The sequence below is a fragment of the Paraburkholderia sp. genome (assembly GCF_004298475.1).
Lineage (GTDB): Bacteria > Pseudomonadota > Gammaproteobacteria > Burkholderiales > Burkholderiaceae > Paraburkholderia > Paraburkholderia denitrificans.
The window spans coordinates 1-115,343 of the sequence record NZ_SCRP01000032.1; the positions used below are offsets into that span (position 1 = coordinate 1).

Annotated in this window: 95 protein-coding genes, 1 tRNA gene, 6 pseudogenes and 2 riboswitches (1 of these 104 running past the window's edge); of the genes and pseudogenes, 68 read left to right on the forward strand and 34 right to left on the reverse strand. The window is 63.3% G+C overall.

All coding sequences use genetic code 11. From position 1 onward, the window contains the following. The first annotated feature begins 106 nt into the window (after positions 1–106). Positions 107–1,504, forward strand: coding sequence for a hypothetical protein (locus tag EPN59_RS15395; protein WP_293043135.1), 1,398 nt, complete (start codon positions 107–109; stop codon positions 1,502–1,504). Between the two features lie 398 nt (positions 1,505–1,902). Here the strand turns inward: EPN59_RS15395 and EPN59_RS15400 are convergent, their stop codons facing one another. Beyond that, positions 1,903–2,868: a sce7725 family protein gene (locus EPN59_RS15400; protein WP_293043137.1), complete on the reverse strand. Its 966-nt coding sequence runs from the start codon at positions 2,866–2,868 to the stop codon at positions 1,903–1,905. Positions 2,869–2,894: 26 nt separating this feature from the next. Further along, entirely contained in the window at positions 2,895–3,824 is a 930-nt protein-coding gene (locus EPN59_RS15405; RefSeq protein WP_293043139.1) for a sce7726 family protein, read from the reverse strand. A gap of 422 nt (positions 3,825–4,246) precedes the next feature. Here EPN59_RS15405 and EPN59_RS15410 point away from each other — a divergent pair, with 422 nt between their 5' ends. Beyond that, a complete protein-coding gene (locus EPN59_RS15410; RefSeq protein ID WP_146211736.1) occupies positions 4,247–4,567 on the forward strand; it encodes a hypothetical protein in 321 nt (106 codons plus the stop codon). 69 nt (positions 4,568–4,636) lie between these two features. On the opposite strand, the gene EPN59_RS19740 is transcribed toward EPN59_RS15410, so the two are convergent. Further along, positions 4,637–4,927, reverse strand: coding sequence for a DUF6527 family protein (locus tag EPN59_RS19740; RefSeq protein WP_363928569.1), 291 nt, complete (start codon positions 4,925–4,927; stop codon positions 4,637–4,639). 26 nt (positions 4,928–4,953) lie between these two features. Here EPN59_RS19740 and EPN59_RS15415 point away from each other — a divergent pair, with 26 nt between their 5' ends. Genes EPN59_RS15415 through EPN59_RS15435 form a run of 5 tightly spaced genes read left to right on the forward strand, consistent with a single transcriptional unit; the run spans position 4,954 to position 10,709 of the window. Then, on the forward strand, positions 4,954–6,555 hold the full coding sequence (locus tag EPN59_RS15415; RefSeq protein WP_293043143.1) for an SAVED domain-containing protein: 1,602 nt from the start codon (positions 4,954–4,956) through the stop codon (positions 6,553–6,555). A 12-nt stretch (positions 6,556–6,567) separates the two neighbouring features. Continuing rightward, positions 6,568–7,914 (forward strand): nucleotidyltransferase, encoded by a 1,347-nt coding sequence (locus EPN59_RS15420; protein ID WP_109343395.1) that lies wholly within the window; start codon positions 6,568–6,570, stop codon positions 7,912–7,914. Positions 7,915–7,925: 11 nt separating this feature from the next. Then, positions 7,926–9,617 (forward strand): ThiF family adenylyltransferase, encoded by a 1,692-nt coding sequence (locus EPN59_RS15425; RefSeq protein ID WP_293043146.1) that lies wholly within the window; start codon positions 7,926–7,928, stop codon positions 9,615–9,617. Continuing rightward, entirely contained in the window at positions 9,614–10,192 is a 579-nt protein-coding gene (locus EPN59_RS15430) for a Mov34/MPN/PAD-1 family protein (protein WP_293043148.1), read from the forward strand. Before EPN59_RS15425 ends, EPN59_RS15430 begins: the two co-directional genes overlap by 4 nt. Continuing rightward, positions 10,152–10,709 (forward strand): 3'-5' exonuclease, encoded by a 558-nt coding sequence (locus EPN59_RS15435; RefSeq protein ID WP_293043150.1) that lies wholly within the window; start codon positions 10,152–10,154, stop codon positions 10,707–10,709. The genes EPN59_RS15430 and EPN59_RS15435 overlap by 41 nt, the downstream gene beginning before the upstream one ends. A gap of 238 nt (positions 10,710–10,947) precedes the next feature. On the opposite strand, the gene gyrB is transcribed toward EPN59_RS15435, so the two are convergent. From gyrB to dnaA, 3 genes are all read right to left on the reverse strand, one after another. After that, complete coding sequence (gene gyrB, locus EPN59_RS15440; protein WP_293043152.1) at positions 10,948–13,419, reverse strand: DNA topoisomerase (ATP-hydrolyzing) subunit B; 2,472 nt, start codon at positions 13,417–13,419, stop codon at positions 10,948–10,950. 114 nt (positions 13,420–13,533) lie between these two features. After that, positions 13,534–14,637 (reverse strand): DNA polymerase III subunit beta, encoded by a 1,104-nt coding sequence (gene dnaN, locus EPN59_RS15445; protein ID WP_293046341.1) that lies wholly within the window; start codon positions 14,635–14,637, stop codon positions 13,534–13,536. A 253-nt stretch (positions 14,638–14,890) separates the two neighbouring features. Continuing rightward, on the reverse strand, positions 14,891–16,477 hold the full coding sequence (dnaA, locus tag EPN59_RS15450) for a chromosomal replication initiator protein DnaA (protein ID WP_293046343.1): 1,587 nt from the start codon (positions 16,475–16,477) through the stop codon (positions 14,891–14,893). Positions 16,478–16,897: 420 nt separating this feature from the next. On the opposite strand from dnaA, the gene rpmH reads away from it, so the two are divergent. From rpmH to yidC, 4 genes and pseudogenes are all read left to right on the forward strand, one after another. Continuing rightward, complete coding sequence (rpmH, locus tag EPN59_RS15455) at positions 16,898–17,032, forward strand: 50S ribosomal protein L34 (RefSeq protein WP_026120950.1); 135 nt, start codon at positions 16,898–16,900, stop codon at positions 17,030–17,032. Positions 17,033–17,168: 136 nt separating this feature from the next. Next, positions 17,169–17,576, forward strand: a pseudogene (locus EPN59_RS15460) (ribonuclease P protein component); the annotation flags it as partial. Between the two features lie 200 nt (positions 17,577–17,776). Next, on the forward strand, positions 17,777–18,007 hold the full coding sequence (gene yidD, locus EPN59_RS15465; RefSeq protein ID WP_124151565.1) for a membrane protein insertion efficiency factor YidD: 231 nt from the start codon (positions 17,777–17,779) through the stop codon (positions 18,005–18,007). 30 nt (positions 18,008–18,037) lie between these two features. Further along, complete coding sequence (yidC, locus tag EPN59_RS15470) at positions 18,038–19,717, forward strand: membrane protein insertase YidC (RefSeq protein ID WP_293043161.1); 1,680 nt, start codon at positions 18,038–18,040, stop codon at positions 19,715–19,717. A gap of 162 nt (positions 19,718–19,879) precedes the next feature. Here yidC and EPN59_RS15475 read toward each other — a convergent pair whose 3' ends face one another. Beyond that, the gene (locus EPN59_RS15475) at positions 19,880–20,302 is read right to left on the reverse strand and encodes a transcriptional regulator (protein WP_293043163.1); all 423 of its coding nucleotides are present in this window, start codon (positions 20,300–20,302) and stop codon (positions 19,880–19,882) included. Between the two features lie 366 nt (positions 20,303–20,668). Here EPN59_RS15475 and mnmE point away from each other — a divergent pair, with 366 nt between their 5' ends. The 7 genes from mnmE to EPN59_RS15510 all read left to right on the forward strand — a co-directional run bounded on the left by mnmE (position 20,669) and on the right by EPN59_RS15510 (position 26,519). Beyond that, a complete protein-coding gene (gene mnmE / locus EPN59_RS15480; protein ID WP_293043165.1) occupies positions 20,669–22,069 on the forward strand; it encodes a tRNA uridine-5-carboxymethylaminomethyl(34) synthesis GTPase MnmE in 1,401 nt (466 codons plus the stop codon). A gap of 453 nt (positions 22,070–22,522) precedes the next feature. Next, a complete protein-coding gene (locus EPN59_RS15485) occupies positions 22,523–22,834 on the forward strand; it encodes a DUF4148 domain-containing protein (RefSeq protein ID WP_293043167.1) in 312 nt (103 codons plus the stop codon). A 622-nt stretch (positions 22,835–23,456) separates the two neighbouring features. Continuing rightward, a complete protein-coding gene (locus EPN59_RS15490; protein WP_293043169.1) occupies positions 23,457–23,768 on the forward strand; it encodes a DUF4148 domain-containing protein in 312 nt (103 codons plus the stop codon). Positions 23,769–24,023: 255 nt separating this feature from the next. Further along, a complete protein-coding gene (locus EPN59_RS15495) occupies positions 24,024–24,470 on the forward strand; it encodes a hypothetical protein (RefSeq protein ID WP_293043172.1) in 447 nt (148 codons plus the stop codon). Beyond that, positions 24,463–24,873 carry a hypothetical protein gene (locus tag EPN59_RS15500; RefSeq protein WP_293043175.1) on the forward strand — a complete coding sequence of 137 codons (411 nt, stop codon included), beginning with the start codon at positions 24,463–24,465 and terminating at the stop codon, positions 24,871–24,873. Before EPN59_RS15495 ends, EPN59_RS15500 begins: the two co-directional genes overlap by 8 nt. A gap of 220 nt (positions 24,874–25,093) precedes the next feature. Beyond that, positions 25,094–25,312 carry a hypothetical protein gene (locus tag EPN59_RS15505; RefSeq protein WP_293043178.1) on the forward strand — a complete coding sequence of 73 codons (219 nt, stop codon included), beginning with the start codon at positions 25,094–25,096 and terminating at the stop codon, positions 25,310–25,312. Positions 25,313–25,514: 202 nt separating this feature from the next. Continuing rightward, positions 25,515–26,519 carry a trypsin-like peptidase domain-containing protein gene (locus EPN59_RS15510; RefSeq protein ID WP_293043181.1) on the forward strand — a complete coding sequence of 335 codons (1,005 nt, stop codon included), beginning with the start codon at positions 25,515–25,517 and terminating at the stop codon, positions 26,517–26,519. Between the two features lie 241 nt (positions 26,520–26,760). Here EPN59_RS15510 and EPN59_RS15515 read toward each other — a convergent pair whose 3' ends face one another. The 3 genes from EPN59_RS15515 to EPN59_RS15525 form a co-directional block, all read right to left on the reverse strand. Then, a complete protein-coding gene (locus tag EPN59_RS15515) occupies positions 26,761–26,913 on the reverse strand; it encodes a hypothetical protein (RefSeq protein WP_293043184.1) in 153 nt (50 codons plus the stop codon). A 55-nt stretch (positions 26,914–26,968) separates the two neighbouring features. Beyond that, on the reverse strand, positions 26,969–27,130 hold the full coding sequence (locus tag EPN59_RS15520) for a hypothetical protein (RefSeq protein ID WP_293043186.1): 162 nt from the start codon (positions 27,128–27,130) through the stop codon (positions 26,969–26,971). 328 nt (positions 27,131–27,458) lie between these two features. Further along, a complete protein-coding gene (locus tag EPN59_RS15525; RefSeq protein ID WP_293043189.1) occupies positions 27,459–28,085 on the reverse strand; it encodes a LysE family translocator in 627 nt (208 codons plus the stop codon). A 216-nt stretch (positions 28,086–28,301) separates the two neighbouring features. Between EPN59_RS15525 and EPN59_RS15530 the strand changes: the two genes are divergently transcribed. Next, the gene (locus EPN59_RS15530; RefSeq protein WP_293043192.1) at positions 28,302–28,856 is read left to right on the forward strand and encodes a YaeQ family protein; all 555 of its coding nucleotides are present in this window, start codon (positions 28,302–28,304) and stop codon (positions 28,854–28,856) included. An 18-nt stretch (positions 28,857–28,874) separates the two neighbouring features. Here EPN59_RS15530 and EPN59_RS15535 read toward each other — a convergent pair whose 3' ends face one another. After that, the gene (locus tag EPN59_RS15535) at positions 28,875–29,294 is read right to left on the reverse strand and encodes a VOC family protein (RefSeq protein ID WP_293046346.1); all 420 of its coding nucleotides are present in this window, start codon (positions 29,292–29,294) and stop codon (positions 28,875–28,877) included. A 551-nt stretch (positions 29,295–29,845) separates the two neighbouring features. Between EPN59_RS15535 and ada the strand changes: the two genes are divergently transcribed. The 4 genes from ada to EPN59_RS15555 all read left to right on the forward strand — a co-directional run bounded on the left by ada (position 29,846) and on the right by EPN59_RS15555 (position 34,686). Further along, the gene (ada, locus tag EPN59_RS15540) at positions 29,846–31,042 is read left to right on the forward strand and encodes a bifunctional DNA-binding transcriptional regulator/O6-methylguanine-DNA methyltransferase Ada (RefSeq protein WP_293033659.1); all 1,197 of its coding nucleotides are present in this window, start codon (positions 29,846–29,848) and stop codon (positions 31,040–31,042) included. Between the two features lie 44 nt (positions 31,043–31,086). Next, positions 31,087–32,037: a DNA-3-methyladenine glycosylase gene (locus EPN59_RS15545; protein ID WP_293033663.1), complete on the forward strand. Its 951-nt coding sequence runs from the start codon at positions 31,087–31,089 to the stop codon at positions 32,035–32,037. A gap of 378 nt (positions 32,038–32,415) precedes the next feature. Further along, positions 32,416–34,038, forward strand: a complete 1,623-nt coding sequence (gene gshA, locus EPN59_RS15550; RefSeq protein ID WP_293033657.1) for a glutamate--cysteine ligase — start codon at positions 32,416–32,418, stop codon at positions 34,036–34,038. A gap of 189 nt (positions 34,039–34,227) precedes the next feature. After that, on the forward strand, positions 34,228–34,686 hold the full coding sequence (locus tag EPN59_RS15555; RefSeq protein ID WP_293033655.1) for a hypothetical protein: 459 nt from the start codon (positions 34,228–34,230) through the stop codon (positions 34,684–34,686). Between the two features lie 128 nt (positions 34,687–34,814). Here EPN59_RS15555 and EPN59_RS15560 read toward each other — a convergent pair whose 3' ends face one another. After that, positions 34,815–36,371: a DHA2 family efflux MFS transporter permease subunit gene (locus EPN59_RS15560; protein WP_293033653.1), complete on the reverse strand. Its 1,557-nt coding sequence runs from the start codon at positions 36,369–36,371 to the stop codon at positions 34,815–34,817. Between the two features lie 173 nt (positions 36,372–36,544). Continuing rightward, positions 36,545–37,072 (reverse strand): MarR family transcriptional regulator, encoded by a 528-nt coding sequence (locus EPN59_RS15565; protein ID WP_293033651.1) that lies wholly within the window; start codon positions 37,070–37,072, stop codon positions 36,545–36,547. Positions 37,073–37,319: 247 nt separating this feature from the next. On the opposite strand from EPN59_RS15565, the gene EPN59_RS15570 reads away from it, so the two are divergent. Both EPN59_RS15570 and EPN59_RS15575 read left to right on the forward strand, forming a co-directional pair. Continuing rightward, positions 37,320–37,553, forward strand: coding sequence for a hypothetical protein (locus tag EPN59_RS15570; RefSeq protein WP_293046349.1), 234 nt, complete (start codon positions 37,320–37,322; stop codon positions 37,551–37,553). Positions 37,554–37,732: 179 nt separating this feature from the next. Then, positions 37,733–39,313: an efflux transporter outer membrane subunit gene (locus tag EPN59_RS15575; protein ID WP_293033647.1), complete on the forward strand. Its 1,581-nt coding sequence runs from the start codon at positions 37,733–37,735 to the stop codon at positions 39,311–39,313. 59 nt (positions 39,314–39,372) lie between these two features. Here the strand turns inward: EPN59_RS15575 and gspG are convergent, their stop codons facing one another. Beyond that, on the reverse strand, positions 39,373–39,837 hold the full coding sequence (gene gspG / locus EPN59_RS15580; RefSeq protein ID WP_293033645.1) for a type II secretion system major pseudopilin GspG: 465 nt from the start codon (positions 39,835–39,837) through the stop codon (positions 39,373–39,375). Between the two features lie 451 nt (positions 39,838–40,288). Here gspG and EPN59_RS15585 point away from each other — a divergent pair. Next, a pseudogene (locus tag EPN59_RS15585) lies at positions 40,289–40,732 on the forward strand (lytic transglycosylase domain-containing protein). A 178-nt stretch (positions 40,733–40,910) separates the two neighbouring features. Then, on the forward strand, positions 40,911–42,200 hold the full coding sequence (locus tag EPN59_RS15590) for a GTP-binding protein (protein WP_293033643.1): 1,290 nt from the start codon (positions 40,911–40,913) through the stop codon (positions 42,198–42,200). A gap of 213 nt (positions 42,201–42,413) precedes the next feature. Here EPN59_RS15590 and EPN59_RS15595 read toward each other — a convergent pair whose 3' ends face one another. After that, positions 42,414–42,692: an HU family DNA-binding protein gene (locus tag EPN59_RS15595; RefSeq protein ID WP_233804089.1), complete on the reverse strand. Its 279-nt coding sequence runs from the start codon at positions 42,690–42,692 to the stop codon at positions 42,414–42,416. Positions 42,693–43,150: 458 nt separating this feature from the next. Here EPN59_RS15595 and mnmC point away from each other — a divergent pair, with 458 nt between their 5' ends. From mnmC to EPN59_RS15630, 7 genes and pseudogenes are all read left to right on the forward strand, one after another. Then, complete coding sequence (gene mnmC, locus EPN59_RS15600; protein WP_293033640.1) at positions 43,151–45,112, forward strand: bifunctional tRNA (5-methylaminomethyl-2-thiouridine)(34)-methyltransferase MnmD/FAD-dependent 5-carboxymethylaminomethyl-2-thiouridine(34) oxidoreductase MnmC; 1,962 nt, start codon at positions 43,151–43,153, stop codon at positions 45,110–45,112. Positions 45,113–45,846: 734 nt separating this feature from the next. Then, on the forward strand, positions 45,847–47,052 hold the full coding sequence (locus EPN59_RS15605) for a cation:proton antiporter (RefSeq protein WP_293033638.1): 1,206 nt from the start codon (positions 45,847–45,849) through the stop codon (positions 47,050–47,052). A 110-nt stretch (positions 47,053–47,162) separates the two neighbouring features. Further along, positions 47,163–48,278 carry a YbdK family carboxylate-amine ligase gene (locus tag EPN59_RS15610; protein ID WP_293033636.1) on the forward strand — a complete coding sequence of 372 codons (1,116 nt, stop codon included), beginning with the start codon at positions 47,163–47,165 and terminating at the stop codon, positions 48,276–48,278. A 696-nt stretch (positions 48,279–48,974) separates the two neighbouring features. Beyond that, positions 48,975–49,613 carry a MarR family winged helix-turn-helix transcriptional regulator gene (locus EPN59_RS15615; protein ID WP_293033634.1) on the forward strand — a complete coding sequence of 213 codons (639 nt, stop codon included), beginning with the start codon at positions 48,975–48,977 and terminating at the stop codon, positions 49,611–49,613. A 127-nt stretch (positions 49,614–49,740) separates the two neighbouring features. Then, a complete protein-coding gene (locus tag EPN59_RS15620) occupies positions 49,741–50,493 on the forward strand; it encodes a glutamine amidotransferase (RefSeq protein WP_293033632.1) in 753 nt (250 codons plus the stop codon). A gap of 92 nt (positions 50,494–50,585) precedes the next feature. Then, positions 50,586–50,708: pseudogene (locus EPN59_RS15625) on the forward strand (oxidoreductase); the annotation flags it as partial. Between the two features lie 353 nt (positions 50,709–51,061). After that, positions 51,062–51,574: an SET domain-containing protein-lysine N-methyltransferase gene (locus tag EPN59_RS15630; protein WP_293033630.1), complete on the forward strand. Its 513-nt coding sequence runs from the start codon at positions 51,062–51,064 to the stop codon at positions 51,572–51,574. A gap of 290 nt (positions 51,575–51,864) precedes the next feature. On the opposite strand, the pseudogene EPN59_RS15635 reads toward EPN59_RS15630, so the two are convergent. Then, a pseudogene (locus EPN59_RS15635) lies at positions 51,865–53,280 on the reverse strand (sensor histidine kinase N-terminal domain-containing protein); the annotation flags it as partial. A gap of 245 nt (positions 53,281–53,525) precedes the next feature. Further along, on the reverse strand, positions 53,526–54,212 hold the full coding sequence (locus EPN59_RS15640) for a response regulator transcription factor (protein ID WP_293033626.1): 687 nt from the start codon (positions 54,210–54,212) through the stop codon (positions 53,526–53,528). A gap of 127 nt (positions 54,213–54,339) precedes the next feature. Here EPN59_RS15640 and EPN59_RS15645 point away from each other — a divergent pair, with 127 nt between their 5' ends. Then, complete coding sequence (locus EPN59_RS15645) at positions 54,340–54,570, forward strand: DUF3717 domain-containing protein (protein WP_293033624.1); 231 nt, start codon at positions 54,340–54,342, stop codon at positions 54,568–54,570. Positions 54,571–54,618: 48 nt separating this feature from the next. Here the strand turns inward: EPN59_RS15645 and EPN59_RS15650 are convergent, their stop codons facing one another. Next, positions 54,619–54,924 carry a 4a-hydroxytetrahydrobiopterin dehydratase gene (locus EPN59_RS15650; RefSeq protein ID WP_293033622.1) on the reverse strand — a complete coding sequence of 102 codons (306 nt, stop codon included), beginning with the start codon at positions 54,922–54,924 and terminating at the stop codon, positions 54,619–54,621. Between the two features lie 259 nt (positions 54,925–55,183). On the opposite strand from EPN59_RS15650, the gene EPN59_RS15655 reads away from it, so the two are divergent. Further along, positions 55,184–55,675: an Lrp/AsnC family transcriptional regulator gene (locus EPN59_RS15655; RefSeq protein WP_293033661.1), complete on the forward strand. Its 492-nt coding sequence runs from the start codon at positions 55,184–55,186 to the stop codon at positions 55,673–55,675. A gap of 86 nt (positions 55,676–55,761) precedes the next feature. On the opposite strand, the gene EPN59_RS15660 is transcribed toward EPN59_RS15655, so the two are convergent. Together EPN59_RS15660 and EPN59_RS15665 are read right to left on the reverse strand one after the other, a co-directional pair. After that, complete coding sequence (locus EPN59_RS15660) at positions 55,762–56,286, reverse strand: class IV adenylate cyclase (protein WP_293033620.1); 525 nt, start codon at positions 56,284–56,286, stop codon at positions 55,762–55,764. A 244-nt stretch (positions 56,287–56,530) separates the two neighbouring features. Next, positions 56,531–57,418 (reverse strand): LysR family transcriptional regulator, encoded by an 888-nt coding sequence (locus EPN59_RS15665; RefSeq protein WP_293033618.1) that lies wholly within the window; start codon positions 57,416–57,418, stop codon positions 56,531–56,533. A gap of 170 nt (positions 57,419–57,588) precedes the next feature. On the opposite strand from EPN59_RS15665, the gene EPN59_RS15670 reads away from it, so the two are divergent. The 23 genes from EPN59_RS15670 to EPN59_RS15780 all read left to right on the forward strand — a co-directional run bounded on the left by EPN59_RS15670 (position 57,589) and on the right by EPN59_RS15780 (position 83,922). Continuing rightward, positions 57,589–59,112, forward strand: coding sequence for a CoA-acylating methylmalonate-semialdehyde dehydrogenase (locus EPN59_RS15670; protein WP_293033616.1), 1,524 nt, complete (start codon positions 57,589–57,591; stop codon positions 59,110–59,112). Between the two features lie 126 nt (positions 59,113–59,238). Then, positions 59,239–60,960: a GMC family oxidoreductase N-terminal domain-containing protein gene (locus EPN59_RS15675; protein ID WP_293033614.1), complete on the forward strand. Its 1,722-nt coding sequence runs from the start codon at positions 59,239–59,241 to the stop codon at positions 60,958–60,960. A 192-nt stretch (positions 60,961–61,152) separates the two neighbouring features. Then, on the forward strand, positions 61,153–61,932 hold the full coding sequence (locus EPN59_RS15680) for an ABC transporter ATP-binding protein (protein WP_293033612.1): 780 nt from the start codon (positions 61,153–61,155) through the stop codon (positions 61,930–61,932). Beyond that, the gene (locus tag EPN59_RS15685) at positions 61,929–62,684 is read left to right on the forward strand and encodes an ABC transporter ATP-binding protein (protein WP_293033610.1); all 756 of its coding nucleotides are present in this window, start codon (positions 61,929–61,931) and stop codon (positions 62,682–62,684) included. The genes EPN59_RS15680 and EPN59_RS15685 overlap by 4 nt, the downstream gene beginning before the upstream one ends. 168 nt (positions 62,685–62,852) lie before the next feature. Then, positions 62,853–64,073, forward strand: a complete 1,221-nt coding sequence (locus EPN59_RS15690; RefSeq protein ID WP_293033608.1) for an ABC transporter substrate-binding protein — start codon at positions 62,853–62,855, stop codon at positions 64,071–64,073. 89 nt (positions 64,074–64,162) lie between these two features. Then, positions 64,163–65,047, forward strand: a complete 885-nt coding sequence (locus tag EPN59_RS15695; protein WP_293033606.1) for a branched-chain amino acid ABC transporter permease — start codon at positions 64,163–64,165, stop codon at positions 65,045–65,047. After that, a complete protein-coding gene (locus tag EPN59_RS15700; RefSeq protein ID WP_293033604.1) occupies positions 65,047–66,018 on the forward strand; it encodes a branched-chain amino acid ABC transporter permease in 972 nt (323 codons plus the stop codon). The genes EPN59_RS15695 and EPN59_RS15700 overlap by 1 nt, the downstream gene beginning before the upstream one ends. Before the next feature lie 1,194 nt (positions 66,019–67,212). Next, a complete protein-coding gene (locus EPN59_RS15705) occupies positions 67,213–67,566 on the forward strand; it encodes a hypothetical protein (RefSeq protein WP_293033602.1) in 354 nt (117 codons plus the stop codon). Positions 67,567–68,274: 708 nt separating this feature from the next. Then, entirely contained in the window at positions 68,275–70,233 is a 1,959-nt protein-coding gene (gene mnmG, locus EPN59_RS15710; RefSeq protein ID WP_293033600.1) for a tRNA uridine-5-carboxymethylaminomethyl(34) synthesis enzyme MnmG, read from the forward strand. Further along, positions 70,230–70,925, forward strand: coding sequence for a 16S rRNA (guanine(527)-N(7))-methyltransferase RsmG (gene rsmG / locus EPN59_RS15715; protein WP_293033598.1), 696 nt, complete (start codon positions 70,230–70,232; stop codon positions 70,923–70,925). Before mnmG ends, rsmG begins: the two co-directional genes overlap by 4 nt. A 108-nt stretch (positions 70,926–71,033) precedes the next feature. Next, the gene (locus EPN59_RS15720; protein WP_293033596.1) at positions 71,034–71,804 is read left to right on the forward strand and encodes a ParA family protein; all 771 of its coding nucleotides are present in this window, start codon (positions 71,034–71,036) and stop codon (positions 71,802–71,804) included. Positions 71,805–71,839: 35 nt separating this feature from the next. Continuing rightward, positions 71,840–72,727: a ParB/RepB/Spo0J family partition protein gene (locus tag EPN59_RS15725; RefSeq protein WP_293033594.1), complete on the forward strand. Its 888-nt coding sequence runs from the start codon at positions 71,840–71,842 to the stop codon at positions 72,725–72,727. 34 nt (positions 72,728–72,761) lie between these two features. After that, positions 72,762–73,901 (forward strand): SLC13 family permease, encoded by a 1,140-nt coding sequence (locus EPN59_RS15730; RefSeq protein ID WP_293033592.1) that lies wholly within the window; start codon positions 72,762–72,764, stop codon positions 73,899–73,901. A 296-nt stretch (positions 73,902–74,197) separates the two neighbouring features. Then, positions 74,198–74,773 carry an ATP synthase subunit I gene (locus tag EPN59_RS15735; protein ID WP_293033590.1) on the forward strand — a complete coding sequence of 192 codons (576 nt, stop codon included), beginning with the start codon at positions 74,198–74,200 and terminating at the stop codon, positions 74,771–74,773. A 203-nt stretch (positions 74,774–74,976) separates the two neighbouring features. After that, positions 74,977–75,828 carry a F0F1 ATP synthase subunit A gene (atpB, locus tag EPN59_RS15740; RefSeq protein WP_293033588.1) on the forward strand — a complete coding sequence of 284 codons (852 nt, stop codon included), beginning with the start codon at positions 74,977–74,979 and terminating at the stop codon, positions 75,826–75,828. Positions 75,829–75,897: 69 nt separating this feature from the next. After that, positions 75,898–76,167: a F0F1 ATP synthase subunit C gene (atpE, locus tag EPN59_RS15745; protein ID WP_028203308.1), complete on the forward strand. Its 270-nt coding sequence runs from the start codon at positions 75,898–75,900 to the stop codon at positions 76,165–76,167. A gap of 141 nt (positions 76,168–76,308) precedes the next feature. Beyond that, entirely contained in the window at positions 76,309–76,779 is a 471-nt protein-coding gene (locus EPN59_RS15750; protein ID WP_293046351.1) for a F0F1 ATP synthase subunit B, read from the forward strand. 2 nt (positions 76,780–76,781) lie between these two features. Further along, the gene (locus EPN59_RS15755; protein WP_293046353.1) at positions 76,782–77,321 is read left to right on the forward strand and encodes a F0F1 ATP synthase subunit delta; all 540 of its coding nucleotides are present in this window, start codon (positions 76,782–76,784) and stop codon (positions 77,319–77,321) included. Positions 77,322–77,375: 54 nt separating this feature from the next. Next, positions 77,376–78,917 (forward strand): F0F1 ATP synthase subunit alpha, encoded by a 1,542-nt coding sequence (gene atpA, locus EPN59_RS15760; protein ID WP_293046356.1) that lies wholly within the window; start codon positions 77,376–77,378, stop codon positions 78,915–78,917. Between the two features lie 97 nt (positions 78,918–79,014). Beyond that, positions 79,015–79,896 carry a F0F1 ATP synthase subunit gamma gene (gene atpG, locus EPN59_RS15765; RefSeq protein ID WP_293034332.1) on the forward strand — a complete coding sequence of 294 codons (882 nt, stop codon included), beginning with the start codon at positions 79,015–79,017 and terminating at the stop codon, positions 79,894–79,896. A gap of 89 nt (positions 79,897–79,985) precedes the next feature. Further along, positions 79,986–81,380 carry a F0F1 ATP synthase subunit beta gene (gene atpD, locus EPN59_RS15770; RefSeq protein WP_293034331.1) on the forward strand — a complete coding sequence of 465 codons (1,395 nt, stop codon included), beginning with the start codon at positions 79,986–79,988 and terminating at the stop codon, positions 81,378–81,380. Between the two features lie 79 nt (positions 81,381–81,459). Then, positions 81,460–81,885, forward strand: a complete 426-nt coding sequence (locus tag EPN59_RS15775) for a F0F1 ATP synthase subunit epsilon (protein ID WP_293034330.1) — start codon at positions 81,460–81,462, stop codon at positions 81,883–81,885. A gap of 276 nt (positions 81,886–82,161) precedes the next feature. Then, the gene (locus EPN59_RS15780) at positions 82,162–83,922 is read left to right on the forward strand and encodes an AMP-binding protein (protein ID WP_293034329.1); all 1,761 of its coding nucleotides are present in this window, start codon (positions 82,162–82,164) and stop codon (positions 83,920–83,922) included. A gap of 746 nt (positions 83,923–84,668) precedes the next feature. On the opposite strand, the gene EPN59_RS15785 is transcribed toward EPN59_RS15780, so the two are convergent. Continuing rightward, positions 84,669–85,499, reverse strand: coding sequence for a transporter substrate-binding domain-containing protein (locus tag EPN59_RS15785; protein ID WP_293034328.1), 831 nt, complete (start codon positions 85,497–85,499; stop codon positions 84,669–84,671). Positions 85,500–85,709: 210 nt separating this feature from the next. Between EPN59_RS15785 and hemE the strand changes: the two genes are divergently transcribed. The 4 genes from hemE to EPN59_RS15805 all read left to right on the forward strand — a co-directional run bounded on the left by hemE (position 85,710) and on the right by EPN59_RS15805 (position 95,188). After that, positions 85,710–86,798 carry a uroporphyrinogen decarboxylase gene (gene hemE / locus EPN59_RS15790; RefSeq protein ID WP_293034327.1) on the forward strand — a complete coding sequence of 363 codons (1,089 nt, stop codon included), beginning with the start codon at positions 85,710–85,712 and terminating at the stop codon, positions 86,796–86,798. A 446-nt stretch (positions 86,799–87,244) separates the two neighbouring features. Next, on the forward strand, positions 87,245–89,521 hold the full coding sequence (locus EPN59_RS15795) for a primosomal protein N' (protein WP_293034326.1): 2,277 nt from the start codon (positions 87,245–87,247) through the stop codon (positions 89,519–89,521). A gap of 461 nt (positions 89,522–89,982) precedes the next feature. Then, positions 89,983–93,945, forward strand: a complete 3,963-nt coding sequence (gene putA, locus EPN59_RS15800; protein WP_293034325.1) for a trifunctional transcriptional regulator/proline dehydrogenase/L-glutamate gamma-semialdehyde dehydrogenase — start codon at positions 89,983–89,985, stop codon at positions 93,943–93,945. Between the two features lie 94 nt (positions 93,946–94,039). Further along, positions 94,040–95,188, forward strand: a complete 1,149-nt coding sequence (locus tag EPN59_RS15805; protein ID WP_293034324.1) for a branched-chain amino acid ABC transporter substrate-binding protein — start codon at positions 94,040–94,042, stop codon at positions 95,186–95,188. Between the two features lie 120 nt (positions 95,189–95,308). On the opposite strand, the gene EPN59_RS15810 is transcribed toward EPN59_RS15805, so the two are convergent. The 12 genes from EPN59_RS15810 to EPN59_RS15865 all read right to left on the reverse strand — a co-directional run bounded on the left by EPN59_RS15810 (position 95,309) and on the right by EPN59_RS15865 (position 109,254). Beyond that, positions 95,309–95,797: a GNAT family N-acetyltransferase gene (locus EPN59_RS15810; protein WP_293034323.1), complete on the reverse strand. Its 489-nt coding sequence runs from the start codon at positions 95,795–95,797 to the stop codon at positions 95,309–95,311. Beyond that, positions 95,794–96,087 (reverse strand): DUF1778 domain-containing protein, encoded by a 294-nt coding sequence (locus EPN59_RS15815; RefSeq protein WP_293034322.1) that lies wholly within the window; start codon positions 96,085–96,087, stop codon positions 95,794–95,796. Before EPN59_RS15815 ends, EPN59_RS15810 begins: the two co-directional genes overlap by 4 nt. 168 nt (positions 96,088–96,255) lie before the next feature. Continuing rightward, positions 96,256–96,756 carry a DUF5384 family protein gene (locus EPN59_RS15820; protein ID WP_293034321.1) on the reverse strand — a complete coding sequence of 167 codons (501 nt, stop codon included), beginning with the start codon at positions 96,754–96,756 and terminating at the stop codon, positions 96,256–96,258. Then, positions 96,753–97,304, reverse strand: a complete 552-nt coding sequence (locus tag EPN59_RS15825; RefSeq protein WP_293034320.1) for a hypothetical protein — start codon at positions 97,302–97,304, stop codon at positions 96,753–96,755. Before EPN59_RS15825 ends, EPN59_RS15820 begins: the two co-directional genes overlap by 4 nt. Before the next feature lie 370 nt (positions 97,305–97,674). Beyond that, positions 97,675–99,405: a thiamine pyrophosphate-binding protein gene (locus EPN59_RS15830; protein ID WP_293034319.1), complete on the reverse strand. Its 1,731-nt coding sequence runs from the start codon at positions 99,403–99,405 to the stop codon at positions 97,675–97,677. Positions 99,406–99,507: 102 nt separating this feature from the next. After that, positions 99,508–100,896 carry an L-serine ammonia-lyase gene (locus tag EPN59_RS15835; RefSeq protein WP_293034318.1) on the reverse strand — a complete coding sequence of 463 codons (1,389 nt, stop codon included), beginning with the start codon at positions 100,894–100,896 and terminating at the stop codon, positions 99,508–99,510. 138 nt (positions 100,897–101,034) lie between these two features. After that, positions 101,035–102,165: an alginate lyase family protein gene (locus EPN59_RS15840; protein ID WP_293034317.1), complete on the reverse strand. Its 1,131-nt coding sequence runs from the start codon at positions 102,163–102,165 to the stop codon at positions 101,035–101,037. A 125-nt stretch (positions 102,166–102,290) separates the two neighbouring features. Beyond that, a complete protein-coding gene (gene gcvP, locus EPN59_RS15845) occupies positions 102,291–105,254 on the reverse strand; it encodes an aminomethyl-transferring glycine dehydrogenase (protein WP_293034316.1) in 2,964 nt (987 codons plus the stop codon). A gap of 164 nt (positions 105,255–105,418) precedes the next feature. Next, positions 105,419–105,799: a glycine cleavage system protein GcvH gene (gene gcvH, locus EPN59_RS15850; protein WP_293034315.1), complete on the reverse strand. Its 381-nt coding sequence runs from the start codon at positions 105,797–105,799 to the stop codon at positions 105,419–105,421. A gap of 83 nt (positions 105,800–105,882) precedes the next feature. Continuing rightward, positions 105,883–107,013 (reverse strand): glycine cleavage system aminomethyltransferase GcvT, encoded by a 1,131-nt coding sequence (gene gcvT, locus EPN59_RS15855; protein WP_293034314.1) that lies wholly within the window; start codon positions 107,011–107,013, stop codon positions 105,883–105,885. A gap of 79 nt (positions 107,014–107,092) precedes the next feature. Then, positions 107,093–107,231, reverse strand: a riboswitch (glycine riboswitch). A 57-nt stretch (positions 107,232–107,288) separates the two neighbouring features. Continuing rightward, positions 107,289–107,412, reverse strand: a riboswitch (glycine riboswitch). A 235-nt stretch (positions 107,413–107,647) separates the two neighbouring features. Then, the gene (locus EPN59_RS15860; RefSeq protein ID WP_293034313.1) at positions 107,648–107,998 is read right to left on the reverse strand and encodes a hypothetical protein; all 351 of its coding nucleotides are present in this window, start codon (positions 107,996–107,998) and stop codon (positions 107,648–107,650) included. Positions 107,999–108,195: 197 nt separating this feature from the next. After that, a complete protein-coding gene (locus EPN59_RS15865) occupies positions 108,196–109,254 on the reverse strand; it encodes an oxidoreductase (protein ID WP_293034312.1) in 1,059 nt (352 codons plus the stop codon). Between the two features lie 272 nt (positions 109,255–109,526). On the opposite strand from EPN59_RS15865, the gene EPN59_RS15870 reads away from it, so the two are divergent. Beyond that, the gene (locus EPN59_RS15870; RefSeq protein ID WP_293034311.1) at positions 109,527–111,629 is read left to right on the forward strand and encodes a UvrD-helicase domain-containing protein; all 2,103 of its coding nucleotides are present in this window, start codon (positions 109,527–109,529) and stop codon (positions 111,627–111,629) included. Positions 111,630–111,813: 184 nt separating this feature from the next. Here EPN59_RS15870 and EPN59_RS15875 read toward each other — a convergent pair. After that, positions 111,814–112,449: pseudogene (locus EPN59_RS15875) on the reverse strand (c-type cytochrome); the annotation flags it as partial. Positions 112,450–112,830: 381 nt separating this feature from the next. On the opposite strand from EPN59_RS15875, the gene EPN59_RS15880 reads away from it, so the two are divergent. The 4 genes and pseudogenes from EPN59_RS15880 to EPN59_RS19745 form a co-directional block, all read left to right on the forward strand. Beyond that, positions 112,831–112,906, forward strand: a tRNA-Arg gene (locus EPN59_RS15880). 468 nt (positions 112,907–113,374) lie between these two features. Beyond that, positions 113,375–113,674 carry a type II toxin-antitoxin system Phd/YefM family antitoxin gene (locus tag EPN59_RS15885; RefSeq protein ID WP_293034310.1) on the forward strand — a complete coding sequence of 100 codons (300 nt, stop codon included), beginning with the start codon at positions 113,375–113,377 and terminating at the stop codon, positions 113,672–113,674. Positions 113,675–113,690: 16 nt separating this feature from the next. Beyond that, complete coding sequence (locus EPN59_RS15890; RefSeq protein WP_293034309.1) at positions 113,691–114,077, forward strand: type II toxin-antitoxin system RelE/ParE family toxin; 387 nt, start codon at positions 113,691–113,693, stop codon at positions 114,075–114,077. A 1,079-nt stretch (positions 114,078–115,156) separates the two neighbouring features. Then, positions 115,157–115,343, forward strand: a pseudogene (locus EPN59_RS19745) (tetratricopeptide repeat protein); its annotated part runs 188 nt beyond the window's last position; the annotation flags it as partial.

The following is a 115,343-nucleotide window of genomic DNA, read 5'->3' on the forward strand; positions in this document are numbered from 1 at the left end:
ATAGCCACGTCGATCACTCCGTTCCCCTGCCCGTTGCCGAGCAGGTCAGTGTTCTACGTGGGTCAATATTCGATGCAAATTACTGCGTAGGGTGGGTCAGGATTCCGTGCAAATCAACAAAGGCAATGGCGCATATTCCCGAGTCATACGAGCGCTTAAAGCGCGCGGCGGGCTGATGCCGATGGTCCATCTCGCTTCGGCCGCCGGCATCTCGGGTGGTCCGCGTCAAATCCCGTTCGAACGTGTCTGGCAGAACCTCGTCGACATCGGCCTCTTTGAGACTATCGAGGTGCCCGGGTTGGGGCAATGTTTCGCCTTCGCTAAGAACGCCTCATATCTCGATGCACTGCTGCCCCCCATCAGGGCACGGCTGATAGCGGAGACTGTCCTTCTTCAGTCGGTTCAGGAATGGGCGGCAAAGCTTGGGCTCGGGAGCTTCAATAGCTTCAAACTTCGAGGTGGTCTGGCTGCAGCACGGCCTATCGTTTCGGTGTTCGAGTGGGATATGACGGCGCCCTCCTATATAAGCGCGTTGGCCACCTGGAACAAATCCGGCCGCCCCAAGCCCGGATTCATCGTACTCGATGTGTTGCTTAAAGACGAGGTTGACCTTAACGACCTCTCGCCATTCATCTACAAATGCAGGTCGCTGCGGCAGGTGCGCGGGGTTCGAACGATGCAGTTCTTCGTCGCGCATCGCTACACCCTTCAGGCGCTGGATGCAATCCGGCGTGAGGGCGTCGTACCGGCAACAACCGAATCCCTCTTCGGCACCGACGTCGCGCGGGCCTTGATGGAGCTTAGCGCGACACTGACGCAGGCAGCTACGCAAGCGGTCGACCCTGAGAAGTTCACCCAGTTGTTCGAGAAGCTCGGAAAAATTGAAGGCGCAGCTGGGACTCTTCGCGGAGCGCTCTTCGAATTTGTAATCGCAGATGTGATGAGAAGGACGGTTGCCGGCGCCAACATCACCATGAACAAGATTTACCGACAGGATGGAAAGGACGTTGCAGAAGTCGACATTAGAGTAGTCGTGCCTGGCCAACAGATTCGGTTTATCGAGTGCAAGGGCCTGCTGCCGGGGCGTTTGCTTCCGGATTCCGACGTCGAGGCGTGGCTGAACAAGCGCATCCCAACCGTTCGAAGCCAAACGCTTGATAATCCGGAATTCAGGAACCTCGCATTGACTTTCGAGCTATGGCTCACCGGGGAGCTGTCACCAGAGGCGGATGCGAAGATTAAAGCGATGCAGGCCAGCGTAGACCGCAAGCGGTACGCAATCAAGGTGCTCCTCGCTCCCGAGATTGAAGACACCGTGAGGGATTTACCAGACCTGCGCAAAGTCATCACACAACACTTTCTACGACATCCGCTTGCGGCTTCCGACGAGGTCATCAATCCGGTCTCGAAGCGACAGATTTCTAGGACCGCAGCAATCTTTGCAGACCTCGCTCCGAGCGTGTCATCCCCATCTGACATCGAGGCTAATCAGACCTCGGCGTGAGCGGACATCGAGGCGCTCATCCGAATACCGCGCGGCTCCTCACGGTGGCAGCACGCTGGTGAGTGCGTCGTAGAGACCTTGAGCTGTTCTCCTGACATCGCCACGCGACGCATTCGTCATGATTTGCGTGATGGAACTGTGGGGCAAGAACTTGCTCCGAAACCATCGTCCTCAGCTCGCCATCACTAACGCGTGTTCAAGCGCGGCGCCGAGCTGTCCGTGCCACCCATGAAGTCTCGGTGGCTAAGAAGCTGCGACGTTCCTTGTTTCAATAGCTTGTTCCGACGCCGGTCCGCACGGATAAGTCGGGATACCACGCGCGGGCGCGGCATGACCACAGCGGCCGCGCCGCTTCGGTTCCGCAGCGCGACCATCAATGGCATGGGGGCTCGCGTCGCTTAGAGCCGGCCCGTGAGCAATTGATGCATCAGAGCGACATGGTGATAAATCTGCCGTTCTTTGCTCTTCCCCAATCCAGGGTAGTGCTGTGCCGCGACGTCGTCAGCGTAATCCTGCAACGCTTGGTCGTTGCCGAACTTTCGCGGAAACTGCCGAGCGCGCGCGACAAGTTTCCCCGCGGCCTGAAGGAATTTTTCGCCGACTGTGCCAACGTTGAGTTCAACGTCGTCGGAAACGAAGTGTTCAACCCACACGTCTCCACCTCGCTCCTTGAACGTGCCGTGTATCGCCACTGCGGCGGCAGGCCCGCCACCCGCTTCAAACGTTGCCCCGAGGATTGTGTAATCGCCGAATCCGACTGCTCCTTGCTGATAGTTCAGGTGTCGGTCGGTGAAGAATTCGATGCCGACGTAGTCGGCATTGCGCGCTTTGCGTTGGAAGTCGTCGCGTACGTCCACAACCTTTTCACGAGGAAGCATCGCTCGATGCGCCGCGCTCATCCGCTCGTGCAGGTTGATATGGAATCGAATGTTCGCCCTTTCGGCCAGCCGTTGCACCTGCGCGTCCGACAGCCGGGCATTCAAGTACAACAGTGCAACGTCGCGGTCGCGATATTGCGCGAGGAAATCTCTGATTTGCTCCGCGGTCGTCGCTTGCGAGCACAGCAGGCCAGGAATAAGCGAATCGTGCGCGTCGATAGCAGCTTTGATAGGCTCAATCCAGCCGTCGAGGCCGCGGCCATGGAACTCGTGCTGGTAGGGGCTCGTAACGACAATCAGATTGTCACCAGCCTCCCCGAAATCATTCAGCAGTCGCTGCAGGGGCGCATGCGCGCGATTGACCGGCTCAAGTATTGGAATAACGGTGTCTCGAAGCGGGTAGTTACCACGCAACGAACGTAATGCCAACGTCTCCGACTGCCGAGCGTAGAGATAAGGAAAGTACAAAGTTTGGCCCTCTCGCATTCCGCCATGCAGGCGGAGAGAGCGCCTCAGGCGAGCTGGAAGTCGACGTTCTCTCTCAACGCAGAGAGTGCGGTTTCTCTCTGGCGCCCTGACAACGGAGTGGCGTAGCCAAGTACGCGCAAGCTCTCCGGCAGCGCGGTCACAAAGCGCACGGTTTCCCCGTCGGCTTTCCTTTTTCTTAGTGCGTGGACGAAGATAGCATGCGCCTCCAAGGGCGTAAACTCCCTGAAAATCTCACCGCAATAGGCTTGAATAATCCCGGATGGTTTCACTACTGGCGCGCCGGTTTTCAGCGAAACAGCATCGATATATTCGGCTTTCTGAAGGCAGCTGAATATGGTTTGGGGTGATACGTTATTACGGTTGGTCAAAGGCTCGCGAATCTGTCGCAGGGAGCCCCGGTCGGTCAGGACAAGGACACCAACGCGCGGGTCAACGATTTCAGCGTAGCTTTCCGCGCAGCGGGGATGAGTCACCAAACAAACGCGGTCAAACGCAGCCAGATAGTCCGATGTCTGTGTAGTGAGGCGTCGCGGTGTATCGAATTCAGTTTTGATTTCGTAGGCCGTCGACGTGCCGTTGAAGACCGCAACGTCGACGATTGAGCGCCCGACGGGAAGCTCCACATGCAGCGACGCAGTGTTCGGACTGTGCCTTCCAAAGACTATCCGGCCGGCAATTTCCGTCTTGTAGACGAACTCGTTGCGGTACGCGCGTCGAATCTCGAGCCACGCAGACTCAAATAATGATGCCAACGGCTGGCCCTTGGCGGCCGTCAACAGTCCATGCTCCGCCAGGAACCCGAGCGCTACCTCCCAGTTTCCAGACCGCGCAATATCTGCAAATACCGGCCGCGTGAACATCCGCGCGAGCAGCCGCAACCGCTCCGCCGAACTCAAGGTTCGGCGCGGTGCGCGTGATTTCGCGAGTGGAGCGACGGATTGCAAAGCAGCCATTTGGTCTGGATTGTGGTCAGCGGGGTACCTGCCGTATAAGTCGGTCGCCATTGTAAGCCCGGCGCCGTTTTCATTGCCAGGTCGCAGAAATCAGTGCCAGCTTCCTTCCGGGTTGCCCCGACCGCGAGACTCTTCCCCCGCGCTTCGACCCTGCACCGGTCGCTCGAACAAAGCTACACCTCTGCGCCAGTCCCGCGATGAAAAAGTCGCTCATGGCCAACGAACCGACCCAAACGACGGTTCATGCCGTCATAATTTCAGCGCGGTGTGGCGTACGTTTGAACAGAATGCCCTTCGGTCATTCGCCCATGCCCTTGTCACCGTGCTGAATCTCTCTCTTCTATGCCGGCGACGCCAACGTGCGCCTCCGCTGGATTCGTGCATCGCAATGCACAACGTCGCTGTCTTTCGAGAATCAGGACATGCCTCGATACCTTGTTCCATCATCTGCATTTCAGCTTGCGCTTGAATTGGCTCGGGCGGTTGTCGCTGGAGGCCTGCAATTGCCGCAGGCCGAACGAGCATTGCGCGATTCCTATCCTGAAATGTCGCCTCGGGCTGCGAAGGGCTACATCGGAAGTTACGTTGCAATGCGCCGCGGCGCGAAGAGCTTCGCGACGACTATCGCGGCGAACGCTTGGAAGCTCTACCTGAAGGATACACGGCTGGAATTACGACAAGATTTTCGACACTCGAAAACGACGTATCTAAGCCTGGCTTATCCGGCAATTGCGAAACAATAAACCAAGCGCGCAGAGCGTAATGCGGCTGACCAAGGTGAGGCTGACGGCGCGCACCGGTGGCGTTGCTTGTTACTTGCACCAATGAATCGAGCCGGCCTTCAACCAAAAATGGGACCGACAATCAAATGTACGGTCGACGGACGAAGGAAGATTGGGAAAGCGCTTTCTCCGGTGCGTGAGAGTCCGCTTCGAACGCTGGTCATCCATCATGGGAATCAGTTTTCGCTTTTCATTAGGCAAACGTTTGCAGTTTGCTGGTTGAAAATTCCGCGAAATGGCGCGGTTCCTGCCGTCGAAAATAACTTCGTAATATTCGTTCGTTGATGCCTTGAATAGGTCTTGAACGTGCATATATAGCATTCGCTTGCGACCACGACTCCTTGCCTATGACTGCTGCTGCGACCGCACTTCCCGCGTCATCCGATTCCGGCTCGAGCCCAGCTGCGCTAGCTGGACTCGATGACACCGCTCTCGCCGCATGGCTGAGGCAACAAAAGACCGATAGGAAAGAGGTCGTTCTCGTCCACGCCGGAACTACCTGCAAGGTATACGAGAGGCCTAGCACCCGCGGTGTTCTGCAGTCGGCGGACCCGGAAGGCAAGTCGAAGAGTGTTTTCAAGGCGCTGGCAAGGCAGCGGCGCCTGCTCGCAGTCGAGGTTGCGCCGGCCGAAATCGCTGAGGCGGCGACCGTGAATGCAGCTTGGCTTCCTCACGAGATGTCGGAGCGAGACATCGATGAGTTCGTCGAGCAGCGCAAGGTGCACCTGGGACGCGTTGAAGGGCGCGGGGAGGCAATCACACCGGACACTGCGAATCAGGTCTGGGCTGATGCGGGTGGCTGCTGCATGTTCCAGGGTTGCGGACACGATTTGAGCGTCGTTCCGTTGTACAACAAGGGGGCACGCATCGCCTATCTTGCACACATCGTCGCATCCGACCCTTGCGGCCCGCGAGGAACCGACCAGGACTCTCACAGGCTGTCCAACGTAGCTGAAAACATCATGTTGATGTGCGACGCGCATCACCGGCTGATTGACAGCTTCGCGCCCGACCGCTTTGACGCTCAACGATTGCGCGACATGCGGCGGCATCACACCGAGAAGGTCCGGAGCTATCGCGCTGCAATGCGGCATCGCGTAGCCCAAGTGGTGACCATTTTCGGCGACATCGGCGCGACGCCCACGCACTTCCCTGACAGCGAGTTCATGGAGGCACTGCTCTCTGAGGAGCTCTCCATGCACCCGGAAGTGAAACGGCATCTGGTCTATCAGAGCCGTGACGACCGTACGGCTCCTGGTTTCTGGGAAAACTACCTGCGGGAAATGCAGCTGCAAATCGGGCTGATGGTGCAATCGCTCAGTCGACCCACTGCGGCCTCGCCCGACGAACTGGCAGTCTTTCCGCTGCATCACTCGGCGACGCTCGTGCTCGCAGGTCGCATCGTTGGGGAAGCGCGCCGGGTCCGGGTGTTTCAGCCTTCGCGCCGGCGCAAATCGTGGTTATGGAACAAAGACGCCGATGTACAGCCGGCCGGTACCTTCAAGGTTATCGGCCATACGGACTCGCCGGTCGATGAGATGCTGCTCACGGTCGAACTGACTGCACATCTCGACGAGAGCGCCATTCCGGCGAACCTCGCCACGGCCATCGCCAGCGGCGCTCTTCGCCGAATTCGACTCACGACTGACGCGCCGGACGGTGAGTGCCTCCAGCGAAAAGAGGACCTGGACCAGGTCATGAGTGTTGCTCGAAGGGTCATCAACGACATCCAGGACAAGATGCACGCTCGACGTGTGCACCTTATCGTCATCGCTCCGGCAAGTGCTACGTTCAGCATTGGGCAGCTCCTGCAGGCCGGGCATCACGCCGCATACACCCTGTACGACCGCGCGAACTGGGAACAGCCGTTCAGAGAAGCTTTCACCATCAATGGCCACAGCGTCGTTCCGCCTGCTGGGTCTGACCAAACCCCTATAACGATTCGCTGAAGGAGACCTCGCGTGGCCTTGACCAAAAATGCTCAGCTCGTTGACCAAGCCATCAGGCGCCGCGGTGGTGTCGCGGCGCTGACGAAATCCATGGGTATCGCCATGGACAGTTTTTCGCATACTTACGCGGACAGCGTGTACGGCAGCGTCCAACGCTCAGACCTGCCCGCGAAAATCATTCGCCAGCGCGAACCGTTTGCGCATGCACTGAGCATCGTGAACGACCACATCACGGTGCGGCCGGAGGAAATCGAAGCTGCTTCCGCCGCTTACGATGATATTGCCCGACGTCTTGTGGCAAAACTCGATTGGCCGATAGAAGCCATCAGCATCCATCCGCAAGGCTCCGCAAGTACCAAAACGTTGATTCGCATGCCGGACCGCACAAAATTCGATATTGATGCCATCTGCGAAATCGACATCACGAAGGTTCAGGCGCAAGACCCTATGACCTTCTTCGCGGCAGTCGGCACAGCATTGGATGGGCTGGAGGTCGTAGCCAAGAATCGCTGCTGGCAAATCAAGTACAACGGCGAGCCCTTCTATATTGAATGCACGCCTTCCGTGCCTCTGGCGACTATTCCTGCGTCGCAGCGGGAAGCGTCGCATCTCAAGCCTGCCATGCCGGAGTTCGCGAGCACTGCTCTGGCAGTCGTCGATACCCCGGACAAGAAGTGGAAGACTTCGAATCCGGTGGGGATTCGAAACTGGGTCGAACGCGTCTCCGCACGGAACATCGTCGCCAACCTGGTGCTGGAAGAGTTCACGAAGTCTATAAGGGCAAACATTCAACCTGTATCGCCGCAAAGCGTTGAGGTCGAAGAAACCCTTCGGGTGGCCATTCGTCTCTTCAAGCGGCATCGAGACATGCGCGTTTACAGGCAAGAAATCGCCAAAGATTTTCAACCCATTTCCATCATTCTCGTCACCTTGGTCACTATCTGCTACGACGGCCTCGCAGACCTGATTGATGAAGGGGTGCTGCAACCCTTTTCGCATCCGGTGGATGCACTCGTCGCGATTGCAGACCTCTTGCCCGAGATGATTATTGACTATCCGGGTACCGGCTATCAGTTGGCCAATCCAACGGTGGTTGGCGAAAATTTTGCGGAGCGCTGGAATAAGGACGACGGCGAGCGCGCTCAGACGTTCGATGTGTGGTGTGGGCTTCTGCGCGCAGACCTAGAGAGAATCGCCGCTCTGACCGACCCAAAGGAGATTGAAGCCGAAACCCGTGAAGTCTTCGGCTGCCATGCGAGCAGTGGTCCGACCGGCTCCGGTGGTTCGGGCGGCTCCGCGCCGTACATCTCGGTTCCGCGTCCGCCGAAGCCTGCGCCCAGCACTCCGGGCTTGGCATAACGGCGTATTGCATGAGCGTCGACCTCGCGTCTATTCGTGATGAGCTCGCCGAGGTTCTTCTTGGACCTCCGACTCGAGGCAATGACGGCTCTACCGCGTACAGGCTCGCGCTGTCGAACGTTCCGGCATGGGGGCCAATTTCGACCGCCGAAATCGTCTTCCCTAAAGGGTTTCCTGACCACGCTATCGCACGCATCCGCCTTTCTTCGGATGCCGTGCTTCAGGTGCCGCACGTCGAAGAAGGCGGATTCCTTTGCATCGACGGTGAGCCTGGTCCCGGGCGGGGGCTGAACCCGCTCGAGCGAGTGCAAAGCCTCCTTATCAGTTTCCAGGAGCAGTTCCTCGTTCCATGGGCAAACGGAGGACTCGCCGACGACTTCGCGAAAGAATCGCAGAACTATTGGCAAATTTATGTCGCCCGTCTTGCGACAAAGGATGACGCAGCTCGCGAGGTCTGGACTGTCGACTCCGTCCCGCGAAGGGCGCAGATTCGGGAAGGCTTGCTGCTGCAGGGAGTGGGGCTCATCTTGGCAGGAACGGACGACAATCCGTTTGTGCAGCGGCTTATCAAGACGCTTGGTCGAAACGCGTCGCCGCAACGCCGCGTTCTCATCGCCGATATTCCCATCTCCCATCCCTTCGTGCCGGCGACGTGGCCACGAAACGTTGAGGCGTTGCGGCGCATCTTGAAAGCAAGGCTGAAGGCAGCGGACTTCAATCGTTTTCACGACCAAAGCATACGCCGGCAACGGGAGCGAGAACACCGGATAGCCCTGTTTCGCGCTCATGACAGCGCCTTCGCGTTTGCGCTGCCCGGCGGCCCACCAACGGTCCGTCCGGCCGCACGTCCATACCGCGGACTCCGTGCTCGGTCACGGCAAGGCATCCAGCCGATGCTCGTCGAGCGAGTTGACCCCGATTGGACGGTCGGACGGGACCAGTTTCCGCAGGTGCATCCTCGACAGGCCACGCGCATTGTCGTGTTCGGTGCGGGAGCCCTCGGCAGCCCTGTCGTCGAGCAGCTTGCAAAGGCGGGGGTCGGCCACATCACGCTCGTCGATTACGACATCATGGAACCCGCGAATATCGGCCGCCATCTGCTCGGTCTCCAGCACGTGGGCCATCGCAAAGTCACAGCGGTCGCCGACGTTGTAAACAAAGGTCACCCGTCCTGCGTCGTTACTCCTTTTGCGGGAACGGCGCAGAAGTGGCTTCAGGGAAACTCGCTCGGTGACTATGATTTGGCTGTCGACCTGACCGGTGAGCCCACGGTGCAGTGGTATCTGAACGAAGCCCGCCGCCAAGAGGCGTGCCCCCTCGTTGTCGGCTGGATGGAGCCGTTTGTCGCCGCGGCGCACGTCTGCTTGCTGACGCCAAGTACGCTCTGGTTTCCGAATGCGAACCGCACGGACCGGCTCAAGCTACTCGAAGCCATCGATTGGCCTGGCGAGGTTATCCGGCAGGTTCCTGGATGCAGTAGCCGCTTCCAGGCATACACTTCAGCCAATGCGGCGTACGCCGTCGCACTGGTGTCAGAAAATATTCTGCAGCTCATCGACGGCGAAGTGGAGAGCTCCAAAATTCTCAGCTGGGTGCGAGGACGGCAATTCCTGGATAGGCAGTGGCAAGGTTTGACGTACCGAGACTGGGCAGCGGACGCTACGGAACATGTCGGCATTACGAAGGAGCGGCCGTTCATATGAGTTGCCGCACCTTCTTTTCGCCAGACAAAGCGCGCTACGTGTTGTTCCCCGAGAGCGTGCTTCAACACATGTACAGCTACGCTCAGCGCCGGTGGAATCAGACGGAAGCAGGAGGCGAAATCTACTCGCCGACGCCGTACTCCCCAAGTCTTCTTGTTGATGCCGTCACAGGCCCGCACCCGAAGGACCGGCGCGGCAGGCATGCGTACAATCCGGATGTCGCATCCGCAACGCGCGCGCGCAACGCGGAGTACGAGCGCGGCCGACATGCCGTCGGTTTGTGGCACACACATCCGGAGCCGCAGCCCAGCCCATCAGGGCGTGATAGAGCGACGACGGAAGATTACCTTGATGCCTTTGGCGATGACCGCGAGCGATACCTGATGGTCATCGTCGGGAATCATGGGGAAACACCGGCCATGACGGTCTGGTCGGCGGAGAAAGGTGGTGGCTGGCAGTGCTGGTTCGAATTTCGCGGACAGCCGAGTGATTTGCCCGTTACAACCATCCGATACGATAAAGGCGGAGATTTCGATGGAAGTCCGGAACGAGATTTTTGTATCGGTCGACGTTGAAACGTCTGGCCCTATCCCCGGCGAGTACAGCATGCTGTCCATCGGCGCGTGCTTGGTCGATACACCGGAGACAAGTTTCGAGCGCACTTTGAAGCCGTTGAATCGGAACGCTGACCCCGAAGCGCTGGCGGTGACCGGGTTTTCGCTTCAGCAGCTCGAGCAGTGTGGAACGGAACCCCGCCAAGCCATGACCGAATTCGATGCTTGGGTCAAAGCTGCCTGTAGCGAAGGAGACGTCCCGGTGTTCGTCGGGTTGAACGCTCCATTCGATTGGTCCTTCATCAATTACTACTTCCACCGATTCAACGGCGAGAACCCGTTCGGTTTCACGGCACTCGACATCAAGGCTTATTACATGGGAGTGATGGGCTGCTCCTGGCGAGACACGCGCTCGAGTGCGATGACAGGCTGTCTGCATCCGACGCAGAAGGGAAATCACACGGCTGTTCAAGACGCTGTCTACCAGGCTGAGCTGTTCCGTCTGACCCGAGAATACCGGCAGAACCGCGGTAAATGATTCGCCGTCGTGCGACGGTGATTGGCGCCGTGCGGTGTTATCAGCCATTTTCCATGGGCTGACGACAGCCGATATTGACCTACATGGGCCGCGCGGAGATTGGGGGCGGCCGTTGTCCTTGCCTAACGAATTGTACGGCGGGAAACCATCAACCTCAGCTATCGAGAGGCATCCACCAATAAAAATCCAGATGGATGCCTCCCAAAATCCAGCTTTATGACTCCCGCTACACTACACCTCAAACATCAATATTCCCTGCCCGAAGCGCATTGTTCTCGATAAACGCCCTACGCGGCTCGACATCGTCGCCCATGAGCGTCGTGAAGATGCCATCGGCCGCAATCGCGTCTTCGATCTGCACGCGCAACAGGCGCCGCACGGCCGGATCCATCGTCGTTTCCCAAAGCTGCCCGGGATTCATCTCGCCGAGACCTTTGTAACGCTGCTTGGAGACATTGCGTTCGGCATCGGCAATCAGCCACTTCATCGCGCTCTTGAAGTCGCTCACGGCCATGTTGCGCTCGCCGCGACGGATGAATGCGCCCTTGCCGATCAAGCCCTTGAACGTATTGGCCGTATTCACGAGCTGCTGATAATCGGCGGTGAGCTGGAACTCCTCGTCGATCACCGACACCTTCACGTTGCCGTGATGACGACGCTCGACGCGCAGCGAACGCACTTCGCGCACCGGGTCGTACATGGCGACGACGCTCACCTCGGGCTTTTGCGCATCGTCGCGCAGTGCCGATTCGAGTGCGGTAGCCGAGCTTTGCGTCGAGGCCTCGCTCGACAGGTCGATCGCAACGCCGTCCATGATCGCTTCGAGCGCGCGCTCGTCGTAAAGGCGGCTCAGCCGATCGACCACGCCACGCGCAAGCTGATACGAGCGCGCGAGTTCGCCGAGCGCGTCGCCTGCGATCGGCGTCGCGCCTTCGTTCGGCAGCAGTTCCGAGCCTTGCAGCGCGAGCCGCAGCATGTGCGCGTTGAGGTCCGCGTCGTCCTTGAGATAGCGCTCGTCCTTGCCCGCCTTCAGCTTGTAGAGCGGCGGCTGCGCGATGTACACATAGCCGCGCTCGATCATCTCCGGCATCTGGCGATAGAAGAACGTGAGCAGCAGCGTGCGGATGTGTGCGCCGTCCACGTCCGCGTCGGTCATGATGATGATGCGGTGGTAGCGCAGCTTTTCGAGGTTGTAGTCGTCCTTGCCGATGCCGCAGCCGAGCGCCGTAATCAGCGTGACGATCTGCTCCGACGACAGCAGCTTGTCGTAGCGCGCCTTCTCGACGTTGAGCACCTTGCCGCGCAGCGGCAGAATCGCCTGGAACTTGCGGTCGCGGCCCTGCTTTGCCGAGCCGCCTGCCGAGTCGCCCTCGACGATATAGATTTCCGACTTCGCCGGATCCTTTTCCTGGCAGTCCGCGAGCTTGCCGGGCAGGCCCACGCCGTCCAGCACGCCTTTGCGTCGCGTCATTTCGCGCGCCTTGCGTGCGGCGTCGCGCGCGCGTGCAGCGTCGACGATCTTGCCGCAGATGATCTTCGCGTCGTTCGGCGTTTCGAGCAGGAATTCTTCGAGCGCCTTCGCCACGACGTCTTCAACCGGCGCGCGCACTTCCGACGAAACGAGCTTGTCCTTCGTCTGCGAGCTGAACTTCGGCTCGGGTACCTTCACGGAAAGCACGCACGAGAGGCCTTCGCGCATGTCGTCGCCGGACGTTTCGACCTTGGCCTTCCGGGCGATTTCGTTGTCGGCGATGTACTTGTTGATCACGCGCGTCATCGCGGCGCGCAAGCCCGTGAGGTGCGTGCCGCCGTCGCGCTGCGGAATGTTGTTCGTGAAGCACAGCACGCTTTCGTTGTAGCTGTCGTTCCACTGCATCGCTACTTCCACGCCCACGCCGTCTTTCTCGCCCTGCACGTAGAAAATGGTCGGGTGCAGCACGGTCTTTTGCTTGTTGATGTACTCGACAAAGCCCTTCACGCCGCCCGCGAACGCGAAGTCGTCTTCCTTGCCGGTGCGCTGGTCGGTCAGACGGATGCGCACGCCGTTGTTCAGGAACGAGAGTTCGCGGATGCGCTTCGCGAGGATGTCGTAGTGGTACTCGACGCTGCCGAAGATCGTTTCGTCGGCCATGAAGTGCACTTCGGTGCCGCGGTTTTCGGTGTCGCCGATCAGTTGCATCGGCGAGGTCGGCACGCCGTCCACGTCTTCGATCATGCGGTTCTGCGCGACGCCGCGGTGGAATTCCATGAAGCGCTTCTTGCCGTCGCGGCGCACCGTGAGGCGCAGCCAGCTGGAGAGCGCGTTCACGCACGACACGCCCACGCCGTGCAGCCCGCCCGAAACCTTGTAGCTGTTCTGGTCGAACTTGCCGCCCGCGTGCAGTTCGGTCATCACGATTTCGGCTGCGCTGCGCTTCGGGTCGTGCTTGTCGTCCATCTTGACGCCCGTGGGGACGCCGCGGCCGTTGTCGCTGATGGAGATCGAGTTGTCCGCGTGAATCACGACGCGGATGTCGTTGCAATAGCCCGCGAGCGCTTCGTCGATGGAGTTGTCGAGCACTTCGAAGACGAGGTGATGCAGACCGGTGCCGTCCGATGTGTCGCCGATATACATCCCGGGCCGCTTGCGCACGGCCTCCAGACCCTCGAGGATCTGGATCGACGAGGCGCCGTAGCTGTTGTCGGGTTGGGAGTTGTTCGTATCAGTCATGGAATTTTTCCGGTTCTGCTGTACTGCCAGCGTTACTGCTCGGGGCTTTTCGAAAAGCCATAAAAACGCCAAAGGGGCGCAGCGCCCCCTGGAGTTCTTCTTCTGTCGCGCTTTTTAAATGCGCATCGGCATCACCACGTATTTGAATTCCTCGTTTTCGGGAATCGTGATGAGCGCGCTGGAGCTGGAGTCGCCGAGGCTCACTTCCAGCATGTCGATCTTCAGGTTCGCCAGGACGTCGAGCAGATACGTGACGTTGAACCCGATGTCGATGGTGTCGCCCTGGTAGGCGATTTCCAGTTCTTCCTGGGCCTCTTCCTGATCCGCGTTCGTCGACATGATCTTGAGCTGGCCCGGCTCGACGATGCAGCGCACGCCCTTGAACTTGTCGGACGTGAGAATCGCCGCGCGCTGGAGCGAGCGCTGCAGCTCTTCGCGGCCGATCAGGAAGGTGTTCTTGTGCGCCTTCGGAATGACGCGCTGGAAGTCGGGGAACTTGCCTTCCACGAGCTTCGAGACGAGTTCGACCTGGCCGAAGGTGAACTTCACCTGGGTCGAGCCGATGTCGATCTTCAGCACGTCGTCGATGTCTTCGAGCAGGCGCTGGAGTTCGAGGATCGTCTTGCGCGGGATGATGACTTCCTGGCGCGCGAACGAGCCTTCGATCTTCATCGACGAAAACGCGAGGCGGTGGCCGTCGGTCGCGACCGCCATGAGCTGGTCGCCGTCCACGACGAGCAGCATGCCGTTCAGGTAGTAGCGGATGTCCTGCTGCGCCATCGCGAAGTAGACCATGCCGAGCAGCTGCCGGAAGGTCTTTTGCGGCACCGCGAGGCTCGCGCCGAAATCCGTGGTCTGGGCGACGGTGGGAAATTCGTCGGCGGCGAGCGTCTGCAGCGCGAAGCGGCTCTTGCCCGACTGCACGGTCAGGCGCTTGTCGGCGAGCGTGAGCGTGACCTGGCCGTCGGGCATCGCGCGCAGGATGTCGAGCAGCTTGCGGGCGGCGACGGTCGTGGCAACCTGGTCATTGCCCACGCCGAAATCGGCGTGCGTGGTGATCTGCAGCTCGAGATCCGTCGAAAGGAACGAGACGTCGGAACCGTTCTTGGTGATCAGCAGATTGGCGAGGATCGGCAACGTGTGGCGGCGTTCGACAATGCCGCTCACCGTTTGCAGCGGCCTGAGGAGGTTATCGCGTTCGGTCTTGACCAGTTGCATAAAGTTCCTTCGTTGATGTGACGGCCTGCGCACCCCGTCCAGCGCCCGATCAGCGATCCAGGCGCCGGTAGCCGCGAGCAGCCGCGGCGTGAATTCCGCCCCGGCAGCCGGCCTTGCCGACCCGGCCGGTCCTGCGGGCGGTTAAACCCATATTGTGCCTGAAAACAGTTCAGTTCCCTAAATTGGGGCTGATCCGCGCAATAAACAGGCTTCCCTACGCGAAACGCGCCGCCCGCGCCGTTCAACGCGGGGCTCAGCCCTTGAGCGTCTGCTCGAGCACGTGCAACTCGTGGTTCAACTGCGCATCCTTGCCGCGCTCGTCGGCGATCTTGCGCACCGCGTGCAGCACCGTCGTGTGGTCGCGGCCGCCGAACAGCTCGCCGATCTCCGGCAGACTCTTCTGCGTCAGCTCCTTCGCGAGGTACATGGCGATCTGCCGTGGCCGCGCGATGTTCGCCGGACGCTTCTTCGAATACATGTCGGCGACCTTGATGCTGTAAAAATCGGCGACCGTCTTCTGAATGTTTTCGACCGAAATCTGCCGGTTCTGAACCGTCAGCAGGTCTTTGAGCGCTTCCCTGGTCAGCTCGATCGAGATTTCGCGGCCATGGAACTTCGAATACGCGAGGATCTTGCGCAGCGCGCCTTCCAGTTCGCGCACGTTCGAGCGCAGGTGCTTGGCGACGAAGAATGCGACGTCCTCGTTCAGGCTCACGCCTTCCGACTGGGCCTTGCGCATCAGGATCGCCACGCGCATTTCCAGCTCGGGCGGCTCGATCGCCACCGTCAGGCCGGAGTCGAAGCGCGAGATCAGGCGGTCGTCGATGCCGGAGATTTCCTTCGGGTACGTGTCGCTCGTGATGATGACCTGCGCCTTGTTCGCGACCAGCGCCTCGAACGCGTAGAAGAATTCCTCCTGCGTGCGCGACTTGCCCGAGAAGAACTGGATGTCGTCGATCAGCAGCAGGTCGAGCGAGTGGTAGTAGCGCTTGAAGTCGTCGAACGCCTTGCGCTGGTACGCCTTCACGACGTCCGAAACGTACTGTTCGGCGTGGATGTAGCGGATCCGCGCGCCCGGCTTGTCCATCAGCAACTGGTTGCCGATCGCGTGGGTCAAGTGGGTCTTGCCGAGGCCGACGCCGCCGTACAGGAAAAGCGGGTTGTAGGAGATGCCGGGGTTGTCGGCGACCTGGATCGCCGCCGCGCGCGCAAGCTGGTTCGCCTTGCCGGTGACGAAATTGTCGAACGTGAGGACCGGGTTCAGCTTCGAGCGCTCGTAGGACGGATCGGACTCGCTGCCCGACGCCGCTGCGGCTGCGCCCTGGCCCGGGCGCCATGCGCGGCGGCCCGCAGCCGCTTCGTTGGCGTCGAGGCTGGGCAGGTCGAGGTCGGCTGCGTCTTCGGCCACATGGGCAGCCGCGCCCGGCGCCGTAGCGGACGCCGGCAACGTCTGCGTCAGGGCCGCGAGGCTCGCGGCGAGGCCGCCGGCCTGCATGCCCGCCTGTATCGCAGGCGCAGCAGCCGTTTCGGGCATGCCCGCGCTGCTTGCGAGCGGCATGCGCGGTGCGGCCGCAACCGGCGCGCGCATGCCTGCTTTCGGATCGAGGATGAACTGGACGTCGACCGGCATCTGCCAGAAATCGCGCGCCAGATCGGAGATGCGGCCCGAGAACTGGCTCTTGACCCAGTCGAGTTTGAAGCGGTTAGGAGCGGCGATCTGCAGCGTGTTCGCAGCAGCATCGAAGGCAACCGGGGCCAACGGTTTAATCCACGTCACGTACTGCTGGGGCGTCAGCTCACGCTCCAGCAGTGCGGAACAGTGTTGCCAGAAATCGTTCATCGAGTTGCTGTGTTAGTTTTGTCTGCACGCATTGCCGCCGCGCCGCTCCAGCCGCACAGGGACTACCTTTGCGCGACGAGGCCCTGACAGGCGACGGCAACAGCTCCGGGTGCCCGTAGCGCAACGAATTTGCGACTGACAGGCTGGCCGGAGCGGCATGCAGGATTCTTGGATAGGCGAGATTCTACCGCCGAAATCCCCCGGCCAGGAAGTTATCCACAGGGACCGATCAAGGCGCCGCAAGGTAATCCGCGCGTACCCCGCGTGCAGCGCACAACGCGTTTCAACACCCTAACCTATTGACGGCCAACGAAAAACCGGCTTAAATAGCGGGTTCCGCGAAAACCAATCCCTGTACCACCGGCCATTGCTTTTTTCCGCGATGCTCGCCGCGGTCAATTCTCAACAAGTGAGAGCAACATGAAACGTACTTTCCAACCTTCCGTTACGCGCCGTAAGCGCACCCACGGCTTCCGCGTCCGCATGAAGACCGCCGGTGGCCGCAAAGTGATCAACGCACGCCGTGCGAAGGGTCGCAAGCGTCTCGCCGTTTAAGCTGGCAACTGCGCAGGTCACTGCTCTGACGACCGTGCAGACCACTGCGTCGGGCAGAATCGCCGTTCGCGATACCAGCCGTAGCGCGTCGCATGCGCTTGCAGCGAAAGCCGACACAGCGGACGATGCGGATATCATGCCGTCGCGAACGCAAGCCGCTTTCCCGAAGGCCGCAAGGCTACTGAAAACGGATGAGTTCTCATCCGTTTTTCGTTTGCGCCCGTGGCGCCGCTCCGCGCACTTCGTCGTGTACGGTCGGCAGACGGGAGGCGACGCACGCCTCGGGCTGGTGATCGGCAAGAAATTCGCGCCGCGCGCGGTCACGCGCAATCTTGTGCGACGTATCGCGCGCGAGGCGTTTCGCGTGAAGCGCGCGCAGTTCGACGGGTTCGATCTGCTCCTGCGTCTGCACACGAAGTTCGACCGCAAGGCGATGCCGGGCGCGTCGTCGCCGTCGCTCAAGGCCTTGTGCCGCGACGAGATCGAGATGCTGCTGGGCAAGGCCGCGCGCGAAGCGGCGCGCGCGCGTAGCGCGCCGCAGGCCAATACGGCCAAAGAGGCGCCGGCTGGAACAGCCGGACAGGCTGAAAAGGCCGATGCGGCCAGGCCGGTTCCGGGTTCGCCGGACGTGCCGGACGCCCCGGCCGCATCATGAGTCGCACGCGCGAGTCAGGCGTCCCCGCCGCGACCGCGCGCGTGGCCCGCCATTCGTTTTTCGGAGCGGCGCAGTCCGGCCGCAACGCCATGCAAACGGTTTTGATCGCGTTACTGCGTTTCTACAAGCTGGCCGTGAGCCCCCTGCTCGGCAGCCGATGCCGTTTTTATCCTTCGTGTTCGGATTACGCGCGCGAGGCAATCCAGTATCATGGCGCCGCGCATGGTACTTACCTCGCCGCGCGGCGACTGTGCCGCTGCCACCCGTTTTCCGCGGGCGGCTACGATCCGGTTCCGCCAGTCACCCCGAACAAGCGCTGACGCGCCATTCCATCGACACTGAGACAACGCATGGATATCAAACGCACCGTCCTATGGGTCATCTTCTTCATGTCAGCTGTCATGTTGTACGACAACTGGCAGCGCGACCACGGACGCCAGTCGATGTTCTTCCCGAGCGCGACGCAGACGCAAAACGCCACGAGCTCACCGCCCCAGCCGGGCTCGCCCGCAGCCGCGGCTGAACTGCCGTCGGCCGCCGCGACCGGCCAGGCGCCGGTGAACGCGACGAACGCAGCGCAGCCCGCTGAAGCCGCAGCGCAGCTCGTGCACTTCCGCACGGACGTCTACGACGGCACGATCGACACGCGCGGCGGCACGCTCATGCGGCTCGCGCTCGTCAAGGAAGCCGACGGCACGCACCCGAACCAGTTCGTCACGCTGTTCGACCACACGAACGACCACACGTACCTCGCGCGTACGGGCCTGTTCGGCGGCGACTTCCCGAACCACACCGACGTGTTCACGCCCGGCTCCGGTCCGCGCGAGCTGACGGGCGACGCCAACTCGTTCCAGATCAGCTTCGATTCGCCGGTGAAGGGCGGCGTAAAGGTCACGAAGACCTACACGTTCACGCGCGGCAGCTATGTGATCGGCGTGGACTGGAAGGTGCAGAACGTCGGCACGGCGCCGGTTTCGCCCACGCTCTACATGGAGCTCGTGCGCGACAGCCAGCCGGTGGAAACGCCGCGCTTCTCGCACACCTTCATCGGACCGGCGGTCTACTCGAACGAGCACCACTTCCAGAAGATCACCTTCTCCGACATCGACAAGGGCAAGGCTGACTTCTCGAAGCAGGCCGACAACGGCTGGGTCGCGATGGTGCAGCACTACTTCGCGACGGCGTGGATTCCGCAGCCGGGCGTGAACCGCAAGGTCTACGTCGAGCGTTTCGACAACTCGCTCTATCGCGTCGGCGTGCAGCAGCAGCTCGGCGCAATCGCGCCGGGCGCGACCCAGAACGTGCAGGCGCGCCTGTTCGCCGGTCCGCAAGAGGAGCGCATGCTCGAAGGCGTCGCCCCGGGCCTCGAACTCGTGAAGGATTACGGCTGGGTCACGATCATCGCGAAGCCGCTCTTCTGGCTGCTCGAGAAGATCCACGCCTTCGTCGGCAACTGGGGCTGGTCGATCGTCCTGCTCACGGTGCTCATCAAGGCGGTGTTCTTCCCGCTGTCGGCGGCCAGCTACAAGTCGATGGCGCGCATGAAGGAGATCACGCCGCGCATGCAGGCGCTGCGCGAACGCTTCAAGGGCGATCCGCAGAAGATGAACGCCGCGCTCATGGAGTTGTACAAGACCGAGAAGGTCAATCCGTTCGGCGGCTGCCTGCCGGTCGTGATCCAGATTCCGGTGTTCATCTCGCTGTACTGGGTGCTGCTTTCGTCGGTGGAAATGCGCGGCGCGCCGTGGATTCTCTGGATTCACGACCTGTCGCAACAGGATCCGTTCTACATCCTGCCGGTGCTGATGGCCGTCTCGATGTTCGTGCAGACCCGCCTGAACCCGACGCCGCCGGACCCCGTGCAGGCCAAGATGATGATGTTCATGCCGATCGCGTTCTCGGTCATGTTCTTCTTCTTCCCGGCTGGCCTCGTGTTGTACTACGTCGTCAACAACGTGCTCTCGATCGCGCAGCAGTACTACATCACGCGCATGATGGGCAAAGGCAACAAGCTGGAAAAAGCCAGCTGAGCCTTAAGCGGGCGGTGGCGACGCCGTCCGCGCCCGCTCGACGTCGAGCCGTAAATGACAAAGCCGCCCGGTCAAGCCGGGCGGCTTTTTTATCGCCTGTGAGATGTGATGTACTGCGGTGATGTACTGCGGTGGTGTACTGCGCTGCGAGGCGGGCGCGCGTCAGCGGCGTTCGGCATCGCCGTAGAACTCGGCGATCAGCTCCTGAACCAGATAGCGGTGATGCGGACTCAGCGCTTCGATTTTCGAGGCCAGTTCGATCGTCTCCGGCGACAGCGGATATTTCTCGTCGCGCCGGAGCGGTTTGGGCACCGCCGACGTCATGCCGCTCGGCGGCGGCCCGTAATGCAGCCAGTGGACATCGACCTTGAACCAGTCGGCGAGGGTGCGGAGTTTGTCGTCGGTGGGAATGGTCCGGCCGCTCAGCCACTTGTGCACGGTCTGCGGCGACACCGGATGCTCTCCGTGGTGGCGCAGGTTGAAGTGCAAGGCGAGGTCGGTGCTGCCGCGCAGCTTTTCTGATGCGCGCTTCATCGCGAACTTCAAACGTTCGGAAAAAGCGGCTTTTTCTTCCATGGTCGGCATGGCCGAGATTGTGCGACCCTATTTCGACGAAGAAGGCAACCAATCGGGCTACATTTAGCGTATGTACGCAACACTTCGCCTGGGCCAGCCCGGAAGACTGTATCGCGATCAATTAGCGCAAGCATCACAGACACCTGAATTCTGACAGAATTTACGCGGGAAGCTCAAGAGCTCCGACGGGCAATGGCAAGATCAATCTTATCTAATACAAGATAGAACCGGATTTACCGGATCTCCAGGCCTGACATGCGCCGCGGCTTCGCGAAAAGCGCCTCACTTCGCCGCGTTACAATGCCACGCACTTTCGCGTCCGAAACCACGGCGCATTTCGTTCCGCTTCTCCCGCAATCGAACCCTCCGTCAGCCATGCTCGCCACCGATTCCGATCCCATCGTCGCCATTGCCACTGCGCCCGGACGCGGCGGGATCGGCGTCGTGCGCGTGTCGGCGGGCCGCGCCGGCACCGCCGCCGCCGAAGCGCTGATGCACGCCCTCACGGGCCAGGCGCTCGCGTCGCGCCACGCGCATTACGTGCCGTTCCTCGACGGCAACGGCGAAGCGCTCGACCGCGGCATCGCGCTCTACTTCCCTGCGCCGAATTCGTACACTGGCGAACACGTGGTCGAACTGCAGGGCCACGGCGGCCCGATCGTGCTCCAGCTCGTGCTGCAGCGCTGCATCGAGGTCGGGCGCGGGTTCGGTCTGCGGCTCGCCGAGCCCGGCGAATTCACGCGCCGTGCGTTCCTCAACGACAAGCTCGACCTCGCGCAAGCCGAGGCCGTCGCCGACCTGATCGAGGCCAGCACCGAAGCCGCAGTGCGATCGGCGGGACGTTCGCTCGAAGGCGCGTTTTCGCGCGATATCCACGCACTCGTCGACGACGTGGTCACGCTGCGCATGCTCGTCGAAGCAACGCTCGACTTTCCCGAGGAAGAGATCGACTTTCTCGAAGCCGCCGACGCGCGCGGCAAGCTCGCGCACATTCGCGCCCAGCTCGATCACGTGCTTTCGGAAGCGCGTCAGGGCGCGCTGTTGCGCGAAGGTCTCGCGGTCGTGCTCGCGGGACAGCCTAACGTCGGCAAGTCGTCGTTGCTGAACGCGCTCGCGGGCGCCGAACTCGCGATCGTGACGCCGGTGGCCGGGACGACTCGCGACAAAATCTCGCAGACGATCCAGATCGAGGGCATCCCGCTGCACGTAATCGACACGGCGGGCCTGCGCGATACGGAAGACGAGGTCGAGAAGATCGGCATCGAGCGCACGTGGAACGAGATCGGCCGCGCCGATGTCGTGCTGCATCTGCTCGACGCCCGCACGGGGATGACGGCGGAAGACCACGCGATTGCGGCGCGTTTTCCCGCGGGCGTTCCTGTGGTGCGCGTGCTCAACAAGACGGACCTGACCGACGCCGCGCCGGCTGCCGCCACGCTCGCGCTACCCGATGGCGGCGAGCTGTGCGAAGTGCGGCTCTCGGCGAAACAGGGCGACGGTATTGGGCTGCTGCGTGCCGAACTGCTGCGCATCGCCGGGTGGCAGGCCGACGCGCAGAGCGTCTATCTGGCGCGCGAGCGTCATCTGATCGCGCTGCGCGAAGCGCGCGAACATCTCGGCCAGGCGAGCGCGCATGCGGACCAGAATGCGCAGGCGCTCGATCTTTTCGCCGAGGAATTGCGGCTTGCTCAGGAGGCGCTTAATTCCATCACGGGCGAATTCACCTCCGATGATTTACTCGGCGTAATTTTCAGCCGGTTTTGTATTGGGAAATAACCGGTTGCTCAAGGTTGTCCAACGTCGATGACGTCCGGCTCCAGGGTCTGGCGCTACCGGTACGCACTGCATGGCGAGCGCCAGCCAATGGTCACGATTGGCGATTAACGGCCTCGGCACGCTTCAGGGAATCGGACAGGATCTCCAACGCGATCGGTTCGCCAGGCAGTGACACTGCGTACAACCTTGCCGCGAATGGCTGGCTTGCCCGCCAGCTGTACGGGCGAAATTTTCAAGGTGGTGCGGCTGGCAGTGCTGCGCTGTTCGGTCCGGGGGGGCCGCTTCGCCTTGCTTGACGGGCGTTTGCGCGGAGATGCCGGGATTCTGCTGCGGACTGGAACAATGCCTTAGCGTACTAGGGGTTAACCCTTGAACTCAACGCTCCTAGACTTTCACTCATCGGATGCAGACAAGTTGTCGCACCGCTAACAAAAGTCAATGGAGGTAGTAATCATGAAGTCCCTGATCCCGGCCGTTGCGGTTGCCGTTGCCCTTGTTGTACCGGTTGCCTCGTTCGCACAGTCGAACGGCCCGGTGACCCGCGCCCAGGTACGCGAGGAACTCATTCAGCTTGAGAAGGCGGGGTATCACGTTGGCGATGGCGATCAAGCGCACTACCCCGACGCGATCCAGGCCGCCGAAGCGAAGGTGGCTGCGCAAAACGGCGCAACGAGCGGTTACGGCGGTGTCGTGAGTGGTTCGTCCGATGCAGGACGCCCGGCAGTGTCGAAGGCCGACTGGAACGCGATGTACAGCCATCACTAATGCATTGATTTCGGATGTACTGGCAGGATGCCAAAAGTATCTGGCCTGAGCATCGCAGGCAGAGCGCGCAACACCCCTGCGCGTTCCTGTTTAAAGAGCGGGCTCGCTAACGCGGCAATGTCCGGTAGCGGACCCGCTCCATTTCGAGTACCTCCGCCATTGGACTCCCGATGGCTTCGCTCGGGCCTGACGGCCTGGGCGCTTTTTCGGAAGAACCTCGCAACTGGGCATCGTTTGATCCGATCGGATTGACGCTGTCCAGTGGTGCGCATCTATCGTCCCCATCGAGGATCGCCGCCAGCCAGCTTCGGCGGCTCCTTGATCTCCCGCACCTCGTCATCGATCGTCAGCCCATCGCTCCGGAGCCGCGCATCGATTGGTGTGCGCGCTTCCGCGGCACCGTCGACAACAGTCCATTCTGGTACGTGAGGCCAAAGAACCTTCATAAGACCCGAAGCTTGACGAGCGTTTGCGCGGAGATGCCGGGATTCTGCTGCGGACTGAAAGAATGCCTTCTCATACTAGGGGTTAACCCTTGACCGCGATCCTCATAGACTGTAGTCACTGATTTACGAACAGGGCTGTTCGTAGCAGGACAAAACAAAGTCTGGAGGTAAGTACCATGAAGTCCCTGATTCAAGCCGTTGTTGTTGCCGCCGCCCTTGCTGCTCCGGTTGCTGTGTTCGCTCAATCGAACCAGCCCGTCACCCGCGCACAAGTGCGTGCTGAACTGGTTCAACTCGAAAAGGCCGGCTATAACCCGGCTCGCGGCCAAGACCCGTACTACCCGGCCGACATTCAGGCTGCCGAAGCCAAAGTGGCGGCAGAAAACGGCGCAACGAGCGGTTACGGCGGTGTCGTGAGTGGTTCGTCTGACGCAGCACGCCCGGCAGTGTCGAAGGCCGACTGGAACGCGATGTACAACCACCCCTGATGCATTGATTTCGGACGCCCTGGCAGGATGCCAAAAGTATCTGGCCTGAGCATCGCAGTCTGAGCGCGCAGCACCCCAGCGCGTTCCTGTTTAAAGAACTGGCTCGCCAGCGCGGCAATGTCCGGCAGCAGGCCAGTCTCGCATCGAATACCTCCGTCATCGAACTCCCGATGGCTTCGCCCGGGCCTTCGTGGTCCGGGCGCTTTTTCAGATAAACCTCGCAACCGGGCATCGTCCGATCGGATCGGACTGACTTTGTCCAGTGGTGTGCATCTGCCGCCCCCATCGTGGATCGCCGCCAGCCAGCTTCGGCGGCGCCTCGATCTCTCTGAACGTGCTGTCTATCGTGAGTCCATCGCTTGCGAGCCGCGCATCAATTCATGGACGCGCTTCCCTGGCGCCATCCATTACCCGCAATGGCGCAACTTTCTGCCGGTGCTGGATAAGGCGCGGGAAGCCTGCCGTCAGAGTGGGCAACAGGTGGAAGACCATTTTGCGGACATGCGCAAGATGGTCGGGATAGGTTCCGGCACGCAGCGCCCGATCGATGATGCGCGCATTCGAAATGTACATTTCGCTTACTTCAAGCTAACAGCCGGTCGCAATACGGCTTTTTCTTTGATAATCTCGCGACGGGGAAACGACGCGCGTCTGACAGTCGTCGTTAGACAGTCCATTTCGAATCAGACCAAAAATGAATAAGAAGACGGTACTTCACGTGTTGTTACTGCTGCCAGCACTCTCGGCGTTTGGCGCCGAGTGCACGCCGAAGCCCGCTGCAACGCTCGCCCATATGAGCCCATCCAGGCTGACGCACTATTACGTCAAGCTCGGCAAGATCAAGAACGCGTGGCTTGAGAACTCCGGGATGGACCATCCGAAGTGGTCCCAGCAGGCGCAAATGTGCGACAAGGAAGCGGACCGCGTGCAACAGGTCGCTAAACACAAGGGCATGGATCTCTTCGAACTCGAGACGTCCGGCCGTTACACGGGCCTGCTCGGAACGGACACGGTCGCGAATGCACCCGATCCGGTAAAGCCCGCAGCCCCCGTGAAAAAGGCACACGCCCGCGTCTCGAAGAAGTACGCCGCGCGCACCAGGTAAGCGGATAAAGCCGGACAAAAGCGCAAAGGCTCGAGGACTCCGGCGGCTTCGACAAGCGTCGCGTCCGGCACATGCCTCACGGCTGGCCTGCCGCGTGTTCTCGTCAAAGAGTTCGGCGGAGCCCGGCGCAAGCCGGTTGTCGCTCGACGCAAAATCAACCAACACGTTGTTGGCGGGCATCGCCGCGCGATCTGCGATCTCGCACCCAGACGGAGAGACCATGAAGCGCATTTTCATGACACGGGACGAAGCTGTTCACCTGCTGGTGCAAGCCCACGCATCGGCCTCGGGACACAGCTCGCCGCTGATCCAGCCGGCCGGCAACGACCCCGCGAAGCTCGAAGTGCTGGATCGGCTGTTGCTCGATGTCCGCGCGGGCCGGGTCAACGAGTTTCGACTCGACGCCAACGACAGCACGCACATCGCGATTACCGACTAAACCAGGCCCCGCTGGCCGGAAACTGGCCGAAAACTGGCCGAAAGCGCCCCGGCGTTCCAGCCGTGGCGAACTAGAAGCAAACCACGAGCAAGCCGCCAGCAGATTCGCGCGACGCCCGCTGTGACGGCGGCTTCGCCGCCCTCTTGAAAACGCCGCGCGCCCCCTGCATGTACTGCCCACATTCCATCGGAGACTTCCGATCGTGGGCAGCCGTCCTTCCTTCATCGACGATCTCAGCCGCGACCTGGCCGACCGCTCCAGTCCGCCACCCGGCGACGATACCGCCCTGCTCGACGCCTACTCGCGCACCATCATCGGCGCGCTCGAACGCGTTCAGCCCGCGGTCGCCTTCATCGCCGTCGAGCGGCGCACGGACGGCGGCGGCAGCGGCTCGGGTTTTCTCTTCACCCCGGACGGCTACCTCCTGACGAACAGCCACGTCGTGCACGGCGCCAAGGCCGTGCGCGCGACACTCGCCGACGGTGCCACCTATGAAGCGGACCTCGTCGGCGACGATCCGAGCACCGACCTCGCCGTGCTGCGCATCGGCGCGGCCGAAGCGCTGCCGCATGCCGAACTCGGCGAATCCGCGCGGTTGCGCGCCGGGCAGATCGCAATTGCGGTGGGCAGTCCGCTCGGCCTCGCGCAGACGGTGACGACGGGGGTGGTTTCGGCACTTGGGCGCTCCTTGCGCTCCCGCTCCGGCCGCATGATCTACGACGTGATCCAGACCGATGCCGCGCTCAACCCCGGCAATTCGGGCGGGCCGCTCGTCAACTCGGCGGGACAGGTCATTGGCGTGAACACGGCGATCATTCCCGGCGCCCAGTCCATCTGCTTCGCGACCGCAATCGACACGGCGAAGTGGGTCATCACGCAACTCTTCGCACATGGCCGCGTGCGGCGCGCGCACGTCGGCATCGCGGGCACCAACGTGCCGATCGCACGCAAGGTGCAGCGCTACTTCGAACTCACGACGACGAGCGGCGTGCGCGTGATGGAAGTCGTGAAAGGCAGCCCGGCGGCGTTGAGCGGCTTGCGCGTGGACGACACGATCGTCGCCATCGACGGCTTGCCGGTTGAAAGCATCGACGCGCTGCAGCGGCTGATGGATGCCACGCGCATCGATCGCGAGGTGGAGATCACGGTGATCCGGCTAACGCACAAGCTCACGCTGCGTGTGCGCCCGGTCGAGCAGACCGGCTGAAGCTGCCTTATTTCATTGTCTGTTTCGCATGCCGAATTAATTTCACCGAGGCGCAAGAGACACGGAAAACACGAGCGCACGTGCAAAAGTCGTCGCCATGCGCACGGCGCGCTTCTCAACAGCGTTTGAATACATACGATGCACGGCGCACGCAAACACTCGCGCCGTGCGGACTGACACAACGGATATAGCGGATACAGCGGAGGCAACGGAGACAACGCGCAGGACGAGGCGAACGCGCTCAGCGTTCGCTGCCGGGATGCTGCTCAGCGCGATCGTCAACGGTCGGATCCCGCCATCCGCCGGAAGGGCAAAGCAGGCTAAGTGCGATAGACAGCACCACCAGCACGAACAGCGACACGAAGTACGTCATCCAGGAGAACTCGATTTCCACGAGTACCTCCTTTGATCATCGCGCCCCCTGGCGCGTCGCGTTCGGGCGGCACCACTTAGTGGTGCAGGATGCTGCGCAAAGGATGGCGCCAGTCGATATGATGCGCTCCCGCTTGCACGCGCTGCCGGTGCTCCTCGAGAATTTCGTCAGAAAACAGAAAGACGACGATGACAAGGGGAATCAACAAAAACGCGCCCAGTATTACGTGTTCGGTCACGATTGCCTCCTGGTTGTCAAGCGATTGCGTTTCTATTGTAGTCGCCACGCGACAGATTGCACCGTGGGCAAATACTTACTCACTTAACGGAGTCCAACGGAGCCCGAATGGGACGTCGCACGAGGGCAAATTGGGGATTCGCGCGGTGAATATCAGACAAACTCGCAGACAAACCCGCAGAGCAACCGCGCGTAGCATCCGGTCCACGTGAAAGGAATAACCGCAGGGGATCACGGCGCACCGTTCATGGGCGCACAAACCGGCACATAAAGGGGCACATAGGCGAGCACATAAGCGGGCGCCGCCGGCCCGCGCAGCGCCCGGACACTCAAGCCGAGGTTTTCCTCCACACGGCGGCGAAGACCCCGGCGCCGATCAGCAGCGACCCGCCCGTGAGATTGACGATGCGCTGCACGCGCGGGCGGCGCACCGCCTTGCGCGCGGCGGCGGCGAGCATCGCATAGCCGAAGGCATTGAGCGTTGCGAGCACGAGGAACGTCGCTTCGAAGATGACGATCTGCGGCAACGCGGGCATATGCGGATTGATGAACTGCGGCACGAACGCCACGAAGAAAACGATGCTTTTCGGATTGAGCGCGGTGACCGCGTAGGCGTGCGCAAAAATGCGGCCCGTGCGCGTTTCCGTGGTGTCGGGCGTTTCGCTTTGTACGGCGGGCGCGCGCCAGAGCTTGATGCCGAGATAGATCAGGTACGCCGCGCCGATCCACTTCAGCACCGAAAACAGCGCCGCCGATGCCGCGAGAATCACGCCAAGGCCGAGCATCGACGCCGTCATCGCCGTGAAGTCGCCGAGCGCGACGCCCGCCGTGGTCGCGAGCGCGTAGCGGCGACCGTGCGTGAGGGCGTACGACACGACGAGCAGAACGGTCGGGCCGGGAATCGCGACGAGAATCGCCGATGCAATCGCAAACGGCAGCCAGTGCGCAAGGGTCATGGGATTTCTCCTGAAGAGACGTCCGATTTATCCATGAAGTCGGGCGGCCTGCAAGTCATTCACGCTGGGCGGCGTGTAGGGGTAACCCTGTCAAACAGCGGTCATTTTCCCGGCCGACCCTCCACCTTGGGCGGCGTGCGCCGTAAGTGGATGCGGCACGTCGCTTGCTCAAAAGTTCGTTATCATGTGCGCCTCTTGCGTAGCCCGGAATTCGGCATGGCCCTCAAATCGACCATTTACAAGGCAGAACTTCAGATCGCGGACATGGATCGGCACTACTACGCCGACCATGCGCTGACAATCGCCTGCCATCCGTCCGAGACGAACGACCGGATGATGGTCCGCATCGCCGCGTTCGCGCTCTTCGCGAACGAGCGGCTCGAATTCTGCAAGGGTTTGTCCGACACCGACGAACCCGATCTCTGGCGCAAGGACTATACGGGCGCGATCGAAACGTGGATCGAGGTCGGCCAGCCCGACGAGCGCCGCATCGCCAAGGCAAGCGGGCGGGCGGATGAAGTGATCGTGATCGCCTATGGCGGCCGCACCTCGGAGATCTGGTGGCAGGGCGTGCGCGGCAAGACAGATCGTCTGCGTAACGTGACGGTCTGGTCGCTCGCCGACGGCGTCGCGGAAGCGCTCGGCAAGCTCACCGAACGCACCATGCGCCTGCAGTGCACGGTGCAGGACGGCGCCGCGTGGATCGGCAACGGCAGTGACGAACCGGTCGCCGTCGAATGGACCGTGCTCAAGGCGCCGGAGAAGGTCTAGCGCACGCGCACAGCGGCGTCAGGGCGCGCCAGGCGGCCCTTTTAGCTCCACCATGTTCCCCTCGGGATCGAACAGATAAAGCGATGGTCCGAAGCCTTCGGCGCCATAGCGTTGCACGACGTCGCCCGGCCGCGCGCCGAACCGCGCGAGATGTGTCTTGAGCGCGTCACCGTCGAACGGCTCGACGCGCAGGCATAGATGATCCATGTTCCGCCAAGCCGCAGTGCGCTTGCTTCCTTCGGAGCCGTCGCGGTCGAGCTTCCCGCCGATTGCGATCAGATCGATCAGCGAGCGCCCGGCACGCAGCTGAACAAGCCCCAGTTCCGGCTGCTCGCGTTCGACGCGGCAACCCAGTGCATCGCAGTAGAAGCTCGTCATGGCGGCGGGATCGGCCGCCCGGATAACGACGTGATCGATTTCGCGGATCTCAATCTGCATGATCTGACCTCGTAGTGCAGCGCACGGCTGTCGTCTCGATCATCTTGAACCAGATGGCCCGCGTCCGCATAGACGCCCGGTTTCTGCACGGTGTGCGCGGAACAGCGCCAGCCACGGCCCAGGCCATCACCGGCGGGCGCCCGAAAACTAGCGGAAAATTGAGGCGTCGCTGAACGCACTGAACGCACTGAACGCGCCGACGTGTGCGCCAACGTGCTAATGATCGCTGGCGGGATATACAGGAAACGCTGGACGAAAAAAAGCCCGCTGCAGTGAGCGGGCTTAATCCATATCAGGAGGAGACATGGAGGAGACAGGAGCAACTATACACAGCGGCCTGACGCGACGCAACAACTTTTTAAGGGAAAACCCGCAATCGTGCCGGTTTGTCGCAGCAGCACGGGAAACCGCGTCAGAACGCCGGATCGGCATCTACGCGCCTTACATCGGAACAGATGACCGTGGATGACACCGCAAGATCCGGCGCGTCGGCGCGCGAGCAGGCGTCTACAGTGGGGGCCATCGAAACCGCCATTTCCGGGAGTCACGCCATGACCGCCGCTTCGACCCCATCGCATGATCAGCCTGGGCGCTGGGCAACCGACGCCGAACGCTGGCAAGCCCTCGCCGCGCGCGACAGCCACGCCGACGGCGCCTTCTTCTACGGCGTGCGCACGACCGGCGTGTTCTGCCGTCCGTCGTGCGCATCGCGGCTGCCGCGCCGGGACAACGTCGCGTTCTTCGACACCGCCGACGCAGCCCGCAGCGCCGGTTTTCGCGAATGCAAGCGCTGCCGCCCGGGCGGGCTGCCGCGCGAACTGGAGATCGTGCAGCGCGCCCGCGCCGTGCTCGACGCCGATCCGCAGGCGCGCCTCACGCTCGCCGATCTGAGCGACGCCGTGCATCTGAGTCCGTTCCATCTGCAACGCCTCTTCAAGCGCGTGCTCGGCGTTTCGCCGCGCCAGTATCAGGCGGCGCGGCGCGGCGCCGTGCTGCGCGACGCGCTCGGCCAGGGCGCGAACGTGACGCGGGCGAGCGCCGATGCGGGCTTCGGCTCCACGTCGCGGCTCTACCAGAGCGTGGCGGCCGAACTGGGCATGGCGCCCTCCGCGTACCGCCGCAAGGGCGCGGGCCTCACGATTCGCTACGCCAGTGCGCCGACGCCGCTCGGCCTCGTGCTCGTCGCGGCCACGAACAAGGGCATCTGCCAGATCGCATTCGGCGACGATGCGCCCGCCCTCGCCGCCGCGCTGCACGCCGGGTTCTCGAATGCCGACTGCGTCGAGGACCACGAAGCGGTTGCGCCGTTCATCGCGCAGATCGATGCGTATCTGCACGGGCGGCGCGAACGCTTCGACCTGCCGCTCGACCTTGCGCCGACAGCGTTCCAGCAGCGCGTGTGGGACGCGCTGCAGCACATTCCGTACGGCGAGACCCGCAGCTACACGCAGATCGCCGAAACGCTCGGTGCGCCGCGTGCGGTGCGGGCCGTGGCGAGCGCATGCGCGTCGAATCCCGTGGCGCTGGCGATTCCGTGCCACCGCGTGGTGCAGAAAAGCGGCTCGCTCGCGGGTTACCGCTGGGGGCTCGCGCGCAAGGCCGCGTTGATCGATGCGGAGGCGAGAGGCCGCGAGACGCCCGCGCCCGGTGCAGCCCCACATGACCAGGATGAAGCCGCAGCCGATGCCCGCTCGACGCGAAGCGGCCAGCGTGCCGCCCGCGCCGACTCGCCGGAGACGGCCGCTTGAGCGCCGCCGCGCCCCAGCCGCTGCCGCAGGCACAGCGGGCCGAAATGCCGCTGCCCGATAGCAGCGCCACGTTCGAACTGCCCGTGCGCGCGCCCTACGACTGGCCGCGCGTCCTGCGCTTCTTCGCGGGCCGCGCAATACCCGGCGTCGAGGTCGTCGAAGACGGTGCCTGGCAGCGCGCCATCGACTTTCGCGATACAAGCGGCACGCTCGCCGTGCGCCGCCATGCGCGCAAGCGCTGCCTCGTCGTGCAGATCGACGGACCGGTGAGCGCGCACGCAGCCGCCCTCGCCGCCCCGCTCGCCCGCATGTTCGATACGCAGACGGACCCCGCAGCCATCGCCGCGCATTTCGCGCGCGATCCGTGGCTCGCTCCGCTCGTCGCCGCCGCGCCCGGCCTGCGCGTGCCGGGCGCGTGGTCCGGCTTCGAACTGGTGGTGCGCGCGATCGTCGGCCAGCAAGTGAGCGTGAAGGCCGCGACGACGATCATCGGCCGCCTCGTGCAGCGCGTCGGTCAGCGCATCGAGTTGCATCCGCACGAACACACCGCCTGGCGTTTCCCGACGCCCGCCGCGCTCGCCGGTGCGGACCTGAGCGGCATCGGCATGCCCGGCAAGCGCGTCGCCGCGCTGCTGGGCTTCGCACAGGCGGTGGCAAACGGCAACGTCGCAATCGAACGCGACAGTCACGGCCAGACGCGTGCGGCAACCGACGATCCGCGCGATCTCGACGCCATGCGCGCGGCGCTGCTCGCACTGCCAGGCATTGGCCCGTGGACCGTCGAATATGTCGCGATGCGCGCATGGCGCGACGCGAACGCATGGCCCGCCACCGATCTCGTGCTGATGCAGGCCATCGCCGCACGCGACCCCGCGCTCGCGCGCCCGTCACAGCAGCGCGCACGCAGCGACGCCTGGCAGCCGTGGCGCGCCTACGCGGCGATGCATTTGTGGAACGAAATCGCCGATCGCACGCGTGCTGCACGCGGCGGCTAGCGGGCCCGGGCTAACGGATACGGAAGGGCACAAAACGCCGTAGCCGGCGCGCATCGAGCCGCGAGAAGCGCCGGTGAAAGACGCGCGATAGACGGGGCGATAGACGGGGCGATAGACGGGGCAATATACAGGGCTATAAGCGGTGCAATAAGCGGTGCAAAAAACGGGACGACAAAAGGCATGACGACAGGCACGACAAAGGACACGACAACAGGCGCGACATTCGCGCACAGGGGCGTCGCATAAGGCACGCCGACGCGCCGGAGTCGGCCTCAAGCAGGTCGGCTGGCGAGATGTTAAAGTGCCCGCTAACGAAAAAATAACGCTGGTGCGCGCGCACGAAGCTTCACGCCGCTAGCCCGAGCCCGATCCTTCTCAATGCCCGACACGACCTCCACACGCCCGAACGACGTTCTCGCCCAGCGCCTTGACGCGCTGAGCGCAGGACCTCTGCGCGACGCGCTTACACGCGGTCTGCGCGGCATCGAAAAAGAGAGCCTGCGGGTGACGCGCGACGGCCAGCTCGCGATGACACCGCACCCGGCTACGCTCGGCTCGGCGCTCACGCATCCGTCGTTGACCACGGACTACTCGGAAGCGCTGCTCGAAATCATCACGCCGCCCGAGCACGATCCGTCGATCACGCTCGAACGCCTCGACGATCTGCATCGCTACGTCTATGCGGTGCTCGCACGCGACGGCGAAATCCTCTGGAACGAATCGATGCCGGGCCTCCTGCCCGCCACCGACGACGGCATTCCGATCGCCGCGTATGGCACATCGAACATCGGCCAGTTAAAGCGCATCTATCGCATGGGCCTCGCGCTGCGCTACGGGCGCACGATGCAATGCATCGCCGGGATCCACTACAACTATTCGCTTAACGAAGAAGTGTGGCGGACGCTGCACGCGCACGAGCGGTCCGCCGCGACGGCGCTCGACTACCAGTCGGAGCGCTATCTCGCGCTCATCCGCAACTTCCGTCGTACGAGCTGGCTTCTGATGTATCTGTTCGGCGCGTCGCCCGCGCTCGACGTGCGCTTCCTGCGCGGCCAGCCGCACGCGCTCGAAGCGCTCGACAGCGAAACGCTCTACCTGCCGTACGCAACGAGCCTGCGCATGAGCGACCTCGGCTACTCGAATACGACGGGCCAGTCCGCGCTGCACGCCGACTACAACACCCTGCCCGGCTATCTCGATGCGCTCGCCGAAGCCGTGAGCCAGCCGTATCCGCCGTACGAGGCAATCGGCACCCATCGCAACGGCGAGTGGGTGCAGATCAACACGAACGTGCTGCAGATCGAAAACGAGTTCTACTCGACGATCCGTCCGAAGCGCGTCACGTATGCGGGCGAGCGGCCGCTGCATGCGCTCGCCGCGCGCGGCGTGCAGTACGTCGAAGTACGCTGCATGGACATCGATCCGTTCGAGCCCACCGGCATTTCGCTCGAAACGGCCCGCTTTCTCGACGCCTATCTGCTTGCGTGCGCGCTCGACGACAGCCCGCTGCTGCCCGCGCACGCGTACGCCGAGGCCAACGACAATTTCGGCCGCGTCACGAAGGAAGGCCGCCGTCCGGGGCTCGAACTCAAGCGTGACGGCGCGACCGTGCCGATGCAGGACTGGGCCGCCGAACTCTTCGCGAAGATCGAACGCGCCGCGGCAACGCTCGACGCCGTGCGAGGCACGGACGAACACGCGCACGCCGTGGCTGCGCAACGCGTGAAGCTTGCAGACGCGTCGCTCACGCCGTCGGCGCGCGTGCTGCAAGCGATGCGCGAGCGCAATCAAACCTTCCTCGAATTCGCACGCGCGCAAAGCGAACGCCACGCGGCGCATTTCCTCTCGCGGCCGCTCGACAGCACGGCAACAGCGTATTTCGACGCGCTCGCGCGCGAATCGCTCGACGAACAGGCGAAGCTCGAACACGAGGATGGCGGCTCGTTCGATGCGTTCGTCGCCGCGTATAGCGCCTACTCGCTCGACCGCGATATCACGTAACGGCGCACGTAACGGCGCGCATAACCGCGCGCGTGACAGATCGTCGCCGGGCATTGCACGTGCTAGAAACGAATGCCACGCTGGAGCGGTCCAATACTTATCGATCGGCCTGTCTGCGCGCACGTTGGCGCACGGGCCAACGAGCGCGCCGCGCGCGATGCGCGGCGCTCGAAGGGAGGAGAAAACGCGATGAAACGAATCCTGCCGATCCTGCTCTGCGCGAGCGCCGCGGCGTGCTCGACGGGCGGCCAGGTCAATCCGGACGTCATGCAGATCGCCACGGCCCCGCTTACCTGCCCGGACAAGACGCAATGCGATCTCTGGTGGCAACGCGCACAAGACTGGGTGCGCACGCACTCCAGATACGAAGTGCAGACGGCCACCGACACGTTGATCCAGACTACGGGCCCGGGAGGCGGAAGACGCCTGCTCGCCTATGAAATCACGAAGAGCGTGAACAACGACGGCACGGCGACAATCGGGTTCGCAGCGCACTGCGACAGCTCGCTCGGCTGCAAACCGAATCCCTGGAGCGCGGGCGCGGCGTTCAAGCAGTTCGTGCGTTCGGGCGTCGATGCGCCGATCCCCGGAGCCGACGCCGTGGCCGCACCCGCGGCTGGCGGCGCACAACCGCCCGCCGCTCCTTGATGTCGCACCGGTTTTATCCGGCTTCCTGATTATCGCCAAAGGAACCAGCAACGCGCGGCGGCCAGTCAACCCACCGGCTGGCCGCGCGAGCCTCGATGCCCCGCCTGATATCCCACTCGGTGCCTCACTCAGTGCCCCATTGAAGGTCCCGCGACCTTACTCGGCTTCGTGACCCACACGAGCGCAGCCAGGACGAGAAACACCACGAACGAAATGCGGAAGAAGTCGTTCGTCGCCATCATGTAGCCCTGCTGCGTGACGATCTCGTTGAGTTGCGCAGTCACGCTCTGCCCTGCGAAACCGAGGCTCGCCATCGCGTCGCTATAAGCGTTGGTGTTCTGCGAATACTGGCTCACCGATTCGGACAGCACGGCATGGTGATAGATCGCATCGTCTTCCCAGAACGTCGTGCTCACCGCCGTGCCAATCGCACCCGACAGCGTGCGCAAGAAATTCGAGAGCCCCGAGGCGCTCGCGAGGCGCTCGTCGGAGATGCTCGAGAGCGTGATCGTCGTCATCGGCACGAAGAAGCACGCAACGCCGATGCCCTGTACAAGACGCGGCAGGATCACGTGATTGAACGGCACGTCGAGCGTGAAAGTGGAATTCCAGATCGAAACCAGCGCAAAAACCAGGAACGCGAAGCTGGCGACCATCCGCAGGTCGAGCTTGTGCATGTTGCGTCCGATCAGCGGCGACAGCACGAGCGCGAGCAGCCCGACCGGCGCCGTCGCAAGGCCTGCGATGCCGGCCGTGTAGCCCATCACCGTTTGCAGCCAGAGCGGAAAGATCACCACCGAGCCGAAGAACGCCATGAAGCCGAACGAGATGATGAGCGCGCCCAAGGCGAAGTTGCGGTCGCGAAACAGCGAAAGATCGATGACGGGTTCTTTTTCCGTGGCCTCCCACGCGAGCAGGAATGCGAGCGACACCACCGCGATGATCGCCAGCGCAACGATGAACGTGGAGTTGAACCAGTCGCGGTCCTTGCCGAGGTCGAGCATCATCTGCAGGCACGACACGCCGATCACGAGCAGCGCGAGGCCGACGGCGTCGATGCGCTGCGTCGTGGTCTTCGTTTCGCGGCCGCGCAGCAGCATGTACGCGCACGCGGCCGAGAAAAGCCCGATCGGCACGTTGATGTAGAAGATCCACGGCCAGGTGTAGTTGTCGGTGATCCAGCCGCCCATCACCGGGCCGAAGATCGGCGCGACGATCACCGTCATCGCCCACAGGCCGAGCGCGAGGCCGCGTTTCGCAAGCGGATACGAACGCATCAGGATGGTCTGCGAGAGCGGCACCATCGGCCCGGATACGAGCCCTTGCACGAGACGGAACGCAATCAGCGTCTCGAAGTTCGATGCGAAGCCGCATGCCGCCGAGGCAAGCGTGAACAGCAACACCGAAAGCGTGAAAAGGCGCACTTCGCCCACGCGCCGCGCGAGCCAGCCGGTCAGCGGCACGGCGATGGCAGAAGCCACCGAGTACGACGAGATAACCCATGTGCCCTCGGTTGTGGCAACACCGAGGTTGCCGGAGATGGTCGGCACGGCGACGTTCGCAATCGAGGTGTCGAGCACCTCCATGAACGTGCCGAGTGCGAGGCCGACCGTGAGTAGCGCGAGCGTGCCGCCCGTCAGCGGCACGGGCTCGGCGGCGACGCGCGCCGCGGGAGTAGCGTTCATCTGTCCTGAATCCTTTGACGTCGGACCGGCGCCGCAGCCTGAATTCGCTCGCGCTCATCGGTCTGCTGTCGGTCTGCTGTCGGTCTGCATTTCAATGCCTCGGCATTTTCTGCCCAGACAGCTATCGGACTGCAAAAAGGGGCGTGATGCCGCCGTCTCTCATGTATTGCCGTTTATGTTTCGTCGCCGCCCGTCGTCAGCGGATGCCGCGTCGCCTGACGGCCCGCCGCGCCGCTGCACACGACTTCGGTCGCCGCGTCGTTGGCGATGAAGCGCTGCAAAAGGTGCACGAGCGTTGCCGCTTCGTCAGAGGAAAAGCCGCGCAACTGCGCGCTTAAAACCGTCGAAATCAGATCCGGCAGTTTCTGCGCCGCAGCGCGGCCGGGCGGCGTCAGCGCCAGTTCCACGACGCGCCGGTCGGCCTGGCTGCGTTCACGCACAAGGAAGCCTTTCTTTTCGAGCCGGTCGAGCATGCGCGTCATCGATCCCGTGTCGTACGACAGCACGCGGGACATCTCGTTGGGCGTGCGCGCACGCTCGTACCACAGCAGCAGGATCACGCCGATCTGCGACGACGTGAGCCCGAGCGGCGCAACCGCACGGTCCATCCGTGCGGCCAGGACGTTGCGGGCCGTCGAGAGGAAGTAGCCGAGACTCGACTCGACGCCGATGTGCTCGGGTATAAAGGGCGCTTCGTTCATGTCGGGAGGCGGGATCGGCGGGGTCGAAACGAATGTGGATTCTAGCGGTTAATTTCACTGCCTAAGCAGATAAATGAGCAGATAAATAAATGGAGTAATGCGGGTGCGACAAGGTGACCGACCCGGCAAAAACCACACTAACCCTGGTGCAACTCAAGAAAAAATTGGCAATTACTTGCCTGGTCAATACTATGGCAGGCAAGCGCTTCATTTTGCTTTCATCGCTTTTTGTAGTCTGCCCCCCACCATGCAGCACAAGAAAACCATCCTCGGCGGCCTCGGTCGTTACGTCATCCGCCACATCGCCCGTCCCGTCACCGACGCTGCCCGACGTTCCTTTGACAAAGCCCGCTCAGCCAGCCGCGCCCCGCGCCTGCGCAAGCTCGCGCTCTACGCGGCGGTGATCGTCCTGCCCGGCGGCCTGATTGCGCTCCTGCTACACAAGCTGACGACGCTCCGCTGGCGCCGTAACGACGCGTAACCTGTCCGGCGCGCGCCGTAACACACCGGCAGCGCTCCCGCATTACCCTTGCACATTCCGCGCAGCCCGCCGTGCGTGCGCTACCATTGCCGCGTCACGACCACCCGCTGTGCGCCAACGCGCATCCGGTAACGAAGCGCACGACGTTTCTTGCTGGCCGCATCGACAGGATTGCTTGCATGCTCCGCCGTACCGTCCGTTTGTCCGAACTTTCCTCCCGCCGTGCCCCCGCGCTTGCTTTCGTCGCTGTGGCCGCCGCACTCGCGTTCCAGCTGGGCGGTTGTGCCGTCGGCCCGGATTACCAGCGGCCTGCCGCTGCCGTTCCGGCTTCATTCAAGGAAGCGCCCGAAGGCTGGAAGGTCGCGCAGCCGTCCGATCACGCGGATCGCGGCGCCTGGTGGACCCTCTACGACGACGCGAAACTGAACGCGCTCGAAGACCAGCTCAACGCGGAGAACCAGACCATCGCCGAATTCGCCGCCGCGTACCGGCAGGCGCGCGCGCTGGTCGGCGAAGCACGGGCTGCGTACTTTCCGGTGATCAGCGCGTCGGCGGGCGCCACGCGTTCGCGCACGCCCACGCGCGTGAGCAATGCGAACAGCAGCTTCGCGAACGGCACGATCAGCAACAGCTTCAACCTCGGACTCGACGCAAGCTGGGAGCCCGATCTGTGGGGCAAGGTGAGCCGCACGGTGGGTGCGCAGGAAGCCGGGCAGCAGGGCGCCGCCGCCGATCTCGCCAACGCGCGCCTCTCGGCGCAGGCCACGCTCGCACAAACGTACTTCACGTTGCGCTCGCTCGACGCGCAGCAAAAGCTGCTCGACGAAACCGTCTCGGCGTACCAGCGATCGTTGCAGCTCACCCAGAACCGGTACGCGCAGGGTGTTGCGGGCCGCGCCGACGTGATCCAGGCGCAAACGCAGCTTCAGTCGGCGCAGGCGGCGGCCATCGACAACGGCGTGGCCCGCGCGCAAAACGAGCACGCCATCGCCGTGCTGGTCGGCCAGCCGGCTTCCACGTTCTCGATCCCGCCTTCGCCGCTCGCCGCCACGCCGCCCGTCGTACCGCTCTCGATGCCTTCGGCGCTGCTCGAACGCCGGCCCGACATCGCCTCGGCGGAACGCAAGGCTGCCGCCGCCAACGAACAGATCGGCGTTGCGATGTCGGCGTTCTTCCCGTCGCTCACGATCTCCGCATCGGGCGGCTTCGAAAGTTCGGTGTTTTCGCAATTGCTGTCGATGCCGTCGCGCTTCTGGACGCTCGGGCCGTCGCTCGCGAGCACGATCTTCGACGCCGGTCTGCGCAGCGCACAGACCGAAGCCGCGCGCGCCGCGTACGACCAGCAGGTCGCCACCTACCGGCAGACGGTGCTGGCCGCGTTCCAGGACGTCGAGGACAACCTCGCGTCGCAGCGCATCCTCGCGCAGGAAGTCGTCGTTCAGCAGCAGGCGGTGGAATCGGCGCAGCACGCGCTCGATATCGTCATCAACGAATATAAGGCGGGCACGATCGGCTTCCTGAATGTGCTGTCCGCACAGACCACGTTCTTCGTCGCGCAGCAGAAACTGGCGAGCATCGGCGGACAGCGGATGGTGTCGTCGGTCGGGCTCGTGAAGGCGCTCGGCGGCGGCTGGAACGTCGCGCAGATGGATCGCGAGACCGGCAGCATGGCCGCACCCGCGCCGTTGGCCGCGCAGACGCAGCAGGGCCCGGCGCCCTCAGCCGCTTCGGCTTCTGCGGCAGCCGCACGGCCGCAATAACCGGCTGGCGCGGCACAGCCGGTCATGTATCGCCAAGCGAGCCGCCCCGCAATCACGCGTTACTGCCAGGATCCGAGGTCGGCGTCGTTGCCTTCGCCGCCAGGCCGGTCGTCGGCGCCGTAGGTGTACACATCGACCTCGTCGTGCACGCCCGGATTCAGGTAGCGGTACGCATTACCCCACGGATCGTCCGGCAGCCGTTCGAGATAGCCGCCGTCCTTCCAGTTGCCAGGCACGGGGACGGTGGACGGTTTTTGCACCAGCGCCCGGAGGCCCTGCGACTGGGTCGGAAAGCCGCCGTTGTCCTGTCGATAGTGTTTGAGCGCCTGCGCGATCACGGCGATGTCGTGGCGCGCGATAACGCGGCGCGCTTCGTCGGGACTGGACACGACTTTCGACACGATCAGCGCAATGAGAATGCCGGCAATCGCAATCGCGACCATGACTTCGAGCAGCGTGAAGCCGCGGCGGCGGCAAGCGCTCATGCCTTCGATTCCGGCACGGCGTTGAGTCCACATGGACATACCTGACTTTCCTCCTCGCGATATTGCCGGGCGCGGCTGGCCGGGCGATCATCGCCGGGCCCGTCACGGAACCGCACGGCGTGACACATGCGGTAAGGCGCTTTGCAGCACGACACGGCGACCCGGCATGGCAGCCCATTGTAATGTCCCCCGGCAACGCCGCCGCTATCACGCCCGCTTCAAGCCGCACTGAACCGGCCACGCTGCACATCGACTGCAAGCGCCGGAAGCCCGCCATCGAGGATATTCACCGCTTTACCTCGTCCGAACGCCTGGCCGACGTTCACGCGTCACAGGCTGCCGGTATCATACGAGCCGTTTGCGGTCGCGGTCGCGGTCCGCAGCCGCGCAAGCGCATCACCCGGCGCTCCTGCAAGCGAAAAACACGCTACCTGGAGCATCGTTCGGGGCGCTCCCCACCGCATATTCACTTGCTGCACCCGCTGTGCCGATGAAAAAGATCTGGTTCCGTACGATTGCCGCCGCCACGCTCGCGCTTGCCGATGCGAGCACGCTTGCGCACGCCGACTGCTTCGACGAAGCCGCCCAGTATTAGAAGGTGAATCCGCTGATCCTGCGTGCAATCGCCTGGCAGGAATCGCACAACCGGCCCGATGCGATGCGCAGGAATGCGAACGGTTCGACCGACTTCGGCGTCATGCAGATCAATTCCGTGCATCTGCCGACGCTCGCGCAGTACGGCATCTCGCGCAGTACGCTCATGGAGCCGTGCAAGAACGTCTATATCGCCGCCTGGCATCTGCGCCGGGAAATGAACAAATACGGCAACACGTGGACCGCAGTCGGCGCCTATCACTCCGAAACGCCGCCGCTGCGTGATCGCTACGCGCAGCAGATCGCTGAAATCCTGCGGCAATGGAATTTACTGAAGTAGGGCCCGGGTCGCTGGGTACGCCGCACAACCTGCGCGCCGCGCCCGCATGATGCACAATGCTGGCTAACCTTGGCACACCCGCCGGCATACCCGTTGGCACACCCGTTCGCCAACGCGTCGGCTCACGCCGCGCGCGCGGCCTGTTCCTGTTTTAAGTCTTTCTGATCCCCACACTGCGATGAACCAGCCGCCACTTCCCGTCACCGTGCTCACCGGTTTTCTGGGCGCGGGCAAGACCACGCTGCTCAACCATATCCTCGCGAATCGCGCCGGCCTGCGCGTCGCCGTGATCGTCAACGACCTCGCTGCGGTCAATATCGACGCTGCGCTCGTGCGCGACGCGGCTGCGCTGTCGCACCTCGAAGAAAAGCTCGTCGAGATGTCGAACGGCTGCATTTGCTGCACGCTGCGCGACGACTTGCTGAGCGAGATCCGGCGTCTTGCGCAGGAACAGCGTTTCGACGCGATCCTGATCGAATCGACCGGCATTGCCGAGCCCATGCCCATCGCCGAAACCTTCGCCTACGTCGACGACGACGGCACGTCGCTTGCCGACGTCGCCCAGCTCGACACGCTGGTGACCGTGGTGGACGCATTCAACTTCCTGCGCGACTACGCGTGCGCCGACGAACTCGCCGAACGCGGCCTCGCGTCCAACGAAGAAGATGACCGCACGATCGTCGAATTGCTGATCGAACAGGTGGAGTTCTGCGATGTGCTCGTCGTCAACAAGGCCGACCTCGTGAGCGAGGACGAACTCGCCCACCTGCAGCGCATTCTCGCGCGCATCAATCCGCGTGCCGTGCAGGTCGTGAGCCGTTTCGGCGCGGTGCCGCTGAACGAGGTGCTGAAGACGGGCCGCTTCGATTTCGAGGCCGCCGCGAGCGCGCCAGGCTGGCTCGCATCGCTTGAAGAACACGATCACGACCACGCTCATCGCAGCGAAGCCGACGAATTCGGCATCGGCAATTTCGTCTATCGCGCACGGCGGCCGTTCCATCCTGAACGGCTCTGGTCGCTGCTGCACGAAGAATGGAAGGGCGTGCTGCGCACGAAAGGGCTCTTCTGGCTCGCGACGCGCAACGACGTGGCCGGTTCGCTATCGCAGGCGGGCGGTGCGTGCCGTCACGGTCCGGCGGGTACGTGGTGGGCGGCACAGCCGCGCGAAAGCTGGCCGCAGGACGCCGCGCTGGAAAGCGAAATCGCGCGCGACTGGTACGGCGATCCGGCCGACGCGCACATTGGCGACCGGCGCCAGGAACTGGTGATGATCGGCGTCGATCTGGATCGTGCGGCATGGCAGGCGAAGCTCGATGGGTGCCTGCTCACCGATGCCGAATATGCGGCGGGCCCCGAAGCCTGGCGCACGTATAACGACCCGTTTCCGTATTGGGACGTCGACGACGACCATGATCACGATCACGATCACGAAAGCGGCGAAGGCGAAATCGTTCATCGCCCGCACTAAACCCCGCACTGAACCGGTCCATCGAGATGAAGAAATATGCCGCGCCATGCGGCATATTTCGCATCTCGCGTATGAACGGCATTAAAGGTATGAACGCCGCAAAAGCTACGAAAGCTACGAAAGCCGCAAAAACAAAACAGACGAAAAACCGGACAAAAACGCGGACGAAAAAAAACCCGCCAGGGGCGGGTGTCAACTCGAAGCGGCAATGCCTTAGCGCTTGTTGACGGCGTCCTTGAACGCCTTGCCAGCCGTGAACTTGACGGTCTTGGCAGCCGGAATCTTGATGGTTTCGCCCGTCTTCGGATTACGGCCGGTGCGTGCCGCACGCTTGCCCGAACCGAAGCTGCCGAAGCCGATCAGTTGAACCGCATCACCCTTCGACACCGATTTCTTGATCACGTCGAGGAGCGTGTCCAGCGTCTCGCCGGTTTGCGCTTTGCTTGCGCCCGTCTGTCCTGCGACGGCGTCGATCAGTTCCTGTTTATTCATTGAGAAGTTCCTTATCAGTTTAGGTTGACACGAACAGCGCGAACGCGCCGATTATACGGTCGCGTGCCGCGCTGTCGAGCAGCAACGGTTCCGGAGCTCCCCGGCGATTCGCGCCGTGGCGCGAATGAATGCTGTGCCGCGACGGCCGTGCTGCCGCTTCCCTGGGCGGCGCTTGCTATGATAGCGCAGCGCAAACCCAATAACGACAAGGGTTTCGACGATTTGCAACGGTATTCAGCCGAATTAGGTGGGGCACTCGGATTTGTTTGCGGCCGCCGCTCGAAAGAATGCCGTATTTCCGATTTCCAACACGCGCGCGTTGCGTCCAACCAACGCCCGGTAGCCGTTGCCCAGTGCCCGCAAAGCCATGCTGGGCGCGGCGGTTGCACTGCATCAACCGCACCGGTTCGCTGGATCAAGGCCGTTTTAGCGCGCCGAATTGTCCATTCGCGTTCCTTATGACCGCCATCCTCACACCCGCCACACTCGCTTTTCGCAACGACGGCACGCCGTTTTCCCCGCTTTACGATGATATTTATCACAGCGCGTCCGGCGCGCTCGCCCAGGCGGAAAGCGTATTTCTGCATGGCAACGCGTTGCCCGGGCGATGGCAAAACCGCCGGATTTTCACGGTAATGGAGACGGGTTTCGGCCTCGGCGTGAACTTCCTGACGACCTGGGAGGCATGGCGCGAAGATCCGTCGCGCTGCGAGCGGTTGCATTTTGTATCGGTGGAGAAGCACCCGTTTTCGCGTGAAGATCTGCGCACGGTTCTCGGTTCAGTGGTTGCGCACACATCGCTTGCCGCACGCGCGCAGGAACTCGCCGATGCCTGGCCGATGCTCGTGCCCGGTACGCACCGGCTCGAATTCGAGGGCGGCCGCGTCACGCTAACGCTTGTTTTCGGCGATGCGGTCGAAGCACTTCCCAAACTGTGGTTGCGTGCCGACGCGTTTTATCTCGACGGCTTTGCGCCCGCAAAAAATCACGAGCTCTGGTCGCAGACGATGTTCAAGGCGCTCGCGCGCGTGGCGGGCGAGGACGCCACATTCGCCACGTGGAGCTGCGCCGGAGAAGTCAAACACGCGCTCGTCGACAACGGTTTCGAATACCGCAAGATCGAGGGCTTCGGCTCGAAACGCGCCATGCTTGTGGGCCGTTTTGCACCGCGCTGGCGCGTGCGGCGTTACGAACCGCCGCTGCCCGTCGCCGTGCACGAGCGGCATGCGATCGTGGTGGGCGCCGGAATGGCCGGTTGCGCGCTCATCGAACGGCTCGCCGCACGCGGCTGGCGCGTCACGCTGATCGAGCGGCACGCCGCGCCCGCATCCGAAGCGTCGGGCAATCCGGCAGGCGTCTTTCATCCGCTGATTTCGCGCGACGACAGCAGCACGTCGCGCATCACGCGCGCGAGCTACCTCTATGCGCTGCGACGCTGGTCCGAACTCGAAGCGGCGGGCCTTGCAACGATGCGGACTCACGAAGGTCTGCTCCATATCGCCACCGACGACGAATCGCGCGCCGTTGCCGCAGCGCTCGAATCGTTCGCCTGGCCCGCCGAATACGCGCTTGCCGTTTCGCGCGAACGTGCCGGGCAGATCGCAGGCGTCGCGCTCGCGCAGGGCGGCTGGTTCTATCCGCTCGCAGGCGCGATCAGTCCGGCGGCCGTGTGCCGCGCGCAATGCGAAGCGGCCGGTGCGCACCTCGATGCGCATTTCGGCGTGAGCGTCGCGCGCATCGAACGCGCGGGCGACACATGGCGCGCCTTCGACGACAACGGTGCGCTGATCGCGCAAGCGCCGGTCATGATCTTTGCGAATGCACACGACGCCTCGCGCGCGGCCGCGCTCGACCATGCGCCGACGCGCCTCGTGCGCGGCCAGTTGACGCTCGTGGAGCACAGCCCGCTTGCCAGCCTGCGCGTGCCCGTGGTCGGCGAGGGCTACGCGCTGCCGCTCCCGGACGGCGTCACGCTGACCGGCGCCACCTACGAACTCGACGATGCAGACAACGCGATCCGCGAGGCCGGTCACGCCGAAAACCTCGAACGCGTCGCGCGGATGCTGCCGGCACTCGTTGCGGCACGCGATGCCGCGCGCGCCCACGACCTGGCCGGGCGCGTCGGGTTCCGCTGCGTGACGAGCGATCGTCTGCCGATGATCGGCCAACTCGGCGACGAAGCCGCCGCACGGCGCGACGCGTCGCGCCTCAGTGGAGCATGGCCGCTCGATTTGCCGCGCATGCCAGGGCTCTACGGCGCCTATGCGTACGGTTCGCGCGGGCTCGTGTGGGCCGCGCTCGGTGCGGAGCTGATCGCGTCACAACTGGAAGGCGAGCCGTGGCCGCTCGAGCGCGAACTCGCCGAACATGTCGATCCCGCGCGGTTTCTGCAACGTGCGCTGCGTCTGCGCAGCCTCTGATCACACCGGGCAGCCACCTGCGCCACGTTATCCACGCGAGCCTGTGGACAACCGCGTGAATTGCAGGTGAACCAGGTGTGTAATGCATGTGGACGTAAACGGGGTAACTCGCGGCACCCTGCCAGGGGACCAAAAGTTACTCATCGATCACAGCCGTCGCCGCACATGCTGTGCAACCGGTTGTGCGTTCGGCAAACAACTGATTTTCCATACTTATCCAGGGTTATCCACAGAAAATGAGGCCCCTTGTTAACTCTTACTACGTATACATACGGTAAACAGTAAACCCGAAGGTAAAGCCATCGCCGTCGCGCTTTGACTTCGTCTGTGGACGCGAGCGCCGTTCCCAAAAAGCTATGGCACAATCGGCCTTCTTCCTGCGTGTCGTGCTACCAAAACGGCCGATGCGTCCAAGGAACGGATGTCGCTTGTCCTGATCTCAATCGTGAGGAGGGCGAGCAGCGTTCGTTCATCCACGGCGGGCGCGCCTGGTGCGCACATACGCGCACAAGCGCCCGCAACGGCTGTCCGCCTTATCCGGCAACCGGGCGTAGTGCTTTCCGCAGTCGAATTCCAGCCGGCTCATTGCGCCCCGGCTGCTTGCCATCCGCGTTGCAAACCGTGTAACGGATGACGAATATCAAGTCATGTGGCACGCGGCTTGCCCGTGTGCCAGTCGTCGTCGAGCGATGTCGGATAGACGGACTGTCTTCTGCCAAGGAGAAGCCACCACGATGAAGTCGGCGTTTTCGTTCTTTCCCGCCTGGCCGTTGCAGTTCGATGGGATTTTCTGGGCCGGGCTCGCGCTGCTCGCCGCCGGACTGTGCGGCGAGTTGTGCTATCGCGCCTGGCGGCTGCCGCGCATTTCGGGTTACGCCGTCATTGGCCTGATTGCCGGATCGGCTGGCTTTGGTGTGATCGACGCCGACATGGCCGACAACGCGCGCCCGCTGCTCGACGTCGCGCTCGGACTGCTGCTGTTCGAACTCGGCAGCCGGCTCGACCTGCGCTGGATCCGCCGCAATCCCTGGCTGATCCTGTCGAGCCTCGCCGAAGCGACGCTCACGTTCGTGCTCGTGCTTGTCGTGCTGCTCTTTCTCAAAGTGCCGGTCATGATCGCGCTGGTGGTCGCGTCGATTGCGATGGCGACTTCGCCGGCAATGGTCATACAGCTCAAAACCGAATTGCGCGCCGAAGGGCAGGTGACGCAGCGTTTGCTAACGCTCACCGCGCTGAACAGCATGTATGCGGTGATCGTCGTCAAGCTCGCGTCCGGCTGGCTGCATCAGGAGATTTACGGCAATGTGTTCGCGACGATTCTTCAGCCGCTCTATCTGCTCGTCGGATCGCTGATTCTTGCGTACGCGCTCGCGCGCGCCTGCACGCTGTTCTATCGACGGCTCAGCCCGCAAGACGAGCATTCGTTCGTCGCGCTCTTCGGTCTCGTCCTGCTGGCGATTGCGATCTCGCACGTCCTCAAGCTGTCGACGATCCTGAGCCTGCTCGCCGCGGGCATCATCGTGAAGAACCTCGAAGCGCGTCCGCAATTGTGGCCGCAGCATTTCGGCACGGCGGGCTGGCTGCTCACCGTGATCCTCTTCGTGCTCACGCTCACGACGTTCGAATGGCACGACATCGTGGTCGGCGGCGTGGCGGCCGCGGGACTGATCGTGGCGCGGCTGGTTGCGAAGCTCGTCGGCGTGCTGATCTTTGCGCGGCCAAGCGGTCTCGAATGGAAGCAGGGCGTCGCGCTCGGTCTCGCGCTCACGCCGATGTCGGCGCTCGCGCTACTGCTTGCAGAGGATACCTATGAGCTTTACCCCAACTTCGATCCTCAATTGCGCGCGATCGTGATGTGCGCAATCGTCGTGCTGCAACTGCTGGGGCCGTGGCTCGTCTATCGAGCGCTTGCACTCGTGGGCGAACGGGGCGAGAAATGAACTGAGATGAACCGGGCGGCGCCGGTTCGTTTCCGCGTGCCGCTCATCATGCAACACCGCGTGCCGCAGCGACCGACGTTTCGCGCGGTGCGCCTGCAACAGGGGATGTCATGTCACTGGAATCATTTGTCGATTCGAAGCCGTTCACATTCGGCATCGAACTCGAAATGCAGATCGTCAACACGCACGACTACGATCTCACGAAGGCCGGCAGCGACCTGATGCGCCTCGTCAAGGACCAGCAGATCCCGGGCAATATCACGCCCGAGATCACCGAAAGCATGATCGAGCTGTCCACCGGCATCTGCACGACGCACGAGCAGGCGGTGACCGACCTGCGCAGGATCCGCGATACGCTCGTCGCCGCCGCGGATCGTCTGAACGTCGGTTTGTGCGGCGGCGGCACGCACGCGTTTCAGCAGTGGAGCGACCGGCGCATCGTCGATACGCCGCGCTTTCAATACCTCTCCGAGCTGTACGGATATCTGGCGAAGCAGTTCACGGTGTTCGGCCAGCACGTTCACATCGGCTGCCCCGATGCGGACAGCGCGCTGTTCCTGCTGCACTCGCTCTCGCGCTTCATTCCGCACTTTATTGCGCTTTCGGCGTCGTCGCCGTATGTGCAGGGCGTCGATACCGGATTTCACTCGGCACGGCTGAATTCGGTCTTCGCGTTCCCGCTGTCCGGCCGCGCGCCGTTCGTGCTGAGCTGGGAGGAGTTCAAGGACTACTTCTCGAAGATGGTCCACACGGGCGTGGTCAACAGCATGAAGGATTTCTACTGGGACATTCGCCCGAAGCCCGGCTTCGGCACGATCGAGGTGCGCGTGATGGATACGCCGCTTTCGGTCGAACGGGCCGCGGCCATTGCGTGCTACATCCAGACACTCGCGCGCCATCTGCTGATGGACCGGCCCATCGTGCCGCGCGAGGACGACTACCTCGTCTACACGTTCAACCGCTTCCAGGCGTGCCGCTTCGGGCTGGCCGGCACCTGCGTGAATCCGCAGACGGGCGAGCGGCAAACCATCTCGGAAGATATTCTCCGCACACTCGAGCAGATTGCGCCGCACGGCGAGGCACTGGGGGCGACCCGCGCGCTGACCGAAATCGGGTTGATTGCGCGCGGGCATGCCAACGACGCCACCTGGCTGCGGGGCGTGGTCGCCGAGGAGAAGTCGCTGCACGAAGCGGTTCGCCAGCAGTGCCTGCGCTGGCGCGCGTGAGCGTTGCGGCAGATCGTCCGGCGGCCGGCCCCGGGAGGGCTCCAGGGAGGGCGATCTGCCAGCATTTCGGGCACCGAACCGGCTCGGGCGTGCTGCGGGGCATGCAGCAGGGTGTGCAGAACCGCACTCTGTGAAAAAGATTTTTCGAGATATTACTCGGTCATTTCGCGATACTGCGGGGTTCTGATTGTTTCACTGGCGATGGGCAATCAGGCACGCGGCGCGAGCGAGCCGAGCGCCCATCTGCCTGTGGGTAACCGGGAAAATCGCTGAATACTCAAAGTCTTGCGCAAGTGACAGCCGTGCAGATTTTGATTGCGTTTATGCAAGAAATACGGGATAACCTGGGAACGTCCGATGCGGGTGCCGCGCGTCATCACGCCGCTGTCCGCCCGTCATCAGCGCGTTTATCAACGGGTTATCCACAGTCTCAGGTGGATAACTTAGCTGTGCGATTGGCTACTCTCGCATAAAATGTCGAATTGTCGTTGTACTCCCCGGAAGAGGACGGCGCTTGAGACCGTCGCGGCGAGAAAGAACGAATATGCGATGCGAGACCTTTTGGCGGTCACGCAAAGCGCCGATTTTTGAGATGGCATGCGATCCGGGTTGCCGGATGCGGCCTTTTCCATGAGGCCGTCGGCCTATGCAGCGGCCGACGATGCAGCGCAAGCTGCCAATAACCAGCGAAAGATTATGAGCGAAGGCGTATACGGAGAGCAGGCAGCCGGGCGGGTAACCCATAGCCTGTTGCGACTCAGCACGGCGATGCGGAGCCAGGCATGGGACTGGGCCGAAGGAGCAGGGCTCACGCCGACTCAGGGTGAAATTCTCGTGCTGCTGATGCAGCGCAAGGGGCCGATGCGCCTCGGCGAGATTGCCCGGGAAACAGCGCTGACCGCAGCGACGACCAGCGATGCAGTGAGCACGCTCGAAACGAAGGGGCTCGTCGAAAAGCGCCGCGCGCTCGACGACGGCCGCGCGCTCGCCGTGCGCCTCACGGCGCGTGGCCGCACGGCCGCGAAGAAGGCGGCGCAATGGCCGGACTTCCTCTCGAAGGCCGTGGGCACGCTGCGCGGCGACGAGCAGGCGGTGTTCTATCGCACCCTTTTGAAGACCGTCTATCAACTCGAAGTTCAGGAAGCCATCCCGCAGCACCGGATGTGCCTCACCTGCTCGCACTTCGAAGCCAGCAAGAATCCGAAGAAGACGCCGCATCATTGCCAACTGCTCGGCATCGACATGGCCGACACCGATCTGCGGCTGGATTGCTCGGTGTACGAACAGGCTGAAGCGACGACCCAGAAGAAAAACTGGAAGATCTTCGCGGTTTAAGTCGCGGAGTAAGTCGCAGAATAACGCGCGGAGTAGCGCGGTCTGTCTCGCGATGTAATGCAGGCGAGCGGCGGCGTCATGCCGCCGCTTGGCCCGTCTGGTATGGCTGTCCCCGGGGAATGAGCCGATGAATCGCGAAGTATTGGCGGTCCGCCATGTGTATTTCGAGGACCTCGGCAGCTTCGAGCGCGTGCTCGGCGAGCGCGGGCGGCCCGTCCGTTACGTGGACGTGGGCTTTGCGCGCGTCGGCGCGCTCAATCCGGTCGCGGCGTCGCTGATGGTCATACTCGGCGGGCCGATCAACGCCTGCGACGATGCGCGCTATCCCACCCTTGCGGCGCTCGCCGCACTGATCGAAAAGCGCATTCACGCCGGGCTTCCGACGCTCGGCATCTGCCTCGGCGCCCAATTGATCGCGCGCGTGCTCGGCGCGCGCGTCTATCGCGCGGCTGAAGCGGAAATCGGCTGGACGCCGCTCACGCTGACCGATGCCGGGCGCGCATCGCCGCTGCGTCATCTGGACGGCGCGGCGACGTCGATGCTGCACTGGCACGGCGATACGTTCGATTTACCGGCGGGCGCCACGCGTCTTGCCTTGACGCCGCACTGCGAGAACCAGGCCTTCGCATGGGGCAATCATGTGCTCGGCCTGCAATGTCATCCCGAAGTGCGCGCCGACCGCTTCGAGCCCTGGTTGATCGGCCATTCCGCTGAAATCGATCACGCGGGCGTCGACGTCAACGCGCTGCGCGCGCAAACGGCGCAGCATGGTCCGCATCTGGAACAGCAGGCGAGCCGCATGTTCGGCGACTGGCTCGATGCAGTCGATGCGCGCGCTGCCGGCGCGGATTCTGTGACCGCCACGGTCAATCGTCCCTGAGATTGCATTGAGCGTGCCGCGCCGGGCGCGAGCACCTGAAAAATCAGCGTGCTATTCTCGAACGCACCTTTTTCCCGTTCGAGTTTTCTTCCATGAGGCCGCTCTTCACTCCGATTGCACTGCGCGGCGTGACGCTCGCCAATCGCATCGTCGTCTCGCCGATGTGCCAGTATTCCGCCGCTCGCGGTGAGGCCAACGACTGGCATCTGATCCATCCGAACCGGGCTATCAAGTGCCGTTTGCGCAAGCGGTGAAACACGCCGCCGCAGGACTGGCGCTCGCAGCCGCGCGATCAGAAAATGCTCTTTGGCGAGACGACAATCGGACAGCGGCAGGCAGCGCGCGTTGTATGCGATTGCATGGGTTGAACGAAGATGGCGCGAACGTGTACGATGCCGGTTGTAGCGCGCGAGGCGCTGCACGAACGCGGCGCCGACACGGCGCCGCGTTTGCGTAGAGAGGCGGGTGCAGCACGAGAGCGCACGAAAGAGCACGTTCGACGCACATTCAGCGCACCGCTCGCCGCAGCAGGGATAGTCTCGCTAGTACCTTCACGAGGATGCATTCAATGAGTGTACGCAGGATCGTCGTGCGCCAGTCGGGCGTACACGGTAAGGGCGTGTTTGCGACAGCGCCGATCGAGGCGGGCGCGCGCCTGATCGAATATAAGGGCGAGCGCATTTCCTGGAAGGAGGCGTTGCGGCGCCACCCGCACAATCCGGACGACCCGAACCACACGTTCTATTTCGCGCTCGATGACGGCGACGTCATCGACGGCAAGGTGAAGGGCAACAGTGCGCGCTGGATCAATCATTCGTGCGCGCCGAATTGTGAAGCGGAAGAGATCGACGGCCATGTGTACATTCATGCGCTGCACGAAATCGCCGAAGGCGAGGAACTGTTTTACGACTACGGTCTCGTGATCGACGCAAAACAGACCCGCAAGCTCAAGCGCGAATACGAATGCCGCTGCGGCGCGCGCAAGTGCCGTGGCACGATGCTCGCGCCGCCGGAAAAAGAAAAGGGCAAGGAGAAGGGCGTAAAAGCGGGCAAGCCGGGGAAAAGCAAAAAGAAGAAGTGATCGCCGCGATTACGCTGTGCGCGAATCAAAAAAGGGCCGCTGGTTGAACAGCGGCCCTTGTTGTTTGTAACGGCGGTTTGCAACGGTGGTTTTATATGGCGATGAATGACGCGTGCGGCTCAGATATCGACCGGCGTCTGCCTGGGTGCCTGCCTGGGTGCCTGCGTGGGTGCCTGCGTAGGTGCCTGATTTGGCGCCTGATTCGGCGACGGTTTCGCCGCCAGGGTGGCTTTCTGATGATGTTTATCGGCCGACGCCTCACTGCCCGCATCGGCCGGTCCGCGTTGCGCGAGCGGGATGCGAACGATGAAACGCGCGCCGCCCTCCGGGGCATCTTCGTAATGCACGCTGCCGCGATGGAGCGCCATGATGTCGTGAACGATGGCAAGGCCAAGACCCGCGCCGCTGTCCACGCCGCTTTCGGTCTGGCCGTCGCCGCGGAAAAAGCGCTTGAAGAGATCGGCTTGCTGCGCGGGCGGCACGCCGCGCCCGTTGTCCTCGACGACGATCTCGGCCATCGGCGTGTTGTCGGCCACGCTCTGCGTCACGCTGACCGTGATGCGCCCGCCGTCGAGCCGCGCGGGCGGCAGGTACTTGAGCGCGTTGTCGAGCAGATTCGCAATCACTTCGCGCAGCAGCACCGGGTTGCCGCGCGCCATCAGCGGCGCGTCGTTTTCGGGCGCGTCGAGGCGCTGGAAGCCGAGGTCGACGTGGCTTGCCAGTGCGCGCGGCACCCATTCCGCGCCGGTTTCGAACGCAAGCGCGGCGACGTCGATATCGACAAAACGCGCCGCCTGTTCGGACGGTTCCGCACGCGCAAGCGAGAGCAACTGGTTCGACAGACGCACCGCGCGGTCGGCGGCCGCGCGCAGTTCGCGCACCGCATTGGTGACCTGCTGCGGCTCGCGCGCCGTGGCGGCCTGCTCCGCGTGCAGCTTCACGGCGGTCAGCGGCGTGCGCAACTGATGCGCGGCGTCGGCGATGAATTTACGCTGCGCATCGAGTGCGGTCTTCAGGCGGCCGAGCAGTGCGTTGAGCGCGCCGGTAAGCGGCCGGATCTCGACGGGCACGTACGTCTCGTCCACCGGTTCGAGCGACGTGTGCGTCTGGCGATTCAGCGAGTCGGCGAGATCGGTGAGCGGGTTGAGCTGCTGATTCACGACGCGCCATACGATCGCCCAGCCGGCGAGCAGCAACAGCAGGAGCGGCATCATGATCGCGACGAGAAACTCGGCGGCGATGCTGGAGCGCAGGTGCACGGGCTGCCCGACTTCGACGACGATCGGATTGCCCGTGGGTTGATCCACGCGCACCTGTGCGACGCGTAATTGCACGCCCTGATACTCCGTATCGAACACGTAGGCGTAGTGCATGCGCCGCACATTCGTGCCCTGAAGCGGCATGTTGTGATCGCCGGCGATTTCCGTGTTGCCGTCGCTGATGCGATAGACGAGGCGCTCGATCGGATCGGAGAACATGGCCTGCGCGAGCGGCGGCACGGTGACCGCCGCGTCGGGTCCGGCGATCTGGATCTGCTTCGAAACGGCGGTTGCGAGGTCGGCGAGCGAGCGGTCCACCACGTGCTGCGTGTACTGCCACGCAAGCCAGTAGGCGACGAGGCCGCTCATCAGCGCAAGCAGCGACAGCGGCGCGGCCAGGCGGCGCAGCAGCGTACGGCGCAGACTGTTTGCGGCCGGATAGGACATGATGGTTTCGAGCGATGAATGAATCGGATGCGCCCGGCAGCCAGCGTGCGTCGCGCTTTTTACACGCGTTGCCTGCATTGCGTCCAGCGCATGCATCGCGCGCGGCGTGTCGTGCGACCTGAAGTGCAGCCCTGAAGTGCGGCCGCGAATTCGCTCATTGTACGCGGGCCACCGCACAGACGGCACGGCAGGCGCGCTGGCGAGCGGTCCGGCGTTGCGCCGGACCGGCAGGGGAAATGGCAGCCTCAGGCCGTCTGGCGAATTTCCTGCAGCAGATAGCCGAAGCCGCGCACGGTGACGATTTCGACGCGGCAGTTTTCGAGCTTCTTGCGCACGCGGTGCACGTAGACTTCGATCGCGGTGTCGCCGAGATCGCCGCCGAAGTGCGTGAGATGGTCCTGAAGCTGCGCCTTGCTGACGACGCGGCCATGACGCAGCAGCAGCATTTCGAGCACGGCGAATTCGCGCGGCGAGAGTTCGAGCGGCTTGTCTTCGTTGAAGATACGGCGATCGACGCCCGAAAGACGCACGCCGCCAAGCGAAACTTCGGGGCGCGGCACGTCGCCGTGCGGACCGCTGCGGCGCATCACGGCGCGAATGCGCGCTTCGAGTTCCGCGGGTTCGAACGGTTTGAGCATGTAGTCGTCGGCGCCCGAATTCAGGCCCTGGACGCGGTCATTCAGCTCGTCGCGTGCGGTGAGGATAATGACGGGCGTGTGCCGGTTGCTTTGGCGGAAACGCGCGAGCAGCGTCATGCCGTCGATGCCGGGCAGACCGAGGTCGAGGATCACGAGTTCATGGCGATTCTGCGTGAGGGCCTGCTCGGCGAAGATGCCGTCGTGAACCATGTCCACCGTGAAGCCGGCTTGCTCGAGGCTGGACTGGATACCGCGTGCGATGGGGCGGTCGTCTTCGATCAGAAGGAGTCGCATGGGATTCGCTCAAGTACAAATGGGTTTAGCGTATGAGGCACGCAGTTCGCGAAGCGCCGCTCGATGCAGGTGATCTGCACGACAGCCAGCGGCGCCGCGTGCAACGATTGCGCGAGTCACGATCAACATGTCCGATATTTCGATTACCGAACTCGAAGCCGCGATTAACTTCTGGCGCAACCGCTCGCCCTCGCGTGGCGACGAACTCTCGTTGTGCAAGGAAGCTGGCGCGCTTTCCAAGCCGTATGCGCTGATGATTGTACAGCGTCAGAACACCATGTCGGCGGAACGTTTGGACCCCATTGCCCGAGCCGCCTGGGAATCTTACGTATCCCTCAAGGATGGCCTTCAACCTTGAAGGTTTGGGAACTTCTCACCCTGCATTCAGCTTTCAAACGGCGCAGGCTCACACACTGAGCGGACCTGGCGCAATCGAGTCGATAAAGCGCGCGAGCGCAATGTCGCGTGCCGTAAGGCCGTCGGCTTCATGCGTCGACAGCGTAATTTCGACGCGGTTATAAACATTGAACCACTCGGGATGGTGATTCATCTCCTGCGCCTTGATGGCGATGCGCGTCATAAAGCCGAACGCTTCGTTGAAATCGGCGAAGCGGAAGGTGCGCGCAATGGCGTCGCGGCCCGCGACGGACTGCCAGCCGTGAAGATCTGCGAGCTGGGTGGCGCGCTCTTCTGATGTGAGGCGGTTGATCATGTCTGCACCTGTCATGGAGTGGGCGCCCGCCCGGCGTTTGGGGCTGTGCGGGCACCGGACACCGCGCGAGACCCGCGCGCGCGGGTGGCGCGCGGACGAATGGCGGTAGATCGACTATTTTTTCACGGATATCGGCAGGGTGCGAGCGCTCCCGCGAGACGGCAAGACCGCACCGCCCGGCTTCGCAGGAATGGGGCCCGGCTATGGCGCGTCATGCAATAATCGCGCATTAATAACCGGATTCGTGCGTAATTTCGTCATGCTGGAACTCGATCACTTTGATCTCGCGCTGCTCGACGTGCTGCAGCGTTTTGGCCGTGCGACGCACCAGCAGCTCGCGGAGCGGGTGCCGCTCTCGCCGTCGCAGATCGGCAGGCGGTTGCAGCGGCTGGAGGCAACGGGCGTGATCGACGGCTTTCGCGTCGTGCTGCGGCCCGAAAAGCTCGGGCTCGGCGTCACGGCGTTCACGAGCCTGAAGCTGAAACATCATGGGGATTCGGTGATGGAGCAGTTCCGGCAGCAGATCGACATGCTGCCCGAAGTGCTGGAATGCCATGCGGTGGTGGGCGACGCCGATTATTTGCTGCGGATCGTCGCGCCGGATCTGAACGCGCTGTCGTCGTTCGTGATGAAGAAACTGATGCATGTGACCGGCGTCGACAGCGTGCGCTCGAACATCGTGCTCACCACGTTCAAGCGCAACGGGCCGCTGCCGCTCGGGCATCTGGAGCCGGGCGCGTCCGCGCCCTGACTCCGCGGCCTTTATCCACGCGTTATTCCGCGGCCTGACGCAACGCATCAGGGCGGTATTTCAGGCCCGCATTTCAGGCCCGCATTTCACGCCGCTACCGGCGCATTGAGCAGATCGACGTAGGCACGCGCCACAAGATCGCTTTCCGCGACGCCGAGCTTTGCGAACATCGCGTGCGCCTCGGCTTCGCCGCCTTGCTCGTCGTCATCGGGTGCGAGCACCACTTCCAGTTCGACGAAATCGCCCAGGCCGTCCACGCGGTCCAGATGGATGCGCGTGCGGCCCGCCAGATACACATGGCGCTCCTTCGAGACGATCCCGCGCGTGGTCAGCGCCGTGGCGAGCAGCGCATGCATCGCTTCGGCGTTCGCGACCGGGCTGCGCGTGTAATACGAGACTTTCGGACCGTCGCGGTCGTCGCGCTGATAAAAGATCAGCTCGGGCGGCGTGCCGTCGTCGAACTGGCGCAGCTTCAGCCGGCCGCGGGGCACGTCGTAGAAAAAGTCCTGTTGGCGAAAGATCAGCGGCGCGTCGGATGCAAGCTGGGCGGCACGCGCACGCAGCGCGTCGAAGTCGCGGGCGCGGGCTTTGATTTCGATGTTGCGGGCCATGCAGGGCTCCTGTGGAACGAGGTAACGATGAGCGGGGCACGAAACGCGCCGCGCCTAACCGGATCGTCCGGCTTCGACGGGTCATCGACCGGAGAGAGACGGGTGATCGGCGCGGGCGAACATCGAATCTAGCAAACCTTGCGTGACGACGCCGTTACACCGCCGATGTCTTCGCGCCTGGTGCGCGCTCGTTGCGTACTCGTTGCGTACTCGTTGCGTACAGCGGCGCTCTCATGAGCGCGGCTCATATCGCCCACTGCGTTTCGATGGCCTTGAGCGCCGCAGCGATGGCGGGCTCGTTGCGGCGCGACGCGAGCGTGATGAAGGTGAGTTCGGTGGGCACCGTTACGCCTTCGACGATCGTCAGCGCGTGCGCATGCGCCTCCGCAATGGCGATGGAATCGCGCGCGAGCGTCAGCCCGACGCCCGATTTCACGAGGTCGAGCATCGACGGCTCCTGATCGACTTCCGCGACTTTCACGGGTTTTGCGTCGACCGCCTCGAAAAGATGCGTGAGCAGACGATTGTGCGCGGAGGCGGGCGGCGTCCAGATCCACGGCAAGGCGGCGAGCGCGCGCCAGTCGCGCGCGCCTTTTACGCGGTCTTTCCAGCCTGCGGGTGCGAGCACGCGGTACTGGAAGCGCGTGAGTGTGATGGCGTGGAAAGTATCGGCGTCCGGGCCCGGCTGGCCGATGTAGTAGCCGACATCGAGCTCGCGCGCGCGCACCTGGTCGAGCACCCAGCCCGACATGCCGTGGCGCAGCGCGGTTTCGATCTGCGGCCAGGTTTCGACGAGTTGGTGCAGGAACCCGCCGAGGCGCAGAAACGCCGGGTCGAGGATCGTGCCGATGCGCAGCTTGCCGCGCACTTCGTGACGCAGTGCAGCAGCGGCGCGCTGGACGTCGCCTGCTGCGGCGAGCGCGCGCTCGGCGTGCGGCAGCAGCGCCTGGCCGTCGCGCGTGAGCGCGAGGCCGTGAGCGGTGCGCGTGAAGAGCGTCACGCCGAGCGCTTCCTGCAAGTGCTTGATCTGCAGGCTCACGGCCGGCTGGGTCAGATGCAGGTGCGTGGCGGCGCGCGTGAGGTTGCCCTCGCGTGCGACCGTGACGAACGCGCGAAGCAAGGTCAGGTCCATATCCTGATATTAGCCCGCCTTATATCGCTGTTGAGCATTAATCATTGGATTGCGGCGCGTATTGCCGATTAGGCTTCTGATTACCCAGACGGTGAGGTGTGTGGTCGCATGCCGACCGAGCGCGAATACCACACACAACGCCGCACATTCTTCCAACAAACGAGGCATCCATGGGCGAGACACATCTGAACGAAACCGGCGTTCGCACGCTGACGCATTTCATCGGCGGCAAGCCGCTCGACACCAAAAGCGAGCGTTACGCCGACGTTTTCAATCCCGCGCTCGGCAAGGTGAGCGCGCGCGTGCCGCTCGCGAGCGTGGCCGACGTGAACGCGGCCGTCGCCGCAGCCGAGGCCGCATTCCCGGCGTGGAGCGAGATGGCGCCCGTCAAGCGCGCGCGCATTCTGTTCAAGTTCAAGGATCTGCTCGACCAGCACCACGACGAACTCGCCGAGCTGATCACGCGCGAGCACGGCAAGGTGTTTTCGGATGCGAAAGGCGAGGTCATGCGCGGCATCGAGGTCGTCGAATTCGCGTGCGGCATTCCGAACCTGCTGAAGACCGACTTCACCGACCAGATCGGCGGCGGCATCGATAACTGGAACCTGCGCCAGCCGCTGGGCGTCGTGGCCGGCGTCACGCCGTTCAACTTCCCGATGATGGTGCCGTGCTGGATGTTCCCGGTCGCGCTCGCGTGCGGCAACACGTTCGTGCTGAAGCCTTCGGAGCGCGATCCCTCGGCATCGCTTCGCCTCGCCGAACTGCTCAAGGAAGCGGGCTTGCCCGATGGCGTGTTCAACGTCGTCCACGGCGACAAGGTGGCCGTGGACGCGCTGCTTGCGCACCCGGACGTCGCGGCGCTTTCGTTCGTCGGCTCGACGCCGATCGCCGAGTACATCTATACGGAAGGCGCAAGGCACGGCAAGCGCGTGCAGGCGCTGGGCGGCGCGAAGAATCACCTTGTCGTGATGCCCGACGCCAATCTCGATCAGGCCGTCGACGCGCTGATCGGCGCGGCCTATGGTTCGGCGGGCGAGCGCTGCATGGCGATTTCGGTGGCGGTGGCCGTGGGCCATGTCGCCGACGAACTGATCGAGCGTCTTACGCCGCGCGTGAAGGCGCTCAAGATCGGCAACGGCATGGACAGCGCGTCGGAGATGGGGCCGCTCGTGACGGCGGCGCACCGCGAGAAAGTGAAGGGCTATATCGATGCCGGCGTGAAGGCGGGCGCGAAGCTCGTGGTCGACGGCCGCGCGCATGCGCCCGAAGGTCAGGAAGACGGTTTCTTCCTCGGCGGCACGCTGTTCGACAACGTGAAGACCGATATGACGATCTACAAGGAAGAGATCTTCGGTCCGGTGCTTGCGGTGGTGCGCGTGCCCGACTTTGCGAGCGCCGTCGAACTCATCAACGCGCATGAGTTCGCCAATGGCGTTGCGCTCTTTACATCGGATGGCGGCATCGCGCGCGCGTTCTCGCGGCAGATCAAGGTCGGCATGGTGGGGATCAACGTGCCGATTCCGGTGCCGATGGCGTGGCATTCGTTCGGCGGCTGGAAGCGCTCGCTGTTCGGCGACCATCATGCTTACGGCGAAGAAGGCGTGCGTTTTTACACGCGCTACAAGAGCATCATGCAGCGCTGGCCGGACAGCATCGCCAAGGGCGCGGAATTCACGATGCCCGTCGCGAAGTAAGCGTCCGCGTAACGCTTGCAGTGAACAGGCGGCGGCGTGTGCCGACGCCTGCAAAAATACAGTCGGCATGTAACGCAGCGGGTCCGCACGGCGGCCCGCCTGCGCCGGACCGGATGGGAGACAAAAATGCCAGCAACGAGCGAAGCAACTCGTGCATCGTCGTCCTCGCGTCGCCTCGAAGGCGAATTCGATTATGTGATCGTCGGCGCTGGCACCGCGGGTTGCGTGCTCGCCAACCGTCTGAGCGCCGACCCCAACATCTCCGTGCTGCTGCTCGAAGCGGGCGGCAAGGACGACTATCGCTGGATTCACATTCCGGTCGGCTATCTCTACTGCATCGGCAATCCGCGCACCGACTGGCTCTATAAAACCGTTGCCGAAGCAGGCCTGAACGGACGCACGCTCTCCTATCCGCGCGGGCGTGTGCTGGGCGGATCGTCGTCGATCAACGGCATGATCTACATGCGCGGCCAGCGTGAGGATTACGACGCGTGGGCGCGCGCATCCGGCGATGCAGGGTGGTCGTGGGAATCCGTGCTGCCGGTGTTTCGCAAAAGCGAGGACTATCACGGCGGCGCGAGCGAATTTCACGGCGCGGGCGGCGAATGGCGCGTCGAGAAACAGCGGCTCAAGTGGAAGATTCTCGAATCGTTCGCGCAGGCGGCGCAGGAGCAGGGCATTGCCGCCACCGACGATTTCAATCGCGGCGATAACAGCGGCGTCGGCTATTTCGACGTGAACCAGAAACGCGGCGTGCGCTGGAACGCGTCGAAGGCGTTTTTGCGCGCCGCGATGAAGCGGCCAAACATGACCGTCGTGACGGGCGCGCTCACCGAACGCGTGATCTTCGAAGGACGCAGATGCGTTGGCGTCGAATATCGCGGCGGCGAGGTCGCTGATGTCGCTTACGTCGCTCGGGTGCGCGGCGAAGTGATCCTGAGTGCGGGCGCGGTGAATTCGCCGCAATTGCTCGAACTCTCCGGCATCGGCGATGCGCGGCGGCTCGCGTCGCTCGGCATCGGCGTCGTGCAGGATCTGCCCGGCGTGGGCGAGAACCTGCAGGACCATTTGCAACTGCGCATGGCGTATCGCGTAGACGGTGTGCGCACGCTCAACACGGCGTCGGCGCACTGGTGGGGCAAGCTGAAAATCGGCCTTCAATACGCGCTGTTTCAAAGCGGGCCGATGTCGATGTCGCCGTCGCAGCTCGGTGCGTTCGCCAGGTCCGATCCAGGCGAGCCCGCGCTCACGCGCCCCGACCTCGAATATCACGTGCAGCCGCTTTCGCTCGACCGTTTCGGCGAGCCGCTGCACCGCTTCAATGCATTCACCGCATCGGTCTGCAATTTGCGGCCCACGTCGCGCGGCAGCATCCACATCGTTTCTGCCGATCCGGCAACAGCGCCCGCTATCGCGCCGAATTACCTTTCTACCGATTACGACCGGCACGTCGCCGCCAATGCGTTGCGTCTCACGCGCCGCATTGCGGCGTCGCCCGCGCTCGCGCGCTACAAGCCGCGGGAAATTTTGCCCGGCGTGGCGTTCCAGACCGAAGAACAACTGGTCGAAGCGGCGGGTAAGGTCGGCACGACGATCTTTCATCCGGTGGGCACCTGCCGCATGGGCCGCGCCGACGACGCCGACGCTGTCGTCGATTCGCGCCTGCGCGTGCGCGGCGTGACGGGCTTGCGCGTGGCCGATGCATCGATCATGCCGTTCATCACGTCGGGCAACACGAATTCGCCGACGCTAATGATTGCCGAGCGCGCGGCGGCGATGCTGCTCGCCGATCGCAACGAGGGCGCGAACGCACGCGTCGATTCCGCCGCGCATATGACGGAAGTGTGAACGCGGTAGTGTAAAAACGGACGTTTGAAGCGGACGCGAAGGGCGCGAAGCGCATTGAGCGCGACGCGGGATGAAGTGTTTGCCCCATAAGTGCAAATCCCAATGATTGCGGTGCATCATTGGCGCGACAATGCGCGGGAGCGGGCAGAGCGCAGACAGCGCGCCGCGCCTTTACTACGCGTGGAAGGGGACATGATTCTCAGCGACACGATTCTGGAGACGCGCGGACTGACCAAGCAGTTCAAGGGCTTTACGGCCGTGAACGGCGTGAATCTGCGCGTGTGCCGCGGCACGATCCACGCGCTGATCGGACCCAACGGCGCAGGCAAGACCACCTGCTTTAATCTGCTCACCAAATTTCTTGAGCCGAGCGCGGGGCGCATCGTATTCAACGGTGTCGACATCACGCATGAGCGGCCCGCGCAGATCGCGCGGCGCGGCATCATCCGGTCGTTTCAGATTTCCGCGGTGTTTCCGCACCTCACGGCGCTGCAGAACGTGCGCATCGGCTTGCAGCGCTCGCTTGGCACCGCTTATCACTTCTGGAAAAGCGAGCGCACGCTCGCCGAACTCGATGACCGCGCAATGGATCTGCTCACGCAGGTCGGCCTGACCGACTTCGCCGCTGTGCCGACCGTCGAACTCGCTTACGGACGCAAGCGCGCGCTCGAAATCGCCACGACGCTCGCGATGGAACCCGAACTGATGCTGCTCGACGAGCCCACGCAGGGCATGGGCCACGAGGACGTGGACCGCGTGACGGCGCTTATCAAGAAGGTTGCGAGCGGGCGCACGATCCTGATGGTCGAGCACAACATGAACGTGATTGCGGGCATCTCCGACACGATCACCGTCCTGCAACGCGGCGAAGTGCTGGCGGAAGGCAGCTACGCCGAAGTGTCGAAGAATCCGCTCGTGGCCGAAGCCTATATGGGCAGCGCGGACGCGACCCTCGTCGGAGCCCACGCATGAGCACCGTGACGGAAAACGAACACGTCGACGCCGCCGCCGTGGCGGGCGAGCCCGCGCTCGCGATCTCGGGGCTGCAAACCTGGTACGGCGAATCGCACATCCTGCACGGCGTGGATCTCTCCGTGGCGCGCGGCGAAGTCGTCACGCTGCTCGGGCGCAACGGGGCCGGGCGCACGACCACGCTGCGCGCGATCATGGGCCTCACGGGACGCCGCACGGGGTCGATCCACATCGGCGGGCGCGAGACGATCCATATGCCCACCTATCGCATCGCGCATTGCGGCGTCGGCTATTGCCCGGAGGAGCGCGGCATTTTTTCGAGCCTCTCGTGCGAGGAGAACCTGCTGCTGCCGCCGCTCGTGAACGCCGGCTCGAACGGCATGTCGCTCGACGAGATCTACTCGATGTTTCCGAATCTCGCGGAGCGCCGTCACAGCCAGGGCACGCGCCTTTCCGGCGGCGAGCAGCAGATGCTGGCCGTCGCGCGCATCCTGCGCACGGGTGCGAATCTGCTGCTGCTCGACGAGATCTCCGAAGGCCTTGCACCCGTGATCGTGCAGACGCTCGCGCGCATGATTCTCACGCTCAAGGCGCGCGGCTACACGGTCGTCATGGTCGAACAGAACTTTCGCTTCGCTGCGCCGCTGGCCGACCGGTTCTACGTGATGGAGCACGGCCGTATCGTCGAGCACTTCGGCGTCGCCGAACTCGAGGGCAAGATGCCCGTGCTGCACGAACTGCTAGGCGTCTAGCGTTCCGGGTTTCGGATTGCGCGCGGCGCGCGGCGCGCGGCGCGAGGCGCGAGGCGCCGCACGCGACAAGTCTTGCCGCAATTTGCTGCTTTGATGTATCGATTCGATGTTTCGATCCGGCTTATCGCTTCGATAACTATGACCATGCAACCAAAGAAGGAGACTGCAATGAGGAAAACGACGTTCGCGCGGCTCGCGGGCCTGATCACCGCCGCAGCGGCATCGATGACGCTTGGCGCAGGCAACGCGCAGGCTGCTGGCGACACGGTGAAGATCGGCTTCATCACGGACATGTCGGGACTCTATGCGGACGACGACGGCCCGGGGGGGCTCACGGCGATCAAGATGGCGATTGCCGACTTCGGCGGCAAGGTGCTCGGCAAACCGATCGACCTCGTGTACGCGGACCACCAAAACAAGGCGGACATTGCAGCGTCGAAGGCGCGCGAGTGGATCGACCGCGACGGCATCACCTTGCTGTTCGGCGGTACGAACTCGGCGGCGGCGCTCGCGATGAACGACGTCGCGAAAGAGAAAAAGAAGGTGGTGTACGTCAACACCGGCGCGGGCACGGACGATCTCACGAACAAGCAGTGCACGCCGTACACGATTCACTACGGTTACGACACGGTTGCGCTCGCAAAGGGCACCGGCCTTGCGGTGGTCAAGCAGGGCGGCAAGTCCTGGTTCTTCCTGACCGCCGACTACGCGTTCGGCAAGTCGCTGGAAAAGAATACGGCCGACGTCGTCAAGGAGAACGGCGGCCAGGTGGTCGGCGAGGTGCGCCATCCGCTTTCCGCGTCGGACTTCTCGTCGTTCCTGCTGCAGGCGCAGTCGTCGAAGGCACAGATTCTCGGCCTCGCTAACGCGGGCGGCGACACGGTCAACGCGATCAAGGCCGCGAAGGAATTCGGCATCGACAAGACGATGAAGACCGCCGCGCTGCTGATGTTCCTGCCCGACGTGAAGAGCCTCGGGCTCGACACGACGCAGGGCCTCGTGCTGACGACCGGCTGGTATTGGGACCAGACCGATGCGTCGCGCAAGTGGGCGCAGCGTTATTACGACCAGACGAAGAAGATGCCGTCTGAACTTCAGGCCGCCGACTATTCGTTCACCATGAATTACCTGAAGGCGGTGCAGGCGGCGGGTACGACCGACCCGGACAAGGTCATGGCGAAGCTGAAGAGCACCAGGATCAACGACTTCTATACGCAGGGCGGCTATATCCGCCAGGACGGCGTGCTGATTCACGACATGTATCTCGCGCAGGTCAAGAAGCCGTCGGAGTCGAAGAGCCCGTGGGATCTCTACAAGATCGTCGCGACGATCCCGGGCGATCAGGCCTATACGTTGAAGAAGGACAGCACCTGCGCGCTCTGGAAGTAAGCGTATTTGCGATCTGGCATGACCCCATGCGGCGCACGCAAGGCGCCGCGTGGGGTCCTGAGTGCGCACAACCGTTAATGGCGGCTTTCATGACGATCTTTGGCATTCCGCTGCCGGCAATGCTGAGCCAGTTGTTGCTCGGGCTCGTGAACGGGTCGTTCTACGCGATCCTGAGTCTCGGTCTCGCGGTGATCTTCGGCATGCTCAACGTGATCAACTTTGCCCACGGCGCGTTGTTCATGCTGGGCGCGATGCTCACGTGGATGGGCCTTGCGTATTTCGATCTGCCGTACTGGGTGATGCTCGTGGCCGCGCCGCTGGTGGTGGGCGCGTTCGGCATCGTGATCGAGCGTACGATGCTGCGCTGGCTTTACCGGCTCGATCATCTGTACGGACTCCTGCTGACTTTCGGCATCACGCTCGTCGTGGAAGGCGTGTTCCGTGCGATCTACGGCTCCTCCGGCCAACCTTATGACGTGCCGGAGTTGCTCTCCGGCGCAACCAATCTCGGCTTCATGTATTTGCCGAACTATCGCGCGTGGGTGGTCGTCGCTTCGCTTGCCGTGTGCTTCGCGACCTGGTTCATCATCGAGAAGACGCGGCTTGGCGCCTATTTGCGCGCAGGCACGGAAAACCCGAAGCTCGTCGAGGCGTTCGGCATCAACGTGCCGCTCTTGATCACGCTCACCTACGGCTTTGGCGTCGCGCTTGCGGCATTCGCAGGCGTGCTGGCCGCGCCGGTGATTCAGGTGTCGCCGCTCATGGGCCAGCCGATGATCATCACCGTGTTCGCCGTGGTCGTGATCGGCGGCATGGGATCGATCATGGGTTCTATTCTCACTGGCCTGCTGCTGGGCGTGATCGAGGGCTTCACGCGCGTGTTCTGGCCCGAAGCGTCAGCAACGGTGGTGTTCGTGATCATGGCGATCGTCCTGCTGATTCGCCCGGCAGGCCTCTTCGGCAAGGAACGGTGATGCAAAGAAAAGCGCTTTATGGACTGCTGCTGATCGGCCTGATCGTTGCGCCGTTTGCGGGTGTGTATCCGCTCTTCGTGATGAAGGTGCTGTGTTTCGCGCTGTTCGCCGCGGCATTCAATCTGTTGATCGGCTACACGGGATTGCTCTCGTTCGGTCACGCGATGTTCCTCGCGACCGCGGGCTATCTGACCGGCTATACGATGCAGTCGCTGAACTTCACGCCCGAACTTGGCGTGCTGGCCGGCACGGCGGCCGCAACGCTGATCGGCGTCGTGACCGGCTTGTTCGCGATCCGTCGACGGGGCATCTACTTCTCGATGGTGACGCTCGCGCTCGCGCAGATGGTCTATTTCCTCTACTTGCAGGCGCCGTTTACGCACGGCGAGGACGGCTTGCAGGGCGTGCCGCGAGGCAATCTGTTCGGGGTGCTGCCGCTCGCGTCGGATCTCGTGCTCTATTACGTCGTGCTCGTCGTGATGGTGCTCGCGTTCTTGCTGATCGCGCGCATCGTACATTCGCCGTTCGGACAGGTGCTGGGCGCAATCAAGGAGAACGAGCCGCGCGCGGTTTCACTCGGCTACGACACCGACCGCTTCAAGCTGCTCGCCTTCGTGCTGTCGGCGGGGCTTGCGGGACTCGCCGGTTCGCTCAAGGTGCTCGTGCTCGGCTTCGAGACGCTTGGCGACGCGTACTGGACGCTGTCCGGGCTCGTGATCCTGATGACGCTCGTCGGCGGCATGGGGACGGTTTTCGGACCCATCGTCGGGGCGGCGCTGATCGTTTCGCTCGAGGACCGGCTGGGCGATATCGGCACGGCGCTGGCGTCCGTCACGGGCGTTGGCTGGTTCAACTCGCTTGGCGAGTCGGCGACGATCGTTATGGGCCTTATTTTCATCGCGTGCGTGCTGGCATTCCGGCGCGGCATTGTCGGCGAGATTGTTGCGCGTGCAAGGATCTTGCGAGCGTGAGTTAGCGCGTTTGCTTTGTTGTGCGTGCGGCTTACGCTGTGTTTGCGCTGCGTTTGCGTTGTGATATGCCGGTGTTTTCGTCGCGTGCGTGATCGAGATCGGGGCGCGCCAATTCGGTGCCGCGCTGCATCACTAGGGTAAATGCTAGTTGTCGCGCAAGGGGCTGACGATTAAAGTCTGTGCTAGTTCTGATGCACCGAATTTGCAGGTGGAGGACGAGGAGACAACTGAGGCACAAAGTGCCCGGAAAAGGAAGCGCTGTTGGACGAGAGTCCAACAGCGCTTTTCATTTTAGCCGACGGTTTTTCTGCCGTGCGGCTTTCCTCTGCTTTATTCCCCTGTTTTTCCTTGTAGCGCGTCGCGTTTCTCGTGCGCGCAAATACGTTCCTCTCTTTGGCGTGAAAGTCAGCGTGTGGCGCAGTTGAAGCCCGCTGTCTGCACGGCTGTTATCCGGCGGGATGCGCTTGCAGGCGCAACAGCCGTTTCGCTCGATTCATCTTTCTTCGCCGATCAAAATGCCTGGTTAATGTGGTGACCGAATTCGGCGTGCTGAATTCGCTTGCGAGGGGCGATGCGGTCGCTGACTGGAACCACTTCGTGTAATCGGCCCGGGTTGTATGTGCGCTACGGCTTTGTTGTTGTAGCACGCGATTCTTGTGGTGCTGAAAACAGGGCGGTGGGGTGCAGAGAGAGGCGTTGCACTTGTGAGCGTGAATGATCTGCGCGCCTTGCACGGGCATCACGCGGGCATCATGAACTGGCGGCCACCAATTGCAACGATATTGACGACCGTCCGTACGGACGGTTTAGCGTCACGCGAAAGGCGTGTACTTACGCCGTTCTTGCCACCTGCAGTCTTCCGGTACGCAGCACGTCGCCGCCGATCCTGTGGCTCTGTTTTTTTGACATCTGAGTGCTTCCACTTTTTCGTCGTCGTCTGGTTCCTGGAAGCGGCGTGCATGGAAGGGTCAATCGCCGCGATTCTCGCGCAGGACGGCGTCACTGTAGAGATACGATCTTCGTGTTGCGGTCGCTGGCGTTTTTCGTCCTACGGGCGATCTTCATTTTAAAAGGCGCGTTTGTTTCGTAAAGTGCGCGCTGCGTTGCCGTTGCAGATCTACCTAAACTGGATCGGTGTGCTGCTTACGGTGTCTTTATTTTTGGCTCGCTTAATAAGGGCGCAGTGTGTGCGACTTGCGTGCCGAGACGGCAAAGCCGTTCGGCTGGAATCGCGGCTTCGGATATCTGCTCATCGCAGTGGTGAGTGGTATCGCGCACGTGTCGGGCGCAGGGCTCAACAAAACGGAATTCGGCTGCGGTAGCGGAAACGAGCAGCTGGCCACGTCGCTGTGCACGCGTGTAGCCGAATATCGTATGGGCTTTGTGAAGAATTGGGCAGAGTGGCTGGTTTCGATGGAGTTCGGTGTACGGGTCGGCGGCGACTTGCAGAGGATATGCAAACGAACCCTGTCGTGCGAGATACGTTTCTGGGTGGAGGGAAATGATGGGGATCGACTTACGGTGCCCCGGACGTTTCGAGCGTCGTGATTCGCAGCAGCGGGTTCGAGGCGCTTGACCGCGTGGTGAGGAAGGTAGCGGCGGAGCAGATTGTGTTGGTGATAGATCGAGCGGTGCCAGCCAGTCGGCGGTTTTCAACGCAATCATGCGGGCGCAGCGCGCAAGCTGGCGATGGGCGGTGCGCTACCTGTCGAGCAAGAGGACATCGGTCGCGTATCGGCGCTAGCGGGCGGGGAAGTGCCGCTTTCTTTATCGGTGCGATTACAAGCGGCAGACAAGATTTCCAGAGGCGAGTGACAAATGCTCATCGTGAAAAGGATTTCACACGTCGTCGGTGCGATGCGTCAGAGGCGGGGGACGGCTGCTCATCGAGCAGAACAAGTGCACCGTGCGGCAGATTCCAGGCCATGACTGCGTGCGGGAAACTGGCGACCCGACGCCAGATAACCACACCGGCGAATTGGTGCAGAATCCACGAACGACCGAAACCTGTCTCAATCGGACGAATAAACCCGGATGAATAAACCCGGATGAATAAACCCGGACGAAGAAACCCATCTGCATGCTCTGTATGTTGTTCACGAAGCCGCGTGTTTCACGTGAAACAGCCAGATTTTTTCGCTCACACATGGAACGAAATTCGGGCGTGAACGGCCCAAATCTCGAAACCGTTATAATTCGCGCATCCCACACTTTTCTGAGAAGGCTCACGCGGTTCGCCGTGCGTGAGTTCCGGCCATGCTTTATCCCACAGAGTTTGACGTAATCGTTGTCGGTGGCGGTCACGCCGGTACCGAGGCCGCGCTTGCTGCCGCCCGTATGGGCGTCAAGACGCTTCTGCTCACGCACAACATCGAAACGCTCGGTCAGATGAGCTGCAATCCGTCTATCGGCGGTATTGGCAAAGGTCATCTGGTCAAGGAAGTCGATGCCCTCGGTGGCGCCATGGCGGCTGCCACGGACGAGGGCGGCATCCAGTTCAGCATCCTCAATTCCTCAAAGGGTCCCGCAGTGCGGGCAACCCGCGCCCAGGCCGACCGTATCCTGTACAAAGCCGCGATCCGCCGCCGCCTGGAAAATCAGCCGAATCTCTGGTTGTTCCAGCAAGCTGTCGAGGATCTGATGGTCGAAGGCGACCGCGTGGTGGGTGCGGTGACGCAAGTCGGCATTCGTTTCCGCAGTCGTGCAGTCGTGCTGACGGCGGGAACATTCCTCGACGGCAAGATCCACGTTGGCCTGAACAACTACACGGGCGGGCGGGCCGGTGACCCGGCTGCGGTGACGCTCTCTGCGCGCCTGAAGGAACTGAAGCTTCCCCAAGGGCGCCTGAAGACCGGGACGCCGCCGCGTATCGATGGCCGCACCATCGATTTTTCGGTACTCGAAGAGCAGCCGGGCGATCTGGATCCGGTGCCGGTGTTCTCGTTCCTTGGCCGCGCCGAGCAGCATCCGCGCCAGATTCCGTGCTGGGTCACGCATACGAATGCACGCACGCACGACATCATCCGCGGCGGCCTCGACCGCTCGCCGATGTACACGGGCGTGATCGAAGGCGTGGGCCCGCGCTACTGCCCGTCGATCGAGGACAAGATTCACCGCTTTGCATCGAAGGAATCGCACCAGATCTTCCTCGAGCCGGAAGGGCTGACGACCAATGAGTTCTACCCGAACGGGATCTCGACGAGCTTGCCGTTCGACGTCCAGCTCGAGCTTGTTCACTCGATGCGCGGCCTGGAGCACGCACATATCCTGCGTCCGGGTTACGCGATCGAGTACGACTATTTCGACCCGCGCGGCTTGAAGTCGTCGCTGGAGACGAAGTCGATGAGCGGCCTGTTCTTTGCAGGCCAGATCAATGGAACGACCGGTTACGAAGAAGCCGCCGCACAGGGTCTGCTGGCCGGGATTAACGCTGGCCTGCAAGTACAGGGCAGGGACGCATGGTGCCCGCGCCGCGACGAAGCCTATCTGGGTGTGCTGGTCGACGATCTGGTGACGCGCGGTGTGTCTGAGCCGTATCGTATGTTCACGAGCCGTGCCGAGTACCGCCTGAGCCTGCGCGAAGACAACGCGGACATGCGCTTGACCGAGATCGGCCGCGAACTGGGCGTGGTGGACGATGCCCGCTGGGATGCGTTCTGCCGCAAGCGCGACGCTGTTTCACGTGAAACAGAGCGCCTGAAGTCGACATGGGTGAATCCAAAAACGCTGTCTGCCGATGAAGCAACGGCGCTGCTCGGCAAGCCGATCGACCGCGAATACAACCTTGCGGATCTGCTGCGCCGCCCGGGCGTCAGCTACGACGGCGTGTGTGGCTTACGCGAGGGGACGTGCGGTCCCGATACTCCGCTGGCCGACGACGAAATCCTGCTTGCGCAGATCAAGGAGCAGATCGAGATCGGCATCAAATATCAGGGCTACATCGACCGTCAGGCCGACGAGATCGAGCGTAACGGCGCCCATGAGAATACACGGCTGCCGGAAGGCATCGATTACGCCGAGGTGCGTGGTCTGTCGTTCGAGGCTCGCCAGAAGCTCAATCAGCATCGCCCGGAAACCATCGGCCAAGCGTCGCGTATCTCGGGTATCACGCCCGCCGCGATCTCGCTGCTGATGGTTCACCTGAAGCGCGGCCTCGGCCGTCGGCGCCAGGACCCAGCCGATTCCGGCACCGACAACACGCCGGTGGCCCAATGACGGGGCGCGCACGGCAACCCGGCATCGCGGATCGCGCGGCCCTGGCGCAAATGCTGGAGGAGGGCGCGCAGGCGCTCGGCGTCGAACTCAGCGATCGGCAGCGCGCGCAGCTGCTCGATTACGTCGCGCTGCTCGCGAAGTGGAACGCGGTCTATAACCTGACCGCGATCCGCGATCCGCGCCAGATGATGATCCAGCACATCCTCGATTCGCTCTCGATCCTGCCGCATCTTCCGGCGCGTGACGACTTGGCGGTGCTGGACGTCGGCTCCGGTGGCGGGCTGCCGGGCATCGTGCTCGCCATTGCCCGGCCCAACTGGCAAGTGACGCTCAACGACATCGTGCACAAGAAGAGCGCGTTCCAGTCTCAGGCGAAGGCCGAACTGGGTCTCGCAAACCTTGCGGTGGTGACGGGACGCGTCGAGTCGTTGCGTCCAGGGGGCGAAATCCCGAAAAAATTCGATTTGATCGTCTCGCGGGCATTCGCGGAACTGGTCGATTTCGTTACACTGGCCCGGCATCTGGTCGCTGACGGCGGCGCAATCTGGGCGATGAAGGGTGTGCGCCCGGAAGGCGAGATCGAGCGATTGCCGGATGGCGCACAGGTGCTTCAGACCATCCGGCTCACGGTGCCGATGCTCGATGCCGAGCGGCACCTGATCGAAGTGTCGGTCGAGCCGGCAGCAGCATGATTCTCTGCCTGCGCCGGGCGTCAATCGAACCAACGGCCAGGTCGACGCGCGGTATACGCGTGATAACGTAAGCAAACTCTTTACGGCAGCAAAAGGGACACCCCAAAGATGGCAAAAATCTTCTGCGTTGCGAACCAGAAGGGCGGCGTCGGCAAGACGACGACAACGGTCAATCTCGCCGCGAGCCTCGCATCGCAGGGACAGCGTGTCCTTCTCATCGATCTCGACCCGCAAGGCAACGCCACGATGGGCAGCGGCATCGACAAGGCCGCATGCGAGAACACCGTATACGAAGTGCTGGTGGACGGCGTGACCGTGCCGGACGCGCGCACGCGTCCCGAGGCGGTGGGCTACGACGTGCTTCCCGCGAATCGGGAACTGGCCGGTGCGGAAGTGGAACTGGTTTCGGTGGCGCAGCGCGAGCGTCGCTTAAAAAACGCACTCGCCGAAGTCGACGCCGACTACGACTTCGTGCTGATCGATTGCCCGCCCGCGCTGTCGCTGCTGACGCTCAACGGCCTGTGCGCCGCGCACGGCGTCGTGATTCCGATGCAGTGCGAGTACTTCGCCCTCGAAGGGCTCTCCGATCTGGTCAACACGATCAAGCAGGTTCACGCGAACATGAATCGCGACCTGAAGGTGCTCGGCTTGCTGCGCGTGATGTTCGACCCGCGTATTACGCTTCAGCAGCAGGTATCGGATCAGCTGAAAGAGCATTTCGGCGACAAGGTTTTCGACGCGGTGATTCCGCGTAACGTGCGCCTCGCAGAGGCGCCCAGCTACGGACTACCGGGCGTGGTGTTCGATCGCGCATCACGCGGCGCGCAGGCGTACGTGCAGTTTGGCGCCGAAATGATCGAACGGGTGCGTGCACTCTGATGCTCGCCGCGTCCACTGGAGACTAAGGAATCACGATGAACGCAGTAGCACGGAAAAAAGGGCTGGGCCGCGGGCTGGAAGCACTGCTTGGCGGCAGTGCCGACATTACCGAAGCGGTGAAGATCGACAGCGCGCCGAATACGCTGCCGCTCACGAAGATGCAGGCGGGCAAGTACCAGCCGCGTACGCGCATGGACGAGGGCGCGCTGCAGGAACTGGCCGCGAGCATCCGCGCACAGGGGCTCATGCAGCCGATCCTCGTTCGGCCGATCGACACGGATCGCTACGAGATCATCGCGGGCGAGCGGCGTTTCCGCGCGGCGCACCTCGCAGGACTGATCGAGGTGCCGGTTCTGGTGAAGGACGTGCCCGACCAGGCCGCCGCCGCCATGGCGCTGATCGAGAACATCCAGCGCGAGGATCTCAATCCGCTCGAAGAGGCGCAGGGCATTCAGCGCTTGCTCGACGAATTCCATTTCACGCACGAGCAGGCTGCGGAATCGGTGGGCCGCTCGCGCAGTGCGGTGTCGAATCTGCTGCGTCTTCTGAATCTCGCCGCTCCGGTGCAAACCATGTTGCTCGCCGGCGACCTCGATATGGGCCATGCGCGCGCGCTGCTGGCTGTCGATTCCGCCACGCAGATCCAGCTGGCCAATCAGGTGGTCAACAAGGGCATGTCGGTGCGCGAGACCGAGCGGCTGGTGTCGGCCACGACGAAGGCCGCGCCGACGGTAAAGGCGAAGGTAGTGCACGATGGCGGCCGCGACACGCGGCGTCTCGAAGAAGAACTTTCTGATCTGCTGGCCGCGACGGTCAAGATCAAGTTGGGTCGTCGCGGGCGGGGGCAGTTGAGCGTCGATTTCGGCGACCTCGACGCACTCGACGGCATTCTTCTGCGCCTGCGCGGCGAAACGGCTGCCTGACGCGGCAGTGCCGCACGCGCAGCCCAACTTCTCCATGCAGCAGATTCAAGCAGCCACGCAGGCTCGCCTGCGCACGTTCCTCGGATTCGTGGCTGGCGAGCCGGTGCTGGCCATCCTCGTCGCAGCACTCGTATTGCTTCAGATATTCGCGCCGCACGCATGGGCTTCGCTGCCCGCGCTCGTCGACTGGCAGACCGTAATGACGCTCGCGGGCCTGCTGATTCTGACGAAAGCGATCGAATACTCAGGACTGCTGACGTGGCTCGCGCATCGCCTCGTGCGTCACATTCATTCGGAGCGCTCGCTCGCGCTGTTGCTGATTGCGCTGGCCGCGGCGCTCTCGATGTTCGTGACGAACGATGTGGCACTCTTCGTCGTCGTACCGCTGCTGCTGTCGCTGCACAGGCTTACAGCGCTGCCGCTCAAGCGGCTCGTGATTGTGGTTGCGCTGGCCGTAAACGCAGGATCGGTGCTGACGCCGCTCGGCAATCCGCAGAACCTGTTTCTGTGGCAACTAAGCGGCGTTGCGTTTGGCCGCTTCGTCGCGGAGCTTGCGCCGCTTTGCGCACTGTTGATGACGATGCTGATCGTGCTGGCCATATGCCTTTTCAAGCCGCGCCCGCTCGATCTCTCGACCGATACGGATCCCCATCCGGTCGACCGCGCGCTCGCGCTGGTTGCCGCGCTGCTCTTCGTGGCGTTCGTATTGCTTGCGGACGCGCATCGTGCCGGAATCGCGCTCGCGGGCGTGGCCGCTGGTTTCTTGATCTGGCGCACGCGCATCGTACTGAAGATCGACTGGCTGCTGCTGCTGATTTTCGTGCTGATGTTTATCGTCTTGCGCAGCGCGGCCGCATTACCCTGGATTCACGGCCTGATGGGCGGATTGTCGCTACAGACGCCCTTGCGGTCCTATGTCGCAGGGGCGGTGCTTTCACAGGTCATCAGCAACGTCCCGGCAGCGATCGTGCTTGCGGGCTTCAGCCATGACTGGCGTGCGGTTGCGTTTGGCGTGAGCGTAGGCGGCTTTGGCGTGGCGATCGGCTCGCTCGCAAATCTGATTGCCGTGCGTCTTTCTAATGAGCGGGGTTTATGGCTGCCGTTCCATATCATATCGTTGCCGTTCTGGCTAATAGCCATTCTCCTCGGCGCGCTGCCTTTGCATTTTCTCTGATATCGCCCGCCAGAATCGGCCTGACAGGCAAAATATCCATTCCATTTTTATGTCCGCACAAGGGTACTTTCCACTCCTTACAGATGCGCCCGCAGCCTTGTTCGAGAGCCTGTTTTTCGTATCGTGAAGCCCCATTTCACGGGCGTTTCCGAACATCGTAAAGTCTTGAATTGCCTGCAACTATCGCTTACAATCGCCCGGATTTATTTGGTTGGCGACCTGTAAGTGCGTTGTATCAGCGCGTGCATAGGGGTGAATGTCGCGAATATCCAGGATAACTGCGCGGAATAACTGCGATGGTGGATCAGAGACCAGACAAAGCGCCCAAGGCGCATGAAGGGTCCGATGAACCGCAACGCGGGGTCGGACCTTCCGGCAGCGAACAGGATACGTCCCGGCTCACCGCCATGCACGAAGATCACAACGCGTTGTGGGACGCCGATCAGCAGCAAGATAACAACGACATCGTTCCGCTTACCCGGGTCGAAGCCGAGAAGCTCTTTGGCCCGCAGGTTAGCCGGCCATCGCGCGTCACGCCGTTTCGTGTCGTGGCAGCGCAAATGGTTTTGTCCCTGGTCGCAACGCTGGCGTGGTGGCTGTTCTACAAGCCGCCGGGCGCAGCTGCGTTGTCATCGTTCCTGGGAGGGGCGATCTGCTGGTTGCCGGGCGCGCTGTTCGCTGCGCGCCTGAAGCATCTCGGCGGCGTCGGCACCGTGATGAACTGGATGCTCGGTGAAGCATTCAAGATGGGGGCGACGATTGCGATGTTCGTTGCTATCGCGGCCTGGTATCACGAAGTGCGGTGGATTCCGTTGCTCGTGACTTACCTGATCGCACTCAAGACTTACTGGATCGCGCTTGCATGGCGCTGACCTGTCGCTGACTGTCGTTGCAACTGCGGTTCCAACGGCGGTTACAACTGCGGCGCTTCTTTGGAGGCGCCGGTTGAACGAAGCGGCAAGTGAACGGCTGACGTGCGGGCTGGATGTGATCCGCGGCGGCGCATTCCCGCGAAGAGGCACGGCGGCGGGAATGGCCGGAAACGATTTTCGACAATTTGGGTGTCTTTAACGATATGGCAGCTAGCGAAGGAACGCGCGCTCTGGATCCGTCCGAGTACATTGCGCACCACTTGCAGAACTTTTCCACCTCGCATCAGACGTCGATCGTCGATTTTCACATCCTGAATATCGACACGCTGTTTTGGTCGATTCTCTGCGGTCTCGCCACCATCTTCCTGCTGCGCCTCGCCGCACGCAAGGCAACGTCGGGCGTTCCGGGCCGCTTCCAGTGCGCCATCGAGATGCTGGTCGAAATGGTCGAAGACCAGTCGAAGGCCATCGTCCACGGCAACCGTACCTTCATTGCACCGCTCGCGCTGACCGTGTTCATCTGGGTCGCGCTGATGAACTCGCTCGACTTCATCCCCGTCGACCTCCCGACCCGCGTGATCGGCTGGCTCGGCCTCTCGGAAGTGCTCCCGCACCAGCGCATCGTCCCGACCGCCGATCTTAACGGCACGTTCGGCATCTCGCTCGGCGTGTTCGCACTGATGATCTATTACAACTTCAAGATCAAGGGCGCAGGCGGCTTCGTGCACGAGCTGCTCTCCGCTCCGTTCGGCGCGCATCCGCTGCTGTGGATCCCGAACCTTGCACTCAACATCATCGAGTTCGTCGCAAAGACGGTTTCGCTCGCCCTGCGGTTGTTCGGCAACATGTATGCAGGCGAACTGCTGTTCCTGCTGATCGCCCTGCTGGGCAGTCTGTGGAGCTTCGGCGCGGACACGACGGTGCTTGGCTTCATCGGCCATGTGATTGCCGGCAGCGTGTGGGCGGTCTTCCACATCCTGATCGTTCTGCTGCAGGCGTTCATTTTCATGATGCTGACGCTGGTGTACATCGGCCAGGCACACGACACCCACTAAGGCGGGTTGTCGGACTCAAGAATTGCAGTTTTAAATCCCAGTTCCAGAAAATCTCATAAAGGAGTGATCATGCAAGCTTTCATCGCCAACATCCAGGGTTTCACGGCCATCGGTATCGGCATCATCATTGGCCTGGGTGCTATTGGCGCCTGTATCGGTATCGGCCTGATGGGTGGCAAGTACATCGAAGCCTGCGCGCGTCAGCCTGAGCTGATGAACCCGCTGCAAACGAAGATGTTCCTGCTGGCCGGTCTGATCGACGCGGCGTTCCTGATTGGCGTGGGTGTTGCAATGCTGTTCGCGTTCGCTAACCCGCTGCTCTCGAAGCTCGCGGGCTAAGTTCCCTGGAAGGTTGCGCCTGACCTATAACCATAGAGCGGGCGCATAGCGGAACGGGTGACGAGGCGCTGATCGAGTTTCACAACCGATGAGCGCCTTGCCGTTTCAATTCCCCGGAATAGCAACGATTAAGGAAACACCGTGAATCTCAACGCAACCCTGTTTGCGCAAATGGTCGTGTTCCTGATCCTCGCGTGGTTCACGATGAAGTTCGTGTGGCCGCCGTTGATCAACGCCCTCGACGAGCGCTCGAAGAAGATCGCCGACGGCCTCGCAGCCGCCGAAAAGGGCAAGACGGAACTCGAAGCTGCGCACAAGCGCGTCGGTGAAGAACTGGCGCAGGCCCGCAATGAGGGTCAGCACCGCATCGCCGACGCTGAAAAGCGCGCGCAGACCGTCGCCGAAGAAATCAAGGCTCAGGCCCACGCGGAAGCGGCGCGCATCGTCGCCCAGGCGAAAGCCGACGCTGACCAGCAGGTCGTCAAGGCGCGTGAAGCACTGCGCGCACAAGTCGCCGCACTTGCTGTCCAGGGCGCCGAGCAGATCCTGAAGCGCGAAGTCGACCAGTCGGCCCACGCCGAACTGCTGAATCAACTGAAAGCCGAGCTCTGATCATGGCCGAACTTGCAACCATCGCCCGCCCGTACGCAGAAGCGCTGTTTGGCGTGGCCGAAGCTGGTGACGTCGCCGCCTGGTCCACGCTCGTCGCGGAGCTGGCGCAGGTTGCGGCCTTGCCCGACGTGCTATCGGTCGCCTCCAGCCCGAAAGTGAGCCACGCACAGGTCGTCGACCTGCTGCTGTCGGCGGTGCAGTCGCCGCTGAAGAGCAGCGCCGAGGCCAAAAACCTCGTGCAGATGCTGGTCGCGAACCGTCGCCTCGAACTGCTGCCGGAAGTCGCCGAGCAATTCGAAGCGCTCAAGAACGCAAAAGAAGGCGCAGCCGATGCGCTGATCGTCAGCGCGTTCCCGCTCGAAGGCGCCCAGTTGAACGACCTCGTCGCCAGCCTCGAACACAAGTTCAAACGCAAGCTGAAGCCCACTGTCGAAATCGACAATTCGTTGATCGGCGGCGTGCGCGTCACGGTCGGCGACGAAGTGCTCGATACCTCGGTCCGCGCGCGGCTCGCCAGCATGCAGGTGGCTTTGACCGCTTGAGCGCCTTGGGCGCTGCGGCTGGCACGCAACAGAATTGAACATCAGGAGCGAATAATGCAACTCAATCCCTCTGAGATCAGCGAGCTGATCAAGAGCCGGATCCAGGGCCTTGAAGCGAGCGCAGACGTTCGCAACCAGGGCACCGTGATCTCCGTGACCGACGGTATCGTGCGTATCCACGGCCTGTCGGACGTGATGCAGGGCGAAATGCTCGAATTCCCGGGCAACACCTTCGGCCTCGCGCTGAACCTCGAGCGTGACTCGGTCGGTGCGGTGATTCTGGGTGAATACGAGCACATCTCGGAAGGCGACATCGTCAAGACGACGGGCCGCATTCTCGAAGTTCCGGTCGGCCCGGAACTGGTCGGCCGCGTGGTCGACGCGCTCGGCAACCCGATCGACGGCAAGGGCCCGATCAACGCCAAGCTGACGGACGCAATCGAAAAGATCGCCCCGGGCGTGATCTGGCGTAAGTCGGTGTCGCAGCCGGTGCAGACCGGTCTGAAGTCGATCGACTCGATGGTGCCGATCGGCCGCGGCCAGCGCGAGCTGATCATCGGCGACCGTCAGTGCGGCAAGACCGCCGTGGCCGTCGACGCGATCATCAACCAGAAGGGCAAGGACCTCATCTGTATCTACGTCGCGATCGGCCAGAAGGCTTCGTCGATCCAGAACGTGGTGCGCAAGCTCGAAGAAACGGGCGCGATGGAGTACACCATCGTCGTCGCCGCCTCGGCTTCGGAATCGGCCGCCATGCAGTACCTGGCGCCGTACGCCGGCTGCACGATGGGCGAATACTTCCGCGATCGCGGCCAGGACGCGCTGATCATTTATGACGACTTGACCAAGCAAGCCTGGGCCTATCGTCAGATCTCGCTGCTGCTGCGCCGTCCGCCGGGCCGCGAAGCGTATCCGGGCGACGTGTTCTATCTGCACTCGCGTCTGCTCGAGCGTGCTGCTCGCGTCTCGGAAGAGTACGTCGAGAAGTTCACGAACGGCGAAGTGAAGGGCAAGAGCGGCTCGCTGACGGCACTGCCGGTCATCGAAACGCAAGCGGGCGACGTGACGGCATTCGTGCCGACGAACGTGATCTCGATTACCGACGGCCAGATCTTCCTGGAAACCGACCTCTTCAACGCAGGTATCCGCCCGGCTATTAACGCCGGCGTGTCGGTGTCGCGTGTGGGTGGCGCGGCACAGACCAAGGTCGTGAAGAAGCTGTCGGGCGGTATCCGTACCGACCTCGCACAGTACCGTGAACTGGCAGCGTTCGCACAGTTCGCATCGGACCTCGACGAAGCGACCCGCAAGCAGCTCGAGCGCGGCCGCCGCGTGACCGAACTGCTCAAGCAGCCGCAATATCAGCCGCTGCAGGTGTGGGAACTGGCTGTTTCGCTGTTCGCAGCGAACAACGGTTACCTCGACGACCTCGACGTGAAGGACGTCCTGTCGTTCGAGAAGGGTCTGCGCGAATACCTGAAGACGAGCCATGCGGACCTCGTGAAGCGTATCGAGGACAGCAAGGACCTGTCGAAGGACGATGAGAACGCGCTTCACGCGGCTCTGAAGGACTTCAAGAAGTCCGGCGCATATTGATCCGTCCGGGAATCATCCAACGATAAACGGACATTGAAGCGAAGCGGGTTGCACGGGTTGTCGTGACATCCGCGTCGCTTCGATTCAGGAGCAAGCAATGGCTGGAATGAAGGAAATTCGCGGCAAGATCAAGAGCGTGCAAAACACGCGCAAGATCACCAAGGCGATGGAAATGGTCGCGGCATCGAAGATGCGCCGCGCCCAAGAGCGCATGCGCTCGGCCCGCCCGTATGCCGACAAGGTCCGCGACATCGCTGCGCACATGAGCCGTGCGAACCCCGAGTATCGTCATCCGTTCATGACGGAAAACGCCGATGCGAAGGTGGCCGGCCTGATTCTCGTCACGACCGACAAGGGTCTGTGCGGCGGCATGAACACCAACGTGCTGCGCGCGACGCTGCAGAAGTTCAAGGATCTCGAAGCCGCCGGCAAGTCGGTCGAAGCGACCGCAATCGGCAGCAAGGGTCTCGGCTTCCTGAACCGTCTGCGTGCGAAGGTTGTCTCGAACGTCGCGCAACTCGGCGACACGCCGCATCTCGAAAAGCTGATCGGCGCGGTGAAGGTGCAGCTCGACCAGTACGCGGAAGGCAAAATCTCCGCCGTGTACCTCGCGTACACGCGCTTCATCAATACGATGAAGCAGGAGCCGGTGATCGAGCAGCTGCTGCCGCTGTCGAACGAGCGCCTCGAGGGCAATGACGACGGCACGACGCCGAAGTCCGCGTGGGATTACATCTACGAGCCGGATGCGCAGACCGTCGTGGACGAACTGCTGGTCCGCTATGTCGAAGCGCTGGTCTATCAGGCCGTCGCCGAGAACATGGCTTCGGAGCAGTCGGCACGGATGGTCGCGATGAAGGCGGCGTCGGACAACGCGAAGACGGTCATCAACGAACTGCAGCTCTCGTACAACAAGAGCCGCCAGGCCGCGATTACGAAGGAACTCTCGGAAATCGTCGGCGGTGCAGCAGCGGTCTGACCGGGCGCAGGGTGCAAGCGCCGAACGCGAAACCGCGCCGCCGTGCATCGGTGGGCGAGTGAAGAATTCAGGTATCTAAAGGAAAATCGATGAGTACAACTGCTTTGGTAGAAGGCAAGATCGTACAGTGCATCGGCGCGGTGATCGACGTGGAATTCCCGCGTGAGCACATGCCGAAGATCTACGACGCGCTGATCCTCGAAGGGTCGGAGCTGACGCTCGAAGTGCAGCAGCAGCTGGGCGACGGCGTCGTGCGCACCATCTGTCTGGGCGCGTCGGACGGTCTGCGTCGCGGCCTGATGGTCAAGAACACGGGCATCCCGATCAGCGTGCCGGTCGGCAAGCCGACCCTCGGCCGCATCATGGACGTGCTCGGCCGTCCGATCGACGAAGCCGGTCCGATCGTGAGCGAAACGAAGCGCTCGATCCACCAGAAGGCTCCGGCGTTCGACGAACTGTCGCCGTCGACGGAACTGCTCGAAACCGGCATCAAGGTTATCGACCTGATCTGCCCGTTCGCCAAGGGCGGCAAGGTGGGTCTGTTCGGTGGCGCCGGCGTCGGCAAGACCGTCAACATGATGGAGCTGATCAACAACATCGCGAAGGAGCACGGCGGTTTCTCCGTGTTCGCGGGCGTGGGCGAGCGTACCCGTGAGGGCAACGACTTCTACCACGAAATGAAGGACTCGAACGTTCTCGACAAGGTCGCGCTGGTGTACGGCCAGATGAACGAGCCGCCGGGCAACCGTCTGCGCGTCGCGCTGACCGGCCTGACGATGGCCGAGCACTTCCGTGACGAAGGCCTCGACGTGCTGTTCTTCGTCGACAACATCTACCGTTTCACGCTGGCCGGTACCGAAGTGTCCGCACTGCTCGGCCGTATGCCGTCGGCCGTGGGCTATCAGCCGACGCTGGCTGAAGAAATGGGCAAGCTGCAAGAGCGCATCACGTCGACCAAGACCGGCTCGATCACGTCGGTTCAGGCCGTGTACGTTCCTGCGGACGACTTGACCGACCCGTCGCCGGCTACGACCTTCGGCCACCTTGACGCAACCGTCGTGCTGTCGCGTGACATCGCCTCGCTGGGTATCTACCCCGCAGTCGACCCGCTCGACTCGACCTCGCGCCAGATCGACCCGAACGTGATCGGCGAAGAGCACTACACGATCACGCGTAACGTTCAGCAAACGCTGCAGCGCTACAAGGAACTGCGCGACATTATCGCGATTCTGGGCATGGACGAACTGTCGCCGGAAGACAAGCTGAGCGTGGCTCGTGCGCGTAAGATCCAGCGTTTCCTGTCGCAGCCGTTCCACGTCGCGGAAGTCTTCACGGGCTCGCCGGGCAAGTACGTGCCGCTGAAGGAAACGATCCGTGGCTTCAAGATGATCGTCGAAGGCGAGTGCGATCACCTGCCGGAGCAGGCGTTCTACATGGTCGGCACGATCGACGAAGCCTTCGAAAAGGCCAAGAAGATCCAGTAAAGGTTGAGTTGCCGGCAAAGAGGCACGGCGCTTCGTTCCAGAAGCGCCGTGCCGCCGCAACGACACAGGAGTCGACAATATGGCAGCAACCATCAAGGTAGACGTCGTCAGCGCCGAAGAGAGCATCTTCGCGGGCCAGGCGAAGTTCGTCGCGCTTCCGGGCGAGGCGGGCGAGCTGGGCATCCTGCCGGGTCACACGCCGCTCATCACGCGGATTCGTCCGGGTGCCGTGCGCATCGTCGGCGAAGACGGCGACGAAGAGTTCGTGTTCGTGGCTGGCGGTATTCTCGAAGTACAGCCGGGCGCCGTGACGGTGCTCGCCGACACCGCGATTCGCGGCAAGGACCTCGACGAAGCGAAGGCCGCCGAAGCGCGCAAGCGCGCCGAAGAGGCGCTGCAGAACGCTGGTTCGAACATCGAGTACGCAACGGCGCAGGCGGAACTTGCCTACGCGGTCGCGCAACTCGCGGCGATCCAGCGCCTGCGCAAGATGAACCAGCATTGATCTGGCGCGTAGGCGGCGCTCGCGCGCCGCGGTACGCGAAGGGAAATGGGCTCCTCAGGGAGCCCATTTTTTTTGGTTCATCGCAGGAAACACTTGACGTTAACGGAAGGGTGATGCGAAATCAGAACTTTGTGTCTTGAGCGGGCGCGGATGCAGCGCGCAACCGCAGCCCATGCACCGCGGGTAAAACTTGATGCTGCCGCGCTTTTCGACGGTGGCAGAATGATTTCCAACTCTGTTCAATCGGGTGACAGACGCCCGAGGGAGGCAGTCACCATGGCAGTCGACGCAGCAGGCGCGCGCGAAGCGCTCATCGTGCCGAAGGACGGGCTTTCTTACGTGCGCGGCGCGGCCGACGCACCACTGAGCGAAGCGACCATCGGCGCATTCCTGCGGGAAACCGCGCAACGGTTTCCGGAGCGCGCGGCGGTGGCGTTCCGCGAACAGGGGATCGAGTGGAACTGGCGCGAGTTTGCCGAAGAAGTCGACGTGGTTGCCGCTGGTTTTCTCGCGCTCGGGATTGGCAAGGGCGACCGTGTCGGCATCTGGTCGCCGAACCGCGTGGAGTGGCTGCTCACGCAGTTCGCGACGGCGCGCATCGGCGCCGTGCTGGTCAACATCAATCCTGCCTACCGTCTCGCCGAACTCGAATACGCGCTGAACAAGGTCGGCTGCAAGGCGATTGTCGCTGCCGAGCGCTTCAAGACCTCGCAATACCTCGACATGCTGCAGACGCTCGCGCCCGAGCTGGCGAGCGCCACGCCAGGCGATCTGCATGCCGCGCGCCTGCCGGATCTGCGCGCCGTGATCCGCATGGGCGACACGGAAACGCCCGGAATGCTGAATTTCAGCGAACTGGTCGAGTCGGGCCGCGCGCGGCTCGCGCGTAGCGACAATACGGGCAAGACGGGCAAGGCGGAACTGGATGCGATCGACGCGACGCTTCAGGCAGGCGACCCGATCAACATCCAGTTCACGAGCGGCACGACCGGCAATCCGAAGGGCGCGACGCTCACGCACCGCAACGTCGTCAATAACGGGCGCTTCATCGCGATGGCGATGCGGTTGACCGAAGCGGATTCGCTTTGCATCCCTGTGCCGCTGTATCACTGTTTCGGCATGGTGCTCGCGGTGCTCGCATGCGTGTCAGTGGGCGCGGCCATGGTGTTTCCGGGCGAGGCGTTCGACCCGCGCGCAACGCTCGAAGCGGTCGCGGAGGAGGGTTGCACCGCGCTGCACGGCGTGCCGACGATGTTCATCGCCGAACTCGATCATCCCGACTTCGCGCGCTTCGATCTCTCGCGCCTGCGCACCGGCATCATGGCGGGCTCGCCGTGTCCGATCGAGACGATGAAGCGCGTGGTCTCGACGATGCATCTCGCGGAAATCACCATCGCTTACGGCATGACGGAAACGAGCCCCGTATCGTTCCAGAGTTCGACCACCGATCCGCTCGACAAGCGCACGACCACGGTCGGGCGAATTCAGCCGCATCTGGAGGTGAAGATCGTCGATGAACGCGGCAACGTCGTGCCGGTCGGCGCAACCGGCGAATTGTGCACGAAGGGCTACTCGGTGATGCTCGGCTACTGGGACGACGAGGCAAAAACGGCGGAAACGGTCGTGGACGGCTGGATGCACACCGGCGATCTCGCGACGATCGACGCCGATGGCTACTGCAATATCGTCGGCCGCCTCAAGGACATGCTGATTCGCGGCGGCGAAAACATCTACCCGCGCGAGATCGAGGAATTCCTGTTCCGGCATCCGAAGGTGCAGAGCGTGCAGGTGTTCGGCGTACCCGATCCGAAATACGGCGAAGAGGTGTGCGCGTGGATCGTGCTGCGCCCGGGCGAGCAGTCGAGCGCGGAAGAGATTCAGGCGTTCTGCCAGGGGCAGATTGCGCACTACAAGATCCCGAAATACATCCGCTTTGTCGACGAACTGCCGATGACCGTCACGGGCAAGGTGCAAAAATTCGTGATGCGCGCGCGCATGATCGACGAACTGAAGATCGAAGCGCAAAAGACAGCATGATTACGGCAGCCCGCGTGCGACGCGCGAACGCTTCGCGGGCTGTTTGAAAGTCTGTTCTGGAAAAAGCAGGATTGCGAAATTGCAAAGCAGATGGGACTGAATGGGACCGGAAATCCTGAAACATTCCGGAATATCGCCAAACCCGAAACGTACAGGCGAAAAAAAAGCGGGCCTGGAGCCCGCTAAAAACCACACGCTACGGGGTTAGCGCGAGGAGACCAAACGAGGAGCCGACGGTAGATCGTGCCGAACACGCCGGTCACGGCTCCAACAAGGATGCCCCCTTTCAAAGGGCTTCGGCATGATGCCGACCGGCTGGTGGTTCATGTCCGCTCATACCGACACCGGACCACATCCGTGTTGAAACCGTTGAGGGCATTGTGGTCGAATTAATGACCGTTCGCGGTAACAAAGTGTTTCAGGTTGTAACGCCCGCCAAATAAGGCTTTGCGGGCGTTTTTGCTATCGCGAAGCCATCGGAAAAGTCATTTTTACCGATGTCTTTATCGATGTAATTATCGGTGCATTTATTGCCGGGATATTAGTCCGAAGAGCGATTGAGCCGGATAATGCCAGGCGCATGCGTGAACGCCCACAGTGCCGATATTGCAGGCTATTCGCCGATGTAAAGAATACATGCCGTCTGCGTTCTATTCGGCCATGCGCAGTTTCAACCGGTTTTATTCCTTGCCTGCATGAGTGCGCGCGGCGCCTGTCATGAACGCCGCGCGATTATGGGCGATGGCTCACTTAAGCCACTTGTCCGAGATCGCCTGGTATTCGCCGCTCGCCTTGAGCAGATGCAGCCACTGATCGACATATTGCTGGAATACGACGTCGCCGCGCGGCACCATCCACGCCTTTTCGCCGTACTGAAACGGCGTGTCCGGATGCACGGAGCACAGGCCCGGATTGAGCTTTTGCTGCAGCAGCGTCTCTGACGCATCGGTGACCATCACGTCCGCCTTGCCAGCGAGAATCTGTCTGAAGATCGTCACGTTGTCCGGGTACACGGTGAGATTCGCGTGCGGAAAAAACTGCCGTGCAAAACGTTCGTTCGTGCCACCCGGATTCACGATCACGCGCGTCGAAGGCTGATCGATCTGCGCAACCGTCTGAAATCTGCCGACATCGCCGCAACGCACGATCGGCGTCTTGCCGTCCACCTGATACGCGTCGGTGAAGAACGCGTGCTTCTGGCGTTCGAGCAATGTCGATACGCCGCCCACGGCCACGTCGCATTTCGCGAGGAAGTCGGTCATCAGGTTCGACCACGTCGTCTTCACGAATTCCGTCTTCACGCCGAGCGATTTCGCGAGCGACCCGGTCATGTCGATATCGATGCCTTCGAACGTGCCGTCGGGGCGGTAGAACGAATAGGGCTTGTAGTCGCCGGTCGTGCAGGCGCGCAGCGTGCCGCGCGCGATCACTTCATCGAGCCGCGACGGCGCGGCTGCGTTTTGGGCGAACGCGGGTTCTGCGAGCGCGAGTTGTGCGAACGAGAGCGCGGCGGCAGTCACGGCGACGGCACGCACGGCGGCGATTGCGATGACGCGACGGATGGCCGCTTTCTTCATGGTGTCTCCCCCGGACGCCGGATGCTTCGATATACGTATTCTGAAAGGCGGTTGATGATAGCCCGCCTCCGGAAGACAGTTAAGCCGCGATTTATCTGTTTGTGGAAGCGTCGCTATGCCATTCATGAACGCCGGGGGAGCGGCACGCGCATCCGGTAAAATGCCCCACTGATCCTGAAAACTCTGAAGCGCTTTTCGGCGCATCCGCTCGTGGCCAATACCCTTCTGAACGATACATTTTTGCGCGCGCTGCTGCGTCAGCCCACCGAATACACGCCGATCTGGCTGATGCGCCAGGCGGGCCGTTATCTGCCGGAATACAACGCCACGCGCACCCGTGCGGGCAGCTTCCTCGGCCTCGCGAAGAACCCGGATTACGCAACCGAAGTGACGCTGCAGCCGATCGACCGCTATCCGCTCGACGCCGCCATCCTGTTCTCTGACATCCTCACGATTCCCGATGCGATGGGCCTCGGCCTCTCGTTCCAGGTGGGCGAGGGCCCGAAGTTCGCCCATCCGGTGCGCACCGAAGCCGATGTCGCGAAGCTCGCCGTGCCGGATATCGGCGAGACGCTGGGCTACGTCACCGACGCCGTCCGGGAAATCCGCCGTGCGCTCACGGACGCGCAGGGCCGTCAGCGCGTGCCGCTGATCGGCTTTTCGGGCAGCCCGTGGACGCTCGCGTGCTACATGGTCGAAGGCGGCGGCTCGGACGACTTCCGCACGGTGAAGTCGATGCTGTACGCGCGCCCGGATCTGATGGAGCGCATTCTCGACGTCAACGCGAAGACCGTTGCCGCTTATCTGAACGCGCAGATCGAAGCGGGCGCGCAGGCCGTCATGATTTTCGATACCTGGGGCGGCGTGCTCGCGGACGGCGCTTACCAGCGCTTCTCGCTCCGTTACATCGAGCAGGTCGTCGCCGGGCTCAAGCGCGAGCACGACGGCCGCCGCGTGCCGGTCATCACGTTCACGAAGGGCGGCGGCCTCTGGCTCGACGAGATCGCTTCGACGGGCGTGGATGCGGTCGGCCTCGACTGGACGGTGAACATCGGGCGTGCACGCGAGCGCGTGGGCGACCGTGTGGCGTTGCAGGGCAATCTGGATCCGAACGTGCTGTTCGCTTCGCCTGCGACGATTCGTGCCGAAGCGCGCGCCGTGCTCGACAATTTCGGCGCGCATCCGGGGCACGTATTCAACCTGGGCCACGGCATCTCGCAGTTCACGCCGCCTGAAAACGTCACGGAACTGGTCGACGAAGTCCATAGCCATAGCCGGAAGATTCGTGCCGGCGCTTGAGGACAGATGCGACGTCAGGCTTGACGGCAGTTTTGTTGCAGTGCGCCAGCCTGGATTCACCGGGGCCTGCGGAGCGGGTGCGCCGGAGCATCCTTCCACAGGCCCTTCCGGTAATGTCAAGACTTGACTTATTCACACTTTCCTCGTTGCGCCGCGCAAGAGGGAAAGATTGCCGCAGCAGCACATCGTGGTTCGCGAACGATGAATCGGACCCTTGACAGACAAGGCTTTCGGCGCTCCGTGGCGTTTTGTGCGCCGTCCCACAGGATGCCCGCGCAACGGTGCTCGAAGCTGCCCGGCAGGAAGTTCTTAACAAAGTTATCCACAGGCACGAGGCGAGAGCCACGTTTGTTCTGCGGAATCCAAAACTTAGCGCGGAATATAAAGTTTTACTTTAAGTCCGGCGAAGCGTGGGCTGGCGCACAGACACAAACCAGGAGTAACCCTTGACTGCCGGGTTCGTGCGCGTGGCGCTCGATCATCCGCTATCTGCGCTTTACGACTACCGCTACCCGGCCAGCGCGCCTGCTCCGACGCCCGGCATGCTCGTGCGCGTGCCGTTTGGCCGGCGTGATGTCGTCGGTCTCGTTCGCGAAGTGAGCACTAACAGCGACGTTGCGGCCGACAAACTCCGCGATGTGAGCGCCGTGTGCGCGGCGTGCCCGCCGCTCAGTCAGCAGTGGCTTTCGCTCGCCGCCTTTGCCGCCGCGTACTATCAGCGCGGCCTGGGCGAAGTGGCGCTGCCCGCACTGCCGCAGGCGCTGCGGGACCCGTCGCGCTGGGAGCGCCTGCTCGCGCCCGAGGAGCGTTACCGCCTGCTGCCGGCCGGGCGTGCGGCGTTGCCCGAGGCCCTGCCAGCCCGCGCGCAGGCGCTGCGCCGACTCGCCCAGGCGCTCGCAGAAACGGGCGCGCTCGATCTCGCCGATGCCAAAGCGCTTCACCCGAAGGCGGTTCCCACGCTCGAAAACTGGCGCGAGGCGGGCTGGGTCGAATACGAGCGCGTCGAGTTCGGCTCGGCGCCCGGCGCAGCAACGTCCAACGACGAGTCCAACAACGCGTCCAACAACGTCGATGTCGCTCAGGTTCCGACCCTGAGCGACGAGCAGACCGCCGCCGTCGAATCGATCGTCGCCGCGCGCGGCTTCGCGCCTTTTCTGCTGCACGGCGTGACGGGCAGCGGCAAGACCGAGGTTTATCTGCGCGCGCTGGCCGCGCTGCTCGAACGCGAGCCCGATGCCCAGGCGCTCGTCCTCGTCCCCGAAATCAATCTGACGCCGCAGTTCGAGGCGGCGTTTCGCACGCGCTTCGCGGCCACGCTCGCCGACGATGCGATCGTCACGCTCCACAGCGGTCTTGCCGAAGGCGAGCGCGCGCGCAACTGGCTCGCGGCCCACGTGGGCCGCGCGCGCATCGTGCTCGGCACACGGCTGGCCGTCCTCGCTTCGCTGCCGCGTCTCGCGATGCTCGTGGTCGACGAGGAGCACGATCCCGCCTACAAGCAGCAAGAAGGGCTGCGCTATTCGGCGCGCGATCTTGCCGTGTGGCGGGCGAAGCAGCTCGACGTGCCGGTCGTGCTCGGGTCGGCGACGCCGTCGCTCGAAAGCTGGTGGCAGGCCGAACAGGGCCGCTACACGCGCCTCACGCTCTCGCGGCGCGCGGTGGCCGACGCCGTGCTGCCCGCCATCCGGCTGATCGATCTCGAAGACGAACGCCGACGCGGCCGTGCGTCGTTCGAGGGATTGTCGGGGCCGCTGGTCGCGGCCATGAAGGCGCGCCTCGAGCGCGGCGAGCAAAGTCTCGTGTTCCTGAACCGGCGCGGTTACGCGCCGGTGCTTTCGTGCGATGCCTGCGGCTGGGTCGCGGGCTGTCCCCGCTGCAGCGCCTACGTCGTGCTGCACAAGCCGGAGCGGGCGCTGCGCTGCCACCACTGCGGCTGGGAATCGCGCATCCCGCGCTCATGTCCCGATTGCGGCAACGTTGATATCGCGCCGATGGGGCGCGGCACGCAGCGCATCGAGGAGGCGCTCACGAGTGCGGTGCCGGGCGCGCGCGTGTTGCGCATCGACGCCGACAGCACGCGCCGCAAGGGCAGCGCACAGGCGCTCTTTTCGGATGTTCACGCGGGCGACGTCGATATCCTGGTCGGCACGCAGATGATCGCGAAGGGCCACGATTTCCAGCGCGTGTCGCTCGTGGGCGTGCTCAACGCCGATAACGCGCTCTTTTCGCACGATTTCCGTGCGAGCGAGCGGCTCTTCGCGCAACTGATGCAGGTGAGCGGGCGCGCGGGCCGCAGCGGTCTGCCGGGCGAAGTGATGGTGCAGACGCGCTATCCGCGGCACGCGCTCTATCACGCGCTCGCGCGGCACGACTACGTCGGATTCGCGAATGCGCAGCTCTCGGAGCGTCGCGACGCGCATCTGCCGCCGTTCGTCTATCAGGCGCTGCTGCGCGCCGAAGGCCGCACGCTGGAGGCTGCGCTCGCGTTTCTCGGCGAGGCCGCGCAGGCGCTCGCCGCGATCCCGGCGGCGGAGCGGGTGAGCGTCTACGACGCCGTGCCGCTCACGATCGTGAAAGTGATGAACGTCCATCGTGCGCAACTGCTCGTGGAGAGCCAGTCGCGTGCCGCGCTACAGGCGACGTTGCGCGCGTGGCAGCCGATGCTGCGCACCTTGCGTGGCGTGCTGCGCTGGAACCTCGAAGTCGATCCGCTCGATATCTAGGCAAGCGCGCAACGGCGGCTCATGCGCCGCTCATTGGTTCCTCACTCGCCCCTCACTTGAATGCGCCGGGTTGCCTTGTGCCGCGCGACGGGCGCCGACGCGCCGCGGATGAACAGCAACGCGCATAGCGCGCACATGCTCCAGATTCCGATCGTCACCATGACCTTCTCCATCGTCTCCACCGTGCCCTTTTTTCTGGGTGCTTGTTGTCCCGTGTCACCGTTATAACGGCGCAAGACCGGATTCGCTGAGGGTTATCAAAATAAGTTGTGCCCAGGGAAAATACCGAGCGCAACCGGTTGCCCGGCGGGCGGGGCGTTCGCCGCAAACTCCCGAGGTATAAGGGTTTTCAGGGGTGCAACCTTAGTCATAGAGTGGTTGCACCTTTTATATTGGAGGCGTACGATTCGCCAACTTTTTAGTCTTTCGCCGGCGCGGTTTGCCCGGCAAACGAAGGAAACATGGCTAGCACCACTCTTGGCGTCAAAGTCGACGACGTTCTCCGCTCACGGCTGAAAGATGCCGCCACGCGCCTCGAGCGCACACCGCACTGGCTCATCAAGCAGGCGATCTTCGCTTACCTCGAAAGAATCGAGCACGGCCAGTTGCCCGCCGAACTCGCGGGACACGCAGGTGTGGCCGATGTGTCCGACGGCGCCGGTTCCGATGCCGATGACGAAGGCGTCTCGCACCCGTTCCTCGAATTCGCGCAGAACGTGCAGCCGCAGTCGGTGCTGCGCGCGGCGATCACGGCGGCGTACCGCCGTCCCGAGCCGGAGTGCGTGCCGTTCCTGATCGGCGAAGCGCGCCTGCCCGCGAACCTCACGGGCGACGTGTCGAAGCTCGCCACGCGCCTCGTCGAGACGCTGCGCGCCAAGCGCACCGGCGGCGGCGTCGAGGGCCTGATTCACGAGTTCGCGCTGTCGAGCCAGGAAGGCGTGGCGCTGATGTGCCTTGCCGAAGCGCTGCTGCGCATTCCCGACCGCGCCACGCGCGACGCGCTGATTCGCGACAAGATCAGCAAGGGCGACTGGAAATCCCACGTCGGCCATGCGCCGTCCCTGTTCGTGAACGCGGCGACGTGGGGCCTCATGATCACCGGCAAGCTCGTCACGACGAACAGCGAGGCGGGGCTTTCGTCGGCGCTCACGCGTTTGATCGGCAAGGGCGGCGAGCCGCTGATCCGCAAGGGCGTCGACATGTCGATGCGCCTCATGGGCGAGCAGTTCGTCACGGGCGAGAACATCTCCGACGCGCTCGCGAACAGCCGCAAGTTCGAAGCGCGCGGCTTCCGCTACTCGTACGACATGCTCGGCGAAGCGGCGACGACCGAAGCCGACGCCCTGCGCTACTACGCCTCGTACGAGCAGGCGATTCACGCGATCGGCAAGGCTGCTGGCGGCCGCGGCATCTACGAAGGCCCGGGCATCTCGATCAAGCTGTCGGCGCTGCATGCGCGCTATTCGCGCGCGCAACAGGAACGCACGATGGGCGAGCTGCTGCCGCGCGTGCGTGCGCTCGCCGTGCTGGCGCGCCGCTACGACATCGGCCTGAACATCGACGCCGAAGAAGCCGACCGGCTCGAAATCTCGCTCGATCTGCTCGAAGCGCTGTGCTTCGATCCGGAACTGCAGGGCTGGAACGGCATCGGCTTCGTGGTGCAGGCGTACCAGAAGCGCTGCCCGTTCGTGATCGACTACATCGTCGATCTCGCCCGCCGCAGCCGTCACCGCATCATGGTGCGCCTCGTGAAGGGCGCGTACTGGGACAGCGAAATCAAGCGCGCCCAGATCGACGGCCTCGAAGGCTATCCGGTGTACACGCGCAAGGTCTACACCGACGTCTCGTATCTCGCGTGCGCGAAGAAGCTGCTCGGCGCGCCCGATGCCGTGTATCCGCAGTTCGCGACGCACAACGCCTACACGCTCGCGGCGATCTATCACCTCGCGGGCCAGAACTACTATCCCGGCCAGTACGAGTTCCAGTGCCTGCACGGCATGGGCGAGCCGCTGTACGAAGAAGTCACGGGGCCGCTCTCGGCGGGCAAGCTCAACCGTCCGTGCCGCGTCTACGCGCCGGTCGGCACGCATGAAACGCTGCTCGCGTACCTCGTGCGCCGTCTGCTTGAAAACGGCGCGAACACGTCGTTCGTGAACCGCATCGCCGACGAAACGGTGCCGGTCGCCGAACTCGTCACGAACCCCGTCGACGATGCCTCGAAGGTCGTACCCGCCGGTGCGCCGCACACGAAGATCCCGCTGCCGCGCGATCTCTACGGCAACGAGCGCCTCAACTCGATGGGCCTCGATCTGTCGAACGAGCATCGTCTCGCATCGCTCTCGTCGGCGTTGCTCGCGAGCGCGCACCATCCGTGGCGCGCCGCGCCGATGCTGGAGGGCGGCGAGCTGGCGAGCGCCTCGGGCGTGGCACGCGACGTGCGCAATCCGGCCGATCACCGCGACCTCGTCGGCACCGTTGTGGAGGCAACGTCCGAAGACGTGAGCGCCGCGCTCGCACATGCCGTGGCCGCTGCGCCGATCTGGCAGGCGACGCCCATCGAAGCGCGCGCCGACTGTCTCGCGCGCGCCGCCGACCTGCTCGAAGCGCAGATGCACACGCTGATGGGCCTGATCGTGCGCGAAGCGGGCAAGTCGCTGCCGAACGCCATTGCCGAAATCCGCGAAGCAACCGACTTCCTGCGCTACTACTCGACGCAGATCCGCCAGGAATTCTCGAACGATACCCATCGTCCGCTCGGCCCGGTCGTGTGTATCAGCCCGTGGAACTTCCCGCTCGCGATCTTCATGGGCCAGGTGGCCGCCGCGCTCGCAGCCGGTAACACGGTACTCGCGAAGCCCGCCGAACAGACGCCGCTGATCGCAGCCCAGGCTGTGCGCATCCTGCGCGAAGCGGGCGTTCCGGCCGGCGCCGTGCAACTGCTGCCGGGCGATGGCGAAACCGTGGGCGCGGCGCTCGTCGCCGATGCGCGCACGCGCGCCGTGATGTTCACCGGCTCGACCGAAGTCGCGCGCCTCATCAACAAGACGCTTTCGGAGCGCCTCGATTCCGAAGGCCGTCCGATTCCGCTGATCGCCGAAACCGGCGGCCAGAACGCGATGATCGTCGATTCGTCGGCGCTCGCGGAACAGGTTGTCGCTGACGTGCTGCAATCGGCGTTTGACTCGGCAGGCCAGCGCTGCTCGGCGCTGCGCGTGCTCTGCCTGCAGGACGACGTGGCGGAGCGCACGCTCGAAATGCTCTCGGGCGCCATGAAGGAACTGGCGATCGGCAATCCTGATCGCCTCTCGACCGATGTCGGCCCCGTCATCGACGCCGACGCGAAGCGCGGCATCGACACGCACGTCGCCGCGCTGCGCGAGAAGGGCCGCAACGTCACGCAACTGCCGATGCCGGAAGGCTGCGCCGCAGGCACGTTCGTGCCGCCGACGCTCATCGAACTCGACAGCATCGACGAACTGAAGCGCGAAGTGTTCGGCCCGGTGCTGCACGTGATCCGCTATCGCCGAAGCCAGCTCGACAAGTTGCTCGAACAGATCCGCGCGACCGGTTACGGCCTCACGCTCGGCATCCATACGCGTATCGACGAAACCATTGCGCACGTGGTCAGCAACGCGCATGTGGGCAACATCTACGTGAACCGCAACGTGATCGGCGCGGTGGTCGGCGTGCAGCCGTTCGGCGGCGAAGGGCTGTCGGGCACAGGCCCGAAGGCGGGTGGCGCACTGTATCTGTCGCGTCTGCTCGCGAAGCGTCCGGCCGGACTGCCGGCGTCGCTGGCGCAGGCGCTCGTGGTCGATGTGCCGCAGAGCGAAAATGGCGAGCCGGTCCACTCGTCGCACGCCGCACTCACGTCGCTGCGCGACTGGCTGATCGCCGAACGCGAACCGGCGCTGGCCGCACGCTGTGACGGCTACCTCGAATATGTGCTGGCGGGCGCAACCGCCGTGCTGCCGGGGCCGACGGGCGAGCGCAATACCTACACGCTTTCGGCGCGCGGCACGGTGCTGTGCGTGCCGTCGACGGCGACCGGCGCGCGTGCGCAATTTGCCGCTGCCCTCGCGACGGGCAACCGCGCGCTCTTCTCGGGCGCGGCGGGCGAAGCGCTCGTGAGCGCACTGCCGGCGCAGTTGAAGGCGCAGGCCGCCGTGCACAAGGGCAAGGATGGAGGCAGTGATGCGAAGTACGACGCAGTGCTCTTCGAAGGCGACAGCGACGAGCTGCTCGCGCTCGTGAAGGAAGTGGCAAAGCGTGCAGGGCCGATCGTGTCGGTGCAGGGCGTTGCAGCCCACGCACTTGCGAACGGCGACGAAGATTACGCCCTGGAACGTCTCCTGACCGAGCGTTCTGTGAGCGTGAACACAGCCGCGGCGGGCGGCAATGCGAATTTGATGACGATCGGTTAAGCAGCCGCCATACTGTCGGTCGTCTCAATGACAAGGAAGCGGCACGGCGTTCGCTGAAGCCGCTCCGTTCCATACCTGGTAGCAAGGAGAAGATATGCAGCACACCATGAAGCAGCTGGCAGGCGCAACGATTGTTGCCGCCATGTCGCTGGCCGGGACCGCGCACGCGCAGCAAGTCGAGGAAGTGAAGATCGGCTTCGCTGGTCCGATGACCGGTGGGCAGGCGCACTATGGCAAGGATTTCCAGAACGGCATCACGCTTGCTGTCGAGGAAGAGAACGCAACCAAGCCGGTGATCGGCGGCAAGCAGATTCACTTCGTGCTCGACGCAGCTGACGACCAGGCCGACCCGCGCACGGGCACGACCGTCGCGCAGAAGCTCGTGGACGACGGCATCAAGGGCATGCTCGGCCACTTCAACTCGGGCACGACGATCCCGGCTTCGCGCATCTACGCGAACGCGGGCATCCCGCAGATCGCGATGGCGACCGCGCCGGAATACACGCAGCAAGGCTTCAAGACGACCTTCCGCATGATGACCTCCGACACGCAGCAGGGTTCGGTGGCAGGCGCGTTTGCCGTCAAGTCGCTCGGCATGAAGAAGATCGCCGTGGTTGACGACCGCACGGCCTACGGCCAGGGCCTCGCGGACCAGTTCGCGAAGGCGGCGAAGGGCGCGGGCGGCACGATCATCGACCGTGAGTACACGAACGACAAGGCCGTGGACTTCAAGTCGATCCTGACCAAGCTGAAGGCGCAGAATCCTGACCTGATCTATTTCGGCGGCGCGGATTCGCAGGCGGCTCCGATGGTCAAGCAGATGAAGTCGCTTGGCATGAAGGCTCCGCTGATGGGCGGCGAAATGGTTCATACGCCGACCTTCCTGAAGATCGCAGGCGACGCGGCGAACGGCACGGTGGCGTCGCTCGCGGGTCTGCCGCTGGACGAAATGCCGGGCGGCAAGGGCTACGTGGAGAAGTACAAGAAGCGCTTCGGTGAAGACGTCCAGACGTACTCGCCGTATGCCTACGACGGCGCGATGGCGATGTTCGCAGCGATGAAGGCCGCGAACTCGACGGATCCGGCGAAGTACCTGCCGTACCTCGCGAAGACGAACATGCCGGCTGTGACGTCGAAGGAACTCGCGTACGACGCGCACGGCGACCTGAAGAACGGCGGCATCACGCTGTACAAGGTTGTCGACGGCAAGTGGACGACGCTGCAAAGCGTGGGCGGCAAGTAAAGCGAATGCGCCTCGCGGCGTGAGCGGCAGCCGGAGTATCGGGTGCCGCGCGCCGCGGCTGATGTCGTGCAGCAAGTCAAAGCCCCGCAGGGAGATTTCCCTGCGGGGCTTTTCAATTTTCTAGAGGCTGGCTTTTAAATCGGCAAGCGTCACCAGTAGTGTCATGGGATCGAGGAGTGATCGTTCGAACCCCATGCGCTCGTAGAACGTCTGTGCTTCCTCCGAGAGGGCGTGTACCAGCATCCCCCGGATGCCGATCGTATCAGCGGCCTGGATCACACGCAGGCAAGCATCACGAACCAGAGCGCGGCCGATGCCTCGGCCATGCAATGATTGGTCGACGGCCAGCCGTCCCAGAACGACTACAGGAATCGGGTCTGGCATGTTCCGGCGGAAGCGGCCGGGAGCCGCGTCTACTGTGACGGCACTCGATGCCAGAGCATAGTAAGCAAGCACCCGCTGCCCTTCGGCGGCGACGAATGTCCGTGATGCGCCTGTGCCCTGGTTCTTCAATGCCCGGCGCTTCAACCATTGATCCAGGCTTTCTACTCCCGATCTGAACAAGTCCAGTTCGTGATGTGACGCGAGCGGCTCGGGGGCTCCTATCATCGATCCTTATCCCACGGCGCCAGCGTCTGGAGCATTTTGCGCAAGCGCTCATTCGGCTGCGGGGGCATGTCGAGGCGCGTCAGAAAGGCCGCGTAGGCGTCCGGCGAACTCGTGATGATGGTCTGATCGAGTAGCGCCTCTTCCGCGGCATTGCGAGCGGCTTCCAGCACGAAATCAGTGCGGTTTTTTCCCCGTAGTTTCGCGGCCCGATCAATCAGGCTTCGCTCTTCAGGCTTGATGCGAATGTTCAGGGTTTCCCGCTTGGCGGGCAGTGCATTCCGCGCAGTCATGGCCGTGACCCTCCAATGCTATTGATCGATTGCACTCTAGCACGCCGCAATGACGTTGTCATTACGACGTGCGTGCAGTGCAATCCTGGTAGGGTCTACGGCTATCGCAGCAACGCCTACCTCTTCGTCAAGATCAACACCGCCTGGCCCGGAAATCCACGAAGAACCTCATTTTTCCCACCAGTGCCGATTGGCGTTCTGCAGATTCTTTTGAAGGCCCCTACTGATGTTGCGGGAAGCATCTGCGCCGGATTGCACCGCATCCGTTTCCGCTTTCGAGCGCGCCAGATCCGCGTTGATCTTATCGTTCTCACGGCTAACCTGTGTTTCCAGCTTTTTCAGTTGCAGTTCCTTGTAGCGGTTCTCGTAGCTGCGGTCCTGATCCTCGATCTCACGCTTGCGGTTAATCGAAGCCTGCCGCTCGCGATTGGCCTGCTCTTGTGCAGCAGCCTTCGCCTCTGCGCGTTTGCGTTGGGCCGTTGCTTCCTGCTGTCGCTGCTTGCGGTATTCGGCTTCGGCTTTTTGCTGCTGCGCGGCGCGTTCGTTTTCCGCGTTCGATTCAAGCGCCTGCATGCGCGCGAGGCCATTGTCGAGATTGACGGGCGCTTGCTCTTGCGCGAAAGCCGGAATGGCCGAGAGCATTAAAAGCGCTAAAACGCCGCGTTTCATTTGCTCACCTGCTGCTCCGGTTTTTTCGCCGCGTCAGCAACCGGACATTGTGCGTTTGGCTGAATACGCGTCGTCGTACCGGAACCGACCATCATCGCAGGGCCGGGCTTGAATTCGCATACCCGGCCGACCTGAGCCGAGGCAAACGCCGACTTGCCGTCGCGGTACATGATCTGCACGCCATCGACCAGAACCGTGTCACTCACCATCGAGCCCGCCACCGCCCCTGCGGCGCCGCCTGCGACAGTACCCACCCCCGTGCGCTCCCAGCCGCCCGGGCCGGTCGATCCGCCGACCGCCGCACCTGCGAGTGCGCCAAGCACCGCACCGGCCATTTGAGCCGCCTTCTTGTTCTCGGCGTTGCTGACCTGCACCTTGCCCGGCAGGATCGTCAGAATCTCGACGGTGCGCACTTCCTGACGCTGATTCACATCGAGCACGCTGTATGAGTCGGCCTTGCTTTCCATTCCCGGCGTAGCGCAGCCGGCGAGTACCGCCGAGGCGGCGACGAGCGTGATGACACCCTTTCTCATGAATTTCTTTTGCATGTTTCTCGGTATGTGTTTATCGGGGGAGACTTGAATTACGTTGCTCGTAATCGTGTACTGCTATCGCGAGTGCATCCGGCAAGCGTATGAAGCATTCAGCAATCCCGCCATTTCGATTCGATTAGTGATGCTTATTTAAACCGGCGTGAACCGATGGCGTTTCTTTCGAAAATGAAAGGGGATGTTGGGGACCTAATGTGACGGCCCCGTGAACTGATGCTGAGAGGAGTCCTATATTTTATGGAGGGCCGAATCTCAAATCGTTGCGCCGCCAATGCACGACCTTGGCGGCGGTAATTTCAGCGTCATAGTGCCTGCAGAATGTCAGCCATCAGGGTGAACGGGCATCCTGTGGATGCCCGTTCACCGCTTACATGCCCTTCTTGAGCGCCGCTTCGCGAATCTGCGTGAGCGTCATGGCGGGCGTGCTCGCGTCCTTCGGGATGCGGATCTCGATGAGCGCGGGCCGTCCCGCATCGAGCGCGCGTTCCAGCGCGGGCAGGAACGCCGCCGTGGACTCGACGACTTCGCCGTGCGCGCCGAACGCGTGCGCGAAGGCCGCGAAATCCGGGTTCGTAAGCTGGGTGCCGTGGACGCGCCCAGGATAATGGCGCTCCTGATGCATGCGGATCGTGCCGTAGTGCCCGTTGTTCACGACGATGAACACGACGTTGAGCCCGTACTGCATCGCTGTGGCGATTTCCGGCGCCGACATCATGAAGCACCCGTCGCCCGCGAGCGCGACCACGGTGCGCGACGGATAGAGCGACTTCGCGGCAATCGCGGCGGGCACGCCATAACCCATCGCGCCGCTGGTGGGCGCAAGCTGCGAGCGGAAGTGACGGTACGCGAAATGCCGGTGCAGCCACGTCGCGTAATTGCCCGCGCCGTTCGTGACGATGGCGTCGTCGGGCAGGCGCGCGCGCAGTTGCCGGATTATTTCGCCCATCTGAACATCGCCGGGCATCGGGCGCGGCTCGCGCCACGCCAGATACGCGCGGTGCGCTTCCTCGGCGCTTCCGTCCCATGCGCACGCGGCAGGCGCGTCGAGCGCCGCGAGCATCGACGCGATTTCGGGCAGGCCCGATACGATCGGCAGATCGGCCGCATAGACGCGCCCGAGTTCTTCTGCGCCCTGGTGGACGTGGATCAGCGTCTGCTTCGTCTTCGGAATGTCGAGGAGCGCGTAGCCGCCCGTGGTCGCTTCGCCGAGGCGCGGACCGAGCGCGAGCAGCACGTCGGCCTCGCGGATGCGCTGCGCCAGCGCCGGATTCACGCCGAGGCCCACGTCGCCCGCATAGTTCGGGTGATCGTTGTCGAGTGTGTCCTGGAAGCGGAACGCGAGTCCGATGGGCAAGCGCCAGTTCTCGACGAAGCGCTGCAGATCCGCACAGGCCGCGCTGGTCCAGCCGTGGCCGCCCGCGATCACGAATGGCTTTTTCGCGTTCGCGAGCAGCGTGCGCAACTGCTCGATCTGCGCAGCCGATGGCGAGGCCTGCACGCGCTGCGCGGCGGGCGCGACGGGCTGCGCGTCGGCGGCGGGAAACGCATCGCTCAGCATGTCCTCGGGCAGCGCGAGCACGACCGGCCCGGGGCGTCCCGAAGTCGCGATATGGAATGCGTGGCTCAGGTATTCGGGCACGCGGCGCGCGTCGTCGATCTGCGCGACCCACTTCGCCATCTGGCCGAACATGCGCCGATAGTCGACTTCCTGAAACGCCTCGCGGTCCATCTGCTCGCGTGCGACCTGGCCGATCAGCAGGATCATCGGCGACGAGTCCTGGAACGCCGTATGCACGCCGATCGACGCGTGCGTCGCGCCCGGCCCGCGCGTGACGAATGCGATGCCGGGCTTGCCGGTGAGCTTGCCCGCGGCTTCGGCCATGTTCGCGGCCGAAGCTTCGTGACGGCACACGATGGTTTCGATGCGGTCCGTGACGTCGTAGAGCGCGTCGAGCACCGCGAGGTAGCTCTCGCCCGGCACGCAGAACACGCGTGTCACGCCGTTCGTGGCAAGGGCATCGACGAGGAGGCGCGCACCCGTGGTTGTCGGGGCGTTTACGTGGCTGGCGGAATCGTGCGGCGGCGTGGTCGCGGTCATGTGTTGCTGTCTCCTGTTGTTTGTTTTAAAGGCAAGGACGACGCGCGCACCTCAGCAAAGGACGACGCGCGCGGCGCAGCCAGGGAAGACGCACGTAGCGCGTCAGCACTCGACGATATTCACCGCGAGGCCGCCGCGCGAGGTCTCCTTGTACTTCGTCTTCATGTCGGCGCCGGTCTCGCGCATGGTCTTGATGACCGAGTCGAGCGAGACATAGTGCTCACCGTCGCCGCGCAGCGCCATGCGCGCGGCGTTGACGGCCTTCACGGACGCCATCGCGTTGCGCTCGATGCAGGGAATCTGCACCATGCCGCCGACCGGGTCGCAGGTGAGGCCGAGGTTGTGTTCCATGCCGATCTCGGCGGCGTTCTCGACTTGCTGCGGCGTGCCGCCGAGCACGGCGGCGAGCGCACCCGCGGCCATCGAGCACGCGACGCCCACTTCGCCCTGGCAGCCCACTTCGGCGCCGGAAAGCGATGCGTTGAGCTTGTAGAGAATGCCGATAGCCGCGGCGGTGAGCAGGAAGTCGATCACGCCCTGTTCGGTCGCGCCCGGCGTGAAGCGCACGTAGTAGTGCAGCACGGCCGGGATGATGCCCGCGGCGCCGTTGGTCGGCGCGGTGACGACGCGCCCGCCCGCGGCGTTTTCTTCGTTCACGGCGATTGCGTAGACGTTGATCCAGTCGATCATCGAGAGCGGGTCTTGCAGCGCGCGCTCCGGGTTGCCCGTGAGTGCGCGATACAGCTGCGGCGCGCGGCGCTTCACGTTGAACGGGCCCGGCAGCGTGCCTTCGGCAGCCGGATTGCCGACGCCGATGCCGCGCGAGACGCACGACTGCATCACGCCCCAGATGCGCAGCAGGCCGCTGCGGATTTCGTCGTCGGTATGCCAGACGCGCTCGTTTTCGAGCATCAGTTCCGCGATGCTCTTGCCGGTCGAGGCGCACAGCGCGAGTAGCTCGTTGCCCGTGCGAAACGGCCGCGGCAGTTGCGCTGCGGCGGCCAGCACCTTCGTGTTCGCCGCACCGGCTGTCACGACAAAACCGCCGCCCACGGACAAATAGGTGCTTTCGCGCAGCGTCGCGCCGTCGGCATCGTACGCGCGCAGCTTCATGCCGTTCGGATGCTCGGGCAGCGCCTGACGATAGAACGCGATGTGCTCCTTCTGCACGAACGGGATCGTGTGATGACCGGCGAGCGCGAGGCTGCGCGATGCGCGCACGGCTTCGAGCCGTTCGGCGATGGTGTCGGGGTTCACCGTGTCGGGGGCGTCGCCCATCAGCCCGAGCATGACGCCGCGGTCGGTGCCGTGGCCCTTGCCGGTCGCGCCGAGCGAGCCGTACAGCTCGCATTTCACCGATGCCGTGGCCGTGAGCAGACCGTCACGCTCAAGTCCTTCGACGAACATCAGCGCCGCCCGCATGGGGCCGACCGTGTGTGAACTGGATGGTCCGATGCCGATTTTGAAGAGATCGAAAACGCTGACTGCCATTTGGACTACTCCTGCTTGCTAAAAACTGCTGTCTCGTTTAATAACCGCGCGCATGGTCATACTTTTGACCGCGCGCTTGTGGGTACTTGTGCGCCGCGTGGCCTGGGCCGCCCGGCGCTTCTGGTGCTCCTGGCGCTCCTAGCGCGCGGGCAGCGGCAGGCACACGGCGAGCCAGGCGGGGGGCTTCGGCGCGAGCCTGAGCGCGATCGGCGCAAAGCGGCCGTTCAGCCGGGCCGCCAGGTGGAACAGTTCGGCGGCGTTCTTCGGATCCCACGGGCCGGCGAAGCCGGGCAGGCCGGCTTCGCGCCGCCGCGCGTCGAAGGCCACCGTCGAGTGCACGAACTCCTCGTGCGTCTTCTCGCCCATCGCGTAGGGCGCGAGCCAGTCGAGCGCCCGCGTGAGCGTCGCGCCGTTCGCCGCCCGCTCGTTGAGCCAGTTGCGGTTGTGGCGGCGCGCGGCGAGCGCGGCGGTCACGAGCGGCTGCAGGTCGTACGCGACGTAGTGCAGCGCGTCGCGCTCGGCGAAATCGCGCGTCGAGCCGTCGGGCGCGATGTTGTCGCCGATGTGCTCCACGAAGAGCCGCTGCGCCGTCGCAATCATCTTCCGGTTGTCGAGCGTGAACGCGATCATCGCTATCAGTTTGACCCGATGGCTCTGCCAGTTGTTCGCGAAATTGCCCTTGAGCGGACGCGGCTGCGCGTCCACCTGTGCGATGTAGCCGTTCGCGAAGCGGTTCAGGAACGCCATGGTCGCGTTGCGCGTCTTGACGGGCAGCGCGCTCGCGGTCATGTCGTAGGCGAGGATCAGCCCTTCGAAGCGCGTTTCGTCGATCGGATTGAAACTCGGCCGATAGGTGGCGACCCAGGCCGTGAGAAAGCGGTCGACGAGCTTCAGAAAGCGATCGTCGCTCGTCGCGCGCCATGCGAGTGCGGCGTCGCGCATGAGGTCGAGCTCGTTCGCGGCCTCGACGCTCTGGTCGTAGATGCCCTCGTGCGGCAGGGTGCCTTCGGTGTGCAGGGTGGCGACCGGGTGCGGCATGTCGTTCACACGCGCCGCAACTTGCGCGACGAGCGTCTTCACGCCGGGGTCCGCGTTGGTGCGCTCGCTCGTTTGCAGCGCGGGTGCCGCGCAGAAATTCATTGCCGCGTGTGCCGCGGGCGCCGAGGCGAACCAGGCGCCTGCCGCAGCCAGCGCACAGGCGAGTTTTGCGCCGTGGCGCATCCGCCGGGCCGACGCCCGGGTTGAGACCGTTCGCACCTTCCGCGCCATGCGGGACTCCCTGATTCAAGCCTGACAGGTGTGTGATGGTAACGGTTTGTGGCGGCAAATGTGAGTGCGGCGCCAGCCGGGCGCGCCGATAACCGGCGGCGCTGCCCGGCGGCATTGGCCGCGCTTTACGCCTGCTGTGCCTCTGCGGCCTGCGCTTCTTCATACTCGCCGACCGGCACGCACGAGCAGAACAGGTTGCGGTCGCCGTAGGCATTGTCGGCGCGGCCAACCGGCGGCCAGTACTTCTGCGCCACCAGCGAGCGCACGGGGTACGCGGCCTGTTCGCGCGAGTACGCGTGCTTCCAGTCGTCGGCGACCACCACGGCTGCCGTGTGCGGCGCGTGCTTCAGCGGATTGTCTTCCTTGTCGGCGCGGCCTTCTTCCACGGCGCGGATTTCCTCGCGGATCGCGATCATCGCGGCGATGAAGCGGTCGAGTTCTTCCTTCGATTCCGATTCGGTCGGCTCGACCATCAGCGTGCCCGGCACCGGGAAGCTCATCGTGGGCGCGTGGAAGCCGTAGTCCATCAGGCGCTTGGCGACGTCGTCGACGCTGATGCCGCTCGCATCCTTGATGGGGCGCAGATCGAGAATGCACTCGTGCGCGACGAGTCCGCCCGGGCCGCTGTAGAGCACCGGGAAGTGCGACGCGAGCTGCTTCGCGACGTAGTTCGCGTTCAGGATCGCGGATTCGGTGGCGGCCGTGAGGTTGGCCGCGCCCATCATCGCGATGTACATCCACGAGATCGGCAGGATCGAAGCCGAGCCGTAAGGCGCCGCGCTCACCGCGCCGATGCCGTGATCGTCGCGCTTGTAGCCGCTCGAAAGCTGGTTCGGCAGGAACCTGGCGAGATGCGCGCCGACCGCGATCGGGCCGACGCCCGGTCCGCCGCCGCCGTGCGGGATGCAGAAGGTCTTGTGCAGGTTCAGGTGCGAAACGTCGCCGCCGAACTGACCGGGCGCGGCGAGGCCGACCATTGCGTTCATGTTCGCGCCGTCCACATAGACCTGGCCGCCGTGCGCGTGCACGATCTCGCAGACTTCGCGCACGTTCTGTTCGAACACGCCGTGCGTCGAGGGATACGTGATCATGATCGCCGCGAGATTCGCGGCGTGCTGTGCGGCCTTCGCCTTCAGATCGGCGATGTCGATGTTGCCTTGCGCGTCGCAGGCGACGACGACGACCTGCATGCCCGCCATCTGCGCCGACGCCGGATTCGTGCCGTGCGCCGATGCCGGAATCAGGCAGACGTTGCGATGCCCTTCGCCGCGCGAGGCGTGATACGCGTGGATGATGAGCAGGCCCGAGTACTCGCCTTGCGAGCCGGCGTTCGGCTGCAGCGAGACGGCGGCGTAGCCGGTTGCGGCCACGAGCATCTGTTCGAGCTGATCGATCATCTCGCGATAGCCGACCGTCTGCTCGGCGGGCGCGAACGGGTGAATGCGGCCGAACTCGGGCCACGTGACCGGCAGCATTTCCGCGGTGGCGTTGAGCTTCATCGTGCACGAGCCGAGCGGGATCATCGCACGGTCGAGCGCGAGGTCCTTGTCGGAGAGGCTGCGCAGGTAGCGCAGCATTTCCGTTTCCGAATGGTGGCGGTTGAACACCGGATGCGCGAGATACGCGCCTTCGCGCACGAGCGAGGCCGGGAACGACGTCGCGCTTTGCTTCGAAATTTCTGCGTCGAGCGCATCGACCGACGGCGCGGCGTCCGCGAACGCGGCTTGCGCGAACACGGCGAGCAGATCGGCGAGATCGGCGCGCGTCGTCGTTTCGTCGACGGACACGCCCACGCGCGTTTCGCCGACGTGGCGCAGGTTCATGCCGCGCGCGAGCGCTGCGTCGATGAGCGCCTGGGTGCGCGGGCCCGATTCGAACGTGAGCGTGTCGAAGAAGGTCTCGTTCACGAGCGCGTAGCCGAGCTGCTTCGCACCGGCTGCGAGGATCGCCGCGACGCGGTTCACGCGCTGCGCGATGGTCTTCAGGCCGTGCGGGCCGTGATAGACCGCGTACATGCTCGCCATGATCGCGAGCAGCGCCTGCGCCGTGCAGACGTTCGACGTGGCCTTCTCGCGGCGGATGTGCTGTTCGCGGGTTTGCAGCGCGAGGCGCAGAGCGGGGTTGCCTTGCGCGTCGACGGTCACGCCGACGAGACGGCCCGGCATCTGGCGCTTGAGTTCGTCGCGCACGGCCATGTAGGCGGCGTGCGGGCCGCCGAAGCCCATCGGCACGCCGAAACGCTGCGCGTTGCCGATGGCCACGTCCGCGCCCCAGACGCCCGGCGGCGTGAGGATCGTGAGCGCGAGCAGGTCGGCGGCGGCGATCACCGCGCCGCCCGCGGCGTGCACGGCTTGAGCGAGTTCGCGGTAGTCGCGCACGTCGCCGTTGACGCCCGGATATTGCAGCAGCACGCCGAACGCGCCGGCTTGCGGCGCTTCCTGCGCCGGGCCGACCTTGACTTCGATGCCGATCGGCTTCGCGCGCGTCTTCACGACTTCGAGGGTTTGCGGCAGCACGTCGTCGGCGACGAAGAAGACCTTCGACTTCGACTTGCTGGTGCGCTGCACGAGCGTCATCGCTTCGGCGGCGGCGGTGGCTTCGTCGAGCAGCGACGCGTTGGAGATTGCGAGACCGGTGAGGTCGATGATCATCTGCTGGAAGTTCAGGAGCGCTTCGAGGCGGCCCTGCGAGATTTCCGGCTGATACGGCGTGTACGCGGTGTACCACGCCGGGTTTTCGAGCACGTTGCGCAGGATGACGGCGGGCGTGTGCGTGTCGTAGTAGCCCTGCCCGATGTACGAGCGGAACACCTGGTTCTTGTCCGCGAGCGCGCGCAGGCCCGTGAGGGCTTCGGCTTCGGTGCGCGGCGCGGCGAACGGGCCGAGCGGCAGCGCTTCCTTGCGGCGGATGGCGGCCGGAATCACAGCTTCGATCAGTGCGGCGCGCGAGGTGAAGCCGAGCGTGTCGAGCATCGCCTGCTGGTCGGCCGCATCGGGGCCGATGTGGCGGCCGGCGAAGGCGTCGTGCGATTCAAGCGCAGCGAGCGTGAGGGAAGTGTTCATCAGATGATCCGGGTGTTCGAGCTTCATGGGTTTTTTCCTGTCGATGGCAGTCAGCGCTTCAGCGCTGACTGCCATCCCACGCAAAGCGGTCGATCGCAGTTGGCGCTGGAATGCTTCAGCGCTTGCTGCCATCCCATGCAGAGCGGGGCGCGGCGGCCGCGCACGGGCTGCCGCGCCGTAAGCGGTGGGGGTTAAGCGCCGATGGCCTTTTCGTAGCCGGCGGCGTCGAGCAGCTTGTCGAGCGACGCGCCCGCAGCCGGCTTGATCTTGAAGAGCCACGATTCATAGGGCGTGCCGTTCACGACGTCGGGCGTGTCGACGAGCGCGCTGTTCGATTCGACGATCTCGCCTGCAACCGGCGCGTAGATGTCCGAGGCGGCCTTGACCGACTCGATCACCGCGACGGCATCGCCCGCGCCGACCGTGCGGCCCGCTTCGGGCAGTTCCAGGAACACGATGTCGCCGAGCGCTTCCTGGGCGTGGTCGGTGATGCCGACGGTCAACGTGCCGTCGGCTTCCGTGCGGACCCATTCGTGCGATTCGGTGTATTTCAGATCGGCCGGGATGCTCATTGAATGCTCCAGTGCGTGGTTCGCGGTATGGGTTTGCTAATGCTTGAAAAGAGGGGGCGTGCGCGGCGCAAAGAGGGCGCCGGTCAGGCGACGAGCACCTTGCCGTTGCGCACGAACGGGAGTTTTACCACGGTCGCGGAAAGCGCCTTGTCGCGGATCTGCACCTGCACGACGTCGCCCGGCTGCACGCTTTGTTGTGCACTCCTGGGCACGCGCGCGAAGGCGATCGATTCCTGCATCGTCGGCGAGAACGTGCCGCTCGTGATTTCGCCTTCGCCATGCGGCGTGAGCACCTTCTGGTGCGCGCGCAGCACGCCGCCCGCCTTGCCGTTTTCACGCTGCAGGATAAGGCCGACGAACGCCATGCGCGAGCCGTTGGCTTCGAGCGCGGCGCGGCCGACGAAGTCGCGCGGCTCCTTCATGTCGACGGTCCAGGCGAGGCCTGCGTCGAGCGGCGAGACGTTGTCGTCCATGTCCTGGCCGTAGAGGTTCATGCCGGCTTCGAGGCGCAGCGTGTCGCGCGCGCCGAGGCCGCAGGGCTTTACGCCCTCGCGCTGCAAGGCGTCCCAGAACTCGCACACGGCGGCGACCGGCAGCACGACTTCGAAGCCGTCTTCGCCGGTGTAGCCCGTGCGCGCGATCATCAATTCGCCGAACGGCGTGACGTCGATCTTCGCGGCGTTGAAGGGCTTGAGCGTTTCGGTGCAGCTGCGCGCGGACGGCGCAACCTGCCAGACCTTGTCGCGGGCGTTCGGGCCCTGCACGGCGACGATCGCGAGATCGCGGCGCGGCGTGATGGTGAGGCCGAAGCCGCCGTCGGCGTTCAGCTTCTGGAACCAGGCGATGTCTTTCTCGGCGGTGCCCGCGTTGACGACGGTGCGGAACTGGTCGTCGGCGAAGTAATAGACGATCAGGTCGTCGATCACGCCGCCTTGCGGGTTCAGCATGCACGAGTAGAGCGCGCGGCCCGGCGTCGTGAGCTTCGCGACGTTGTTGGCGATGGCGTGGGAGAAGAATTCGCGCGCCTTCGGGCCCGCGAAATCGACGACGCACATGTGCGAAACGTCGAACATGCCGGCGTCGGTGCGCACGGCGTGATGCTCGTCGATCTGCGAGCCGTAGTTGACGGGCATATCCCAGCCGCCGAAATCGACCATACGGGCGTTAAGCGCGCGGTGCGTGGCGTTGAGCGGAGTGTGTTTCAGTTCGGTCATGGGGCGATCTCGTCACGGTCGAAAACGAAAAAGGCCATGCATGAAACGCCGCAGGCGGTGTGCCTGTGGACGCTTCGTGCATGGCCCCTCTGTCCTCGGTACCTGAGAGATTGCGCCGTTCGCTGCGTGTGGCAGCGCTTCGCGGCGCGCGCCCCTTCGGTGGGCAGCCTGAACGCGGCTGAGCCGCCGTTCTACTGTCGCTCTCCAGAGTGCGGACGTTCACGCGTTTCCATTCGCTGCGCGCGAAAAACGCGCAAGCAGATGGATCAGCGGTCCGGCGCGCACGGTCCTTTTGCCTGAGAGTTTGTGGGTTGCCCCTTCGGCGGCGCTGGCGGCGCTTGTCTGCTTCGTTTGCTTGCATCTCAAGCGGCTGCCAGCGCGCTCTCCCGGCGCGCGCAGCGATTGTGCGCGACGCGCACGGGGCGTGTCAATGCGGAAAATTCCCCGCGCGCAGGGGACGGATGGGCGCGCATGCCTGAACGTGCGTGTCGCAGGGAAGGTGCGACGAAGGCCTGCAAGCGGCGTTGCGCGGGTGTTGCGCGGGTATTGCACGCGAGGCGGCGCGTCACGCGCCCAGGGCGGAAGCCGGGGATGCCGGAGACGCTTGAGACGCTTGACATGCGCGTCGAGGAAATTATTCGCCGATCGCGCGCGCGGCCGTGTCGAGTTCCTCGTTGAGCACGTGCTCTTCGTCGGACGAGAGACCGCCGCCGTGCTGAGCCGCCATGTCACGCGCTTCGCGGCGGATCTCGTCAAGACGGCGATGGACCGCAGCGCCCTGCGGCTGCGGGTAGTAGCCCTCGTTCACGCGTGTGTCGAGGCGGCGGCCCAGGTTGTCGATACGGCTTTCCACCTGATGCAGCCGGTCGATGGAGAGCGCGTGCGGCGCCGGACCTGCGGGGCGCTGCTGCGGCCCGGTGATGACGCACGCGGCGAGCGTCGAGACGAGTGCGCTGGCGGCGAGCGCGCGGGCGATGCGGGACATGCAAAACTCCTTTCTGGTCGTTGTCGCGCTTGTGGTCTGATCTGAGGCGCGATTTGAAGCGCGATTTGAAGCGTTGTCCCTGAATCCAACGTTTCATGGACGCCGCGCGATGACCGCGCGCGCACGCGCTGTGCACACTAACCCTCGCGAGGGGAAATTCGGGCGCTTCGCGCCCGAATCGTAGGACACGTGCCCAGTCAGCCTGCGCGCACGAACGGGAGCGTGCGGCCCTCGGCGGCGCTTTGCATCGCCAGCTCGATGACCGTCATCACGTCGATGGCGTCCTGCGGGCTCACCGGAAACGGCACACCGTCGTGGATCGACGCGGCCAGCGCGCGATAGAGACCCGTGTAGTCGCCGTCGACGGTGGGCAGCGCGCGTTCGCTCTCGCTGCCGCCCGAGGCGGCATCCAGCAGGACGTGCAGCCGTCCCGCCTCGTTGCCCGCGCCGAACCCCGCCTCGCCCGGGCGCAGGCCCGCCTTCAACTGGTCCTCCTGCGTGTCGAGGCCGTTCTTCAGATAGCCGCCGCGCGTGCCGTTGATCACGAAGCGCGGCGAGAACGCGGCGAGCGCGCTCGCGTGCAGCACCGCGTCGTGATTCGCGTAGCCGAGCACGAGATGGACGTAGTCGGGTGCCGTCGCGTCATCGCGGCGCGTGCGCACGAAGGCGGTGACCGATTCGGGCGCGCCGAAGAGCGCGAGCGCCTGATCGACCAGATGCGGCCCGAGGTCGTAGAGCAGGCCGCCGCCGCGCGCGGCATCCTCGCGCCAGCGCTGGCGCACCTGTGGGCGAAAGCGGTCGAAATGCGATTCGAAGTGCGTCACGCGGCCCAGTTCGCCGCTTGCCAGGAGCGTGCGCACGGTGAGGAAATCTCCATCCCAGCGGCGGTTGTGAAAGGGTGCGAACACAAGGCCGCGCGCCGATGCAAGCGCGGCAAGCGTGCGCGCCTCGGCGGCGTTCAGCGTGACCGGCTTGTCCACGAGGACGTGCTTGCCGCGCTCCAGCGCGCGGCGCGCGAGGTCGAAGTGCGTGTCGTTGGGCGTCGCGATCACGACGCATTCGATGTCGTCGAGTGCGAGCAGCGCGTCGAGATCGGGGACGATGGCGGCATCCGGAAAGTCGGCGCGCGCGCGCTCGGGCTGGCCCGTGGCAATTGCAGCGAGTGCCGTGGCTGCGCAGTGTGCGATCACGGGTGCGTGGAAGGTCTGGCCGGCGAAGCCATAGCCCATCAGGCCGATTTTCAGCGGTGAAGTCATGGGGCGGCTCCTGCAAGGTGGGCGCGGCATGAGCCGCGGCCGTGGTGGGCGGGTGGGCGTTATTGTGGCACGCGGCGGGTGGCGGACGGCGGGCCCTCGGTGGCCGATCGGTTCGCCGTGTTAACATCCCACCCGCAATCGCACACCGCGCGGGGCGTTGTCCACGCGCCGCGTGCCCGAGCCCGCGCAAGCGGGGCGCTCGCCGCCATCGCGCACGGCAGGTTCGCCGCACGCGCCCCGTCTGATCCACCCGTTTTTCCAATCCAGCAACGATGTCCGCAGGCCTGAATCCCGCCCAAAGCGAAGCGGTGCGCTATCTCGACGGTCCCTGTCTCGTGCTCGCCGGCGCGGGCAGCGGCAAGACGCGCGTGATCACGCAGAAGATCGCGCACCTCATCGAAGTCAAAGGCTTCGAGCCGCGCCATATCGCCGCCGTCACGTTCACCAACAAGGCCGCCGCCGAAATGCGCGAGCGCGTGGGCAAGCTGCTCGAAGGCAAGACGCTCACGACGCCCGGCAAGGAAGGCCGCAAGGTGCCGGTGAACCAGCTCACCGTCTGCACGTTCCACTCGCTCGGCGTGCAGATCCTGCGCCAGGAAGCCGGGCATCTGGGCCTCAAGCCCCAGTTTTCTATCATGGATTCGGACGACTGCTTCGCCATGATCCAGGAACAGGTCGGCTCGACCGACAAGGGCTTCATCCGCAAGATCCAGTCGATCATCTCGCTCTGGAAAAACGGCCTCGTGATGCCCGAAGAAGCGCTCGCCACGGCGTCGAACGAGGACGAGCACCAGGCGGCCATCGTCTACCGCAATTACGTGGCGACGCTGCATGCGTACCAGGCCGTCGACTTCGACGACCTGATCCGCCTGCCGAGCGAACTCTTCGCGCAGAACGAACCGGTGCGCGAGCGCTGGCAGAACAAGCTGCGCTATCTGCTGATCGACGAGTACCAGGACACCAACGCCTGCCAGTACGAACTGCTCAAGCTGCTGGCGGGCCCGCGCGCGGCGTTCACGGCCGTGGGCGACGACGACCAGGCCATCTACGGCTGGCGCGGCGCGACGCTCGAAAACCTTGCGCAGCTCGGCCGCGACTTCCCGAAGCTGCACGTGGTCAAGCTCGAACAGAACTATCGCTCGACCGTGCGCATTCTCACGGCGGCGAACAACGTCATCGCGAACAACCCGAAACTGTTCGAGAAGAAGCTCTGGTCCGAGCACGGCATGGGCGACTCGATCACCGTCACGCCGTGCAACGACGAAGAACACGAAGCCGAATCTGTGGTGTTCAGGCTCTCGGCGCACAAGTTCGAGCGGCGCGCGCAGTTTCGCGATTACGCGATCCTGTATCGCGGCAACTTCCAGGCGCGCATCTTCGAACAGGTGCTGCGGCGCGAGCGCATTCCGTACGTGCTCTCGGGTGGCCAATCGTTCTTCGACAAAGCCGAAATCAAGGACCTCTGCGCGTATCTGCGCCTGATCGCGAACCCCGACGACGATCCCGCGTTTATCCGCGCAATCACGACGCCGCGGCGCGGCGTGGGCAACACGACGCTCGAAGCGCTTGGCTCGTTCGCGGGCCAGGCGAAAGTGTCGCTGTTCGAGGCGGTGTACATGGGCGGGATCGAAGCGCGGCTTTCGGCGCGCCAGGTCGAGCCGATGCGCGTGTTCTGCGACTTCATGCAGCGTCTTGCCGAGCGCGCGGAGAAGGACCCCGCGACGGTCGTGCTCGACGACCTCATGGAAGCGATCCACTACGAAGCGTATCTGTACGACACCTTCGACGAACGCCAGGCGCAGTCGAAGTGGCAGAACGTGCTCGAATTCCTCGAATGGCTCAAGCGCAAAGGGACGAAGCCGGAGCCCGAACTTGGCCCCGATTCTGGCGACGATGCGGAAGCCACGGGCTACGACAATGCCGACGGTCTCGCCGATACCGGCAAGAACCTGCTGGGCCTGATCCAGACGGTGGCGCTGATGTCGATGCTCGAAGGCAAGGAAGAAGACCCGGATGCGGTGCGGCTTTCGACCGTGCACGCGTCGAAAGGGCTTGAGTACCCGCACGTGTTTCTGGTCGGCGTGGAAGAGGGGATCATGCCCCATCGCGGCGGCGCCGACGACGAACCGATCGACGACGCGCGCATCGAGGAAGAGCGGCGGCTGATGTACGTCGCGATCACGCGCGCGCAGCGCAGCCTGCATCTGAACTGGTGCAAGAAGCGCAAGCGCGCGAGAGAGACGGTGGTGTGCGAGGCGTCGCGATTCATCCCCGAAATGGGACTGGACGACGCGCCGCCGCCTACGCCGGAAGAAGCGCCGATGTCGCCGAAGGACCGCCTTGCGAGCTTGAAGGCGCTGCTGCAGAAGGGTTGACGAATTTGCACGACGGCGCGGCGGCGCGCCACTCTGGATTCGGATCTTTGAACGTGAAAAGGGCTGCATCGCGCGATGCAGCCCTTTGTTCTTGCGGATCCTGATGGATTGTGAGCGTGGGCTTACTTCGCAGCGCTCACCATGTAATCGACGGCGGCCTTCACTTTGGCGTCGGAGGCGCCGGCGCGGCGGGGGCTGAAGCTGAAGCCGTCTGCGCAATGCTGGCGGGCGCGGCCACGGCCGCTGCGGCGCCCGGTGCGCTTGCGGCTGCCGTCGCTGCGCCTGGTGCTGCTTCTGCCGCGTTGGCGGCATTGGCCTCGGGCTTCGGCGGGTCCGGGAAGTTCGCGCCGCCGTGGTTCGCCATGTAGGCCACCGCGAGGCCGATTTCGTAGTCGCTGTAGTCGTCGGGACTGGTGCCGCCGCGCGGCGGCATTGCGCCCTTGCCGGAGAGTGCGGTGTGCCAGAGCGTGTCATAGCCTTGTGCGATGCGCGGCGCCCAGTCGCCCGGGTTGCCGAACTTCGGCGCGCCCGCTACGCCCGTCGCGTGACATGCCGAACAGACGGCCTGAAAGACCTGCTCGCCGGTCTTGTAGACATGCGGCGCGTTAGCATCGCGAATGGTGACCTGCGCGATGGGCGCGATGCGCTGGGCGACTGCGTCGGGGGCGAGTTCATCGGTGCCCGCGCCGGTGCGCGTCGTGTTGTCGACGTAGTAGGCGAGCAGGATGATGATGGTGACAGGAACGGCAAACGCGGCGATGACCGCCGCGATCAGCTGGCCGGGTGTTTTGATCGGGGTTCCGTTGGGCGCTTCGCTCATGTTTGTCTCGTCTCCCATTGGGATGGTGGTGAGCGTGACAGCAGGACGGCAACAGCCTTGCGATGGATCAAACAGGAAAAATTATAGACGCATGGGTCCGCATCAGGTGCATGTGTGCGGCCGCTATGTAGCGGGCGTTTACCCGGAGGTGTGGTGCGTTTTGTGCGGTTTTGATTTTTTGATTGGACCCTGTGGCGGTGGGGTGGTTTTTCGGGCGTGTTTGCCGGTGATGCGGTCTGCTTCGGCATACCGCCAACACGGGCGACCGCCTGGCAGCCGCCCACGGTGGACGGTTTCACCGAAACCGGGTATCCTTGCCGTCTCTTCGCAGCGCTGCTATCCCCGTATTCTTCGGTCTGGTTGCAGCGCTTTTGCATAAATGCGCCCGTAGCTCAATGGATAGAGTACTGCCCTCCGAAGGCAGGGGTTGCTGGTTCGATCCCAGCCGGGCGCGCCATCTGCATTTCCGCAGACATCCCATGAAATCCTGAAAAGCCCCGCCGGATAAGGCGTTGCGGGATTTTTGCGTCCGCGGAAAGCCGAGCAGATCCTGGAAAATCCATCAGTCGCATGTGCTCGGTGATGTACCCCAGAATGTTTTTTCCTCAATTCTGATTTTGGGGTACGGCGTGGGACATCTCACCGACTCGCAGATCAAGAATGTAGAGCCTCGCGAGAAGGAATATTTCCTCGCGGATGGCAGTGAACTGTACGCCCGCCAAAATTCGGACTTCGAAAGCATCTTGCCGTATGCCCGGATCACACGAACGGTTTGCGGCGCTTGTATTAGCTAGTTCTTTTCGAGTGGCGCCCGCGAAAACGTGTTCCAACTGGCTGCTACCCACCCCGTACACCCCTCGCTGTACCGGATGAGGCAGTATAATGGTCCAAATTTTGTACAAAATTCGAGCCGCAGGAGTGCACTATGCCGATCTCAGCCAGCGATGTGATTTCGCTATCTCAAGCCAGGGCCAATTTGTCCGAGCTGGCCGATCAGGTCAGGGCGGGCGCCGAGAAAATTGTCACGAAAAACGGGGAGAGCTACGTTGCCATCATCGATGCGCAGCGGCTGGATTACTACCACCGGTTGGAGCGGGAGCGCATCCACTTGCTGCTGATCGCAGATGCCAGCAAGGGCTTGGCCGACGTGTCTGCCGGCAAGGTGAAGGATGCCCGTAGCACCCTCGCCACGCTAAAGCGGCGCCGCACCAGAACAGCCGACTAATGGGCCAATACTCGCCGTGACAGCCCAGCACTCCGTCAAACTCACAGCTAACTTCGAGCGCAATCTCGATGAAATCGACGCGTTCCTGCAGGAAGTCGAAGCCCCGCAGGCCTTCGATGCGCTACTGGACGAACTGACGCATACCGTGATCCCCAACCTGGAGCAATTCTCCGGCATAGGTCGATCCTTCATGGATCGCTCCGCTGGCTCCGTTGAAACGAGCAACGGCATCACCCGCCTGACCGAACAACTGAACGCCATTGCCGACGGCAGCGAATTGCGGGAATACGTGATGTCGCACTATCTGTTGCTGTATGCCCAGATCAAAGACACGGCGTATCTACTATCGATTCGCCACTACCGACAGCTTTCGTTCGATCTGGCAAATCACTGGGTAATGTGAATAAATGATTTATCTGCTGGTGTTGGCGTAGCGGTGCGCGAATATCCCACCGATTCGCGTCCGTTATCGAGTACTTCGCATTGCCTTCCGTACACCACTCACCAAGGCACGAAGGCCGGGAAATGCAGCTTCGCCCGCCTCAGAAAAACAAAGCGCCGGACATTGCGTACCGGCGCGATTGATTACAACAAGGACACGTCTGTAGACGTATCTACGACTGTTCAAAAACAGTCTTGGGATGCTCGCTGGCCCTTAACCGAAGCCACGAGCGGCTTGCAGACAGGTTGGTCGGAGTCGGTATTATTCAGCGGCAGCCCTCCAGGGTTAATTTCAGGCAGACGCGTCTTCCCCGTAGCATCGAAGGCGCACGTGGCGGCTAGTCCAGCTAGCTACTTATTTCCTAACCGCTCAATGACAATTTAAAGCCTTTTCCCGTGGGCGAAACCGGGCAAGTTGTCGCGCGGTACGTCGTCGTCATGACGAACTTTGCATCTGAATTCGAGTCCTCTCATCGGCACCTAAATCTCCCACTCAAAGCTTGTGGCGCTTCTCACACAGAAGCCCCAAGCGTGCCGGACGAATCATCAAATACGCCCGTCCTTACAAGCGTTTTACAGTAGAAATTTTTCGCTTACGGCGGTCGATAAAGCAAAGAAGGCAGATGCACGCTGCCGGGTCTGTCCTGTTCTCCGAGGCCTGGCGAATTTCACGGTTACACGCGCATACGTATTGCCATTGCTTGCCGTGCGTAAGCACGCTGCCGCAAATGGGCGCCCCCATGGGAAAAGGGCGCACGGCCCATTGGTCACGTCGTGGAGCGCGGGTGAACGAATTCAGGTTCACGCAAAAAACTCTGGTTGCCGCTGGTGATCAGCCTGACCGCCATGGGCACGTTTCATGTCGGCGCCGTCGTGTAACTGGATGCGGGAATATGCACCGGCATAAGCACCGGAATAAGCACTGGAATAAGCACTGGAATAAGCACCAAAGTCTCTCGCACATTGCGGATTTGAATCGTGCGACCAGGGATCATGATGGCGTCGTGCCAATTCCCCAGCCGGACGGCGATTTCGTCCGAAATGCGACGCGTGAACACAAACGATCCCGCGGGACTCGATGTCGAAGTGACCGACCTTTCACCTGAGGATGCGGAACGGCTTCATCGGCAGGTTCGCGAACAACACCCCGAATTCCCCGAAGCGCACAACAATCACGGTGCCATGCTGCAGCGCCTCGGTCGTCTGCAAGAGGCCGAGGATGCGTTTC

Excerpts from the sequence above, each read along its gene's own strand:
- mnmE (WP_293043165.1), top strand. The coding sequence starts at position 20,669 with ATGCTCGCCACCGATTCCGATCCCATCGTCGCCATTGCCACTGCGCCC.
- EPN59_RS15655 (WP_293033661.1), top strand. The coding sequence starts at position 55,184 with ATGCTGGAACTCGATCACTTTGATCTCGCGCTGCTCGACGTGCTGCAG.
- EPN59_RS15780 (WP_293034329.1), top strand. The coding sequence starts at position 82,162 with ATGGCAGTCGACGCAGCAGGCGCGCGCGAAGCGCTCATCGTGCCGAAG.
- EPN59_RS15525 (WP_293043189.1), bottom strand. The coding sequence starts at position 28,085 with ATGACCCTTGCGCACTGGCTGCCGTTTGCGATTGCATCGGCGATTCTC.
- EPN59_RS15505 (WP_293043178.1), top strand. The coding sequence starts at position 25,094 with ATGAAGCGCATTTTCATGACACGGGACGAAGCTGTTCACCTGCTGGTG.
- EPN59_RS15865 (WP_293034312.1), bottom strand. The coding sequence starts at position 109,254 with ATGACTTCACCGCTGAAAATCGGCCTGATGGGCTATGGCTTCGCCGGC.
- EPN59_RS15755 (WP_293046353.1), top strand. The coding sequence starts at position 76,782 with ATGGCCGAACTTGCAACCATCGCCCGCCCGTACGCAGAAGCGCTGTTT.
- EPN59_RS15565 (WP_293033651.1), bottom strand. The coding sequence starts at position 37,072 with ATGAACGAAGCGCCCTTTATACCCGAGCACATCGGCGTCGAGTCGAGT.
- EPN59_RS15410 (WP_146211736.1), top strand. The coding sequence starts at position 4,247 with ATGCCTCGATACCTTGTTCCATCATCTGCATTTCAGCTTGCGCTTGAA.
- EPN59_RS15575 (WP_293033647.1), top strand. The coding sequence starts at position 37,733 with ATGCTCCGCCGTACCGTCCGTTTGTCCGAACTTTCCTCCCGCCGTGCC.
- EPN59_RS15870 (WP_293034311.1), top strand. The coding sequence starts at position 109,527 with ATGTCCGCAGGCCTGAATCCCGCCCAAAGCGAAGCGGTGCGCTATCTC.
- EPN59_RS15570 (WP_293046349.1), top strand. The coding sequence starts at position 37,320 with ATGCAGCACAAGAAAACCATCCTCGGCGGCCTCGGTCGTTACGTCATC.
- EPN59_RS15415 (WP_293043143.1), top strand. The coding sequence starts at position 4,954 with ATGACTGCTGCTGCGACCGCACTTCCCGCGTCATCCGATTCCGGCTCG.
- EPN59_RS15680 (WP_293033612.1), top strand. The coding sequence starts at position 61,153 with ATGATTCTCAGCGACACGATTCTGGAGACGCGCGGACTGACCAAGCAG.
- EPN59_RS15665 (WP_293033618.1), bottom strand. The coding sequence starts at position 57,418 with ATGGACCTGACCTTGCTTCGCGCGTTCGTCACGGTCGCACGCGAGGGC.
- EPN59_RS15425 (WP_293043146.1), top strand. The coding sequence starts at position 7,926 with ATGAGCGTCGACCTCGCGTCTATTCGTGATGAGCTCGCCGAGGTTCTT.
- EPN59_RS15670 (WP_293033616.1), top strand. The coding sequence starts at position 57,589 with ATGGGCGAGACACATCTGAACGAAACCGGCGTTCGCACGCTGACGCAT.
- dnaA (WP_293046343.1), bottom strand. The coding sequence starts at position 16,477 with ATGAACGATTTCTGGCAACACTGTTCCGCACTGCTGGAGCGTGAGCTG.
- atpD (WP_293034331.1), top strand. The coding sequence starts at position 79,986 with ATGAGTACAACTGCTTTGGTAGAAGGCAAGATCGTACAGTGCATCGGC.
- EPN59_RS19740 (WP_363928569.1), bottom strand. The coding sequence starts at position 4,927 with ATGCTATATATGCACGTTCAAGACCTATTCAAGGCATCAACGAACGAA.
- EPN59_RS15595 (WP_233804089.1), bottom strand. The coding sequence starts at position 42,692 with ATGAATAAACAGGAACTGATCGACGCCGTCGCAGGACAGACGGGCGCA.
- gcvT (WP_293034314.1), bottom strand. The coding sequence starts at position 107,013 with ATGACCGAACTGAAACACACTCCGCTCAACGCCACGCACCGCGCGCTT.
- EPN59_RS15650 (WP_293033622.1), bottom strand. The coding sequence starts at position 54,924 with ATGATCAACCGCCTCACATCAGAAGAGCGCGCCACCCAGCTCGCAGAT.
- EPN59_RS15405 (WP_293043139.1), bottom strand. The coding sequence starts at position 3,824 with ATGGCTGCTTTGCAATCCGTCGCTCCACTCGCGAAATCACGCGCACCG.
- EPN59_RS15820 (WP_293034321.1), bottom strand. The coding sequence starts at position 96,756 with ATGAAACGCGGCGTTTTAGCGCTTTTAATGCTCTCGGCCATTCCGGCT.
- EPN59_RS15860 (WP_293034313.1), bottom strand. The coding sequence starts at position 107,998 with ATGTCCCGCATCGCCCGCGCGCTCGCCGCCAGCGCACTCGTCTCGACG.
- EPN59_RS15735 (WP_293033590.1), top strand. The coding sequence starts at position 74,198 with ATGGTGGATCAGAGACCAGACAAAGCGCCCAAGGCGCATGAAGGGTCC.
- mnmG (WP_293033600.1), top strand. The coding sequence starts at position 68,275 with ATGCTTTATCCCACAGAGTTTGACGTAATCGTTGTCGGTGGCGGTCAC.
- gcvP (WP_293034316.1), bottom strand. The coding sequence starts at position 105,254 with ATGAAGCTCGAACACCCGGATCATCTGATGAACACTTCCCTCACGCTC.
- EPN59_RS15500 (WP_293043175.1), top strand. The coding sequence starts at position 24,463 with ATGAATAAGAAGACGGTACTTCACGTGTTGTTACTGCTGCCAGCACTC.
- dnaN (WP_293046341.1), bottom strand. The coding sequence starts at position 14,637 with ATGCAACTGGTCAAGACCGAACGCGATAACCTCCTCAGGCCGCTGCAA.
- EPN59_RS15530 (WP_293043192.1), top strand. The coding sequence starts at position 28,302 with ATGGCCCTCAAATCGACCATTTACAAGGCAGAACTTCAGATCGCGGAC.
- EPN59_RS15645 (WP_293033624.1), top strand. The coding sequence starts at position 54,340 with ATGTCCGATATTTCGATTACCGAACTCGAAGCCGCGATTAACTTCTGG.
- yidD (WP_124151565.1), top strand. The coding sequence starts at position 17,777 with ATGCAAACGGTTTTGATCGCGTTACTGCGTTTCTACAAGCTGGCCGTG.
- EPN59_RS15435 (WP_293043150.1), top strand. The coding sequence starts at position 10,152 with ATGGAAGTCCGGAACGAGATTTTTGTATCGGTCGACGTTGAAACGTCT.
- mnmC (WP_293033640.1), top strand. The coding sequence starts at position 43,151 with ATGACCGCCATCCTCACACCCGCCACACTCGCTTTTCGCAACGACGGC.
- EPN59_RS15805 (WP_293034324.1), top strand. The coding sequence starts at position 94,040 with ATGCAGCACACCATGAAGCAGCTGGCAGGCGCAACGATTGTTGCCGCC.
- EPN59_RS15475 (WP_293043163.1), bottom strand. The coding sequence starts at position 20,302 with ATGCCGACCATGGAAGAAAAAGCCGCTTTTTCCGAACGTTTGAAGTTC.
- EPN59_RS15630 (WP_293033630.1), top strand. The coding sequence starts at position 51,062 with ATGAGTGTACGCAGGATCGTCGTGCGCCAGTCGGGCGTACACGGTAAG.
- EPN59_RS15620 (WP_293033632.1), top strand. The coding sequence starts at position 49,741 with ATGAATCGCGAAGTATTGGCGGTCCGCCATGTGTATTTCGAGGACCTC.
- EPN59_RS15730 (WP_293033592.1), top strand. The coding sequence starts at position 72,762 with ATGCAGCAGATTCAAGCAGCCACGCAGGCTCGCCTGCGCACGTTCCTC.
- rpmH (WP_026120950.1), top strand. The coding sequence starts at position 16,898 with ATGAAACGTACTTTCCAACCTTCCGTTACGCGCCGTAAGCGCACCCAC.
- EPN59_RS15545 (WP_293033663.1), top strand. The coding sequence starts at position 31,087 with ATGCCGCTGCCCGATAGCAGCGCCACGTTCGAACTGCCCGTGCGCGCG.
- atpA (WP_293046356.1), top strand. The coding sequence starts at position 77,376 with ATGCAACTCAATCCCTCTGAGATCAGCGAGCTGATCAAGAGCCGGATC.
- EPN59_RS15690 (WP_293033608.1), top strand. The coding sequence starts at position 62,853 with ATGAGGAAAACGACGTTCGCGCGGCTCGCGGGCCTGATCACCGCCGCA.
- putA (WP_293034325.1), top strand. The coding sequence starts at position 89,983 with ATGGCTAGCACCACTCTTGGCGTCAAAGTCGACGACGTTCTCCGCTCA.
- atpB (WP_293033588.1), top strand. The coding sequence starts at position 74,977 with ATGGCAGCTAGCGAAGGAACGCGCGCTCTGGATCCGTCCGAGTACATT.
- EPN59_RS15560 (WP_293033653.1), bottom strand. The coding sequence starts at position 36,371 with ATGAACGCTACTCCCGCGGCGCGCGTCGCCGCCGAGCCCGTGCCGCTG.
- EPN59_RS15485 (WP_293043167.1), top strand. The coding sequence starts at position 22,523 with ATGAAGTCCCTGATCCCGGCCGTTGCGGTTGCCGTTGCCCTTGTTGTA.
- EPN59_RS15400 (WP_293043137.1), bottom strand. The coding sequence starts at position 2,868 with ATGCGAGAGGGCCAAACTTTGTACTTTCCTTATCTCTACGCTCGGCAG.
- EPN59_RS15695 (WP_293033606.1), top strand. The coding sequence starts at position 64,163 with ATGACGATCTTTGGCATTCCGCTGCCGGCAATGCTGAGCCAGTTGTTG.
- atpG (WP_293034332.1), top strand. The coding sequence starts at position 79,015 with ATGGCTGGAATGAAGGAAATTCGCGGCAAGATCAAGAGCGTGCAAAAC.
- rsmG (WP_293033598.1), top strand. The coding sequence starts at position 70,230 with ATGACGGGGCGCGCACGGCAACCCGGCATCGCGGATCGCGCGGCCCTG.
- EPN59_RS15885 (WP_293034310.1), top strand. The coding sequence starts at position 113,375 with ATGCCGATCTCAGCCAGCGATGTGATTTCGCTATCTCAAGCCAGGGCC.
- EPN59_RS15825 (WP_293034320.1), bottom strand. The coding sequence starts at position 97,304 with ATGCAAAAGAAATTCATGAGAAAGGGTGTCATCACGCTCGTCGCCGCC.
- atpE (WP_028203308.1), top strand. The coding sequence starts at position 75,898 with ATGCAAGCTTTCATCGCCAACATCCAGGGTTTCACGGCCATCGGTATC.
- EPN59_RS15725 (WP_293033594.1), top strand. The coding sequence starts at position 71,840 with ATGAACGCAGTAGCACGGAAAAAAGGGCTGGGCCGCGGGCTGGAAGCA.
- EPN59_RS15720 (WP_293033596.1), top strand. The coding sequence starts at position 71,034 with ATGGCAAAAATCTTCTGCGTTGCGAACCAGAAGGGCGGCGTCGGCAAG.
- EPN59_RS15835 (WP_293034318.1), bottom strand. The coding sequence starts at position 100,896 with ATGGCAGTCAGCGTTTTCGATCTCTTCAAAATCGGCATCGGACCATCC.
- EPN59_RS15785 (WP_293034328.1), bottom strand. The coding sequence starts at position 85,499 with ATGAAGAAAGCGGCCATCCGTCGCGTCATCGCAATCGCCGCCGTGCGT.
- yidC (WP_293043161.1), top strand. The coding sequence starts at position 18,038 with ATGGATATCAAACGCACCGTCCTATGGGTCATCTTCTTCATGTCAGCT.
- EPN59_RS15660 (WP_293033620.1), bottom strand. The coding sequence starts at position 56,286 with ATGGCCCGCAACATCGAAATCAAAGCCCGCGCCCGCGACTTCGACGCG.
- EPN59_RS15490 (WP_293043169.1), top strand. The coding sequence starts at position 23,457 with ATGAAGTCCCTGATTCAAGCCGTTGTTGTTGCCGCCGCCCTTGCTGCT.
- gcvH (WP_293034315.1), bottom strand. The coding sequence starts at position 105,799 with ATGAGCATCCCGGCCGATCTGAAATACACCGAATCGCACGAATGGGTC.
- EPN59_RS15555 (WP_293033655.1), top strand. The coding sequence starts at position 34,228 with ATGAAACGAATCCTGCCGATCCTGCTCTGCGCGAGCGCCGCGGCGTGC.
- gspG (WP_293033645.1), bottom strand. The coding sequence starts at position 39,837 with ATGTCCATGTGGACTCAACGCCGTGCCGGAATCGAAGGCATGAGCGCT.
- EPN59_RS15605 (WP_293033638.1), top strand. The coding sequence starts at position 45,847 with ATGAAGTCGGCGTTTTCGTTCTTTCCCGCCTGGCCGTTGCAGTTCGAT.
- EPN59_RS15615 (WP_293033634.1), top strand. The coding sequence starts at position 48,975 with ATGAGCGAAGGCGTATACGGAGAGCAGGCAGCCGGGCGGGTAACCCAT.
- EPN59_RS15840 (WP_293034317.1), bottom strand. The coding sequence starts at position 102,165 with ATGGCGCGGAAGGTGCGAACGGTCTCAACCCGGGCGTCGGCCCGGCGG.
- EPN59_RS15775 (WP_293034330.1), top strand. The coding sequence starts at position 81,460 with ATGGCAGCAACCATCAAGGTAGACGTCGTCAGCGCCGAAGAGAGCATC.
- EPN59_RS15700 (WP_293033604.1), top strand. The coding sequence starts at position 65,047 with ATGCAAAGAAAAGCGCTTTATGGACTGCTGCTGATCGGCCTGATCGTT.
- EPN59_RS15610 (WP_293033636.1), top strand. The coding sequence starts at position 47,163 with ATGTCACTGGAATCATTTGTCGATTCGAAGCCGTTCACATTCGGCATC.
- EPN59_RS15535 (WP_293046346.1), bottom strand. The coding sequence starts at position 29,294 with ATGCAGATTGAGATCCGCGAAATCGATCACGTCGTTATCCGGGCGGCC.
- EPN59_RS15810 (WP_293034323.1), bottom strand. The coding sequence starts at position 95,797 with ATGATAGGAGCCCCCGAGCCGCTCGCGTCACATCACGAACTGGACTTG.
- EPN59_RS15685 (WP_293033610.1), top strand. The coding sequence starts at position 61,929 with ATGAGCACCGTGACGGAAAACGAACACGTCGACGCCGCCGCCGTGGCG.
- gshA (WP_293033657.1), top strand. The coding sequence starts at position 32,416 with ATGCCCGACACGACCTCCACACGCCCGAACGACGTTCTCGCCCAGCGC.
- ada (WP_293033659.1), top strand. The coding sequence starts at position 29,846 with ATGACCGCCGCTTCGACCCCATCGCATGATCAGCCTGGGCGCTGGGCA.
- EPN59_RS15675 (WP_293033614.1), top strand. The coding sequence starts at position 59,239 with ATGCCAGCAACGAGCGAAGCAACTCGTGCATCGTCGTCCTCGCGTCGC.
- EPN59_RS15830 (WP_293034319.1), bottom strand. The coding sequence starts at position 99,405 with ATGACCGCGACCACGCCGCCGCACGATTCCGCCAGCCACGTAAACGCC.
- EPN59_RS15590 (WP_293033643.1), top strand. The coding sequence starts at position 40,911 with ATGAACCAGCCGCCACTTCCCGTCACCGTGCTCACCGGTTTTCTGGGC.
- gyrB (WP_293043152.1), bottom strand. The coding sequence starts at position 13,419 with ATGACTGATACGAACAACTCCCAACCCGACAACAGCTACGGCGCCTCG.
- EPN59_RS15430 (WP_293043148.1), top strand. The coding sequence starts at position 9,614 with ATGAGTTGCCGCACCTTCTTTTCGCCAGACAAAGCGCGCTACGTGTTG.
- EPN59_RS15640 (WP_293033626.1), bottom strand. The coding sequence starts at position 54,212 with ATGCGACTCCTTCTGATCGAAGACGACCGCCCCATCGCACGCGGTATC.
- EPN59_RS15815 (WP_293034322.1), bottom strand. The coding sequence starts at position 96,087 with ATGACTGCGCGGAATGCACTGCCCGCCAAGCGGGAAACCCTGAACATT.